The 115,343-nt window shown below is 33.3% G+C and carries 117 protein-coding genes, 1 pseudogene and 1 riboswitch (2 of these 119 cut by a window edge); of the genes and pseudogenes, 96 read left to right on the top strand and 22 right to left on the bottom strand.

Translation table 11 applies throughout. From position 1 onward, the window contains the following. The 10 genes and pseudogenes from folD to spo0A all read left to right on the top strand — a co-directional run. Window positions 1-35 carry the end of a bifunctional methylenetetrahydrofolate dehydrogenase/methenyltetrahydrofolate cyclohydrolase FolD gene (folD, locus tag CN601_RS10950; protein WP_098120081.1) on the top strand. Its footprint begins 841 nt before the window's first position, so only the last 35 of its 876 coding nucleotides appear in the window; its start codon lies off the left edge, out of view; its stop codon occupies window positions 33-35. Window positions 36-71: 36 nt separating this feature from the next. Continuing rightward, window positions 72-1,418: an exodeoxyribonuclease VII large subunit gene (xseA, locus tag CN601_RS10945; RefSeq protein ID WP_098171056.1), complete on the top strand. Its 1,347-nt coding sequence runs from the start codon at window positions 72-74 to the stop codon at window positions 1,416-1,418. Between the two features lie 5 nt (window positions 1,419-1,423). Further along, window positions 1,424-1,651: an exodeoxyribonuclease VII small subunit gene (locus CN601_RS10940; RefSeq protein ID WP_098120083.1), complete on the top strand. Its 228-nt coding sequence runs from the start codon at window positions 1,424-1,426 to the stop codon at window positions 1,649-1,651. Between the two features lies 1 nt (window position 1,652). Further along, entirely contained in the window at window positions 1,653-2,540 is an 888-nt protein-coding gene (locus tag CN601_RS10935; RefSeq protein WP_098120084.1) for a polyprenyl synthetase family protein, read from the top strand. 362 nt (window positions 2,541-2,902) lie between these two features. After that, a complete protein-coding gene (gene dxs, locus CN601_RS10930; RefSeq protein WP_098120085.1) occupies window positions 2,903-4,783 on the top strand; it encodes a 1-deoxy-D-xylulose-5-phosphate synthase in 1,881 nt (626 codons plus the stop codon). Window positions 4,784-4,798: 15 nt separating this feature from the next. Further along, window positions 4,799-5,626: a TlyA family RNA methyltransferase gene (locus CN601_RS10925; RefSeq protein ID WP_098171055.1), complete on the top strand. Its 828-nt coding sequence runs from the start codon at window positions 4,799-4,801 to the stop codon at window positions 5,624-5,626. Window positions 5,627-5,824: 198 nt separating this feature from the next. Beyond that, complete coding sequence (ahrC, locus tag CN601_RS10920) at window positions 5,825-6,277, top strand: transcriptional regulator AhrC/ArgR (protein ID WP_098120087.1); 453 nt, start codon at window positions 5,825-5,827, stop codon at window positions 6,275-6,277. A 33-nt stretch (window positions 6,278-6,310) separates the two neighbouring features. Beyond that, complete coding sequence (recN, locus tag CN601_RS10915) at window positions 6,311-8,041, top strand: DNA repair protein RecN (RefSeq protein ID WP_098171054.1); 1,731 nt, start codon at window positions 6,311-6,313, stop codon at window positions 8,039-8,041. A 293-nt stretch (window positions 8,042-8,334) separates the two neighbouring features. Beyond that, window positions 8,335-9,459, top strand: a pseudogene (spoIVB, locus tag CN601_RS10910) (SpoIVB peptidase); the annotation flags it as partial. Between the two features lie 402 nt (window positions 9,460-9,861). Further along, on the top strand, window positions 9,862-10,650 hold the full coding sequence (spo0A, locus tag CN601_RS10905; RefSeq protein WP_098120090.1) for a sporulation transcription factor Spo0A: 789 nt from the start codon (window positions 9,862-9,864) through the stop codon (window positions 10,648-10,650). A gap of 172 nt (window positions 10,651-10,822) precedes the next feature. On the opposite strand, the gene CN601_RS10900 is transcribed toward spo0A, so the two are convergent. The 3 genes from CN601_RS10900 to CN601_RS10890 form a co-directional block, all read right to left on the bottom strand. Continuing rightward, entirely contained in the window at window positions 10,823-11,212 is a 390-nt protein-coding gene (locus tag CN601_RS10900; protein WP_142317331.1) for a hypothetical protein, read from the bottom strand. 947 nt (window positions 11,213-12,159) lie between these two features. Further along, window positions 12,160-12,960, bottom strand: coding sequence for an undecaprenyl-diphosphate phosphatase (gene bacA, locus CN601_RS10895; protein WP_098171052.1), 801 nt, complete (start codon window positions 12,958-12,960; stop codon window positions 12,160-12,162). Window positions 12,961-13,217: 257 nt separating this feature from the next. After that, a complete protein-coding gene (locus CN601_RS10890; RefSeq protein ID WP_098121357.1) occupies window positions 13,218-13,385 on the bottom strand; it encodes a YycC family protein in 168 nt (55 codons plus the stop codon). Between the two features lie 86 nt (window positions 13,386-13,471). Here CN601_RS10890 and CN601_RS10885 point away from each other — a divergent pair, with 86 nt between their 5' ends. Then, window positions 13,472-14,206: a glycerophosphodiester phosphodiesterase gene (locus CN601_RS10885; RefSeq protein WP_257131673.1), complete on the top strand. Its 735-nt coding sequence runs from the start codon at window positions 13,472-13,474 to the stop codon at window positions 14,204-14,206. An 88-nt stretch (window positions 14,207-14,294) separates the two neighbouring features. Here CN601_RS10885 and CN601_RS10880 read toward each other — a convergent pair whose 3' ends face one another. Further along, window positions 14,295-14,543 (bottom strand): DUF2627 family protein, encoded by a 249-nt coding sequence (locus CN601_RS10880; protein ID WP_098121356.1) that lies wholly within the window; start codon window positions 14,541-14,543, stop codon window positions 14,295-14,297. A 188-nt stretch (window positions 14,544-14,731) separates the two neighbouring features. Between CN601_RS10880 and CN601_RS10875 the strand changes: the two genes are divergently transcribed. The 19 genes from CN601_RS10875 (at window position 14,732) to CN601_RS10780 (ending at window position 34,486) form a co-directional block, all read left to right on the top strand. After that, complete coding sequence (locus CN601_RS10875) at window positions 14,732-16,810, top strand: sigma-54 interaction domain-containing protein (RefSeq protein WP_098171051.1); 2,079 nt, start codon at window positions 14,732-14,734, stop codon at window positions 16,808-16,810. Between the two features lie 209 nt (window positions 16,811-17,019). Further along, on the top strand, window positions 17,020-17,925 hold the full coding sequence (yqiS, locus tag CN601_RS10870) for a phosphate butyryltransferase (RefSeq protein WP_098121354.1): 906 nt from the start codon (window positions 17,020-17,022) through the stop codon (window positions 17,923-17,925). Between the two features lie 30 nt (window positions 17,926-17,955). Then, window positions 17,956-19,050 carry a branched-chain amino acid dehydrogenase gene (gene bcd / locus CN601_RS10865; RefSeq protein WP_098171050.1) on the top strand — a complete coding sequence of 365 codons (1,095 nt, stop codon included), beginning with the start codon at window positions 17,956-17,958 and terminating at the stop codon, window positions 19,048-19,050. A 116-nt stretch (window positions 19,051-19,166) separates the two neighbouring features. Then, the gene (gene buk, locus CN601_RS10860; RefSeq protein ID WP_098171049.1) at window positions 19,167-20,261 is read left to right on the top strand and encodes a butyrate kinase; all 1,095 of its coding nucleotides are present in this window, start codon (window positions 19,167-19,169) and stop codon (window positions 20,259-20,261) included. A 19-nt stretch (window positions 20,262-20,280) separates the two neighbouring features. Next, window positions 20,281-21,702 (top strand): dihydrolipoyl dehydrogenase, encoded by a 1,422-nt coding sequence (gene lpdA, locus CN601_RS10855; protein WP_098121351.1) that lies wholly within the window; start codon window positions 20,281-20,283, stop codon window positions 21,700-21,702. Window positions 21,703-21,797: 95 nt separating this feature from the next. Beyond that, on the top strand, window positions 21,798-22,802 hold the full coding sequence (locus CN601_RS10850; protein ID WP_098121350.1) for a thiamine pyrophosphate-dependent dehydrogenase E1 component subunit alpha: 1,005 nt from the start codon (window positions 21,798-21,800) through the stop codon (window positions 22,800-22,802). Window positions 22,803-22,818: 16 nt separating this feature from the next. Next, entirely contained in the window at window positions 22,819-23,802 is a 984-nt protein-coding gene (locus CN601_RS10845; RefSeq protein ID WP_098121349.1) for an alpha-ketoacid dehydrogenase subunit beta, read from the top strand. Window positions 23,803-23,829: 27 nt separating this feature from the next. Next, complete coding sequence (locus CN601_RS10840) at window positions 23,830-25,158, top strand: dihydrolipoamide acetyltransferase family protein (RefSeq protein WP_098171048.1); 1,329 nt, start codon at window positions 23,830-23,832, stop codon at window positions 25,156-25,158. A gap of 256 nt (window positions 25,159-25,414) precedes the next feature. Then, window positions 25,415-25,687 (top strand): hypothetical protein, encoded by a 273-nt coding sequence (locus CN601_RS10835; RefSeq protein ID WP_098171047.1) that lies wholly within the window; start codon window positions 25,415-25,417, stop codon window positions 25,685-25,687. A gap of 373 nt (window positions 25,688-26,060) precedes the next feature. Beyond that, entirely contained in the window at window positions 26,061-26,534 is a 474-nt protein-coding gene (locus tag CN601_RS10830) for a GNAT family N-acetyltransferase (protein ID WP_098171046.1), read from the top strand. 331 nt (window positions 26,535-26,865) lie between these two features. Continuing rightward, the gene (locus tag CN601_RS10825; protein WP_098121345.1) at window positions 26,866-28,113 is read left to right on the top strand and encodes an MDR family MFS transporter; all 1,248 of its coding nucleotides are present in this window, start codon (window positions 26,866-26,868) and stop codon (window positions 28,111-28,113) included. 94 nt (window positions 28,114-28,207) lie between these two features. Then, the gene (locus tag CN601_RS10820) at window positions 28,208-28,456 is read left to right on the top strand and encodes a hypothetical protein (RefSeq protein ID WP_098171045.1); all 249 of its coding nucleotides are present in this window, start codon (window positions 28,208-28,210) and stop codon (window positions 28,454-28,456) included. A 134-nt stretch (window positions 28,457-28,590) separates the two neighbouring features. Further along, a complete protein-coding gene (locus CN601_RS10815; RefSeq protein ID WP_098121343.1) occupies window positions 28,591-28,902 on the top strand; it encodes a hypothetical protein in 312 nt (103 codons plus the stop codon). An 86-nt stretch (window positions 28,903-28,988) separates the two neighbouring features. Further along, complete coding sequence (locus CN601_RS10810) at window positions 28,989-29,426, top strand: BrxA/BrxB family bacilliredoxin (protein ID WP_098171044.1); 438 nt, start codon at window positions 28,989-28,991, stop codon at window positions 29,424-29,426. Between the two features lie 429 nt (window positions 29,427-29,855). Then, window positions 29,856-30,347, top strand: a complete 492-nt coding sequence (locus tag CN601_RS10800; protein ID WP_257131672.1) for an NUDIX hydrolase — start codon at window positions 29,856-29,858, stop codon at window positions 30,345-30,347. A 454-nt stretch (window positions 30,348-30,801) separates the two neighbouring features. After that, entirely contained in the window at window positions 30,802-31,557 is a 756-nt protein-coding gene (locus CN601_RS10795) for a transporter substrate-binding domain-containing protein (protein WP_098121340.1), read from the top strand. A 136-nt stretch (window positions 31,558-31,693) separates the two neighbouring features. Continuing rightward, window positions 31,694-33,034: an aspartate aminotransferase family protein gene (locus CN601_RS10790; protein ID WP_098171043.1), complete on the top strand. Its 1,341-nt coding sequence runs from the start codon at window positions 31,694-31,696 to the stop codon at window positions 33,032-33,034. A 77-nt stretch (window positions 33,035-33,111) separates the two neighbouring features. Continuing rightward, window positions 33,112-33,771 carry an amino acid ABC transporter permease gene (locus CN601_RS10785; RefSeq protein WP_098121338.1) on the top strand — a complete coding sequence of 220 codons (660 nt, stop codon included), beginning with the start codon at window positions 33,112-33,114 and terminating at the stop codon, window positions 33,769-33,771. Then, window positions 33,764-34,486, top strand: a complete 723-nt coding sequence (locus CN601_RS10780; RefSeq protein ID WP_098121337.1) for an amino acid ABC transporter ATP-binding protein — start codon at window positions 33,764-33,766, stop codon at window positions 34,484-34,486. The genes CN601_RS10785 and CN601_RS10780 overlap by 8 nt, the downstream gene beginning before the upstream one ends. Window positions 34,487-34,672: 186 nt before the next feature. Here the strand turns inward: CN601_RS10780 and CN601_RS10775 are convergent, their stop codons facing one another. After that, window positions 34,673-35,197 (bottom strand): acyl-CoA thioesterase, encoded by a 525-nt coding sequence (locus tag CN601_RS10775; RefSeq protein ID WP_098171042.1) that lies wholly within the window; start codon window positions 35,195-35,197, stop codon window positions 34,673-34,675. A 233-nt stretch (window positions 35,198-35,430) separates the two neighbouring features. Between CN601_RS10775 and CN601_RS10770 the strand changes: the two genes are divergently transcribed. Together CN601_RS10770 and CN601_RS10765 are read left to right on the top strand one after the other, a co-directional pair. After that, window positions 35,431-36,396 (top strand): aromatic acid exporter family protein, encoded by a 966-nt coding sequence (locus CN601_RS10770; protein WP_098171041.1) that lies wholly within the window; start codon window positions 35,431-35,433, stop codon window positions 36,394-36,396. A gap of 15 nt (window positions 36,397-36,411) precedes the next feature. Beyond that, window positions 36,412-36,918 (top strand): L,D-transpeptidase, encoded by a 507-nt coding sequence (locus CN601_RS10765; RefSeq protein WP_098171040.1) that lies wholly within the window; start codon window positions 36,412-36,414, stop codon window positions 36,916-36,918. A gap of 94 nt (window positions 36,919-37,012) precedes the next feature. On the opposite strand, the gene prli42 is transcribed toward CN601_RS10765, so the two are convergent. Then, window positions 37,013-37,105 (bottom strand): stressosome-associated protein Prli42, encoded by a 93-nt coding sequence (gene prli42 / locus CN601_RS26930; protein ID WP_172443946.1) that lies wholly within the window; start codon window positions 37,103-37,105, stop codon window positions 37,013-37,015. Between the two features lie 124 nt (window positions 37,106-37,229). Here prli42 and mce point away from each other — a divergent pair, with 124 nt between their 5' ends. From mce to CN601_RS10750, 3 genes are read left to right on the top strand one after another with little or no spacing between them, the layout of a single operon-like run. After that, the gene (gene mce, locus CN601_RS10760; RefSeq protein WP_179865520.1) at window positions 37,230-37,637 is read left to right on the top strand and encodes a methylmalonyl-CoA epimerase; all 408 of its coding nucleotides are present in this window, start codon (window positions 37,230-37,232) and stop codon (window positions 37,635-37,637) included. After that, window positions 37,637-39,178 carry an acyl-CoA carboxylase subunit beta gene (locus CN601_RS10755; protein WP_373604970.1) on the top strand — a complete coding sequence of 514 codons (1,542 nt, stop codon included), beginning with the start codon at window positions 37,637-37,639 and terminating at the stop codon, window positions 39,176-39,178. Before mce ends, CN601_RS10755 begins: the two co-directional genes overlap by 1 nt. 39 nt (window positions 39,179-39,217) lie before the next feature. Further along, entirely contained in the window at window positions 39,218-40,336 is a 1,119-nt protein-coding gene (locus tag CN601_RS10750; protein ID WP_098121331.1) for a M20/M25/M40 family metallo-hydrolase, read from the top strand. Window positions 40,337-41,285: 949 nt separating this feature from the next. Here the strand turns inward: CN601_RS10750 and CN601_RS10745 are convergent. Then, a complete protein-coding gene (locus CN601_RS10745) occupies window positions 41,286-41,771 on the bottom strand; it encodes a DedA family protein (protein WP_098171037.1) in 486 nt (161 codons plus the stop codon). Between the two features lie 207 nt (window positions 41,772-41,978). Between CN601_RS10745 and CN601_RS10740 the strand changes: the two genes are divergently transcribed. The 3 genes from CN601_RS10740 to CN601_RS10730 all read left to right on the top strand — a co-directional run bounded on the left by CN601_RS10740 (window position 41,979) and on the right by CN601_RS10730 (window position 44,368). Continuing rightward, window positions 41,979-42,644: an alpha/beta hydrolase family protein gene (locus CN601_RS10740; protein ID WP_098171036.1), complete on the top strand. Its 666-nt coding sequence runs from the start codon at window positions 41,979-41,981 to the stop codon at window positions 42,642-42,644. A 17-nt stretch (window positions 42,645-42,661) separates the two neighbouring features. Next, window positions 42,662-42,856 carry a helix-hairpin-helix domain-containing protein gene (locus CN601_RS10735; protein ID WP_098121328.1) on the top strand — a complete coding sequence of 65 codons (195 nt, stop codon included), beginning with the start codon at window positions 42,662-42,664 and terminating at the stop codon, window positions 42,854-42,856. A gap of 171 nt (window positions 42,857-43,027) precedes the next feature. Further along, a complete protein-coding gene (locus CN601_RS10730) occupies window positions 43,028-44,368 on the top strand; it encodes a glycosyltransferase family 2 protein (RefSeq protein ID WP_373604969.1) in 1,341 nt (446 codons plus the stop codon). Window positions 44,369-44,554: 186 nt separating this feature from the next. On the opposite strand, the gene CN601_RS10725 is transcribed toward CN601_RS10730, so the two are convergent. From CN601_RS10725 to CN601_RS10715, 3 genes are all read right to left on the bottom strand, one after another. Continuing rightward, complete coding sequence (locus tag CN601_RS10725; RefSeq protein ID WP_098121327.1) at window positions 44,555-44,956, bottom strand: thiol-disulfide oxidoreductase DCC family protein; 402 nt, start codon at window positions 44,954-44,956, stop codon at window positions 44,555-44,557. Between the two features lie 16 nt (window positions 44,957-44,972). Continuing rightward, window positions 44,973-45,329, bottom strand: coding sequence for a globin domain-containing protein (locus tag CN601_RS10720; RefSeq protein ID WP_098171148.1), 357 nt, complete (start codon window positions 45,327-45,329; stop codon window positions 44,973-44,975). Window positions 45,330-45,525: 196 nt separating this feature from the next. Further along, window positions 45,526-46,047, bottom strand: coding sequence for a VOC family protein (locus CN601_RS10715; RefSeq protein WP_098171035.1), 522 nt, complete (start codon window positions 46,045-46,047; stop codon window positions 45,526-45,528). Between the two features lie 156 nt (window positions 46,048-46,203). On the opposite strand from CN601_RS10715, the gene CN601_RS10710 reads away from it, so the two are divergent. Continuing rightward, complete coding sequence (locus CN601_RS10710; protein WP_098171034.1) at window positions 46,204-47,442, top strand: DNA polymerase IV; 1,239 nt, start codon at window positions 46,204-46,206, stop codon at window positions 47,440-47,442. 75 nt (window positions 47,443-47,517) lie between these two features. Here the strand turns inward: CN601_RS10710 and CN601_RS10705 are convergent, their stop codons facing one another. Continuing rightward, window positions 47,518-48,198: an N-acetylmuramoyl-L-alanine amidase family protein gene (locus CN601_RS10705; RefSeq protein WP_098171033.1), complete on the bottom strand. Its 681-nt coding sequence runs from the start codon at window positions 48,196-48,198 to the stop codon at window positions 47,518-47,520. A gap of 270 nt (window positions 48,199-48,468) precedes the next feature. On the opposite strand from CN601_RS10705, the gene ggt reads away from it, so the two are divergent. From ggt to CN601_RS10690, 3 genes are read left to right on the top strand one after another with little or no spacing between them, the layout of a single operon-like run. Further along, window positions 48,469-50,085, top strand: a complete 1,617-nt coding sequence (gene ggt / locus CN601_RS10700) for a gamma-glutamyltransferase (RefSeq protein WP_257131671.1) — start codon at window positions 48,469-48,471, stop codon at window positions 50,083-50,085. A 21-nt stretch (window positions 50,086-50,106) separates the two neighbouring features. After that, window positions 50,107-50,685 carry a chromate transporter gene (locus tag CN601_RS10695; RefSeq protein WP_098121323.1) on the top strand — a complete coding sequence of 193 codons (579 nt, stop codon included), beginning with the start codon at window positions 50,107-50,109 and terminating at the stop codon, window positions 50,683-50,685. Then, on the top strand, window positions 50,685-51,212 hold the full coding sequence (locus CN601_RS10690; protein ID WP_098121322.1) for a chromate transporter: 528 nt from the start codon (window positions 50,685-50,687) through the stop codon (window positions 51,210-51,212). The genes CN601_RS10695 and CN601_RS10690 overlap by 1 nt, the downstream gene beginning before the upstream one ends. Before the next feature lie 34 nt (window positions 51,213-51,246). Here CN601_RS10690 and CN601_RS10685 read toward each other — a convergent pair whose 3' ends face one another. After that, window positions 51,247-51,702 carry an SET domain-containing protein gene (locus CN601_RS10685; protein WP_098171032.1) on the bottom strand — a complete coding sequence of 152 codons (456 nt, stop codon included), beginning with the start codon at window positions 51,700-51,702 and terminating at the stop codon, window positions 51,247-51,249. A 271-nt stretch (window positions 51,703-51,973) separates the two neighbouring features. Here CN601_RS10685 and CN601_RS10680 point away from each other — a divergent pair, with 271 nt between their 5' ends. The 3 genes from CN601_RS10680 (at window position 51,974) to CN601_RS10670 (ending at window position 54,123) form a co-directional block, all read left to right on the top strand. Further along, a complete protein-coding gene (locus CN601_RS10680) occupies window positions 51,974-52,483 on the top strand; it encodes a hypothetical protein (RefSeq protein ID WP_098171031.1) in 510 nt (169 codons plus the stop codon). A 262-nt stretch (window positions 52,484-52,745) separates the two neighbouring features. Next, the gene (locus CN601_RS10675) at window positions 52,746-53,510 is read left to right on the top strand and encodes a MerR family transcriptional regulator (RefSeq protein WP_098171030.1); all 765 of its coding nucleotides are present in this window, start codon (window positions 52,746-52,748) and stop codon (window positions 53,508-53,510) included. Between the two features lie 229 nt (window positions 53,511-53,739). After that, entirely contained in the window at window positions 53,740-54,123 is a 384-nt protein-coding gene (locus CN601_RS10670; RefSeq protein WP_098171029.1) for a hypothetical protein, read from the top strand. A 625-nt stretch (window positions 54,124-54,748) separates the two neighbouring features. Here the strand turns inward: CN601_RS10670 and CN601_RS10665 are convergent. Continuing rightward, window positions 54,749-55,669: an NAD(P)/FAD-dependent oxidoreductase gene (locus CN601_RS10665; protein WP_098171028.1), complete on the bottom strand. Its 921-nt coding sequence runs from the start codon at window positions 55,667-55,669 to the stop codon at window positions 54,749-54,751. 199 nt (window positions 55,670-55,868) lie between these two features. On the opposite strand from CN601_RS10665, the gene CN601_RS10660 reads away from it, so the two are divergent. After that, window positions 55,869-56,792, top strand: coding sequence for a DMT family transporter (locus CN601_RS10660; RefSeq protein ID WP_098171027.1), 924 nt, complete (start codon window positions 55,869-55,871; stop codon window positions 56,790-56,792). Window positions 56,793-56,889: 97 nt separating this feature from the next. Further along, on the top strand, window positions 56,890-57,753 hold the full coding sequence (locus CN601_RS10655) for an AraC family transcriptional regulator (RefSeq protein ID WP_098171026.1): 864 nt from the start codon (window positions 56,890-56,892) through the stop codon (window positions 57,751-57,753). A 91-nt stretch (window positions 57,754-57,844) separates the two neighbouring features. Here CN601_RS10655 and CN601_RS10650 read toward each other — a convergent pair whose 3' ends face one another. Further along, window positions 57,845-58,786 carry a Gfo/Idh/MocA family protein gene (locus CN601_RS10650; RefSeq protein WP_098171025.1) on the bottom strand — a complete coding sequence of 314 codons (942 nt, stop codon included), beginning with the start codon at window positions 58,784-58,786 and terminating at the stop codon, window positions 57,845-57,847. A gap of 230 nt (window positions 58,787-59,016) precedes the next feature. Between CN601_RS10650 and CN601_RS26925 the strand changes: the two genes are divergently transcribed. After that, window positions 59,017-59,175: a hypothetical protein gene (locus tag CN601_RS26925; RefSeq protein ID WP_179865518.1), complete on the top strand. Its 159-nt coding sequence runs from the start codon at window positions 59,017-59,019 to the stop codon at window positions 59,173-59,175. 119 nt (window positions 59,176-59,294) lie between these two features. Here CN601_RS26925 and CN601_RS10645 read toward each other — a convergent pair whose 3' ends face one another. From CN601_RS10645 to CN601_RS10635, 3 genes are all read right to left on the bottom strand, one after another. Then, window positions 59,295-59,906 (bottom strand): DsbA family oxidoreductase, encoded by a 612-nt coding sequence (locus CN601_RS10645; protein ID WP_098171024.1) that lies wholly within the window; start codon window positions 59,904-59,906, stop codon window positions 59,295-59,297. Between the two features lie 152 nt (window positions 59,907-60,058). Continuing rightward, window positions 60,059-60,451 carry a hypothetical protein gene (locus CN601_RS10640; RefSeq protein WP_098121313.1) on the bottom strand — a complete coding sequence of 131 codons (393 nt, stop codon included), beginning with the start codon at window positions 60,449-60,451 and terminating at the stop codon, window positions 60,059-60,061. Between the two features lie 76 nt (window positions 60,452-60,527). Then, the gene (locus CN601_RS10635; protein ID WP_179865517.1) at window positions 60,528-61,640 is read right to left on the bottom strand and encodes a BMP family lipoprotein; all 1,113 of its coding nucleotides are present in this window, start codon (window positions 61,638-61,640) and stop codon (window positions 60,528-60,530) included. Window positions 61,641-61,787: 147 nt separating this feature from the next. Between CN601_RS10635 and rnz the strand changes: the two genes are divergently transcribed. From rnz to cbpA, 6 genes are all read left to right on the top strand, one after another. Then, on the top strand, window positions 61,788-62,714 hold the full coding sequence (rnz, locus tag CN601_RS10630; RefSeq protein ID WP_098121311.1) for a ribonuclease Z: 927 nt from the start codon (window positions 61,788-61,790) through the stop codon (window positions 62,712-62,714). 234 nt (window positions 62,715-62,948) lie between these two features. Further along, complete coding sequence (locus CN601_RS10625) at window positions 62,949-63,695, top strand: polysaccharide deacetylase family protein (protein ID WP_098121310.1); 747 nt, start codon at window positions 62,949-62,951, stop codon at window positions 63,693-63,695. Window positions 63,696-63,854: 159 nt separating this feature from the next. After that, on the top strand, window positions 63,855-64,184 hold the full coding sequence (locus CN601_RS10620) for a lmo0954 family membrane protein (RefSeq protein ID WP_098121309.1): 330 nt from the start codon (window positions 63,855-63,857) through the stop codon (window positions 64,182-64,184). A gap of 15 nt (window positions 64,185-64,199) precedes the next feature. After that, a complete protein-coding gene (locus tag CN601_RS10615) occupies window positions 64,200-64,835 on the top strand; it encodes a PspA/IM30 family protein (RefSeq protein WP_179865516.1) in 636 nt (211 codons plus the stop codon). Between the two features lie 651 nt (window positions 64,836-65,486). Beyond that, a complete protein-coding gene (locus CN601_RS10610) occupies window positions 65,487-66,038 on the top strand; it encodes an NADPH-dependent FMN reductase (RefSeq protein ID WP_098121307.1) in 552 nt (183 codons plus the stop codon). 690 nt (window positions 66,039-66,728) lie between these two features. Next, entirely contained in the window at window positions 66,729-67,376 is a 648-nt protein-coding gene (gene cbpA, locus CN601_RS10605; RefSeq protein ID WP_098121306.1) for a cyclic di-AMP binding protein CbpA, read from the top strand. Window positions 67,377-67,539: 163 nt separating this feature from the next. On the opposite strand, the gene CN601_RS10600 is transcribed toward cbpA, so the two are convergent. Next, window positions 67,540-67,800, bottom strand: a complete 261-nt coding sequence (locus CN601_RS10600) for a hypothetical protein (RefSeq protein WP_098171021.1) — start codon at window positions 67,798-67,800, stop codon at window positions 67,540-67,542. Between the two features lie 79 nt (window positions 67,801-67,879). After that, window positions 67,880-68,719: a pyrroline-5-carboxylate reductase gene (proC, locus tag CN601_RS10595; protein ID WP_098121304.1), complete on the bottom strand. Its 840-nt coding sequence runs from the start codon at window positions 68,717-68,719 to the stop codon at window positions 67,880-67,882. A 238-nt stretch (window positions 68,720-68,957) separates the two neighbouring features. Between proC and CN601_RS10590 the strand changes: the two genes are divergently transcribed. The 12 genes from CN601_RS10590 to CN601_RS10535 all read left to right on the top strand — a co-directional run bounded on the left by CN601_RS10590 (window position 68,958) and on the right by CN601_RS10535 (window position 80,583). Continuing rightward, a complete protein-coding gene (locus CN601_RS10590; protein WP_098121303.1) occupies window positions 68,958-69,938 on the top strand; it encodes an MBL fold metallo-hydrolase in 981 nt (326 codons plus the stop codon). 15 nt (window positions 69,939-69,953) lie between these two features. Next, a complete protein-coding gene (locus CN601_RS10585; RefSeq protein ID WP_098121302.1) occupies window positions 69,954-70,742 on the top strand; it encodes an SDR family NAD(P)-dependent oxidoreductase in 789 nt (262 codons plus the stop codon). A 642-nt stretch (window positions 70,743-71,384) separates the two neighbouring features. After that, window positions 71,385-72,218, top strand: coding sequence for a DUF4037 domain-containing protein (locus tag CN601_RS10580; RefSeq protein ID WP_098171020.1), 834 nt, complete (start codon window positions 71,385-71,387; stop codon window positions 72,216-72,218). Between the two features lie 313 nt (window positions 72,219-72,531). Next, window positions 72,532-73,110 carry a dihydrofolate reductase family protein gene (locus CN601_RS10575; protein WP_098171019.1) on the top strand — a complete coding sequence of 193 codons (579 nt, stop codon included), beginning with the start codon at window positions 72,532-72,534 and terminating at the stop codon, window positions 73,108-73,110. 380 nt (window positions 73,111-73,490) lie between these two features. After that, the gene (locus tag CN601_RS10570; protein ID WP_179865515.1) at window positions 73,491-74,153 is read left to right on the top strand and encodes a DUF4085 family protein; all 663 of its coding nucleotides are present in this window, start codon (window positions 73,491-73,493) and stop codon (window positions 74,151-74,153) included. Between the two features lie 99 nt (window positions 74,154-74,252). Further along, window positions 74,253-74,603, top strand: a complete 351-nt coding sequence (locus tag CN601_RS10565) for a hypothetical protein (RefSeq protein ID WP_098171017.1) — start codon at window positions 74,253-74,255, stop codon at window positions 74,601-74,603. Window positions 74,604-74,777: 174 nt separating this feature from the next. Further along, window positions 74,778-75,218, top strand: coding sequence for a YybH family protein (locus CN601_RS10560; protein WP_098171016.1), 441 nt, complete (start codon window positions 74,778-74,780; stop codon window positions 75,216-75,218). A gap of 255 nt (window positions 75,219-75,473) precedes the next feature. Then, window positions 75,474-76,802, top strand: a complete 1,329-nt coding sequence (locus tag CN601_RS10555; RefSeq protein WP_098171015.1) for an aspartate aminotransferase family protein — start codon at window positions 75,474-75,476, stop codon at window positions 76,800-76,802. Between the two features lie 65 nt (window positions 76,803-76,867). After that, the gene (locus CN601_RS10550; RefSeq protein ID WP_257131689.1) at window positions 76,868-77,497 is read left to right on the top strand and encodes a CoA transferase subunit A; all 630 of its coding nucleotides are present in this window, start codon (window positions 76,868-76,870) and stop codon (window positions 77,495-77,497) included. 11 nt (window positions 77,498-77,508) lie between these two features. Next, complete coding sequence (locus tag CN601_RS10545; RefSeq protein ID WP_216854231.1) at window positions 77,509-78,156, top strand: 3-oxoacid CoA-transferase subunit B; 648 nt, start codon at window positions 77,509-77,511, stop codon at window positions 78,154-78,156. Between the two features lie 6 nt (window positions 78,157-78,162). Next, a complete protein-coding gene (locus CN601_RS10540; protein WP_098171013.1) occupies window positions 78,163-79,431 on the top strand; it encodes a peptidase in 1,269 nt (422 codons plus the stop codon). 657 nt (window positions 79,432-80,088) lie between these two features. Further along, complete coding sequence (locus CN601_RS10535) at window positions 80,089-80,583, top strand: HugZ family pyridoxamine 5'-phosphate oxidase (protein WP_098171012.1); 495 nt, start codon at window positions 80,089-80,091, stop codon at window positions 80,581-80,583. A gap of 174 nt (window positions 80,584-80,757) precedes the next feature. On the opposite strand, the gene CN601_RS10530 is transcribed toward CN601_RS10535, so the two are convergent. Next, entirely contained in the window at window positions 80,758-81,033 is a 276-nt protein-coding gene (locus CN601_RS10530; protein ID WP_098171011.1) for a hypothetical protein, read from the bottom strand. A gap of 281 nt (window positions 81,034-81,314) precedes the next feature. Between CN601_RS10530 and CN601_RS10525 the strand changes: the two genes are divergently transcribed. The 24 genes from CN601_RS10525 (at window position 81,315) to CN601_RS10410 (ending at window position 107,198) form a co-directional block, all read left to right on the top strand. After that, window positions 81,315-82,100 (top strand): polysaccharide deacetylase family protein, encoded by a 786-nt coding sequence (locus CN601_RS10525; RefSeq protein WP_098171010.1) that lies wholly within the window; start codon window positions 81,315-81,317, stop codon window positions 82,098-82,100. Between the two features lie 729 nt (window positions 82,101-82,829). Then, entirely contained in the window at window positions 82,830-83,678 is an 849-nt protein-coding gene (locus CN601_RS10520) for a MurR/RpiR family transcriptional regulator (RefSeq protein WP_098120882.1), read from the top strand. 41 nt (window positions 83,679-83,719) lie between these two features. Then, window positions 83,720-84,529 carry a GNAT family N-acetyltransferase gene (locus tag CN601_RS10515; RefSeq protein ID WP_098171009.1) on the top strand — a complete coding sequence of 270 codons (810 nt, stop codon included), beginning with the start codon at window positions 83,720-83,722 and terminating at the stop codon, window positions 84,527-84,529. A gap of 33 nt (window positions 84,530-84,562) precedes the next feature. Next, window positions 84,563-85,567: a dipeptidase gene (locus tag CN601_RS10510; RefSeq protein ID WP_257131670.1), complete on the top strand. Its 1,005-nt coding sequence runs from the start codon at window positions 84,563-84,565 to the stop codon at window positions 85,565-85,567. 52 nt (window positions 85,568-85,619) lie between these two features. Beyond that, on the top strand, window positions 85,620-86,765 hold the full coding sequence (gene menC, locus CN601_RS10505) for an o-succinylbenzoate synthase (RefSeq protein ID WP_098171008.1): 1,146 nt from the start codon (window positions 85,620-85,622) through the stop codon (window positions 86,763-86,765). A 342-nt stretch (window positions 86,766-87,107) separates the two neighbouring features. Beyond that, the gene (locus CN601_RS10500; protein ID WP_098171007.1) at window positions 87,108-88,535 is read left to right on the top strand and encodes a serine hydrolase domain-containing protein; all 1,428 of its coding nucleotides are present in this window, start codon (window positions 87,108-87,110) and stop codon (window positions 88,533-88,535) included. Window positions 88,536-88,548: 13 nt separating this feature from the next. Then, a complete protein-coding gene (locus CN601_RS10495) occupies window positions 88,549-90,195 on the top strand; it encodes an ABC transporter substrate-binding protein (RefSeq protein WP_098171006.1) in 1,647 nt (548 codons plus the stop codon). Next, a complete protein-coding gene (nikB, locus tag CN601_RS10490; RefSeq protein ID WP_098171005.1) occupies window positions 90,195-91,130 on the top strand; it encodes a nickel ABC transporter permease in 936 nt (311 codons plus the stop codon). Before CN601_RS10495 ends, nikB begins: the two co-directional genes overlap by 1 nt. Next, complete coding sequence (locus CN601_RS10485) at window positions 91,130-92,029, top strand: ABC transporter permease (RefSeq protein ID WP_098120888.1); 900 nt, start codon at window positions 91,130-91,132, stop codon at window positions 92,027-92,029. Before nikB ends, CN601_RS10485 begins: the two co-directional genes overlap by 1 nt. Before the next feature lie 19 nt (window positions 92,030-92,048). Beyond that, on the top strand, window positions 92,049-93,029 hold the full coding sequence (locus CN601_RS10480; RefSeq protein ID WP_098121111.1) for an ABC transporter ATP-binding protein: 981 nt from the start codon (window positions 92,049-92,051) through the stop codon (window positions 93,027-93,029). Next, on the top strand, window positions 93,026-94,000 hold the full coding sequence (locus CN601_RS10475) for an ABC transporter ATP-binding protein (protein ID WP_098171004.1): 975 nt from the start codon (window positions 93,026-93,028) through the stop codon (window positions 93,998-94,000). Before CN601_RS10480 ends, CN601_RS10475 begins: the two co-directional genes overlap by 4 nt. 423 nt (window positions 94,001-94,423) lie before the next feature. Beyond that, entirely contained in the window at window positions 94,424-96,169 is a 1,746-nt protein-coding gene (locus CN601_RS10470; protein WP_257131669.1) for a S9 family peptidase, read from the top strand. Next, window positions 96,162-97,298 (top strand): M20 peptidase aminoacylase family protein, encoded by a 1,137-nt coding sequence (locus tag CN601_RS10465; RefSeq protein WP_098171002.1) that lies wholly within the window; start codon window positions 96,162-96,164, stop codon window positions 97,296-97,298. Before CN601_RS10470 ends, CN601_RS10465 begins: the two co-directional genes overlap by 8 nt. 472 nt (window positions 97,299-97,770) lie before the next feature. Beyond that, window positions 97,771-98,250: a PH domain-containing protein gene (locus CN601_RS10460; RefSeq protein WP_098120892.1), complete on the top strand. Its 480-nt coding sequence runs from the start codon at window positions 97,771-97,773 to the stop codon at window positions 98,248-98,250. Then, entirely contained in the window at window positions 98,243-99,661 is a 1,419-nt protein-coding gene (locus CN601_RS10455; RefSeq protein ID WP_179865514.1) for a PH domain-containing protein, read from the top strand. Before CN601_RS10460 ends, CN601_RS10455 begins: the two co-directional genes overlap by 8 nt. 173 nt (window positions 99,662-99,834) lie before the next feature. Continuing rightward, a complete protein-coding gene (locus CN601_RS10450; RefSeq protein ID WP_098171000.1) occupies window positions 99,835-101,274 on the top strand; it encodes an FAD-binding oxidoreductase in 1,440 nt (479 codons plus the stop codon). Between the two features lie 5 nt (window positions 101,275-101,279). After that, window positions 101,280-101,807 (top strand): hypothetical protein, encoded by a 528-nt coding sequence (locus CN601_RS10445; RefSeq protein WP_098120895.1) that lies wholly within the window; start codon window positions 101,280-101,282, stop codon window positions 101,805-101,807. Window positions 101,808-102,095: 288 nt separating this feature from the next. Continuing rightward, window positions 102,096-102,275, top strand: a complete 180-nt coding sequence (locus CN601_RS10440; RefSeq protein ID WP_098120896.1) for a hypothetical protein — start codon at window positions 102,096-102,098, stop codon at window positions 102,273-102,275. Window positions 102,276-102,326: 51 nt separating this feature from the next. Then, window positions 102,327-103,838: an MDR family MFS transporter gene (locus tag CN601_RS10435; protein ID WP_098170999.1), complete on the top strand. Its 1,512-nt coding sequence runs from the start codon at window positions 102,327-102,329 to the stop codon at window positions 103,836-103,838. 212 nt (window positions 103,839-104,050) lie between these two features. Next, window positions 104,051-104,677, top strand: coding sequence for a class I SAM-dependent methyltransferase (locus CN601_RS10430; protein WP_098170998.1), 627 nt, complete (start codon window positions 104,051-104,053; stop codon window positions 104,675-104,677). Window positions 104,678-104,794: 117 nt separating this feature from the next. Further along, window positions 104,795-105,223, top strand: coding sequence for an RrF2 family transcriptional regulator (locus CN601_RS10425; RefSeq protein ID WP_098120899.1), 429 nt, complete (start codon window positions 104,795-104,797; stop codon window positions 105,221-105,223). A gap of 121 nt (window positions 105,224-105,344) precedes the next feature. Beyond that, on the top strand, window positions 105,345-106,052 hold the full coding sequence (locus tag CN601_RS10420; RefSeq protein ID WP_098170997.1) for a nitroreductase family protein: 708 nt from the start codon (window positions 105,345-105,347) through the stop codon (window positions 106,050-106,052). Window positions 106,053-106,340: 288 nt separating this feature from the next. Then, window positions 106,341-106,919: a YdeI/OmpD-associated family protein gene (locus CN601_RS10415; RefSeq protein ID WP_098171145.1), complete on the top strand. Its 579-nt coding sequence runs from the start codon at window positions 106,341-106,343 to the stop codon at window positions 106,917-106,919. Between the two features lie 81 nt (window positions 106,920-107,000). After that, window positions 107,001-107,198 (top strand): hypothetical protein, encoded by a 198-nt coding sequence (locus CN601_RS10410; RefSeq protein ID WP_098170996.1) that lies wholly within the window; start codon window positions 107,001-107,003, stop codon window positions 107,196-107,198. 66 nt (window positions 107,199-107,264) lie between these two features. Here the strand turns inward: CN601_RS10410 and pdxK are convergent, their stop codons facing one another. Beyond that, window positions 107,265-108,080, bottom strand: coding sequence for a pyridoxine/pyridoxal/pyridoxamine kinase (pdxK, locus tag CN601_RS10405; protein ID WP_098120902.1), 816 nt, complete (start codon window positions 108,078-108,080; stop codon window positions 107,265-107,267). Window positions 108,081-108,342: 262 nt separating this feature from the next. After that, window positions 108,343-108,520, top strand: a riboswitch (Lysine riboswitch). Between the two features lie 196 nt (window positions 108,521-108,716). On the opposite strand from pdxK, the gene CN601_RS10400 reads away from it, so the two are divergent. The 3 genes from CN601_RS10400 to CN601_RS10390 all read left to right on the top strand — a co-directional run bounded on the left by CN601_RS10400 (window position 108,717) and on the right by CN601_RS10390 (window position 112,098). Beyond that, entirely contained in the window at window positions 108,717-110,189 is a 1,473-nt protein-coding gene (locus tag CN601_RS10400; protein ID WP_142317330.1) for an amino acid permease, read from the top strand. Between the two features lie 639 nt (window positions 110,190-110,828). Further along, window positions 110,829-111,521: an MBL fold metallo-hydrolase gene (locus CN601_RS10395; RefSeq protein ID WP_098170994.1), complete on the top strand. Its 693-nt coding sequence runs from the start codon at window positions 110,829-110,831 to the stop codon at window positions 111,519-111,521. 16 nt (window positions 111,522-111,537) lie between these two features. Beyond that, a complete protein-coding gene (locus tag CN601_RS10390; protein ID WP_098170993.1) occupies window positions 111,538-112,098 on the top strand; it encodes a TetR/AcrR family transcriptional regulator in 561 nt (186 codons plus the stop codon). A 104-nt stretch (window positions 112,099-112,202) separates the two neighbouring features. On the opposite strand, the gene CN601_RS10385 is transcribed toward CN601_RS10390, so the two are convergent. Next, the gene (locus CN601_RS10385) at window positions 112,203-112,502 is read right to left on the bottom strand and encodes a hypothetical protein (RefSeq protein WP_098120906.1); all 300 of its coding nucleotides are present in this window, start codon (window positions 112,500-112,502) and stop codon (window positions 112,203-112,205) included. A 200-nt stretch (window positions 112,503-112,702) separates the two neighbouring features. Between CN601_RS10385 and CN601_RS10380 the strand changes: the two genes are divergently transcribed. The 3 genes from CN601_RS10380 to CN601_RS10370 all read left to right on the top strand — a co-directional run. Beyond that, the gene (locus CN601_RS10380) at window positions 112,703-113,689 is read left to right on the top strand and encodes a zinc-dependent alcohol dehydrogenase family protein (protein ID WP_098170992.1); all 987 of its coding nucleotides are present in this window, start codon (window positions 112,703-112,705) and stop codon (window positions 113,687-113,689) included. 172 nt (window positions 113,690-113,861) lie between these two features. Continuing rightward, window positions 113,862-114,503 carry a response regulator transcription factor gene (locus CN601_RS10375; protein WP_098120908.1) on the top strand — a complete coding sequence of 214 codons (642 nt, stop codon included), beginning with the start codon at window positions 113,862-113,864 and terminating at the stop codon, window positions 114,501-114,503. 17 nt (window positions 114,504-114,520) lie between these two features. Next, window positions 114,521-115,343, top strand: partial view of a sensor histidine kinase gene (locus CN601_RS10370; protein ID WP_098170991.1) — the 5' portion only. The gene runs 281 nt beyond the window's last position; the window shows 823 of its 1,104 coding nt (coding positions 1-823); it begins with the start codon at window positions 114,521-114,523; its stop codon lies beyond the right edge, outside the window.

Genomic DNA, 115,343 nt, shown 5'->3' with positions numbered 1-115,343 from the left:
TTGATCATAAAATTAATTTGAGTGTAAAACTTTAATCATATTGCTTTGCAAGAATGAAAGAAGGGGTAGGCATGACGGAAAAGCTACCAGTTACTGTTACCGCATTAACTAAATATTTAAAAGCAAAGTTTCAAGCGGATCGAAATTTACAAAGTATACTTCTCCGTGGAGAAATCTCAAACTTTAAACGTCATTCATCTAGCGGTCATTATTATTTTACCTTAAAAGATGATGGTGCTAGAATTGCGGCGGTCATGTTTCAATCCTATAATGCTAATATAGCATTTCAACCAACTGATGGTATGCAGGTTATTGTTCAAGGTGAAATAAATGTATACCCTGGGTCTGGTAGCTATCAAATCTACATAAGAGACATGCAGCCTGACGGGGTTGGCGGTCTCTTTGTAGCTTATGAACAATTAAAGAAAAAACTATTAGAAGAAGGACTCTTTGATCAGAAATTTAAGAAAAAGATTCCTTCTTTTCCTAGTGTAATCGGGGTTGCGACTTCACCGACTGGAGCGGCCGTACGGGACATTATAACAACAATTCAAAGAAGATATCCAATTGGTAAAATAGTCGTAATACCTACTCTTGTACAAGGAGAAGGTGCCCCTGTATCAGTTGTGAAATCGATTGAAACAGCTAATAAAATGAAAGAAATTGATGTTTTAATAGTCGGGCGAGGTGGAGGTTCAATAGAGGAGCTTTGGGCTTTTAATGATGAAAAAGTGGCAAGAGCTATTTTCACATCAAAAATTCCAATTATTTCAGCAGTTGGGCATGAGACCGATACAACTATAGCTGATTATGTAGCCGATTTACGAGCTCCTACACCAACAGCTGCGGCAGAATTAGTTTCTTTAAGTCAGAGGGAAATTCTTGAACAATTTTCAGTACGAGAGACTAGACTTAATAAAGCGATAGATACAATTATCGAACGTAAAAAAGCTCAATTAAAGTCTGTTCAAGATGCTTATGTTTTTAGGTATCCAAATTCATTATTTCACCCAAAACAAGAACAGTTTGATCGGATTAATGAGCGCTTTCACACGACAATAAATGAAATTGTTAAATCGAAAATCAATAAACATAAAGAGCTTAATTCGTCTTTACTAATACATCATCCGAGTAATAGAATTCAGCTTGAAAAACAGAAACACTTGCAGTTACATATGACTTTACAAAAAGAATTTAATCGACTTGTAACCCAGAAAAAATTTGAAATGGAAAAAATAGTGCATACACTTGATGCACTTAGTCCATTAAAGGTTATGGCCAGGGGTTATTCATTAGCTTATAAAGATAATAATGAACTGATAAAATCGGTTAACCAAGCAAAAAGCGGAGATCAATTCCAGTTACAAATGACTGATGGAAAATTAAATTGTGAAGTACTTGAAGTAAAAGGAGAGTAAAGCAATTGTCACAAAACGAACTATCTTTTGAAGAAGCAATTAAAGAGATTGAAACGATTGTACAAAAACTAGAGCAAGGTGATGTACCACTTGAAAAAGCAATCGAATATTTTCAAGAAGGTATAAAACTGTCTCAAGTTTGTCAAGAAAAGCTTACAAAAGTTGAAAAACAAATGACATCGATTTTAAATGAACAAGGTGAGCAAACTCCTTTTACTGTTGAGGAGGAATAATATGAACACTTTCAAGGAATTTATGGAGTATTCCAGTAGACTTGTTAATGAAGAAATGATTAAATCAATTGAGAGTTTAAAAGCGCCAGAGAGATTAAAAGAATCGATGTCTTATTCATTACAAGGTGGCGGGAAACGAATTAGACCTCTTTTACTTTTCGCGACTCTAGATGCATTTGGTAATGACCCAGTACAAGGGATTAAACCAGCATGTGCTTTGGAAATGATTCATACTTATTCATTAATTCATGATGATTTACCTTGTATGGATGATGATGATTTCCGAAGAGGAAAACCGACGAATCATAAAGTATTTGGTGAAGATCTTGCAGTATTAGCAGGTGATGGTTTACTGACATATGCATTCAAATTAATTACAGAAATGAATGAAAATCAAGTCTCTAATTCAGTGAAGCTACAATTGATTAGTGAATTAGCAATTGCTGCTGGTCCTGAAGGTATGGTTGCTGGTCAGGTTGCAGATATGGAAGGTGAAAGTAAACAGCTAAGTGGTGAAGAATTACAGTATATCCATGAACGAAAAACGGGTAAAATGCTAATGTATCCAGTTATCGCGGGTGCAATTATTTCAAAAGCTTCAGCTGAGCAATTATCACATCTAACACAATTTGCATATAAACTTGGCATAGCATTTCAAATACAAGATGACATTTTAGATGTAATTGGCGACGAAGAAGTTTTAGGAAAGCCAGTTGGCAGTGATATCGAAAATGATAAAACGACATATGTAAAGCTATACACAGTCGAAGGGGCAAAAGAGAGACTGCATACTTTTATTACAGAAGCTAAACAACATGTTAGAGCATGTGGAATTAAAGATGATTATCTAATCTCAATTTGTGATTTTGTAGGAAATCGCAGTTTTTAACCTTTAATTATGTAATGAAATGGTTGTCCATTGAATAGATTTATACATTTATGTATAATGTAGGTACTTTATAACAAATGCTAATGTTGTTAATCAAATATACAGAAATGTTTGCCGTTAACACATCTGTGCTAGCGGCTTTCTTTTCATTTTGATGGAAAATATCGATAATTTTAATCTATAAATATAAAAAACATTAAACAGTTTTTAATAAAAATGGTATTATGATACATGGTGTTAAGAGTAAGTCTTTTCGAAACTAGCGTTTAACTACAAGTATGGTAAAATCATTTTATAGATAAAATTACATAATAATGAATTATTTAAAGAGATTTAACATCTAGGAAGGTGAGTGATCCAAGATGGATCTTACGACAATTGAAAATCCGAGTTTTTTAAAAAATAAAACGAACGGTGAGTTAGAAGTATTAAGTGAAGAAATTCGTAAATTTCTTATTCAACAACTTTCTGAAACTGGTGGCCATATTGCACCAAATTTAGGGGTTGTAGAATTAACGATAGCATTACATAAAGTCTTTGATTCGCCTAAAGACAAATTTTTATGGGATGTAGGACATCAATCATATGTTCATAAAATACTAACTGGTCGAGCGAAGGAATTTACTACACTAAGACAATTTAAAGGATTATGTGGTTTTCCAAAGCGAAATGAAAGTGAACATGATGTATGGGAAACAGGGCATAGCTCGACTTCTTTATCTGCTGCGATGGGAATGGCTATTGCAAGAGATATTAAAAAAACTGGAGAGTATATTGTTCCAATCATCGGAGACGGTGCTTTAACAGGCGGGATGGCTCTAGAGGCAATGAACCATATTGGTCATGAGCAAAAAGATGTCATTGTTATTTTAAATGATAATGAAATGTCAATCGCACCGAACGTAGGTGCTTTACATAGCATTTTAGGTAGACTTCGAACAACCGGGAAATATCGTTGGGCAAAAGGTGAACTTGAGGGTGTCATCAAAAAAATTCCAGGAATCGGTGATAAACTATCAAGTACATCAAAGAAATTAAAAGACAGTCTTAAATATTTAGTTACACAAGGAATGTTTTTTGAGGAAATGGGCTTCACATATTTTGGCCCAGTTGATGGACATAGTTATGAAGATTTATTTGAAACGCTTGAATATGCAAAGAAAACTAAAGGTCCTGTATTAGTGCATGTTTTAACGAAAAAAGGAAAAGGGTATAAGCCTGCTGAAAGTGATGACATCGGAACTTGGCATGGCACTGGTCCTTATAAAGTTGAATCAGGTAAGTTAATTAAGCCAAATCAAGCACCACCTGCATGGAGTAAGCTTGTGAGTGATACGGTTTTGAAATTAGCTTTAAATGATGAGCGAATCGTTGCGCTAACACCTGCAATGCCAGTAGGTTCAAAATTGGAAAATTTCCAAGCGCTATTACCTGATCGAATTTTTGATGTCGGTATTGCAGAACAACATGCCGCAACTGTAGCAGCTGGTTTAGCGACACAGGGGATGAAGCCGTTTTTAGCAATTTACTCTACATTCCTACAAAGAGCTTATGACCAAGTGCTACATGATATTTGTCGACAAAATTTAAATGTGTTTATTGGCATAGACCGTGCAGGGTTAGTTGGGGCAGATGGTGAAACACACCAAGGTGTATTTGATATAGCATTCCTACGTCATATACCTAATTTAGTATTAATGATGCCTAAAGATGAAAATGAAGGCCAACACATGGTTAATACTGCCATTAAATATGATGATGGTCCTATTGCATTACGTTTCCCAAGAGGAAATGGAATTGGTGTTCCAATGGATGAAGAGTTAAAAGAAATTCCAATAGGCTCATGGGAAGTTTTAAGAGAAGGTTCTGATGCCGTAATCCTAACATTTGGAACAACAATTAAAATGGCTCTAGATGCTGCGGATGAATTAGAAAAAGATAATATTTCTGTAAAAGTAGTAAACGCTAGGTTTATTAAACCGATGGATACTGCTATGTTAAGTGATATTTTTAAAGATGGAAAACCAATTTTAACGATCGAAGAAGCAGTCCTACAAGGTGGGTTTGGAAGTGCTGTCTTAGAATTTGCAAGCTCAAATAATTTTCAAAATGTCCGCGTAGAACGCATCGGTATACCTGATTTATTTGTTGAGCATGGTGATGTTGATAAATTGCTTGAAGAAATTCATTTAACAAAAGATGAATCGGTTAAAAAAATCCGTGAAATGATTTGTAATAAATAAGAGGATGACATATAAATGGCAAAAAAGGAACGAGTAGACGTACTCCTAGTAGATCGTGGTTTAATCGAAACACGCGAAAAAGCTAAACGAGCGATCATGGCAGGTCTTGTTTATACAAATGAACAAAGATTAGATAAGCCTGGAGAAAAGATAGATATTGAACAACCATTGCAAATTAAGGGTGAAGTAATGCCATATGTGAGTCGTGGTGGATTCAAATTAGAGAAAGCTTTAAACACATTTGATGTATCAGTGCAAGATAAAATTATGATTGATATCGGTTCTTCAACAGGTGGCTTTACAGATTGTGCTCTTCAAAATGGAGCGAAAAAATCATATGCACTTGATGTTGGGTATAATCAACTTGCATGGAAATTAAGACAAGATGAACGCGTAATTGTTATGGAGAGAACAAATTTTAGGTATGTGAAACCAGAAGATTTAATCGAAGGACTACCGCAATTTGCTTCAATCGACGTGTCATTTATTTCATTGAGATTAATTTTACCAGTTCTAAAAACATTACTAGTACCTTCTGGTGATGTTGTCGCTTTAATCAAACCACAATTTGAAGCAGGTAGAGAACAAGTTGGTAAAAAAGGGATTGTACGCGAACCGAAAGTACATGAACAAGTAATCGAAATGATGGTCGACTTTTCACTACGTCAAGGGTATGATGTTAAAGCATTAACTTTCTCTCCTATTACAGGTGGAGATGGTAATATTGAATTCTTAATTCATCTTCATTGGGAAGGTTCAAAAGAAGTTGGAACGAACGAACTAAAGCGTTCTCCAATGGAAATTGTAAATGAAGCACATAGTGAATTGAAGAAGGCTAAATAATAAAAAAGGAAACCTATTTGGTTTCCTTTTTCTCCTTTTTTCCAAATGGGGATATCGGTAAAAATAGTATTTAATATTTAAATACTAAAAAATGCATTTTATGAAAACGTTTAAAAAAATATATACAATAACGAGTAAGTTAGATAAGATAATCTTACATAAGTAAGATATTTGTCGGAATTTGCAAAGAGGTGTATTATGAATAAAGGTCAGCGTCATATAAAAATACGTGAAATTATCGCGAAAAATGAAGTCGAAACACAAGATGAATTAGTACAATCATTACGAGATTTAGGTTTTAAAGTAACCCAAGCAACTATTTCTCGTGACATAAAAGAGCTACACTTAGTAAAAGTACCATTATCAGATGGTCGATATAAATATAGCTTACCTGCGGATCAAAGATTTAATCCATTACAAAAATTAAAAAGACTTTTAATTGATTCATTTATTAAAATTGATAGTTCTAGTCATTTAATCGTAATGAAAACATTACCGGGTAATGCTAATGCTGTTGGTGCATTAATTGACCATTTAGATTGGGCTGAAATTATGGGTACAATCTGTGGTGATGATACGATATTAATTATTTGTCGTACACCTGAAGATGCTGAACATTTAAAAGAAAAATTTATTGACATGCTTCAATAGGAGAATGGTTTTAAAAAAGAGGAGAGAAACTCATTGTTATCTGAAATTATCATTAAAAATTTTGCAATCATTGAGGAAGTAGCCATTTCATTTGAAAAGGGTTTAACTGTACTAAGTGGTGAAACAGGAGCGGGGAAGTCAATTATTATTGACGCCATCGGTCTATTACTTGGTGGTCGTGGGTCTGCAGAATTCGTAAGATATGATACTGATAAAGCAGAAATAGAAGGCTTATTTCATATCGAAAATGAGAATCATTTAATTTACGCTAGATGTAGAGAATTAGGTTTTGACATTGAAGATGAAATGATTATTTTAAAAAGAGATATTACTTCAACTGGAAAAAGTATTTGCCGCATCAATGGTAAGTTAGTGACAACTTCTATTTTAAAGGAAATTGGTGGTCTCTTGGTTGATATTCATGGACAACATGAGAGTCAAGATTTAATGGACCAAGATCATCATTTACCGATGTTACAGCAATATGATGAAAAAGCGATTCATCCTTTAATTACTGAATATCAATCAATTTTTAATAACTATATGGCCTTAAAAAAACAGTTAAAGCAATTGACAGAAAATGAGCAACAAATGGCGCATAGATTAGATTTAATCCAATTTCAGCTATCAGAAATTCAAAATGCTAATTTACAGGAAAATGAAGATGATCAGCTGATGGAAGAAAGACTTAAAATTTCTAATTTTGAACGCATTTATAAATCATTAGTTGAGGCATATCAAAGTTTATCACAGGATGGATCAGGTTTAGATTCAGTTCGATCAAGTATGTATTCTTTAGAATCTGTTACAGATATTGATAATGATATTAAGGAAATGCATGAGGGTATTAGTAGTAGTTATTATTTATTAGAAGATATATCGTATCGATTACGTGATTCCATCGAACAAATGGAATATGATCCAAATAGACTGAATGAAATTGAAACACGTTTAAGTGAAATCTCTACTCTTAAAAAGAAGTATGGACATAGCGTTGCAGACATCCTACAATACGCGGAAGGTATCGAACAAGAGTTAGATACGATCCAACATAAAGATAAGCATATAGAGAAGCTAGAGAAAGAATTAGATCAAGTAACGGATAAACTAATTGAAGCTGCAACATTGCTTTCAGATAAACGTAAAGAATTAGCTATTAAATTAACAGCTGATATACATAAAGAATTAAAAGAGCTTTATATGGATAAAACGACCTTTGAAATTATGTTTGAAGTAGAAGAAGGTCAAGAAACAGATCCTTTATTAGGTGACAAACATGTGAAGTTTAAAAAAGATGGATTTGATTTTGTCGAATTTTATATATCGACAAATCCTGGTGAGCCTTTAAAGCCGTTAGCTAAAGTTGCATCAGGCGGAGAGCTATCAAGAATGTTCCTTGCTTTAAAGAGTATATTTACTAAGCACCAAGGAATTACGTCAATCATTTTTGATGAAGTCGATACAGGTGTTAGTGGTAGAGTAGCGCAAGCAATAGCGGAAAAAATACATAAGGTATCGATTAATTCTCAAGTACTTTGTATTACCCACTTACCACAGGTTGCGTCTATGGCAGATACTCATTTATTTATAGCGAAGTTAATTGATGGCAACCGAACAAAAACTTCTGTTACGCCGTTACGAAATGATCAAAAAATTAATGAAATCGCAAGAATGATTGCTGGAGTAGAAATTACAGACGTTACGATTCAGCATGCTAAAGAATTGATTGAACAAGCAACTTCAACAAAATTTCAAGCTCAATAACATAAGAGAATTTTTAATGATAGTAGTTTTTTTGCTATTCATTAAATATTCTCTTTTTTTTGTGGGAATTATTGATAAATTAGTAATTGGAAAATGCTAAATGAAACATACTAATACAACATTATACGAGAAAGTATCTATCATAATTTTACAATCATATTTTGCTTTTACAAAGCTAACATTAACTACATAGCCGCGAATTAAAAAAAATGAAATTTGGCGCTAAGGAGAGTGATTCGCTTGTGAAAAAGGTAAATGTTCATCGAATAATAAAAATTCTTCTCCTTTTATTTATAGTTGGTATTGGCGTGTTTAATATAAATCAAAAAAATGTATTTTCATCTACCATAAATAAAGATCAACAAAGCGAAATCGTAAATGTTGCTTTAGGTATGAATGAATTACCAAGCAAAAAGGTGGATGTAAAAGTATTAAACCATTTAAGAATAATACCAGGAGGACAATCAATAGGAGTAAAACTTAATTCAGTTGGTGTCTTAGTCGTTGGGCACCATTTAGTAAATACGAGCTCAGGACAAAAGTCTCCAGGTGAAATTGCAGGTATTAAGGTTGGAGATATGATAATAAAAATGAATGGTAAACAAATCGAAAAAATGTCGGATGTACTACCATTTATTCAAAAAGCAGGAAAGTACGGAAAACCGATTAAAATCACTGTAAAACGTGAAGGGAAGTATTATACAAAAATGCTACAACCTATTCGTGATCAAGGCCGTGACAGCTATAGAATAGGCTTGTATATAAGAGATTCAGCTTCTGGTATTGGTACGATGACTTTTATCGAACCAAATTCATTAAAATATGGCGCATTAGGACATGTCATCTCAGACAGCGATACAAGAAAGGCTATAGAAGTAGAAGACGGGCATATAGTCTATTCTACAGTTACAGCTATTGAAAAAGGCTCGGATGGTTCCCCAGGAGAAAAAATTGCACATTTTGCTCTAGATCGTGGAACGATCGGCAATATCACTTCTAATAGTCCCTTTGGAATATTCGGTAAAGTTAATAGTACAATTGACAATGGAATTATGTCACAACCTTTACCGATTGCATTATCAAATGAAGTGAAAAAAGGTCCTGCTAAAATACTTACTGTTATACATGATAATAAAGTTGAAGCATTTGACATAGAAATCGTGAGCAGTATCCAACAAAAATTTCCATCTACAAAAGGGATTATTTTAAAGGTAACTGATAAACGTTTACTTAAAGAAACCGGTGGAATCGTACAAGGCATGAGCGGCTCACCAATCATTCAAAACGGAAAATTAATTGGTGCAGTTACACATGTTTTTGTAAATGATTCAACGAGTGGATATGGAGTTCATATTGAATGGATGCTTGATGAAGCAAAAGTCCCAATATATGATTATCAAAATAAAAAAGCATCTTGATGTAAAATACACCTACTAAATTTAGTAGGTGTATTTTTTTGAAATTAGATTGAATATGGAAAAAAATGGTTATATACTAGTAACAAGAACGAGTTGATTAAAAAATTATTAATATAGAAAACAGTTGAGAATAAAGAATATTTTAAGACTTTGTAAATTTTTATTAAAAATTATAAATTTACATACTATTTCATTTTTTATATAATGAATTATATGATAATTCGACTTAATACATAGTTGTTTTTATTGCTATCGTCGAATGCTAGAAGAAAATGAAGAAAACTATCTATATTAATAAAAATATTCAGAATTTATAATAAAAACAGGAAATAAATTTTTATTGTCGAAATTATCGGTAATAAGTAATGAAATTCACTATAGAGGATGTAGGGAGGAACGGGCGTGGAGAAAATTAAAGTATTATTGGTTGATGATAATAAAGAACTTGTTATCATGTTGGAGAACTACATTAACGCACAGACTGATATGGAAGTGGTTGGAGTTGCGTTTAATGGACAAGATTGCTTACCTCTAGTGAAGGACAAAAAGCCAGATGTATTAGTATTAGATATTATTATGCCTCATTTAGACGGTTTAGCAGTTTTAGATCGCTTACGTACTGGCTTAGTTGAGAAAATTCCAAACGTAATTATGTTAACTGCTTTTGGTCAAGAGGATGTAACAAAAAAAGCGGTTGATCTTGGAGCGTCATACTTTATCTTGAAACCATTTGATATGGAGCATTTAATCAGCAACATTCGTCAAGTAGTTGGAAAAGGTAGCTCAATTACTAAACGAAATGCCCCATCGCTTGTTTCAAATTACGAAAGTAAGCCACGCAACTTAGATGCAAGTATCACTAGTATCATTCATGAAATTGGTGTACCTGCTCATATTAAAGGTTATATGTACTTACGAGAAGCAATTTCAATGGTTTACAATGATATTGAACTACTAGGTTCAATTACAAAAGTATTATATCCAGATATTGCTAAGAAATTTAATACAACTGCTAGCCGAGTTGAGCGTGCGATTCGACATGCGATTGAAGTAGCATGGAGCCGTGGAAATATCGATAGTATTTCTACATTATTCGGTTACACAATTTCGATGTCAAAAGCAAAACCAACAAATTCAGAATTTATTGCAATGGTAGCAGACAAATTGCGCCTAGAACATAAAGCATCATAATTTAATTTTTACTACAAATTGCCCAAGAAAATTTCGATTCCGATAAACTTCTAACAGTGATTCCACAGACTTATTCTCTAAGCGAATAACTTCTTATGAGATCTTCGGTATTTTTTCGCATTAGCAATTATTAATTTAAAAAGAAAACGTTGTCTAATTTAGACAACGTTTTTTATTTTTTGGATTTAGAATTTGAGTTTAAAGTGTTGTTATTTACGATTGTTCCGTCCTCTTTTATAAAGATTGCTTTCCAATGATCTTGATTCGCTGATTCATAAAAAATCCGAACAAGAACAGGAAAATGTTTCACTTGAAGATATTTAGATAGGTTATTGATTTTTTGAAGTTCTACATTCCGTTCATCTTCATTTGCTTTATACCAGTCTGTTTTCAAATAAATTGCTAATACATAATCAGGCTCAAACTTAGAGTCTTGAATCGTCCTAACTGAGGTTACATGAGGATTTTCTTCCTCTATTGAAAGTTCTTCCTCAAAAGAAATCGTTGAAGACACATGATTACCCGTCCCATCTAAGTAAGTATTATCTAAAGGAATCGTCATACTAAAAAGCATATCTGCAAAAGCAAATCTTTTATAGTCTATATTAGGAAATAGGTTGTAAATGTATTCTCTGTTCGGGTTTGCCCCTTTGGTTTTCCAATATTCGTATGTGTATGAATCTTGGTATGGACTAGATTCAGTAAAAGAGGGTTCAATATCAAATTGCAAATTTGGATTTGATGTGGGGGAGGCTGTAGCTTGGTACCCATTCTCTATGTCATATTTAATATTAACAGTAAAATCATCATGATATTTTTCGCTTAAATAGGTTTGTATTAATTGTTTTTCATGATATTTTCCCCAAGGCGTACCGTAAACAAACCAATAACCAGAAACCTATAAAACCAAACATATACAGATCAAAACAATCGTGAGAATGACGATAAATGTTCTTCTTTTCAACTATACACGCCCTTTTTGACTTTTAATTTAAATATATCAATTAAACGTATTGTGAATGCTAAAAGAAAAACAATAGTTGGTTATTTTATTACCAATAATAATCTTTCATAAGAAAGTTAATATAAAATATGCTTTGCAAAATAATAAACATGTGCTATAATATTTATTGCGCCACTGAAACATTAAGAAAAACGATATTATTACTACGGAAACTTGGAAGAAAATTGGACGTATTCCATGACGCGTCAGCTATTTCAACCTTATTTTAAATTTAGTAGTAGTGTCTGTTAGTGAAGATTGTTGTGAAACAAGCTGCCTAATGGAACGGCCCTGGAGCCGAATTGCGAAAGAGAGGTAGGGCTTTCGCCAATAGACAACAATTTTTAATTATAATTAACTAACATATATAAATAAAGGCTATTCGTATACGTTGTACGAATAGCCTTTTTCCATTTTAAAAATAAAATTATGAACTTAATTAAAATAAAAAAAGATAGGACCATACAATATGGTTGTCCTATCTTTTTTTTGTATTTATTGTCTTATTAGATAATAAATACAATTGTAAATACAATTGCAACGATGAAACGATAAACTGCAAAACCAGTTAGCTTTACTTTTTCTAATAATTTTAAGAATGAAACGATAGCAAGTAATGCAACTACGAAAGCAGTAATAAATCCAGTTGCAAACAGTGGTAAGTCTGAAGCACTTAAAATATCGATATTTTTTACAAGATCTAATCCACTTGCTGCGATCATCATAGGAACTGCTAGAATAAATGTAAATTCTGCAGAAGTTTTGCGATCTAGACCAAATAATAATCCCCCAGCAATTGTTGAGCCTGAGCGTGAAAATCCTGGCCATAATGCTAACATTTGAAAGCAGCCAATAATGAAAGCTTGCTTATATGAAATATGATCTAAATCAGATGATTTAGGTTGTTTAGAAACTTTTTCTGCAACAATTAATAGAATACCGCCTGCTACTAGTCCGATTACAACAGTTTTTGGTGAAAATAATACATCTTTAATAAAATCGTGGAATACAAGCCCAACAATCCCAGCTGGAATTGCACCGATAATGATATGTATTAAGTTTAAGTTAGTTTGTCGGTAACCGTCGGATTTAACACCAAGGACTGACCAAAGTCGTTTCCAGAAAACAACAACTACTGCTAAAATTGAACCAAGTTGTACAATAACTTCAAAAAATGAAGCTTTTTCACCAGTGAATTTTAATAAATCAGCAACTAAAATCATATGACCAGTTGAAGAAACGGGCAAGAATTCAGTTAAACCTTCAACCATACCCATGATAAAACCAATTAACCAATCAGGTAACATTTAAAAATACCTCCATAAATACTTGTCTTTAAAATATACACAATACTTAACATTTTACTTGAAAATTAAGTAATATGAAAGGAAGTTTAAATTAAAATTACCTTATATTTGTTAATTATTTGTATGATTTTACTCAATTTAATGATAAATGTAATTTTTATGAGATAATTTATGTGAGTATAGTGCAAAAAAAGAAGGAGAAAAAATTCTACCTTCTTAGTAACTGTAAAATGAATAAAATTTACTAAACAATTTTTTTATTTCTTTTCTTGATCTTCAGATGTTTCATTGTTATTAGTTAAATCCAATTCCATCAACTTTTTCATTAATATATGCTGTGGCATATGCATAACTTGTTCTAAAGGAACATTTAATTTTTTTGATAATAATATTGCCGTTTCAGGCGAAATTTGTAATGGTCGCATAATGTACCTCCTTAGTAGTTTCGTAAAATTAGTATACAATAAGAAAAAGAAGAAAGTACATATTTTCTCCAAGGGGGAATTTTAAAGTGGTCGATATTATTGGTCATAGAGGGGCAGCAGGAACCTATCCAGAAAATACAATGGTTTCTTTTATGGCATGTGAGGATTTAGGGGCAGATGGAATTGAATTAGACGTACACTTAACAAAAGATGGTGAAATTGTTGTTATACATGACGAGACAATTAATCGTACAACAAACGGAAAAGGTTTCGTTAAAGACTATACTTTAGCTGAATTAAAGCAATTTGATGCTAGTTATCGATTTAAACGGCAATTTAAAGGATGTACCATTCCGACATTAAAAGAAGTGTTTGAATGGGCAAGAGGGAATAGTTTCAGTATTAATGTGGAACTAAAAAACGATAAGATTGAATATCACGGGCTAGAAGAACGAGTAATAAACTTAATCCGTTCATATGAATATGAAAAAAGAATCGTTTTATCTTCTTTTAATCATAAAAGTATGCTTAAATTCCACTTAATGGCACCAGATATTGAAACAGCAGTTCTATATAATAGAAGAAGTAAAGAACCATGGAAACTTGCTGAAGATTTTAAAGCAAGAGCAGTTCATCCGAATTATCGAATTATTACTGATGAACAAATCAAAAAGACGATGGTACATCAAATAGCAGTTAGGCCGTATACGATCAATGAGCCGGATGTAATGAAACGTTTAATTGAAATCAATTGTACGGGGATTATTACGGACTTTCCAGAAATAGCGTTCAAAATTCGAAGTCAGTTTCTAAGTAAATAAAAAAAGTGCTTACTTTATAGTGAGCACTTTCTTTGTATTTCTACTCGCATCATGCAGTGGAAATTAACTATTCATTTTTATAAGCGGATTATCTTTTTAAAAATTTACCTTGAACTTTGTTTCGTTTTCGATCCCTGAATAATACAAAGCTTCCAACTAAATAAAAACCGACACCTAAAGAAACAATTCCGATTAGTAATTGCAATGGAATATTAGGAATACCAAAAGAATGAATTAAAAAAACCGAGTCGCGAAGTAATTTAATGCCGATAACTGCTAAAGCTATTGGTACAACAATCACAACGAATGCTAACATACGTGTAAATGATTCTTTCATGTTAATTAATTCCTCCGATTAATAATAACAATATATTATAAAATTACATAATTCTCTTTCTTCATAATCTTATACAAGTATAGTGTTGTCAAGACTAATAAAACTTTTGAAATAGACGAAAGAATAACTTTATAGATATAATAGTCTAATGTGTTTAATAATTTGTTGAAATTAGTAGGTGAACTAAGATGAAACAAAACGTAATGATTGTAGGAATGGGAACTGGTGGAACAGCTGTATTAAAGCTTTTGTCACATTCTGATTTATTTCATGTAGTTGCAGTAGTAGATATGATAAAAGAGGCTAAAGGGTTAGAATTTGCTAAAAGCTTAAATATACCAATACTAAAGGATTGGAAAGCTAATTTAACCGAGGATATTCATGTAGTAATTAATACAACTGGAGATGAAGCGATTTATCAGGAATTAATCGAACATAAAGCTAATCAAACTTTAGTTATTCCAGGTTCAGTTGCAAAAATGATTTCTGATCTTGTTCAAGAAAAAGAATCGCTTTTTAATTTAATTAATAATAAAAAAAGGCAGCAGGAATTAATTTTAGATAATACTCATGATGGAATGATTGTCGTAGATAAATGGGGTAAAGTTCTTTTATTTAATCGATCAGCAGAAAGAATGTTGCATACTGATAAAGATGATGCAATTGGTAGGTATATATTAGATGTAGTACCGACTAGTAAATTGCCAAGAGTGCTTCAAACGAAAAAAAAGGAAATTAATCAAGAGCACATATTAATTAATGGTAGCAAAATTTTTACGACGCGTATTCCAATATTCCGTGAAGATGGAGAACTTGAAGGTGCTATTTCTGTTTTTAAAGATGATACTGAAGTGCTAGATTTAGCTGAAGAAGTGACAAATTTAAAAGAAGTGTATAGCATGCTTGAAGCAGTCATTCAAAGTTCAGATGAAGCGATTTCAGTTGTGGATGAAAAAGGTAATGGAATTATTATTAATCCTGCATACACGAGATTAACTGGATTATCAAGTGAACAAGTTTTAGGTAAACATGCAACGATTGATATTAATGAAGGAGAAAGTGTTCACGTAAAAGTATTAAAAACAAAGCAGGCTGTTCGTGGAGTGCGAATGAAAGTCGGAAAACAAAACCGAGATGTATTGGTTAATGTAGCACCTGTAATCGTTGATGGGAAATTAAAAGGAAGTGTTGGAGTAATTCATGATGTTTCCGAAATTTCTCAGTTAACAAATGAGTTACATAGAGCACGACAAATTATTAGAACGTTAGAAGCTAAATATTCATTTGAGGATATAGCTGGTGATTCTGAAGGTATTCGATTAGCAATTATGCAGGCTAAATTAGCTGCGAGTACTCCTGCTACAGTTTTGCTGCGCGGAGAATCAGGTACAGGAAAAGAATTGTTTGCTCACGCGATCCATAATGAAAGCGATCGCAAATATAATAAATTTGTTCGCGTTAATTGTGCTGCCATTTCAGAAACTTTATTAGAAAGTGAATTATTTGGATATGAAGAAGGTGCTTTTTCGGGAGCGAAACGTGGTGGGAAAAGAGGCCTGTTTGAAGAAGCTAATAATGGTAGTATTTTCTTAGATGAAATTGGAGAATTATCACCTGCCATGCAAGCCAAACTATTAAGGGTCCTACAAGAAAAAGAAATTAGACGTGTAGGTGGGACAAAGTCTATACCGATAAACGTGCGTGTGATAGCTGCGACGAATGTTCATTTGGAGGAAGCAATCATTGATGGAAAGTTTCGTGAGGATCTTTATTACCGATTGAATAAACTTCCTATCATTATTCCGGCACTAAAGGATCGAATAGAAGATATTTTACCAATTGGTGAGAGGCTCCTTTCGAAAATTAATCAAGACTACGGGCGTAATGTTGAAGGAGTCTCAGTATCAGCATTAAATAAATTAAACAGTTACAATTGGCCTGGGAATGTACGGGAATTGGAAAATGTGTTGGGAAGAGCAGTTATATTTATGAAGTTTAACGAAAAACAAATTTTACCTGAACATTTATCAGCGATTGTACAAGTTAAAAATGATGTTCAATCTGCTGAACCAAACGAAACTGTACATTTTGAAGAAATAAGCTCCCTCGATGAAATGGTCATAAATTATGAAGGTGCAATCATTGAAAAGATATTACTAAAGAATAATGGCAATAAGACTAAGTCTGCAAAAGAGCTTGGGATATCGGTCAGAAATTTGTATTATAAATTAGAGAAATACCACACTGCAAAAAATAGCACGCAATAATTTGCGTGCTATGAATATTTTTGCATACAATTACTGTCATTTTTCAAAATATTGTTGTAGAATAGATTTTGTGGGTGTTACTAGTACCTGGTACTATAACGTTGGAAATGTAAGGCTTTTCAACTATTTTTAAAATAGTTCCATCCTTTTTGGAAAGTTGGCACGCTAATTGCTTTATATAGTGCGAGGGGATGAAAGGAAGGGCTTCAATGAATTTAAAAGATATAATGATACTCGCGAAAAGTCATTCAATGCAAACAGTAGCTGTTGCAGTAGCTGAAGATTTTGAAGTTAAAGAAGCAGTTTCGTTAGCATTAGATAATGACTTAGCAAAATTTTTACTTTTCGGAAATGAGCAGACCATCTATGAAATGTATGAAGATTTATTAAAAAATGAACAATTTGCAGAAAAACTAACAATCGTTCATTCTAATACAAATAAAGAGGCTGCTAAAAATGCAGTTGTAGCTGTTCGCTCTGGCGAAGCTTCAATTGTAATGAAAGGTAATCTTTCATCTTCAGTTCTTCTGAAAGAAGTGTTGAATAAAGAATATGGCTTAAGAGATAAAGGCGTTTTATCACATGTAGCAATATTCGATGTACCAGGTAGAGAAAATGCAGTCATCGTAACGGATGCTGCAATGAACATTGCACCTACACTAGATCAAAAGGTGAAAATTGTTGAAAACAGTGTTGAAATTGCAAGGAAAGTAGGAATCGAAACCCCTAAGGTTGCTGTACTAGCAGCTGTTGAAGTAGTAAATCCTGCGATGCAAGTTACACTAGATGCAGCATCACTAACTGTCATGAATACAAGAGGACAAATTAAAAATTGTATTATTGATGGACCATTAGCGCTTGATAATGCCATTTCTGTTGAAGCAGCTGAACATAAAGGTTTAACTGGAGAAGTAGCTGGGCGAGCTGATATTTTATTAGTGCCAACAATAGAAACTGGAAATATTCTATATAAATCTTTAGTCTTTATGGCTAACGCAGAAGTGGCTGCACTAATTGCTGGAGCTAAGGCACCGATTGTTTTAACTTCGCGTTCTGATTCAGCAATGACAAAGTTATATTCATTAGCATTAGCTATATGTAATTCTAAAAAATAAACTTACACATTTTAAGGGAGCTGTTATTACATGGAAATCTTCAAATACTTAGAAACTTACGATTATGAGCAAGTAGTTTTCTGCCAAGACAAAGAATCAGGATTAAAAGCGATTATCGCTATTCATGATACAACTTTAGGTCCAGCTTTAGGCGGAACTAGAATGTGGACTTACGAATCAGAAGAAGCTGCAATTGAAGATGCTCTACGTTTAGCAAAAGGTATGACTTATAAAAATGCTGCTGCTGGCTTAAACTTAGGTGGAGGAAAAACAGTAATCATCGGTGATCCACGTAAAGATAAAAACGAAGCAATGTTCCGTGCATTTGGACGTTATATTCAAGGCTTAAATGGTCGTTATATTACTGCTGAAGACGTAGGTACTACTGTTGCTGACATGGATTTAATCCACGAGGAAACTGATTATGTAACAGGTATTTCACCTTCATTCGGTTCTTCAGGTAACCCATCTCCAGTTACTGCATTTGGTGTATACCGTGGGATGAAAGCTGCTGCAAAAGAAGCATTTGGTACTGACAGCTTAGAAGGCAAAAAAATTGCGATCCAAGGTGTTGGTAATGTTGCATACAGCCTATGCGAGTACTTACATGAAGAAGGCGCACAATTAATCGTAACTGATATTAATAAAGAAGCTGTACAACGTGCGGTAGAAGCATTTGGAGCTACAGCAGTAGATCCTGATGATATTTACGGTGTTGAATGTGATATTTACGCTCCATGTGCATTAGGTGCGACTATTAACGACAAAACAATTCCGTTATTAAAAGCGAAAGTTATTGCAGGTTCTGCAAATAACCAATTAAAAGAAACTCGTCATGGTGATTTAATCCATGAATTAGGAATCGTTTATGCTCCTGACTACGTAATCAATTCAGGTGGAGTAATTAACGTTGCTGATGAGTTATACGGATATAACTACGACCGTGCAATGAAAAAAGTTGAAGGCTTATATGATAACATTGCAAAAGTTATCGAAATTTCAAAACGTGATGGTATTCCAACATATTTAGCTGCTGATCGTTTAGCTGAAGAACGTATTGCTACAATGGCAAAATCTCGTAGCCAATTCTTATCTAATGGTCACAACATCTTAAGCAGAAGATAATTAACTGATTTAAAAAATTCCTTTATTTTTTAGATGGAAAGAAAGAGTAGAGTAATAAAAGCTCTTTCTTTCTAGTTATAAAGGTAAGGTAAACTTAGAAGGGAGAGTGTTGACAAATGCATCGTATTTTAGTAATTAATCCTGGCAGCACATCCACAAAGGTTGGTGTATTTGATGATGAAAAACCAATTTTTGAACAAACAATACGCCATGACGATGAAGAAGTAAATAAATATAAAACAATAATTGATCAATATGAATTTAGAAAAAATGTTATTTTAGAGGTTTTACACAAAGAAGGAATTAACATTTCTAAATTAAGTGCTGTATGTGGCCGAGGTGGACTACTTAGACCAATCGAAGGTGGAACTTATGCAGTAAATGAAATCATGTTAGAAGATTTGAAAATTGGCTTTAGTGGTCAGCATGCATCAAATCTTGGTGGGATCATTGCCAATGAGATTGCACAAGGCTTAAACATTCCAGCATTTATCGTTGATCCAGTAGTTGTTGATGAGTTAGAACCAGTAGCAAGAATCAGCGGACAATCACTTATGGAAAGAAGAAGTGTTTTCCATGCATTAAACCAAAAGGCTGTTGCACGAAAAGTGTCAAAACAGTTAGAACAGTCATATAACGATTTAAACCTTATTATTGCCCATATGGGTGGCGGGGTGAGCGTTGGTGCTCATAAAAAAGGACGCGTAATTGACGTTAATAACGGTTTAGATGGTGAAGGTCCATTCAGCCCAGAACGTGCTGGAACTGTCCCAATCGGTGATTTAATAAAACTTTGTTTCTCTGGTGACTACTATATTAACGAAGTTCAAAAAATGATGGTTGGTCAAGGTGGATTAGTGAGCTATCTTGGTACTGCAGATGCAATTAAGGTAGAAAACATGATTGAAGATGGCGATCAAAAAGCCGCTTTAGTATATGAAGCAATGGCTTATCAAGTTGCTAAAGAAATTGGTAGCGCCGCAGCAGTACTTGAAGGCGATATTGATGCAATTATCTTAACAGGTGGAATTGCTTATAGTGATTTTATTGTTAATGAAATTACAAAAAGAGTTAAATGGATGTCACGTGTAATTGTTTTACCAGGTGAAAATGAACTTCAAGCTCTTTGTGAAGGTGCACTTCGAGTACTTCGAGAAGAAGAAGAAGCAAAAATCTATCCTGGAGAAAATGCAGTTAAATCTTTAGTATAAATGTGAGGAGAATTTCATCATGGCAACAGAATATGATTTAGTCGTACTCGGTGGCGGTACAGGTGGCTACGTAGCTGCTATTCGTGCTTCTCAATTAGGCTTAAAAGTAGCAGTAGTAGAAAAAAATAAACTAGGTGGAACTTGCTTACATGCAGGTTGTATTCCAAGTAAAGCATTACTTCGTAGTGCTGAAGTTTTTTCAACTGCTAAGAAAAGTGAAGAGTTTGGTGTTGAAACATCAGGAGTAACTTTAAATTTTAGTAAAGTACAACAAAGAAAAGAAAATATCGTTGCCGGTCTTCATAAAGGTGTAGAACACTTAATGAAACAAGGTAAAATCGATGTATACAGTGGTTTAGGACGTATTTTAGGACCTTCAATTTTCTCTCCAATGCCTGGAACAATTTCTGTGGAAATGAACGATGGTAGCGAGAATGAAATGTTAATCCCTAAAAACGTATTAGTCGCAACTGGTTCAAGACCAAAGTCTTTACCTGGTTTAACAATTGATGGTGAGCATGTAATGTCATCTGATGAGGCGTTAAAAATGGAGTCTCTACCCGAGTCAATTATTATTGTTGGTGGCGGTGTAATCGGTATTGAGTGGGCTTCAATGTTAGCAGATTTTGGTGTTGAGGTAACAGTAATCGAGTATAGTAAAACTATTTTACCTTTAGAAGACGAAGAAATTTCTAAAGAAATGACAAGATTATTAAAGAAAAAAGGAATCAAATTAGTTACTGATGCAAAAGTTTTAGCTGAAACTTTAGTGATCGATAATGGCGTAAGAATTAATGCGCTTCATAAAGATACTGAAAAATCATTCACTGCTGAAAAAATGTTAGTATCAGTTGGTCGTCAAGCAAATGTTGAAGGAATCGGCTTAGAAAATACTGACATCGTAGTTGAAAATGGTTTTATCCAAACAAATGATTTCTACCAAACAAAAGAATCTCATATTTATGCGATTGGTGATGTAATTGGTGGTTTACAATTAGCTCATGTTGCTTCAAGAGAAGGTACGATTGCTGTTGAGCATATTGTAGGCAAAACGCCACTTCCATTAGATCCAACTATGGTTAGTAAATGTGTATATAGTAATCCAGAGGTTGCATCAGTTGGTTTAACTGAGCGTGAAGCAAAAGATAAAGGTTATAAAGTTAAAAAAGGTAAATTCTCTTTCCGTGCAATTGGTAAAGCATTAGTATATGGTGAACATGACGGATTCGTAAAAATAATTGTTGATGAAGAGACAAATGACCTTTTAGGTGTTCACATGATTGGACCACATGTTACTGATATGATTTCTGAAGCTGGATTAGCTCGAGTTTTAGACGCAACTGCATGGGAAATCTCTCATACAATTCATCCACATCCTTCGTTATCTGAAGCGATTGGTGAAGCAGCACTTGCTGTTGAAGGATTAGCAATTCATTCTTAATAAACTATTGAAAAGTAGGGAACTATTCTCTACTTTTCATCTCAAAATATGATTTAAACGCTTCCACATTTTTAAGTGGTAAAAGGGGGATATTTATGGAAAAGGTTACAACTACAAACCGTCATGAACAACTTGGTTTATCAAATGATGACGTTTTAAGTATGTATGAAACAATGCTTTTAGCACGTCGAATTGATGAGCGTATGTGGTTATTAAATCGTGCTGGTAAAATTCCGTTCGTTATTTCTTGTCAAGGTCAAGAAGCAGCGCAAGTTGGTGCAGCTTATGCATTAGATAATACTAAAGACTATGTATTACCATATTACCGTGATATGGGTATTGTTTTACAATTCGGAATGACAGCAAAAGAATTAATGCTTTCTGGTTTTGCTAAAGCTGAAGATCCAAACTCTGGTGGCCGTCAAATGCCAGGTCACTTCGGACAAAAGAAAAACCGTATCGTTACAGGTTCTTCACCAGTTACAACGCAAGTACCTCATGCAGTAGGTGTAGCATTAGCTGGTAAAATGGAAGGTAAAGATATTGTATCATGGGTTTCTTTTGGTGAAGGTTCTTCAAACCAAGGTGATTTCCATGAAGGTGCTAACTTTGCTGGTGTACATAAGTTACCAGTAATTTTCATGTGTGAAAATAACAAATATGCAATCTCAGTACCGATTGAGAAACAATTAGCATGTGAAAATGTATCTGATCGTGCAATCGGATATGGTATGCCTGGTTTTACTGTTGATGGAAATGATCCATTAGAAGTTTACCGTGTAACAAAAGATGCAGCTGACCGTGCTCGTCGTGGTGAAGGTCCAACATTGATTGAAGCTGTATCATACCGATTAACTGCTCACTCAAGTGATGATGATGATCGTGTTTACCGTTCTCGTGAAGAAGTAGAAGAAGCAAAAAGTAAAGATTGCTTATTTACATTTGCTAAATACCTTCATGAAGTTGGTGCTTTAACTGAAGAAATAGAAAAAGAAATGGATACAAAAATCCGTGCAATCGTTGATGAAGCAACTGATTACGCAGAAAACGCTCCATATGCAGCGCCTGAGCATGCAATGAAGTTTGTTTACGAAGAATAAGAGGGGGTAGGACAATATGGCAGTAATGTCTTATATAGATGCAGTAACTTTAGCGTTAAAAGAAGAAATGGAACGCGATCCAAAAGTATTCGTATTAGGGGAAGACGTTGGATTAAAAGGTGGAGTATTTAAAGCGACTAATGGTCTTTATGATCAATTCGGTGAAGACCGTGTTTTAGATACGCCACTTGCAGAATCTGCAATTGCAGGTGTAGGTATTGGTGCTGCAATGTACGGACTTAGACCAGTAGCTGAAATGCAATTCGCTGATTTTATTATGCCTGCAGTAAACCAAATTATTTCTGAGGCATCAAGAATTCGTTACCGTTCAAACAATGACTGGACTTGTCCTATTACAATCCGTGCTCCTTATGGTGGTGGCGTACACGGTGCACTTTACCACTCTCAATCAGTTGAGAAGGTATTTGCAGGTCAACCTGGTTTAAAAATTGTAATGCCATCTACTCCTTATGATGTTAAAGGATTATTAAAAGCGGCAATTCGTGATAACGACCCAGTAATATTCTTTGAACACAAACGTGCTTATCGTTTAATTAAAGGTGAAGTACCTGAAACTGATTATGTACTTCCAATTGGTAAAGCTGATGTAAAACGTGAAGGTGAAGATATTACAATCATCACTTACGGATTATGTGTACATTTTGCTCTTCAAGCAGCTGAAAAATTAGCTCAAGATGGCATTTCAACACATGTTTTAGATTTACGTACAATTTATCCATTAGATAAAGAATCTATTATCGAAGCTGCTGCTAAAACAGGAAAAGTTTTATTAGTAACTGAAGATAATAAAGAAGGAAGCATTATGAGCGAAGTAGCAGCGATTATTGCTGAAAATTGCTTATTTGATTTAGATGCTCCAATCGCTCGTCTTGCTGGCCCTGATGTTCCAGCAATGCCTTATTCACCTACAATGGAAAAATTCTTTATGGTTAATCCAGATAAAGTGGAAAAAGCGGCTAGAGAACTTGCAGCATTTTAATGGCACTGTTTGAAAAAGGGGGACATAATGATGATCGAAAATATTAAAATGCCTCAATTAGGTGAAAGCGTAACAGAAGGTACAATTAGTAGTTGGTTAGTAAAAGTAGGGGACCATGTAAATAAATACGATCCTCTTGCTGAAGTTATGACAGATAAAGTTAACGCAGAAGTACCATCTTCATTTACTGGCGTAATCAAAGAATTAATCGCAAATGATGGCGACACTTTAGCAGTTGGAGAAGTCATTTGTACAATTGAAGTAGAAGGCGCTTCAGGTGAAGTAGCTGCTACTACAATTGAAGAAAAACCAGCTGAAAAAGTTGCACCTGCAGCACCAGTAGCACCAGTTCAAACACCAGTAGCTGCTGCACCTGCGCAAACTATTTCTAAAACAGATGAATCTGGTAAAGTACGTTTTTCACCAGCTGTACTTCGTATAGCACAAGAAAATAACCTTGACCTTTCACTAATTCCTGGTACAGGAAACAATGGTCGAGTTACTCGAAAAGACGTTTTAAATGCAATTGCTAATGGTGTTCCTCAAGCGGCACCAGCTCCAGTTGTAGCTCAAACTCCAGTTCAACCAGTTGCAGCACAAACTGCTCCTGCTGTTGAAGTAGCTAAAGCACCAGCTCCTGCTATTCCTACAGCAGTTGGCGATATTGAGATTCCTGTTACAGGCGTACGTAAAGCAATTGCTGCAAATATGTTACGTAGTAAGCACGAAGCTCCACATGCTTGGATGATGATCGAAGTTGATGTAACAAACTTAGTAAATTACAGAAACAGCCTTAAAGATTCATTCAAACAAAAAGAAGGCTTCTCTTTAACATTCTTCGCATTCTTTGTTAAAGCAGTAGCTCAAGCACTTAAAGAATACCCAATGATTAATTCAATGTGGGCTGGCGACAAAATCATCCAAAAGAAAGATATTAACTTATCAATCGCTGTTGCAACTGATGATGCATTATTCGTACCAGTAATCAAAAATGCTGATGAGAAAACAATCAAAGGTATTGCACGCGAAATTACTGAACTTGCTACAAAAGTTCGTACTGGTAAATTAAAATCAGACGAAATGCAAGGTGGTACATTCACAGTTAATAACACTGGATCATTTGGAAGTGTACAAAGCGCAGGAATCATTAACTATCCACAAGCTGCAATTTTACAAATTGAAAGCATCGTAAAACGTCCAGCCGTTGTAAACGGAATGATTGGCGTTCGCGATATGGTTAACCTATGCTTATCACTTGATCACCGTGTCCTTGACGGATTCATTTGTGGTAAATTCTTAGGAAGAGTAAAAGAAATCTTAGAAAACACAACAAAAGAAAATACAAGTGTGTATTAATAGATTAATTAAAGAGATTGTCCTTTAAGGGCAGTCTCTTTTTTTATTGATTAGTGTTGAGGTGCGGTGTAGTACCGTGAAACTGCAATTAAGTGTGTGATAGGTGCAAAAAGGCGTGTGATAAGTGCAAATAAGAGAAGAGTAACTGGAATAGAGGGTGAAGTGCAAATAAGAATGTGATAGGTGCAAATAAGCGTGTGATAAGTGCAAATAAGAGTAGAGTAACTGGAATAGAGGGTGAAGTGCAAATAAGAATATGATAGGTGCAAATAAGAATGTGATAAGTGCAAATAAGAGAAGAGAAACTGCAAATAAAAGTAGAACTGCAAATAAAATGGGGAAAACTGCAAATAAATTTGGCAAAACTGCAATTAAAAATAGAGAATCTGCAATTAAATTTAACAAAACTGCAAATAAATTAACTAAAATAGCTAATAAGATAGTAAATACCCATACGAGTAAGGTAAAAAGGCTTGATTATTCTTCAAAACTAGACGGTTCTATTGAAAAAATATCAAATTTGTTTTAAAAATTACTAAAAAAAGAAGAAATCTATTAATATTCTTTAAAAATAAACTGATGAGAACAATCTTAAATAAAAAGCACAATCATTTATCCCTACATCTACACTATTTATTAACATAGCCATAATAAAATCCCCCAATAGTAGACTGCCTATCCATTTTATCAGATAGGCTTTTTCGTGTGTCTCCTACAAGCGGATAATACCAAATTAAACATTATTTTTTCTAATTTTTAATTATAACTGAATTTTAATTTAAAATAAGATGGCAGTCAGTCAGTCAGTTACCCTACAGTATAGGATGGAATATGTTTCGAGTTCTATGATAAAATTAAATAATCATACTAATCTGAAATTAATAAAAATAGGGGTGGATTTTATGCTAGTCGAGAAAGAGGGCTATTTTATATCAACTAATAAAGAATTATTAAACAGAGAGGTTATTTATGATTTTTTAGACAAGGATTCATATTGGGCAAACGAAATTCCATTTGAATATATAGAGCGGTTTATTAAAGGTTCATTCTGCTTTGGTGTCTATAAGGGAAATCCAGAAGAAAATGAACCAAACCAAGTAGGCTTTGCAAGAGTCGTAACTGATGGGGTAACATTCGCTTACCTCGCGGATGTATTTATTCTACCTGATCATCGTAAAAAAGGTTTATCTAAATGGCTAATGGAACAAATCCTGATTGATGAAAATGTATCAACAGTTCGAACGTTTATGTTAGGAACGAGAGATGCACATGACTTATATCGTAAATATGGTTTTGAAGTCATTGATAATAGTAAAAATAGATTTATGGCAATTTTAAAAGACAATTTGTATAAGAATATGAAAAGTAAAAAATAAGAACGCGGTTGTAGGTTAGAAAATCATATTTTTTAGTTTACTAAAATGTTATTTTCTAGCCTTAATCCTTTCCTTTTATCTTGCCGGCCTCTCACAGTTCCTAATTACTTTAAGTTTCTCTGACCTAGCCTCTAGACTTCTCTTATTCGATCTATCTCTGCATCTCTTTGGAATAGTCCTTCACTAAAATTTAGTAATCCTTTGGTTAAATGTTTCTCTTTATTCCCTAAACTTCCCTTTCGTTGTCTACGGACTAATCGCTTTACAAAGTGTAATATTTGTAAGATAATTTACAAATATGTGACATCTTAGAGAAATAGGGGGGGATAAGATGTTTAAAAATTTATCTGCCGTACATCCTGTTGCTTGGAATATCGTTATCGGAACTTTGTTCGTTAGATTTGCTAGCACAGTAAGTATGCCGTTTTTAGCTATTTATTTAACTTCAGTTAAACATATCTCACCTGCAATGGTTGGGCTTATGTTAACAGTTTCATCGTTTTTAGGGGTGTTTTTCAGCTTCATAGGAGGAACTCTTTCTGATCGTATTGGGAGGAAAACTATTTTACTATCGAGTATTTTCTTATGGTCTATTACGTTAGTTGGTTTTGGGCTAGGCGATTCGTTTATATGGTTTTTTGTACTGAATTCGATCTTAAATATTTGCTCATCATTTTTCGAACCTTCTTCAAGGGCGTTGCTTTCTGACATAACCGATGAGAAATCAAAACTGTTAGTCTTTAATTTGCGCTATGCTGCAATAAATGTTGGGGTAGCAGTAGGTCCTTTAGTTGGTTTATATCTTGGAAGTTCTAAGAGTACATTACCATTTGTATTATCTGGAATTGTGTACTTTTTTTATGGGCTAACATTATTATACATGTTGTCAAAACATAAAATCGGAGAAGTTAATTCAGCGCCAACTAATAAAGTTTCGATGAAGGCGTCGTTTTCAATTTTACGCAAGGATATTATCTTTGCTTTAACGATTGTTACAATTTGTTTTTATGGCCTTGGTTATTCACAAAGCTTTTCTACAATGTCACAATATTTTGCGAATGCACCACAGTTTCATAATGGGATTAAATTATACGCTTATTTAACAACAATCAATGCAGTTACTGTAGTAATACTTCAGTTTCCAATTGTAAGTAGAATGAAGAATTTTTCACCTACTGTATCAATGATGATCGGAAATATCATCGTTAGTCTAGCGGTTGCTGGGTTCGGTTTATTTACTAATTTTTTCTTATTAGCAATCGTTATGATTATTTTAACAGTAGGAGAAATCTTTGCTTTTACATTTACAGATGTATTTGTAGACCAACTTGCTCCAGAAGATTTAAAGGGAACTTATTTTGGCGCAATGGGATTCTCAAAACTAGGATTTGTTTTCGGTCCTGCGCTAGGGGGAAGTTTATTAGCTTACTTCGGATATGAAAAGGGCGGACATGGTTTTGTTATAATTAGTGCAATTGCTTTTCTAAGTTTTCCAATGATGTTTTTTGTAAATCGTCTTTTTCAAAAAAGGAAAGAAGTCGAGATTCAATCGGAAACGAAGTTAACAGTTAATTCTTAAAGAACGCTAAAAGCGTTCTTTTTTTATATCTTATAAAATTTCCATTCATTTCCAATTGTTAATGTGATACATTTTTATAAGAAGGGGGAGTTTTATGAATAAATATGGATGGCTTTCGATTATTATGGTTGGAATCAGCATAATTCTATCTTTTTTTATGAGAGAACACACTAAATACCCTGGCATATTCCTTATCTTTTTTTGTATCTTGTCACTGAGTGGAGTGATTTTTGCATTCCTCTCGAAAAAACTAACAAATATCATTCTTGGTACGTTTTTAAATATCGTAGCATTTATTTGCTTTTTCTTATTAGTATTGGCATTTGGTATTGGTGAAAAGTAGATAAGGTTTGATAAATCCGAATTTAATCGATCTATAGTGATTTCTTTCTAGTTAGAGTTTTTTCACACTAAAAAAGTATGTGTTAGATCACTTCCTCATATATTTGTATAAACAAATGATATGGAGGGAGAGAGATGGACGAACTTCTTTTTGATCAGCTGAAATTAGTAAGTTGGGACTGTATAATTTTAGAAGGTGCTAGTGAACAAGAAGAAGAGCTTATGAAAAATGTATTATCCTCATTACATTCAATTGGATTAAAAAATAAAATTGATGCAAAAATATTATTTATTGCAGGTGATGTGGAGAAGATTAATCAATTTGAAAATAATAATCCATATGTAACAGTTATTCGTGTCGTTGAAGAAGTTAATGATAGTTATCAATATGCAATATCTACTTTAGCTCATTTGCCGATTATTATTGATGAGTTAGTAAATGAATGAAAATATAATAGTAAGCAGGTTTAAAAGCTTGAATTAATAGTCTCTAAATTGGTAAGATGAAAAAAAGCACGTAAGGAGTAGATGAAATGAATATGAACTTTAACTTTTTTATGAATGATGTTGTCCATACTGCACGTCAAGAAATCGTAGCGGCTGGTTATGCAGAATTAAAAACACCTGAGGAAGTCGAGCAAGCATTAGGAAAGAAAGGCACAACACTAATAATGGTGAATTCGGTATGTGGTTGTGCAGGTGGTATTGCCCGTCCTGCTGCAGCACATTCAGTACATTATGATGCAAGACCTGATCAATTAGTTACCGTGTTTGCAGGGCAAGATAAAGAAGCGACTTCAAAAGCACGTGAATATTTTACTGGAAAAGCTCCTTCTTCTCCGTCATTTGCATTATTAAAAGATGGTGAGCTTGTTGCAATGGTTGAACGTCATGAAATTGAAGGACATGATCCAATGCAAGTTGTTCAAAAACTTCAAACTTATTTTGAACAATACTGCGAGGAAATTTAATTAAGTATAAAAAAGTACAAAAATTTATNNATAAATTTTTGTACTTTTTTTGTACATAATATTATTATGTAAACTAAAGTATAACTGGTAATTTCAGTTAATTATTTTATAAATAAAATAAAAGATAAAAAAGAAGGAAATTACGGCTAGTGAGCATGTGAAAATTAAAAGCTTTAAAGCATCTTTATATGCTGACTCGTCATACTTTACTCGAAATGCGAAGGACTCCAATCTATGCTTTTTTGATTTTCTATATTGATTTAAATCGATAATATTTGATTGATCCACAACACACCTCTCCTTTATTGTATATATATTATTTAAATTTTAAAATATTCTAAAAAATTAGTAAAGTTGTTTAATACCCAAATTAATAGCAAATTATGCCATAATTAATGGAATAAAGTAGACTAATGGATTGAAAGGAACGTGTACATTTTGAAATATACTTTATGCTTTATTAAACGAGAAAATGAACTTTTAATGTTAAATAGAGTAAACGCTCCAACAATGGGAATTTGGAATGGTGTTGGTGGAAAAATAGAAAAAGGTGAAACAATTGAAAGGTCTGTACAAAGAGAAATTGCTGAGGAAACCGGGATCCAGATTGAAATGAATCAATTAACTTATAAAGGTAAAGTAACCTGGCATGAAGAAGATGTGGATTTTGGTGGTATGTATGTATTTCTTGCTGAAGTTCCGAGCGATTTACAATATGATACACCTATTAAAACGAATGAAGGAATTTTAGATTGGAAAAAAATTGAGTGGGTAGTAAATGATAAAAATCAAGGTGTTGGGGAGTGTATCCCATATTTTCTTCCTATACTATTGGATGACGAGAGAGTTCATCACTATTCCTTTTATTATAAGGGGAATAAAGTTGTTGATGTAGTGATCGAAGAAGGGATTTTAATATAATAAAATAATTTATAAATGAATAATGTAATCATTTTAGCGGAAATACCATTCAAAATATGGTATTTTTTTTATGAATAAGTGAGAAAACGCTTAAATTTGGGGGAATTTAAACATTTTGTAGATGAAAATGTAGAGATTTGCGAGATTTGTCGAAAACTTTTTTGAAAAATCAGAAAAGTGTACAAGTAACCTACTTATTCATTGAGTTGAATAAATATATAATTATAATGAATTTTAATAAAAAATATTTTTATATAATATCCTTGTAAAATTAAGGTTTATAGAGATTTTTTGTCGAAATACCGAAAAATATGGTTGCATATTTATTAGTATGTGTTAAAATTCATTTTATGAAATAATTATTCATTCGAAAAAAATAGTTGTTTAATAGAATTTTAATAAAGATAATAGAAATAAGATATTTGAATTTTTCAAAAATTAGGGGGAAAACATCATGAAAAAAATAGTCGGAGTTTTAGCTGCATCAGCATTATCAATTGGAATGTTATCTGCTTGTAACAAGTCAGATGATAAAACCTTAATCTTAGGAACGAGCGCGGATTATAAGCCTTATGAATTTATTGACACACAAAATGATAAAATTGTCGGTTTTGATGTTGATTTAGCGAAAGCGATTGGTAAGAAAACTGGTTACACAGTTAAAGTAAAAGATATTGATTTTACCTCATTAATTACTGCTATGAATGCAGATAAAGTAGATTTCATTATGGCAGGTATGAAAAAGACGCCCGAGCGTGCTAAAAATGCAGATTTCACTGCACCATACTTTACGGACCAAAATGAAGTAGTTATAAATAAAGATTCAAATATTAAAAGTGTTAGTGATTTAAAAGGGAAAACAGTTGGTGTACAAGCTGGTTCGATTCAAGAAACAAAAGCAATTGAAGTTGCTAAAAAAGTTGGATTTAAAGTTGAAAACCGTAATCGTATTCCTGAAATGGTAGAAGAATTAAAAGCTGGAAGATTTGATGCAGTAATTATCGAACAATCTGTTGCAAGCGGCTATCTTAATAAATTAACTGAAATGCAAGGTCTTATGATGCAAGATTTCTTTGAACAGTCTGGTTCAGCAGTAGCTCTTCCAAAAGGTAGTAAATTAACACCTAAATTTGATAAAGCTCTTACTGAATTAAAGAAAGATGGAACTGTCGATAAATTAATAAAAAAATGGTTCGGAGAAATGAAGTAAGACTAGGGTAAGCTACTAGAAACAATAAGTGCTTAGCAAGAGATTTAAGAGATTAAAAGATTAAAATCTAAATTTTAGGGTATTTGAAAATATAGAAAATGTTTAGTTTTTGTTGTAATAAGGGGAGGAATTATTGATGGAGAAAGATTGGAGTCACTTATTGGAAAAAATGCCTTTACGTCTTGCACCGAGCATGGCAAAGGATCATCCTAACTTACCGGTAGTCAAAGAAGAGGGTTGTTACTATTATGGTGTTGATGGTAAACAGTACTTAGATTTTACTTCTGGTATTGCTACTACAAATGTTGGACATCGTCATCCTAAAGTGGTGCAAGCAATTAAAGATGGAGCGGATTCTTTAGCTCATGGTCCTTCTGGGGTAATTATATACGAATCGATTTTAAAACTAGCAGATGAGTTGGCTGAAATTCTTCCTGGTAACTTAGATACTTTCTTTTTTGGAAATAGTGGAACAGAAGCAATTGAAGGAGCTATTAAACTAGCAAAACATGCTACTAAACGTCCTTATATTGTTTCATTTATCGGTTGTTTCCATGGCCGTTCTATGGGGGCATTAAGTGTAACTACTTCAAAAAGTAAGTATCGAAAATTTTTACAACCATCAGGTTCCTATCAAATACCTTATGCAAATGTTTCAGAATGCCCTGAAGGTTATGATGAAGAACAATATGTAGTTGGACAATTAGAAAAAGATTTTAAACGTTTATTTAATCACCAAGTAACTCCAGAAGAAGTTGCTGCAGTTATTGTAGAGCCTGTTCTTGGAGAAGGTGGATATATTGTCCCTCCTAAAGCTTGGTTAAAGAAAATTCGAGAGATCTGTGATCAAAATAATATTTTATTAATATTTGATGAGGTTCAAACTGGGTTTGGACGTACAGGTGATTGGTTTGCTGCACATACTTTTGATGTGACACCAGATATTATGGCGATTGCAAAAGGTATTGCTAATGGTATTCCATTAAGTGCAACTGTAGCATCAAATGAACTAATGAAACTTTGGCCACTTGGTAGTCATGGTACAACATTTGGAGGAAACCCAATAGCATGTACAGCTGCACTTGCTGTTTTAGAAATTATTAAAGAAGAAAAGTTATTAGATAATACGAAAGAAGTTGGAGCATACGCAGTTGAAAAACTGAATGAATTAAAAGAAAAACACCCTGTAATTGGAAGTATTCGTTCAATCGGTTTAATGATCGGTATTGAAATCATTAATCCTGCTACAAACGAACCAGATGGTGATGGATTATTTAAAATTCTTGATCTTGCTTTGGAAAAAGGTGTTTTATTCTATTTCTGTGGTAATAACAGTGAAGTTATTCGTATGATCCCACCTTTAACAGTTACGAAGAATCAAATCGATGATGGGTTAGCAATCTTAGATGAAGCATTAACAGAATATGAGCAATCCATTGGATATGAAATATACGAAACAAAGGGCATTGGTTTCTAAACCAGTGCTCTTTATCTAAACAGATATTGTCGAAAATATTTTGAAATTTTAAGTCAATCGTAAAGGAGTACTACAATATGAATTTAGATTTTTCACAAATTGTTCCTTCTATGCCATATATATTGGCCGGACTAAAATTAACACTACTTGTAGTTAGCTGTTCAATTTTATTAGGTCTAATTTTAGCAATATTACTAGCATTAATGAAAATTAGCCGTGCAAAATGGTTAGTTGTCATAGCTGATTTTTATACATCAATTTTTCGCGGGACGCCGATGGTTTTGCAATTAATGATCATTTATTATGGATTGCCACAATTAGTTGGTTTCGATATCGAGAAGTTTCCAGCAGCGGTTTTAGCTTTTGGATTAAATTCCGGAGCTTATGTTTCAGAAATTATTCGTGCAGGTATTTTAGCAGTTGATAAAGGACAACAAGAAGCTGCTTCTGCACTAGGAATACCTTATCGTAAAATGATGTCAAAAATTATTTTACCGCAAGCATTCAAAAATATTTTACCAGCATTGATGAATGAGTTTATTACTTTAACGAAAGAATCAGCTATGGTTACTGTAATTGGTGCATCTGATTTAATGCGAAGAGCATTTTTAGTCGGTGGAGAGACTTACTCATTTATGGAGCCACTTATTTTTGTAGCCGGAATCTACTATATTATAATTATGTTATTGTCACTTCTAGGTAAATCTATTGAAAGGAAGATGCGTACAAATGATTAAAATTACGAATTTAAATAAAAGCTTTGGTAATGTTCATGTATTAAAAGGTATTAATACGATCATCGAGCAAGGATCTGTTGTAGCTGTAATTGGGCCGTCTGGTTCTGGTAAATCTACTTTTTTACGTTGTATGAATTTATTAGAAACACCATCGAATGGTGAAATTTGGATGGATGAAATTGAAATTACAAATCCAAAAAGTAATATTATGAAAATACGTGAAGATGTAGGCATGGTATTTCAACATTTTCATTTGTTCCCGCATATGACAGTTCTAGAAAATATAACGTATGCTCCAATCAATGTAAAAGGTATGAGCAAAGCTGAGGCAGATGAGAAAGCCAAAAAGCTTTTAGATAAAGTAGGTCTTCTTGAGAAAGCAAATGTTTATCCGCCTCAACTATCAGGTGGACAAAAGCAACGTGTTGCAATTGCAAGAGCACTTGCGATGGAACCAAAAGTAATGTTATTTGACGAGCCAACTTCAGCATTAGACCCAGAGATGGTAAAAGAAGTACTTGAAGTAATGAAATCTTTAGCTCACACAGGTATGACAATGGTAATCGTTACACATGAAATGGGATTTGCAAAGGAAGTAGCAGATCGAATTTTATTCTTAGACGAAGGAAATCTAGTTGAAGATTCAACTCCAAGTGAATTATTCACAAGACCAAAAACTGCTCGTGCAAAATTATTTCTTGAAAAAGTATTATAATTTTATTCATAAAAAAGAAACTGAAGATAAAATTTTCAGTTTCTTTTTTTACATTAAGAGAGTATAAATTGGCAACGGTAAAGAAAAGTCGACGAGAGATGCCAATTTTAAGTATAAGTGCAACTACGCCTCTATCTTCGCCTGACGGCTCGCCAATCGGCGAGTTTTCTTTATGTAATTTAGACCTTAATCATTATTTTGTTTTAATTTTAAAGGCTTTGTAGAGATGATTGATTCAATGTTTTTACTTATTAATTTATTATTTTTACGATTTTCAATTCGTGCCTTTGCAATCTCAGCTAGTTCTCGTTCTTCGTCGGTTTCAAGAATGATTGTTGGCACTGGTACGGTCTTATTATCTTTCATACCGACAAATGTTAAAAATGAAGTAGCAGCAACTCGACGATTACTAGTAATTAAGTTTTCTGCAATTGCTTTTACAAAAATGACAATTGATGATGTACCAGTAACAACAACAAATGCCTCATAAGAAATACAGTCCTCTTCGGTTACTGGATGCAAAAAGTCTACATGATCAATTGAAGCAGTGACACATTTTAACCTCGAATGTTTAGCAGCTGTAATAGAAGAAATCATATCCATGTCAGCAAGAATCTTTCCACCAAAAAGCGTTTGGTGATTGTTTAAATCAGTAGGGAAAACCCGAACAGTTAAAGTTGAACGTGATTCATGACAATATTTAGAACTCATAAATTCACACCTTTTTTTGAATTAGTATTAAAGAAAAGGATTAGAAAATCCCCTAGTTTTCAAAAGCACTACTACTTTTTAAATAGTGCTCTTTTTCATTTTCTTAGAATTCCTAACTTTTACATTCCTAATCCATTTCTAAAAATAAAATAGTTAAGATAATATCTTCCTGTCCGACATTCCATTAATGAATCAATTACGATATTAAGTAAAACAATAGTAACGGTGATGTTATGTACAGAATTGGTTCAAGAATTGTGAAAACTGCATTGGGGAGTGCTGCAGCAATTTTTATAGCACAAACTGTTGGGATTCATTTTTATGGGTCTGCAGGAACTATAACAATATTATGTATTCAACCAACTAAAAAACGTTCATTAGATACAGCTTGGAGAAGGTTTACTGCATGTGTGCTCATCATACTTTTTTGTGTTTTTTTCTTTCATATTTTTGGATACACACCGTTAGCAATTGGATTATTACTATTATTTTTCATTCCATTTCTAGTAGCGCTTCGAATTCAAGAAGGTGTTCTTACTAGTACAGTCATTATGCTTCATCTTTATGGATTAAAAAAAATAACGATTCCAATCATATTAGATGAGTTAACCGTTATTGTAATAGGAATTGGAGTGGCCTTACTTTGTAATTTATATATGCCTAGTTTAGACGATCAGATTAAAAGCTTTAAAGTTAAAATAGACTCTAAATTTTGTTTTATTTTCGAGAAAATTTCTATTTTTTTAAAAGAGCCGTCTAATAAGTGTTTTTTAGAAGAATATGATGAAACAGTAAAATTACTACAAGAAGCGAAAAAAATTTCTAAATTAGAAATAGACAACCATTATTTTAAATCGTCGAATGACGAGGATTACGAATACTTTTTATTAAGAGAAAGACAGCTTGCTGCTATTCATCGCATAATTGAAACAGTTTGCAGCATTAAAGTAAGCAATGAGCAGTCGATCATTTTGGCAAAGTTTTTTAATGATCTAAGCTTTTCGATAAACCCAATTATAAGTGGAGTTATTTGTTTGCATCAGTTAGAAGAAATCTATCATATGTTTCGGGCTATGCCTTTACCACAAACTGCTGATGATTTTGAAACAAGAGCAGCAGTTTTAACAATCATCAATGAAATGGAAAGTTTTTTAATTATGAAGTCAAAGTTTAAAGGGAAATATTCAACGTTAGCTTGAAGGGAGTAGATTGGTTTGCTTAAATTAGTTCTGGCACTATTTTTAGTAGTCGGTCCTGTTTGGCCACTTGGCCAAAATCCACAAGTGGGTGAGCCATTTATTATTATTAATAAAGAAGTAAATAATTTAGCATACGTAGAAGACGGTAAAATACAAGGAATCTATAAAATTGCTACTGGGAAAACGGCAGATTTAACGCCAGAAGGTATTTTTAATATTACATATAAAGCGAAAAATCCTTATTGGCGCAAAAAGAATATTCCAGGTGGGGATCCAAAAAATCCGCTTGGCTCTAGGTGGATTGGTTTTGATGCGTTAGGAACGGATGGATCAATTTATGGAATACATGGAAATAATAATCCCTCAACGATTGGAAAGTATATATCAAATGGATGTGTAAGGATGTACACAAATGATGTAAATGAGCTTTATGATAAAATTCCTTATGGAACAAAGGTTTATATAACAACATCATCAAATTCGTTTGAACAATTAGCTCGGGAACAAGGAGCGATTAAATAATAAAGAGGATTCATCAGTTAGATTTCAAAATCTTGTTGATGAATCCTCTTTTCCATTGTATTTGTCAAATAGTTATAGTCTCTACGCCAGTTCTTTATAGTAAAGAAGCGATACCTGCAAGTAAAGTAGTAGCAAGCATTGAAATTAACATAATCATCACGACTATTTTTTGTGTTTTTTTTCTCATGTGATTACCACCTTAAATTAAGAATTACATTTGATTAATAATTATTTATAAGATTAATACAAGTCTTGTCCTATTTTAGCATATGTATGTAATAAAAGCATCGGTTAAAAGGAGAGGTCAAGAAATGTTCACAAATATAGATCATATGGCGATTTGTGTGAAAGATTTAAACGAGAGCATAAAAAAATATGAAGCTGAATTAGGATTATCTTATTCTTATCGTGAAATAGTAAACGATCAAGGAGTAGAAATTGCATTTTTTGAATCAAAGAAAATTAATATTGAATTAATCCAACCACTTACTACAATTAACCCTGTGCATAAATACATTGAAAAAAAGGGTGAAGGTTTGCATCATATTGCTTTTCAAGTTGATGATATTGAAAAATCATTAAATGAACTTAAAAAACGTCAATTTAGTTTAATTAACCACTCACCTCGTAATGGAACAAATGGTTCAAAAGCTGTTTTTATACACCCTAAACAATTTGGCATGTTAATCGAAATTGTTCAAAACAAGGGGGAAGTATAATGAGTAAATATGATGATCTATATAGACTGTATGAAAAAAAATCTGAAATAGAGCAAGGAGGAGGATTTGAACGGATCGAAAAACAGCATGAACGGGGAAAATTTACGGCTCGAGAAAGAATAGATCTGTTATTAGATGAAGGTAGCTTTGTAGAGTTATATAGTTTTGTAGAGCATCGTTGTACAGATTTTGGAATGGATGAGCAATCGGGAGCATGTGACGGGGTCGTAACCGGCTATGGAACGATAAATGATCGAACGGTTTTTGTATTTTCTCAAGACTTCACAGTATTTGGTGGGGCTTTAGGAGAAATGCATGCAAAAAAAATTAGTCAAATAATGGACATGGCAGTAAAGTGCAAGGCTCCTATAATTGGTTTAAACGATTCAGGTGGCGCAAGAATTCAAGAAGGTGTGCTTTCTTTGGATGGTTATGGACATGTCTTTTATCGCAATACGATCTATTCCGGTGTAGTACCACAAATCTCAGTTATAATGGGCCCTTGTGCAGGGGGAGCGGTTTATTCTCCTGCAATAACTGATTTTGTCATAATGGTTAATGGAAGTAGCCAAATGTTTATAACTGGACCAAAGGTAATTGAAAGTGTAACGGGTGAAAAAATTTCTGCAGAAGATTTAGGTGGAGCGAAAGTACATAATGAAATTAGTGGTAATGCACATTTTCATGCAAAGACGGAAGAAGAGGCACTAAATGTAGTTAGAAGCCTATTGGATTATTTACCTTCACATTGGGAAGAAAAAGCGCCTATTAAAATGAAGAATGACAAAGAGATTGATGATTTAATGGAATTAATACCTGATGAGAGTAGTCGGCCGTATGACGTGAAAAAAATAGTCGAAATGATTGTAGATGAAGATTCTTTTTTGGAGGTACATCAAGGCTTTGCAAAAAATTTAGTTGTTGGGTTTGCTAGGTTAAATGGTGAAGTATTAGGATTAGTTTGTAATCAGCCCAAGTTTATGGCAGGAGGACTAGATTTACATTCTGCCGATAAAGGAGCAAGATTTATTCGTTTTTGTGATAGTTTTAATATACCGATTGTAACTTTTGTTGATGTTACAGGGTTTTTCCCTGGTGTAAAACAGGAGCATGGAGGTATAATAAGGCATGGCGCAAAGCTTTTATACGCATATTCTGAAGCAACAGTTCCAAAGGTTACAGTCATTACAAGGAAAGCTTTTGGTGGGGCATACGTTGCTTTAAATAGTAAATCGATTGGAGCAGATTTAGTATTTGCTTGGCCAAACGCTGAAATTGCTGTAATGGGTGCTGCCGGAGCTGTCAATATACTATATGGAAAAGAAATTGCTCAAAGTAATCATCCTGATGAGATCAGATCGGAGTGGATGGATCTTTATAAAGAGAAATTTTCAAATCCATATGTAGCTGCAAAATATGGACTAGTCGATGAGATTATTGATCCAAAGATGACTAGAAAAAAGCTAATTCAATCTTTAGAAATACTAAAAAACAAAAATGAAAAGCGTCCAGCTAAAAAACATGGTAATATACCTTTGTAGACATTTTTTTACATATACAATATGGAGGCATGACTGAAAATGATTAATGAACAACGTATAGTCGATGAATTTTTAGAATTAGTACAAGTAGACTCTGAAACTAAGTATGAAGCTGAAATTGCAAAGGTTTTAAAACAAAAATTAGAAGCCCTTGGAATGAATGTTTTTGAAGACGACACAATGGGTGTTACAGGTCACGGTGCTGGAAATATTGTTGCTACAATTCCTGCTACTAAAGAAGGAGTAGACGGTATTTTCTTCTCTTGTCACATGGACACAGTAACTCCAGGTAAAGGAATTAAACCATCAATTAAAGATGGATACATCGTTACAGATGGTACAACTATTCTTGGAGCTGATGATAAAGCTGGTATCGCAGCATTTTTAGAAGCAGCTAAACAGATTAAAGAACAAAATATTGAACATGGTGAAATTCAATTCATTATCTCAGTTGGTGAAGAATCTGGATTACATGGTGCAAAAGCAATGGATCCAAAATTAATCACTACTAAATTCGGATATGCATTAGATAGCGATGAAGAAGTAGGTAATATCATCGTAGCAGCTCCAACTCAAGCAAAAGTTATTGCTACTATTTATGGTAAAACAGCTCATGCTGGTGTAGCACCTGAAAAAGGCGTATCAGCGATTACGATTGCTTCTAAAGCAATTGCTAGAATGCCTCTTGGTCGTATCGACGAAGAAACGACTGCAAATATCGGACGTTTCGAAGGTGGAAGTGCAACAAACATCGTTTGCGATAAAGTGAGCATCTTAGCTGAAGCTCGTTCATTAATCGGTGAAAAAATGGAAGCTCAAGTAGCTAAAATGAAAGCAGCATTTGAAGAAGCAGCTACTGAAATGGGTGGACGCGCTGAAGTTGAAGTTCAAATTATGTATCCTGGATTTAAATTTGGTGAAGGAGATCACGTGGTTGAAGTTGCAAAACGCGCAGCAGAAAAAATCGGACGTACTCCTGCATTACAACAAAGTGGTGGTGGATCTGATGCTAACGTATTCGCAGGTCACGGTTTCCCAATCGTAAACTTAGCAATCGGTTATGAAGAAATCCACACAACTAACGAAAGAATGCCAATTAAAGAACTAGTAAAAACAGCTGAAATGGTTATTGCAATCGTTGAAGAAGTTGCAAAATAATATATAAAAATGAAAAAGACGAAACACTTTTGTGTTTCGTCTTTTTAGTATATTGAAATATAAAATTGACAACTAAGCGTGGCTAAATTAAAAGAGCATGTTGATGATAATGCTATAATTTGAGCTAATCATTAAATTTGCTCTGTAAAAGTAGATTGTAAATTTATTCAATAAGTTGGAGAAGTAAAATTTAATACAAAAAAAATCAAATTTCCCCAATACAATACTAAATATTTATAAGCTAATCTTTGAAGAATTATGAAATGAAATAGAGGGAGAAAAATCAAATTAATTTAACGAGGAATTTCCTAAAAAGTAGTTTAAGTTGTTTTATCTTTATCTATTTATATTGTTGGGTTTATAGCCCTTCCTCCGATTATAATACTGTTGCATTAATAAGTATTTTTATGGTAGTAATTGGGATTTTACTTTCAATAACCAGTAATCTAATAAAGAGTAAAAATTAGTAGAATATATGCAACTTTCGCATGTTTGGCATGAGTTTTACTTTAGCTGTCTACATTAGGTAAACTTTTTTTGGGGGTACAAGAATAATTTCATTTAATTTGAAGAAGTTGATTGGAATGGAAGGATTCTCGACTCCTATGGGATAAGCGGGAAGGCTGAGACCCCACAGGCTTGCCGAGGAGGCTCAGGTCTCGCCCCATGGAAAGCGAGAATCCTGTAGTGGAAATCAACAACATACAGATTCCTTTACCACATATTGTTAAGTAATTGACAGATTCTTTTTCAAAAACGTGAGAAAGACGAAACACTTATGTGTCTCGTCTTTTTTAATACAACAATCTATTCTTAAAGCTTTAATCCTATTTAATCCTTAATTTGGACTTAATCGCTTCCTCCATACAAAATAGAAAATAGCTGCGATTAATAAAGCAGATGGAAAAATCACTAAACTATACCTTGCAAAAATAGAAGCTACTTTATCTCATTCTTCTCCAAAAATTTTCCCTAATGTAATAAAAGTGAATCCCCAAAGGATTGCACCGACAAATCCATACATAGAAAACTTTTTATAAGAATATTTATTAATCGCTGCAAAATATGCTGTCAAATGTCTTACTCCAGGAATAAAAAAACCTATTATCAGTATATAGGGTCCAAATTTTGCAAATAAACTTTTAGTGAATTCAATTTTTTTCTCAGTAATATGTACTTTTGGACCATATTTATTTAATAATGGTAAACCAAACATATATCCAAGTAAGTAACTTAAAGAAATACCACAAATGATCCCAATAATGGCACATGCTATTGATGGTACATAGGATAGTCTACCTTGAAACACATTATAACCTATGTATATTAAAAGTATTTCATCTGGTAAGGGTAAACCAATAATTCCTCCTATTAATGCTAAAATGATGCCTAAATAACCATAGTGATTAATTAATACGTTTAAATGATGAACCATTGATTTAATACACATCCTCGTTTTTTTCCGCGTGAAGTAGTTAGGCTAATTAATTTGATTAAGATAATATCATTTTGTACAAACAAAAGTATTTTATAGCATTTTCATAAATTAGGCAATTCAAAATTCAAATAATTTTGTTATTATTAAAAGGATTTAATAGTAATCCGAAAAAATTAAAATTAGGTGGAAAAATGATTAATTTTTATGAAATTTGCCCAAATCACTTTAGTAGAAATAAAACGATTGTTATGTTTCACGGCTGGGGTTCAACACACTGAATCTCAAATAAATTTAGGGAATGAATTATCAACACTTGGATTTAAAGTGGTTATTCCTGAAATTAAATATCATGATACGAGACAAGCACTAAACAACCATTTTGACCAAAAGGTTTTACAATCATATTTTTGGAAAACGATTTTTTATACAATTGATGAAGAAAATGAACTAATGAATACCCTTAATTTAAAGAAAGAAGAAACAATACTCTTTGGAAGCTCAATGGGTGGGTTTATTGCTAGCGGCATATTTTTTTCAAATACGAGCTATGCGGGATTAATAAATATTAATGGATCAAGTTCATTCGTTTTTTCTGAGAAGGATTTTTGTAACAAAGCTGGAAGAAGTATTGAAGAGAATTACTTGGCAACGATTGAAAAATATGATCCGAAATTTTCAGGGAATGTCAATAATAAGCCAATTCTTTTCTTGCATGGCGAAAAGGACAGGGTAATATCAATTGATGGTCAAATTGATTTTGTAGCTTCAAACAATCATGATATACAGTTTTTAAAATATAAAGATGTAAATCATACAATTACTAATCGTATGAAAACTGATTTAATCAATCGGCTAGATAAAAGTTTTTAAATAATTGGAGGTATATGATGAATGACAATTCTCTACCAAAGGGATTATCACAGCCAGCAATAAGAGCTTTAACTGCAGCAGGGTACTTAAGTTTAGAGCAATTTACAAAATTAAGTGAGTCTGAAGTATTAAAATTACACGGTATGGGCCCGAAAGGAATCAAAGCGATTAAGAATGCTTTAGAAGAGAAAGGCTTAACATTTAAAAATTAAAATCTTATTTTTTAGAACTGATTAATTTTCAGTTCTTTTTTATTTTATCTAATGAATTATTGCGAAGTATCTTTACCATAAGTTGCTAAGGAAATCGAAAGTGTTATTGTGATAAAATAATTTTTATCGGCTTGAAAGCAGAATTTAATTTTATAAAAAGGGGGGAGACTATTGAAAGCTAACTTGTCTCCTATTCACAAAAAGGGCACTCGATATTATTTAACAATAAACAAGAAATTTTGGATTAGCCATGTCGTATCATTAATGTGGTTAATTTTTTCGATTTATCTTTCAATTCCTTGGTTAGATGATTTATCAGACGTTGTTACCCTTCCCGTTGCAATCATTATTATAGGTGGTATTGCTTATATTCCGGGCTATATGAGCACTTTTTTAGTAATAAGTTTACTACTCGATAAACAACCTAATTTTAAAAATGAATTTCCTACGGATTCGGTTACAGTATTAGTCGCGGCTTATAATGAAGAAGGAGCTATTTTTAATACGTTAAAATATATTTCAGATCAAGATTATACTGGTCAAATAAACGTTATCGTAATAAATAATAATTCAACAGATAAAACAGATCGTGAAGTAATAAGAGCACAAAAAGAGTTAAAATCAAATATTACTTTAATCCATGAATCTAAGCCGGGTAAGTTTAATGCACTGAATAAGGGGTTAGATTATGTAAAAACGCCTTATGTTATTACTTTAGATGCAGATACATTAATTCATCCCTCAGCGATCAGATATTTAGTTTCTAGGATGAAAAGTAGTCCTTCTGATGTTTGTGCGGTTGCTGGTTCTATGCTAGTTCGTAATAGCCGTGAAACATTTTGGACTAAAATTCAGGAATGGGATTACTTCTTAGGAATTGCTTCAATTAAAAGACTGCAAGGATTGTATCAAGGAACACTTGTTGCTCAAGGGGCATTTAGTTTATATAGAACTGATTGCGTAAAGGAAGTTAATGGGTGGCCAGATGCGATTGGAGAAGATATCGTTTTAACTTGGAGACTTTTACAGAAAAAATGGAAGGTTTATTTTGAACCGTTAGCAGTAGCATTCACTGATGCACCGACAACGTTTGGTCACTTTGCTAAACAAAGATCAAGATGGGCTAGAGGTATGGTTGAAGGGCTGATCGAAATCAAACCTTGGCAGCAACCGCAAGTTTATACAAAGTATTTAACTGGAATTAATCTAATGATGCTTTACTTGGATTTAGTTTACACTTTATGTTGGATACCTGGATTGATTTTAGCCTTTTTTGGTATTAATTTATTAGTCGGTCCAATGACACTATTAGTTCTTCCGTTAACATTCGTGAGCTACTCAATCCTTTATTTTTACCAACGAAATTACGTTTTCCGCAATTTAAATTTAAGAATAAGAAATAATCGTATCGGATTTTTATTCTTCCTATTATTTTATCAAATGATTATGTCACCAGTTTCACTTTATGGTTATATTCAGGAATTTTTTAAATTAAAGCGTGTTTGGGAATAAAAAACTTATATATAAAGCGAAGGGGACCTCTAAAGTAAAAGTACTTTCAGAGGTCCCCTTTTGTTTTTATACATTAAGAAAATACAAATTGGCGGCGGATAAGAAAAAACGACGTAGTTTCCAATTTTAAAAATTAAGTATAAGTGCAACTACCTGCCTAAAAGCTCGCCAATTGGCGAGTTTTCTTTATTCTAAAAAAAATCGATCACGAATTTCTTTAGACGGAATCATACAGGTTTCATTTTTACCAAAAAATTTATAGCGATTTTTAGCAATAAGTCGATAGAAGAAATCACGGATTGGTTTAGGAATCATTATAAACATAAAGCATAATTTTGGCCAACCGTCTAAATGTTTCGCAATCCTAAGTGCTGCTGAAGATTCATATTTAATTTTTCCATTTTGTATTAGAATAATTGAATCAATCGAACTAAGTTCAGGATGATCTATAATAATCTTTTCTCCAAATGAGGATTGTAATGCAGCAAAATGAAAATAACCTTTACGGTCATGTTTTATTATGAACTGAACAGCGCCATTACATAAAATACATTCTCCATCAAATAAAATTACCGGCTTTTCGATCATATTAATCCCCTACTTATTATTCTTGGTTAACCATATGGTAAGCAACATTTCTCAGATGTTGCAATAATGGATCTTTAATTTCTTCGTCTAAATCTACATCTTCCATAGCTTTTGCCATACAATCCAACCAGTCATGAGCTAATTCAATTGTAATTGGAAACGGTAAATGACGAGCGCGCATTCTTGGATGACCTCGTTCCATACTATAATATTGTGGACCGCCTAAAAATTGTGTTAAAAATAGTTTTTGTTTTCGTGCTGTTTCTTCCCAGTCACCTGGAAATATAGGTGATAATCTTTCGTGTTTAGACACATAAGAATAAAAAGTATCAACTAGTTCTTCCAATTTTTCTTTCCCTATATATTCATACATTGTTTGATTTTGATTAGTCAAAAGATAATACCTCCATTTATTTCAAAAAATACAGTATAGATAGGTTTATTTTATCTCTTTTTAGACTTTATGAGAAGTAAATAGAGCAGGTACAAAGTGGAAAAAGGTTAGGTTGGGGTATGATTATGAAGAAAAGTTGGCTCAAAGGAATTTATTAATTTGTTAAACCCCTTTTCTAAATAGAAGAGGGGCTGTCACTTTCATAAGCATTTATTAAATCGTTTAGTTTAATTTTATTTTTCGTTTGGAGGACTGCTTTCATCACGCGTTCAGATTTTTCAGGATTAGGGTCATTTAATAATTGTGGTAAAATAGAGGGGACAATTTGCCATGAAACGCCGAATTGATCCTTTAACCAACCACATACTTGTGCGTTTTTGTCTCCGTCTTTTGAAAGTTTTTCCCAATAATAATCGATCTCTTCTTGAGAATCACAATGGACGATGAAAGATATTGCTTCAGTAAATTTAAAATGTGGACCTCCATTTAATGCAACAAAGTCTAAACCTTCTAAACTAAATTGGATCGTCATTACAGCTTCCTGTTCCATCTCACTTGGATCGTGTCTTTCCTTGCCGTAACGGGTAATTCTTCCTATTTTTGAATTCTTAAAAATTGAAGTGTAATAATTTACTGCTGCCTCAGCCTGTGTATCAAACCATAAATTCGTTGAGATTTTTTGAATTTTACTTTGCATAGCTTTTCTCCTTTATTACCAAAAACGTTATAATAATTAGAAATTAGTTTTTAAAATTTGACTACAAACTTTACTAGTTTTCCCTTTTAAGGAACACTAATTCAAATAATAGGAAATATAACAAATTGATATTATACTAGCATAGGAGGTGTAGCAATGAATCAATGGGCGCCAAAGAGCGGAAGAGTTATTTTACATGTTGATATGAATTCATTTTTTGCTTCAGTTGAAATAGCAAATGATCCATCATTAAAAGGTAAACCGGTAGTTGTAGCCGGAAATGAAAAAGAGCGCAGGGGTATTATCGTAACTGCAAGCTATGAAGCTCGAGCTTTTGGAATTCGTGCAACAATGCCATTATGGGAAGCGCGAAAAAAATGTCCTGAGATGATTGTGAAAACTCCAAATTTTGAAGCTTACCGAAAGGTCTCAAGACAAATCTTTGAAAAATTAGGTGCAATAAGTCCTAAAATTGAAGTAGCGTCAATTGATGAAGGTTATATTGATATAACTGATTGTGATGAGTTGCTAGGTCATCCACTTGAAATAGCTGAAATGATTCAGTTAATGTTGTTAGAAGATCTAGATATGCCATGTAGTATCGGGATTGCTCCAAATAAGTTTCTAGCAAAAACTGCTTCAGATATGAAAAAACCACTTGGAATTACTGTTCTTCGAAAAAGAGATGTTCCTACTATTTTATGGCCCAGAAAAGTAGGAGATATGCATGGCGTTGGTAAGAAAACTGAAGAAAAATTAAATGAAATTGGCATTATGACAATAGAAGATTTGGCAAAAAGTAACGAAAAGCAAATCCAAGATTTATTAGGCGTAAACGGTAAATCATTAAGAAATAAGGCAAATGGAATAGATGAGCGAGAAGTCGACCCTAGTCGTATGCTTTCACATAAGACAATTGGTCAATCAACGACATTTTCATTTGATGTATTTGAAGAACCGATGATTGTAGAGAAGTTTGAAGCACTTTCTAACCGAGTTGCTGACCGTTTAATTAAGAAAGGTTTAGTTGCGGACACAGTAACAATTACTCTTCGTTTCAGTGATCGGAAAACAATTAACCGGAGCAAAACACTTTCTACGCCTGTACAACAAGGTAATGAAATATTTAAAGAAGCATTTGACCTTTGGAAAAGAAACTGGAACGGAGAAGCATTACGTTTAATCGGAGTAACTGCATCTCAATTAAATCCAAAAGATGAGGTATCAAAGCAATTGGATCTATTTTCTTTTGAAAAGGATGCAAAACAAGAACCATTATTTGAAGCATTACATAAATTGCAAGATAAATATGGTGAACAAGTTATTAGTTTAGGTAGACAAAAAAAGAAAATTGACACAAATAATATATTAGATATATTGAAATCTACTGAGTAAATAACCATTTTTGAAGTGTATTTTTCAATTAAAAAAGACGGTCTAGTAGCTTGACCGTCTTTTTTGTTAAATTTTTTAAACTTTTTCAATGAGTATTTTGCTTGCTGTTGGAAGATATTGTGCTACTGCATTTAGTACATTTTGATCATCTTGATATGCTCCGACTTGTACTCCGTCGACGATTACTCTATGCATCTCAGTATTAGACTTAGCTGTTAAGTTAAATGCTTTTGCCAATCCATTTACATGCCCTTGCGCTACTTTTTGACGCCAATTTGGGTCTTTTAGTTTAGCTGCATCGCTTGCATTATCAATGAATCCATTTTCAGTCAGAATTGCTGGCATATTTGATTCACGTAATACATGAAAATTAGCTTTCTTCTTACCGCGATCAACTAAACCATTTACCTTTACGATTTCTGGATGTAAAACGTTTTGATATTGAGCTGAAGTAGAAGTATCAGACAAACCATCGTATATATAATCCTCGTAACCAGACGCTGATGTATTAAAAGAATTGATATGAACCGATAAAAAGTAGTCAGCACCCCATGAGTTTGCATCGTTCGTGCGTTCTGCTAAAGAACGGTCAGTATCAGTAGATCTACTCATTCTAACGACTACATCATTATAGTTGTTCAATAAATCTCTAATTCTTAAAGCGATATCTAAAGTTAGGTCTTTTTCCTTTAATCCATTGCCGACTGCACCTGAATCAGCGCCACCATGACCTGGATCTAAATAAAGTTTTAACATTATTCTAATCCCCTCCTTATTTTAAACTATTCAAAGTGCTTTCATTTGAAATGGACAAGCAACTACCGTACATAAAACAAATCATGATAATTTTTACACTAGTAGAAAATGAAATAGCGCTGTAACAGAACTACTATTTTAAGTGAAAAGTATAAATTTAAATTAGAATTTGTATTTAAGTAGGGGATTAGCAGAATATTGTCGAATTTAATTCTTTATTAAGGTAATTTGTTTTATAACTAACCCAGGCCAGCGCCAAGGAGGAAAAGTATGTTTACAAAAATGAAAGTAAATGAACATGTTTATTCATCAAATCGTAATGTGGTGTATGCGAGAAATGGTATGGTAGCTACTTCACAACCATTGGCTGCACAAGCAGGCCTAGATATTTTAAAAAAGGGTGGGAATGCAGTTGATGCAGCAATCGCAACAGCTGCTTGTCTAACAGTTGTTGAGCCGACTTCAAATGGAATTGGTGGAGACGCATTTGCATTAGTTTGGATGAACGAAAAGCTATACGGTTTAGATTCAAGTGGACCCGCACCTAAAAATATATCGATTGAACAAGTTAAAAATTTAGGTTATGAAACGATGCCTAAATTTGGCTGGATCCCAGTGACTGTCCCTGGAGCTCCTGCTGCTTGGGTTGAGTTATCGAATCGATTTGGAAGGCTTTCATTAAAGGAAGTGTTACAGCCGGCGATTGAATATGCTCGAGAAGGTTTTCCAATTTCACCTACATTAGGTAAGTTTTGGAAGAGGGCTTATGAAATTTACAAAAAAGAACTAAATTCTGTTGAGTTTGATGCTTGGTTTGAAACGTTTGCTCCAAAGGGAAGAGCTCCAGAAGTAGGAGAAATTTGGTCATCTTTAGATCATGCAATAACGTTGGAGAAAATTGCTGAAACAAATGGGCAGGATTTTTATAAAGGAGAAATAGCAGATAAAATTATTGCATCTTCTAATCAACACGGAGGATTTTTAACAAAAGAAGACTTACAATCTTTTAAACCAGAATGGGTAAATCCAATTAGTATAAACTATAGAGGCTATGATGTATGGGAAATTCCACCTAATGGACAAGGAATCATTGCGCTTATGGCCTTAAATATTTTGAAAAATGATCAGTTTGATGAAAAAGAGAACGCATTGACATATCATAAACAACTTGAAGCAATGAAGTTAGCCTTTGCATGTGGAAAAGAATATGTAACGGATCGAAAATTTATGAAGACTTCAGTCGAAAGCTTGCTAAGTGATCAATATGGCAAAGAACGTTTTCAAGAAATCTCTGAATCAGCAAGGACACCTTTACCAGGAAGACCAGCAAATGGTGGGACTGTTTATTTAGCAACAGCTGATAGCGATGGAAATATGGTCTCGTTTATTCAGAGTAATTATATGGGATTTGGGTCTGGGATTGTTATTCCAGGAACGGGAATCGGATTACAAAACAGAGGGCATGATTTTAGTTTAAATGAATTACATGCTAATGCTTTAATTGGTGGGAAAAAATCATATCATACGATTATTCCGGCATTTTTAACAAAAAATAATAAAGCTATTGGACCATTTGGTGTAATGGGTGGGTACATGCAGCCTCAAGGACATGTACAAGTAATAATGAACAGCATAGATTTCCATTTAAACCCTCAAGAAGCTCTTGATGCACCAAGATGGCAATGGATTGAAGGGAAAACGATCGAAGTTGAACCGAGTTTTTCTCAAACAATTGTAGAAGAGCTTCAGTCCAAAGGTCATGAAGTTAAGTTTGCAAAAGAAACTGGTAGTTTCGGACGTGGACAAATTATATGGAGAAATGAAGAATCTGGGGTTTTAATGGGTGGTACAGAATCTAGAACGGATGGCTGTATAGCAAGTTGGTAAAATTGAAAAGGAATTGATTTAATGAAACAATTAAATATATTTATCGCATTTTTTCGCAGTAGCATATTAGGATACGGTGGTGGCCCATCAACAATTCCTTTAGTTTATAAAGAAGTCGTCGATACATTTAAATGGATGAAAGATGAAGAATTTTCTGAAATTTTAGCGATTGGAAATATGCTTCCTGGACCTATTAATACAAAGTTAGCGGGATATATCGGTTATCGAATTGGTGGTCTGATTGGAATGCTTAATGCAATTATCGCAACGATCTTACCGACGATTATTTTAATGATTATTCTATTAACCTCATTAACTTCATTTAAGGACATTAAATGGGTGAATGGGATGAAGGAAGCGATTGTACCTGTTGTAGGAGTGATGTTAGGCGTATTAACGTGGCAATTTTATCAAAACTCGAAAAAAGGTTTGAAAACACCAACAATCTTAATTCATTTAGTTGTAGGTTTGATCCTTATCCAATTCTTGCATATCCATCCTGCAATCATAATTGGTGGATTATTACTGTTTGCAATCTTCCAACCAGTAAAGTCAACTTCCCGAGATCATCCTCATAAGAGGAAGGGAAGTGTAAACTGATGATTTATTGGAAGCTGTTTCTTTCTTTTTTTATAACGAATCTTTTGGGATATGGCGGCGGACCTGCAACAATTCCGTTAATTCAAAATGAAGTAGTTACACAAAAACATTGGTTAACACAGCAAGAGTTTCATGAGGCTTTTGCGATGGGGAATGCATTACCTGGACCAATCGCAACTAAAATGGCAGGATATATCGGATATAAAATTGGTGGAGTTTTTGGTTCATTTATTGCCGTATTTGCGACAGTTATTCCATCTTTATTATTAATGATTTTGTTAATTAGGCTATTATATAAAAATCGAGATTCAATTCGAGTTAAAAGAATGACAGCATATGTAAAGCCCACAATCGTTATATTATTAGGGCTTCTAACATACCAATCTTTTTCGGATTCATTTCATGATATAGGCGCATTCCAAGTTGTTTTTATCGCTGCATGCACATTTTTCTTAATGGAAAAATTTAAAATTCATCCAGCTTTTGTAGTACTTGGTGCATTAATTTATGGCGCAATTAATCTTTAAGAAATGCTATGGAATTAAAGAAAAAAGAAACCAATTAATTGGTTTCTTTTTCTTTTTCTTCTTTTTCTTTTTCTTCTTTTTCTAATTCTTCTTGTTTTGCGATTGCTTCTTCGTAATCTTTATTAAACCAAAGCGGATCCATATTATCTACTTCACCATTGTAATTTATTAAAATCTCTTCACCAGCTTTAATATCTGTGTAAGCGAAGAAATCAAATGTGTGATTATCAAAGTTAATGTCGTAAACAGCATTTGCTTCATAAGAATGGTTGAATAGCATGCCGTATCCTAGAAGAATGGCTGTATGATTTATACCATACTCAAATGCATAATCTGCTAATAAAGTTTTCTCAATATGTTCATGCTCTTCGTTCGGGTAAGAAATTACTGGCGCTTCGTGAATAAGCTCTCCTTTTGCAATATCGCGTGTTGCAAAAACGCCTCTGTTAAATTCGCCGTCACTTAATGTAGAAATTTTAATTTCAATCATAATTACACCTATAATTCTCTCTAAAGTCTATATAGCTAGTTTGCCACTATTTTAAATATAAATCAATTTTTTATATTTTTTACACGAAATAACTTAAATTAAATTTTTACAAGATTTTGTAGTTCAGACAAGGTTGACAATGAAACCGTATTGGCTAAAAAAGTGAAAAGCTTTTTCAAATAGAAAAATAATGAAAATTAGAGAATTCTAAGTATATAATTTGCCAATTCATCAAAATATAAAATTGTTCTAGTTTATAGGGAGGCAGTTTATGATGAAAATTTTTTATAAGATTATGTTTTTATTGATTGTAATGTCTTCTATTCTTCCTAGTAATATGCATGCAAGTGCTGCTACTAAAAACGATTTTCTACAAATCGAAGGATACAAGTCAAAGCATTCTCATCCTGTAAATCAAATTCCTAAGGTTACTGATCTATTCCAAGTTTCAACGAATCAAATTTTAGTAACTTTTGATGCACAAGTTGAACTTAGTGAAGGAACAAAAGCATCAGTTTATTGGATTCAAAGTCTATCAGATGCAATCCCAACAGGCATTGCATCACTTGGAAATAACAGCAAATTTAACGCAAGTAATGCTTTATCAAGTAACCAAGTAACGATTACAAAAGTACAAGGAGATAATAATTCATTCTTGTTAACGTTTAAACAAGAAATTCCGTCGAATAAACGATATAAACTTGTCGTTCGTAATTTGAATGCTCCTGGTGCTAAACCTTTTAATGGCCTAAATGGCATGAAAGTATTTACAGGTAAATAATTAACTTGATTACACACTGATATCCCCTAAGTAAAGGGGATTTTTTTTGTACATTAAGAAAGTATAAATTGGCAGCGGAGAAGAAAAAACGACGTAGTTTCCAATTTTAGGAATTAAGTATAAGTGCAACTACCCCTCTGTCTTCGCCAATCGGTGAGTTTTCTTTATCTACATACGATTTAGTTTTCAAAATAAGATAGAAGATGGAATTGACATTGACGTTGCGTAAAGGTGTATTGTTAAGTTGTCAGGAGGTCGTTACATGGAGTACACAGTTCAGAAGCTTGGACATTTAGCAGGAATCAGCACTAGGACTCTTAGATATTATGATGAGATTGGTATTCTTAAGCCGGCAAGAATAAACTCATCTGGATATCGTATATATGGTCAAGCGGAAGTAGATCGATTACAGCAAATTCTATTTTATAGAGAACTAGGGATGAATTTAGAAAACATAAAAGAAATTGTTACATCACCGAATTTTAACAGTTCCAAAGCGTTAAAAGAACATCGTGAACAGCTTCTTGATAAAAGAAAGCAATTAGATTTATTAATTTCAAATGTAGAAAAGTCAATTGCTCAAAAGGAAGGGAGAACTATTATGACTAATAAAGAAAAATTTGAAGGCTTTAAGAAAGATATGATAGAAGAAAATGAAAAGAAATATGGTAAAGAAGCACGTGAAAAGTATGGGGATGAAGCTGTTAACAAAGCAAACCAAAAAGTAATGAATATGACAGAGGAACAACATAAAGAAGTAACTCGACTATCTGAAGAGTTGACAAAAACATTAGCCGAAGCATTTAAAATAGGTGACCCATCTAGTGAGATTGCCCAAAAAGCAGCTGATTTGCATAAGCAGTGGTTAAGTTTCTACTGGAGTAAGTATAGTAAGGAAGCTCACGCTGGATTAGCACAGATGTATGTTGATGATGAACGCTTTCGAGCATATTATGATAAAGAACAACCTGGAACAGCTGAATTTTTAAGAGATGCGATTCAGATCTACACAAATAATATAAAATAAGTAAAAAGGTGTACTTAGAGTTTATCTAAGTGCACTTTTTTCATGAAATAAAGGAAAAAAATATTAAATCTTTTTAGCAAAATTTGGTATAATAATTTTTATCATGAAGAATTTGAGATATAATTTAAGTAAGGCAGTATGATAAATTTTTAAATAATGGAATGTTTATGTACAATATAGGTAAGAATTTGATTAAATAATTCAATTTTTAAACTAAGGATGTACTGCGATGGAAGAACAATTTATACCAAGGAAAGACCGACATAAGAACCGTTTATTTAAAAAAGGTCCAAATATTGAAAGAGAAAAAGTAAAATTTAGCACTTATTTATTAAGTGTATTTTATTATTTTCTATTATTTTTAATTTTTAATCTCGTACAATTTTATATATTTAGATATGCAAACCATTATCACTCATTTAAACTGATTGGAAATTATGATTTAGTTAGAGCTGTGTTATCAGCATTAATTTATCTAATTTGTATAATTTGTATTGAAGATACATATAAAAGATCTCGCATTCCTTCGACGTTTATTCGCTTGTTAATACCAATAGTGGTGTTTATAGTAGCAATGGCGACTATGTATTTTTTTATCTATGTATTTTTTTAAAATCATCGTAGAGAGCGACTAGTATTTAAAACATTCAAAAAATACTTTGGATGTTAAGAAGCAGTGTGATATTAATTTCCACTGCAGGATTCTCGCTTTCCATGGGGCGAGACCTAAGCCTCCTCGGCTGTGCCTGCGGGGTCTTAGCCTTCCCACATCTCCCATAGGAGTCGAGAACCCTTCCGTTCCAATCAACTCATTAAAATAAAAAAGATGTTAAAATGAACCTTATTAATTTTCCTTACTTTGAGAAAAATTGAAATTTATTTACTGAGTTATTTTACTAATATCGATAAATCATCTACTTATAAACTAATAATTGAAATTGTTTTTTAAACAATAAGCATCTCAATACTTTTAACTCTGAAAAAGAGCAATTAATAAAGTTTGTTGGTATTCCAGAAAAAATTATCTATCAAAACTAATAATAACATCATCAAAAGATTACAAATTTACTATCTAATATACCGCTTAGTAACGTTTTAACTATTGACCATTTTATATTTCAGCACTCTGAAAGTATTACATCAATAAAGGATGTAATACTTTTTTGAATTAGACTGTTAAACTTTATTAGATGAAGGAGATGACCATTTAGTTTGAATTGTTTTTAATGAGTTATTGATTATGGATGACTCTCATTCATGTCTAATAATCTTTTATGAATCCAGACAGCGGCTTGGGTTCCTTCTCCCATTGCGATTGTGACCTGTTGTGAATGGGTCACAAGATCACCTGCTGCCCATACATTTGTTATATTTGTCTCTTTTGTTCGGGAGTCTACAATGACATGCTTGTTATTCAGCATTTTCACGCCTAGTTGAGTTGCAAGACTGTTTTGAACTTCATTTCCACCGAAGGCAATGAAAGCTCGCTCTCCATAAATTTTTTCACCGCTTTGTAAACAAATGCCATTAAACGTAGAATCTCCATCTTTTAGAACTTCTTTGATATTTTCTTTTCGGTATTGAATCCCATTTTTCAGAAGTCGCTCGTATAAATCTGGAGTTAATTCATTACCGTCGTGATTAATATATATAATTTGATTTGACCAATATGTTAATGTAATGGCAAGTTCAGCACCTACATCTCCAGATCCTAGTATGATTACACTTTTATTTAAAACTTCATATCCATCGCAATCTGGGCAAACGAATATAGTAGACCCAAGACAATCGACTAAATTATTAATTTGTGGAAAGCGATCAATTAACCCAGTCGCCAATAATATTGTTTTAGCAGAATAAGACCTTCCAGCAATCGTTTCCATTTTGTAGTGATTGTTTACATTTTGTACACTGATCACTTTATCTTCAATAAAGGATATACCGTAATTTTCAGCATGATTTCTTCCGAGTTGCCTTAGTTGTTGTCCACTAATCCCAGTTGGCCATCCTAAAATATTCCGATATGATTTACATAATGTGGAACGACCATAATTTGAGTCTATTACAAGTACTTTCCTTTGGTATCTTCCAAGCTGAATGGATGCTTGTAATCCTGCAAAGCCTCCTCCAATAATGATACATTCGTATAATTCGTTCATAACCTTATCTCCTAAATTATTACAATTTCATATATGTTCAATTTTTCCAATATAACAGTTTCTAAACGCAAATTCTCATTAATTCTATTTATCCTAAAATTAATTTTTTGTTGATTAATATTTTCTGAATATTTAAAGTGTGTTACGATTCTTCTATTAATAGATAACAGACCTTTTGTTTTTAGTGGAAGGAGTTTACATGAGTACAAATAAGATTGCACTATCAAATTCAAGAACAAAAGGAATTATTCTCGTATTAACTGCGGCCATTTTATGGGGAATTTCTGGAACTGTTGCACAGTTTTTATTTCAAAGAAATCATTTTAGTCCAGAATGGTTAGTGGTTGTCAGATTGCTATTTTCAGGTATCATCTTACTAATTTTTGCTAGTTTAAAGGAAAAGAAAAATATTAGTGAAATTTGGAAAAATAAAAAGGATGTCATAAGTTTATTTTTATTTAGTATTTTTGGAATGCTAGCGGTTCAATATACATATTTTGCAGCAATTAAAAATTCAAATGCTGCTACTGCGACTATTTTGCAATATTTAGCTCCAGTTATCATTACTTGGTATTTGGCAATGCGTTTAAAAAAAATGCCTACTGCTAAAGAGATATTTGCTGTCATTTTAGCACTTGTCGGTACATTTTTGTTAGTAACACATGGAACGATTAAAGGACTATCTACTACTGGTTGGGCACTATTTTGGGGGCTAGCATCTGCATTTGCTTTAGCATTCTATTCTTTGCAACCACAAAATCTTTTAAAAAAATATGGGTCAACAATCGTAGTAGGGTGGGGAATGCTAATTGGAGGAATTTGTTTTAGTTTCATCAACTCACCTTTTCACTTTCAAGGTCACTGGTCAATTAGTGGATATTTCGCAGTGATTTTTATTGTTATTTTTGGGACATTAATTGCTTTTTACTGCTATTTAGAGAGTTTAAAATATATTAATGCTTCTGAGTCTAGCTTACTTGCTTGTGTTGAACCATTATCTGCTGCTGTGTTGTCTGTAATTTGGTTAAATGTAAATTTTGAATTAGTAGACTGGATCGGAAGCCTATGTATTATTAGTACGATCGTTATATTATCGATTACTGATCATAAGGTCGAAGCTTAAAGCTTAATTTAATAGACTTTTTACTGTCACATAAGAGCATAAAAAGACAGGACTGATAAATTTTAAATTGATAGGATGTATATAAGGGAGGAGTCATATGGCTTGGGTTGAATCATTACAAAAGGCAATTGATTATATCGAAGACAATTTATTACACGAATTAACGATTGAAGAGATTTCTAAGCAAGCAAATTCATCAGTATTTCATTTTCAGCGAACATTTTCTATTTTAACAGATATAAATATTGCTGAGTATATAAGGCGGAGAAGGTTGACATTAGCTGCAAATGAACTAACAACAACAGATCTAAAAATAATTGATATCGCCTTGAAATATGGATATGACTCTCCTGAATCTTTTTCAAAGGCATTTCGAAGACAGCATGGTGTAACGCCAAGTGAAGCAAGAAAGTTTATCGGAAAACTAAAATCGTATAACCGCCTTGTCATTCAGGTGAGTTTGAAGGGAGCAGAACCAATGCAGTTTAATATTGTAGAAAAAAGTGCTTTTCAAGTAGTTGGAGTGAAAAAAGAGTTTTCATTTTTAAATGACCAACAGCAGCAGTTGATTCCTAAAATGTGGGAAGAAGTTAATTCGAATGGAACGAGTGACCGTTTGTATGAATTAAATAATGGTGATATTAAAGGTGTGTTAGGTGTTTGTATGATGAATGAGGAGCAAAAATCAAAAAATCTACTAGAATATTGGGTTGCGTCCGTGCATGAAGGTGAAACACCAGAGGGATTTGATCATCATGAAATATCTGCTTCAAAATGGGCTGTATTTGGTGTCCAGGGGGCAATGCCAAATGCAATGCAAGATGCATGGAAAAAAATATTTTCGGAATGGTTCCCTTCAAGTGGCTATTCGCATGCAGGAATTCCTGAATTTGAACTTTATCCAGAAGGAAATCCATTTAGTGAGGACTATTATTCTGAAATTTGGATCCCAGTTAAATAAGTAATAGTTAAGAACGAAAAAATAAAGGTGTATTTCAATTAAGAAATGCACCTTTTTTATGTATAGATTCTAAATCTTCTTTAAGGCTAAATTATCCGCGTAATGCTTCTAAAACTACTTGTGCAGAGTAACCTTCTGAGAAATCAATGATAGTTGCTTCTTCACCTTTAAGGGCTTTTACTAAATTATTAATTAATGAATCTGCTAATGTTTGATCGGATTCAATAGGCCTAATAGGTTCACCAATTTTTCCGCCTTCTAGATCAGCCCAATTAACTAATGAAAGAGTTCCTTCTGATCCGTAAGCTGTAAATTTAATTTCTTCTTCACCTGCAATTTGGCTTAAGCCGTCTATTAATACAGGCGTTCCATCTTCTAATTCAAGAAAAGCAATGATCCCATTTTCAGATGCTAGTGGGTCAACGGGATATTGAACATGCTTTGTAATGACTTTCATCTTACCAAAAATCTTTTGGATTTGTTGTATGTAATGGACACCAACCTCTAAAACATAGCCACCTTGTTCTTTCGTAGCAACCCATTCATTTTGTTGCCAAAGTCTTGGCCAATTTGGAAAACGCATTTTGAGTTCGACTCTTCTTATGTTCCCAACATATCCTGATTTAATTAAGTTCGCAAAGGACTTACTTCCAACATTGTAGTTTAGAGGAAAATTCATTGCTTGAAAAATGCCTTTTTCTTTGGCTTGCGTAAACAGTCCGAGTGCTTCCTCAGTTGAGTTCGCTAGAGGCTTTTCGCATAAAACATTTATTCCTTTTGAGATTACATCAGATACGACTGTATAGTGATATTTCGGAGGTACTGTAACGTAAACTAGGTCTAGTTCGGTATTTTCAAGCATTTCAAGATGATTTGTAAATGATTGAACAGACTCTAGTTGATTACTAATTTCTTGAACTCTAACTTGTAATGTGTCACAAATTGCTACAACTTTTGTTTCTGGATGATTTGAAAATAAAGGAATTAATCTTTGGGCAATTGCGCCAAGACCAATAATACCAACTTTTATCATAAGAAAAACACCTTTCAAAGTAGATTTATAATGTAATTATAGTAAGAAAAATTAAATTATTAAAGGATGAGATACTTTTTTCTTACAGGTTTAAATTAAATCTAATGCAAATTCCTTAGTATGGATTGAATTTTGAGTAAAAAGATTCGTGATTTTCCAATTTTTAAAAGGTAATTTCGCCTCCTTAAGCGAATTCTATTCATAGATAAGTACTGGATGGAGGTGACATGTTGGAAAAGAAACCTGTGTATTATGATGGTAGTGGAGATTGGGAAGATACTACTCAACCTATAGTAATAAAAAATCTCTTGAGTATTGATCCTGAAATAAGAAAAAGTTTAGCAGCAAATCCATATGAAATTGATTGGAATCAAGTGAAGGAAAAATAATTTGTTAATTATTTCTTATTTGTTCTTAATTAAGAAATAATTTTTGTGAAATAAAAAAAAAGGATGTCCCAAAGTCAGTAATTAGACTTATGTGAACATCCTTTTTTATTTATACTTTATTAGCAGTTACCATCTAGATCGCAGCTAAGCGAAGATTGCTCACTTAGTTTTTGGTTATTTAACGCTTGAACAAATGCTTCTTTGCTTTGAACGCCTTGTAAAACTTTATCACCAATAATAAATGATGGTACTGCATTAATAAAATTAGGGTTTTGGATAGATGAATCGTATTTTGTACTTGAAACAGCCTCAATAAATTGAGAACGGTTTAAGCCAAGATTCTCTACAATCTCTGCAAGAACATTTACATCACCAATTTCTTTGCCTTCTGTCCAGAATCCGGCTAATACTGCTTGAGCATATTCTGATCCTTTTCCGTTTTCTTCTGCAAATAAAAAGCCTCTATGTGCTAACTTAGTCGATGGGTGGGGATCCATTGTTGGTAAAATCATTTCAACGCCAAGCTTTTGAGCTAGTGGTTGAACACCGAATTTCCATCCTTGTTGAATATATGAACTATTAGGACTTAATGGTTCAGTCCCTTCAGGTCTTAGTTGGAATGGTTTCCATTCAAGCTCTACACCATCAACTTCTTTAAGTGCTTCCTCAAGTGGTTTTTTTCCTAAATAACAAAACGGACACACATAGTCCGAATAAATCGTAACTTTCATTTCATAAACCTCCTAAATCGATTAAAGAAAGTATATACAAAATTAGGACATAATCTCAATTTTTTAGCTCTCAATTGATTAGTTTTTAATTTATCCAATTAATAAAATTTTTTTGATTTCTCTACAAACTAAAGAAATAGAGCATGAAGGCTCTATTTCTTAGAATTATTTAAGTCATCGTTATGATTTTCCTCAGGTGGAAGATTTGTTTCAATTAAAGCAGGATTTAGATCAGAGAATGTGTTTATAAAATACTTTCTTCTTAAAAGTAAAACGAAAAAAAGTAATAGACCACAAATTGAAGTGAAGATCATTCCTGTAAGTAATCCACCTATATACATAAACGTATCCATTTGAGATGTAAACATTGACCATATTAATATTGAGAGGATTCCATCTGCTAAAACAATGGCAAGCGATACTACTAAAAACGGTAGAAATTGACCAGTTTCTTTTGTTTTCTTTGAAACATACCTATATCCAATTGGTACTGATAAAAAGATAATAAAACAATAGAACAGCAATATGAAATCCCGAATTGACATAGTATCACACCTAACTTTTTTTGTTGGTACTATACTATATGCGAAATATTCATAAAATTGGACAAGATAATTTTTTTTATTTACCGATTTTTACTTTTTTCTTTTTGATTTCTCCTTTTTCAGGCTTTACTGGAGAGAAGTTATCAAAATCTTCTTTGTTTTCTGGTACATCGATATGACCTGTTCTGATATTTGCTTGATATAGATTAACTTGTTTTACGGTATCTTTATTTAAATTTTTCTTGTTTTTTGAAAGTCCAACACCGTTTTCTTTTATGCCCCATCTTAAGATACGTCCACCTTGAAAGTTTCCTTTCAATTTCTTTGTGATTACTTCATCGACACCTTTATCAATTCTTTTGATTGCAGATGTAAGAGTGACATTCTCTGGTAAACCTTCTTTATACTGATCTCGGTCGACGCCTATTACCCAAACTTTTTTACCACTTTTCTTTAATTTTTTTGCTTCAGTAAATACGCCTAGTCCTGTTTTTCCTGCTACTTGAAAGATTATATCAACATCTTCCCCATACAAAGATTTGGCCAATTTACTTCCTTCTTCAGGTTTGTCGAATGAATTAGCAAATTTAGTCTTTACTTTTATTTTTGGGTCTACTGACATAACACCTGCTTTAAAACCGTATTCAAATCTTTTAATAAATGGATCCTTTGTACCTCCCACAAAGCCAATCTTATGCGTTTTAGTATTCATTGCAGCTGCAATTCCTGCTAGGAATGCTGATTGTTCTTCACGATAAGTGATACTTACGACATTAGGTTTTTCAACAATCCCGTCAACGATGACAAAATCAGATTTATCTTCTTTACTTGCAATTTCTTCGATTGCTTTTTGAAATGAATAGCCGATGCCAAATATTAAATCATACTTTTTCTTTGCATACTTCGTTAATTCTTTTTTTGCGTCCTTGTCTGAAGGGGCATCTGTTTTTACATAATTTTTATTTTCCTTCCAGTTATGTTTCTTCCCCGTTTTTTTAATACCATCCCACACTGCTTGGTTAAACCCTTTATCATGAATTTCGGTTTTCCCCATCACGATTCCGATTTTAAACTTTTTTTCTTTTTCTTTGTATGAACTACTTATATTGTTATTTCGACTAGTACAGCTAGTCAATGTCATGCAAGTGATGATTGAAACTGTAGCGATTTGGAAAAAACGTTTTCGCATTGTTTTCCTCCACATAATTAAATTTAAAAAAGAAGCTCTATTGTGTAAATTTCCCAATCGATTCATAAATCATTCTTTAAAGTGTTGGCAATTTAAATTACAAGTGGTACTGTTACAAGTAGAAATGAATTAGATGGAGGCATTAACGTGAAGCTTGTATTTTTAGGAACGGGAGCAGGTATGCCATCGAAAGGTCGAAATGTAACAAGTATCGCTCTACAACTTTTAGAGGAAAGAGGAGTTACTTGGTTATTCGATTGTGGCGAGGCTACACAGCATCAAATATTACATACGCCAATTAGACCACGACGAATTGAGAAAATATTTATTACTCACTGTCATGGGGATCATATTTTCGGATTACCTGGGCTGTTAAGTAGTAGAACATTTCTAGGTGGAGAAGATTTATTAACTATTTATGGACCTAAAGGGATAAAGGAATATGTTGAAACTAGTTTTAGAATTAGCGGAACATACTTAAAATACCCTATTAAATATATTGAGACGACTGAAGGTATTATTTTTGAAGATGACCAATTTATTGTCCAAGCGATCGAGCTTGAGCATGGCATTCAATCTTTCGGTTACCAAGTAATTGAAAAGGATTTACCTGGTGAATTAAATGTAGAAGAATTAAAGAAAATTGATGTAAAACCTGGACCTATTTATAAGTTCCTGAAAGAAGGGAAAACCGTAACATTAGAAGATGGAAGAGTGTTAAACGGGAAGGATTTTATCGGTACCTCAAAAAAAGGACGTAAAATAGCAATTGCAGGGGATACTCGTATTACTAATAAAAGTAACTTACTTGCAAGAGGGATGGACTTAGTAGTTCATGAATCCACTTTTGCTGATGATGAATCCACTCACGCATATGATTACTTTCATACAACAAGCACTCAAATTGCAAATGTCGCTAAAAGTGAGGGAATACAAACACTATACCTAACACATATAAGTGCAAGGTATCAAGGTGATTCTTCGATTAAATTATTAAACGAAGCACGTGAAATATTTGAAAATACATATATAGCGAATGATTTTGATGAATACGAAATAAAAAGAAAAGAGTGAAATACAAAAAGGATAAAAAATTTAATTTCACGTTAAGGAAGTATAAATTTGGAGCGACAAAGAGGTAAGACATAGTTTTTAAGGAACTAAGTATACGACTTTGTCTTCGTAAAAAACTCGCCAATTGGCGAGTTTTTTATGAGCTTAACTGGATTTTAAAAATTGAGATTTGTACATAAAAGAATATTTTAGAGACATGATATAAGTATTCTGTGTAAAAGGAAGGTCGGGGCTTTGAAACAGTTAAAAGTTATCCTTTCATTAATACTAAGTTTCCAATTCATTTTGTATAACTCAAATATCGTAAATGCTGAAAGTAAAAATCGTTATTATTATGAAAAGCAAGGTACTGCTATTTGGGAAGTACCAGTAAAAGAAAAAGTAATCGCTATTACTTTTGACGATGGGCCAAATGATGAATATACTCCTGCTGTACTAGATTTACTAAAGAAGTATAATGCTAAAGCTACATTCTTTTTAGTTGGTGAACGAGTTGCTAAATATCCTGAAGTTGCTTTAAGAGAAATAAACGAAGGACATGAAGTTGCAAATCATACTTATACTCATGCTAGACTTCAATATTTAACTGATGAGCAAATTAGAGATCAATTACATAAAACTCATGATGCGATTATTGCAGCTACACATGTTGAACCGGTCTTATTCAGACCACCGTTTGGTTATTATAGTGAGCGTTCAATCAATACGGTTCACGACCTTGGCTATTTAACTGTTATGTGGTCTTGGCATCAAGATACATTTGATTGGAAAAACCCAGGTGTTTATAAAATCGTATCAAATGTATTAAAAGATACTAGAAAAGGAGATATTGTTCTTTTTCATGATCACGGTGGTGACCGTAGTCAAACAATTGAAGCATTAAAACAAATACTACCAGCACTTCAAAAGGAAGGTTATCAGTTTGTAACAGTATCTCAGCTATTACAATTAAAAGCAGGAGTTAAATTACCTAACTTTTAGTATAAAACCAGATCAATGGATATCCATTTTGATCTGGTTTTTTATTTACCTGGCTCCTTCTACTACTTAAGACCGATATAAAACCATTCCTCAGGCCATTATTCGAATATAAAAACTTGTATAAGATAGGAGTATAAGTTGAAAGGAGGCGACGAGGTCATGAAGAAGTTTTTATTTTTTATCCTCGTACTAATATTAATTGGAGTTGCTTTAGCGAATTTAGGTGGCTTAATTGCATTAGCACTTGGATTAGTCATTACGTATTTCAGTTTTAAAAAGTTTATGAAAACAGATTCTATTTTGATGAAAATCTTCTGGACGATTATCGGATTAATCGGTTTAGCGATAGCCATAAATGGTCTTCCTTCTTTAATAGGTGTTGCAGCAGCAATTCTGCTTTATTACCTATATAAAGATTATAAAAATCAAAAAAGAATTAAAGAAGATGAATATAAAATTTACGATGAAAATTTTAACCCTATAAAATAAGAGGAGCGTATGAAAATGAAAAACTTATTTACTAGAATTAAAGATCAAATCTCAGCAGATTTACATGGTTTATTAGATGAAAAGGAACAACAAAATCCAATTTCTCAATTAAATTACTTCATCAAACAATCAGAAAATGAGTTAGGCAAAGTAAGAGGATTGATTGATAAACATTATTCACTACGTACAAAATTCCAAGTTGAGCGTGAAGGATCACTACAAATGGTCCTAAAGCGAGAAGAGCAACTTAAGGTAGCAACTGATGCCGGTGCAGAAGATTTAATTAAACGTGCAAGTGAAGATTTAACTTTTTACAAAGAACAAGCTGAAAAGTTTGCAGTATTAATTACTAAAACAGAAGAAGAAATTAGCTTTATGCATGAGCAGCTAAATCAAATTGAAAAAAAATTAAAAGAGCTTCATACGAAAAAATATGATTTAATGTCTCGTCAAAACATGGCTCACGCTACAAAAAAGATTAATGAAACACAACATTTACTTAATAGTAAAATGCCGTCAATTGATTTCAACTATTTTGAAAAACAAATTCGCGATTTAGAATTAAGAGTCCGTTCAGAATTTGATTTACAATCATTTGATTATAAAATTGATCAATTAAAAAAAGATGTAAAAGTTAAATTAAGCAAATAGTTTAAAGAAGAAGAGAAGGTAATCACTTCTTTAGAGTGTAGAGAATCCATAAAAAATTTCTCTACACTTTTTTATTTGTTTAAATGAAAAAATAGTCTTAGTTTAGATAACAGAACATTAAATGATTGTGATCTAAATAGATAAATTTGTAATATCGTATTTAAATTTACACATGCGAAACAACCCAATTACCATAAATTGGGTTGTTTTTTTTTGACATGAAATATATCCTAATGTTAGGATGTAGGAGTCCCAATATTGAGAATATTGTAATAATACTCAATTTAAATGGAGAGAAATATAAATGATTCTTTAAATAGAAACACTAAAATAACCTTGGTTGATGCAAAAACAAATTAAACTAAATTTCGTGTTTGGATGAAGGCTTCCAGAGCTATTGTTGTAGAAATAGATCTTTAAGAAAGACAAACAAACTCAATAATACAAGAGCTTCTAATGTTGTACTGCCCGAAGAAGGGATAGCTTTATTAGACGAGATTTTTCCCAAACACGTTGCAACCATTTCTCAAAATTTATTATTTTTCTCGAATGATGATAAAGAACAGCGAAGTAATTTATTTACGAGAATTGGAATAGGTGCACAAAATTTGGAAAAATATATATTAGTAAGCTAAATAGGAGGAAAAAACAATGGCAAATGAAAAATTAAAAGTAGGTATTATTTTAGGTAGTACAAGACAGGGACGAGTTAGCCCACAAGTGGGAGAATGGCTTAAAGGATTAGCTGACAAACGTGAAGATGCAAACTATGAAATTGTAGATATAGCTGATTATCAATTACCTTTTTTAGGAACAACTGATGGGACTGAACCAGGAATTGCGGCTTGGAACGAAAAACTTAACAGCTTAGATGGATTCGTATTTATCGTTCAGGAATACAATCACAGTATTACAGGGGCATTAAAAAATGCACTTGATTTCGCTCGTGATGCCTGGAATAACAAAGCAGCAGGTATAGTTAGTTACGGTTCAACAGGCGGTGCTCGTGCAGCTGAACATTTAAGAGGAATATTAGGCGAGCTAATGATCGCAGACGTTCGTACTCACCCAACACTGTCATTATTTACCGATTTTGAAAACTATACTACTTTCAAACCAGCTGAATTACACCTTAATAATGTAAATGCAATGCTTGACCAAGTTATTGCTTGGAGTGGCGCATTAAAAACTTTGAGAAAATAATTATTACTGATAAGAATATCAGTCGCTAAAAAAGCGTCTGATATTCTTTTTTTATTAGTGAATATAGTGAACCCCTTATGAGTTAAGAAAATTCGTAATTGCACTCTATTTTTAACTCATGACCACGTTATGAGTTAAGAAATTACATAATAGCACTCTATATTTAACTCATGCCCCCTTTATGAGTTAAGAAATTTCAAAAATGCCCTCTATTCTTAACCCATGAACCCCTTCAAAGATCACCTATATAAAACTACAGCTATTTTTTAGGAATAAATTTCTCATTTAGAAATATTAATAAAATGTTGTCTTTGTATTGTTTAGTGTAATTATTTGAAAATTAAGAATTAAATGTAAAAACAAAAAAGGGACATTTTGAGAAAGAGCGAATTTATTATGAAAGGCTTCGAGATTGTTCAAAAGAGTTCTGTTAAAATAGTTCGAAATATAGTTTAAGGTACATCCGCAAAGTTTCCTGCAAATATACTAGACATCTTGATCTACAGCGGGGAAAGAATAAGGAGGCTTAAAATTGAAGAAAGGTGGGAAGTGAGCTGATTATATCATAACTACTTTCGATAACAGCGCTTAAATCTACAACTTGAAGAAGCTTTTATATGTGTAAATGTATTTTTAATTGAGAAAAATTAGGAATGATTCGTAAAATAAATATTGAAAGTAGGGTTTTGATTGAGAATTAAAAGTAATATCGTAAAAAAACATGATGTAGTACATTGTATGGTTTCTACTGAAGCGCAGTTTGCGTGGGATTTATTAAAGAAAACGAAGTACCGATGCATTCCAGTTTTAAGTGAAAATGATAAAGAGTATGTAGGAAATTTATATCGAGTAGATTTAGCGGAGTATTTAGTAGATAATGATTCTTTACAAGGGAAAACGGTAAATGATTTCGTACGTAAAGAATGTCCTCCTATTCAAGAGGATGCGCCATTTTTTAAAGTGTTTTTTACGATTAAACGTTTTCCATATTTAGCAGTAGTAAATGATTTAAATGAATTTGTTGGGATTTTAACACATAAAACAGTTTTTGAGTTATTAGAAGAAGCTTGGGGACTGAAGGATGGCGGTTACTCACTAACAGTAAGTACGATGGAGCACGAGGGTGCATTAGCAACCTTAGCTAAACTAGTAAATAAATATTCGAATTTGAAAAGCTGTATTACACTAGACAGTGATTCGGTTTATAGAAGAATTTTAATTACACTGCCACCAACAATTAGTGAAGATGATTATAAAAAGTTGAAAAAAGATATCATTAAAAAAGAGTTTCATATTATGCATGAAGAAGTTGCAACAAATCATGCTATTCAAAAATAATAGTTAGTGAGCAAGGGGATTTGTAGATCCTCTTGCTCTTTTTAACTTGGCAACGGTGTAGAAAAATCGATGTAGTTTCAAATTACTTCTTTCTTCTCCTAAAGGCTCGTCAGTCTATGAGTTTTACTACAAGAATATTGGTCGGCATTAAAGTAGGATTTATTTATTTCCCCTTAATTCTGCCTTTATGTATGACATGATTAACTTCTTTATTTTTCTTCAATGAATCAAACTTTGATAGTAGGAGAGTTGATACTTTTTGAGGATAACTAAGTGGTTTATCTTTTGCTTCAACCATTGAATTGCCAACAACATAACTGATTGTTAGAAAGCCAATTAGTAAAATTAAAGTAACGATTAAAGCGAAAGTGATGAGAATACGCTTTATACTTGCTCGCAATACTTTACTGTTTGTTATTTTCATCTTAAAAACTCTCCCCCTTAGGACAACACAGTTACCTGTATCATTTTATTACCTAAGGAGGAGAGTCATGACAAGCATATTAAACTTTATTAATTTTTTCATATTCCTCTTGAATTTCACGTGATCGAACAGTTGCCTCAATAAAGCAATTTAAAAATGAATTAGCAACTTCACGGTCTTCAAGAACAGATACTCCTGCTTGAGTTGTTCCATTTGGGCTCGTAACTTTCTTTCTCAACGTTAATGGCGATTTATTCGTTTCTTGAAGCATTGTAATAGATCCCATTAGAGTTTGTTGAATGAATGGTTTAGCAATATCACGATGGATACCTAGTGCCATCGCAGCACGTTCAAATTGTTCAATGACATAATAAATATAAGCTGGCCCACTACCAAATAATCCAGTCATTGCATGTAATTCGTCTTCCTCTACTTTAGCTACAATACCAACTCGTTCAAATAATCTTTTTGCTGTTTGCACTTTTTCAAATGGAACTTCATCTGGGTATGCAAGAGCAGTTGCGGATTTTCGAACAAGTGAGGATGTAGTCGGCATTGCTCGAATAATATTCATATTATCATTTCCTAATAGCTGTTTGAGTGTACTGATTGAAACACCTGCTACTAATGAAATGATTAGTTGCTTTTCATTTAAAAGATTTTTACATTGTTCAAGCGCGACTCCAACATCTTTAGGCTTCATCGCTAAAAAAACTACACTAGAACCAGAGATGGCAAGCTGACGGTTAGTAGTAGCTAATACACCATATTTAGTATGTAATGTATCTAAACGATCAAGATCCTCTTTATTTGTAATAGCAATTTGATCATTTTCAATATAACCACTATCAATTAATCCTGCTATTAATGCTTCTGCAATACTACCTGCACCTATAAACGCAACTTTTCCTAGAAACATTACACTCACCTCACCCTTATTGTAATAGATAATTATATTAGAGAAACATATGCTATATTCCTTGTTGACATTGTGCTTTTATTTAATTTAATAAATTTTTTTTGGCTTTAACTGGAGGTAAGTCATTTTTTTAGTAATATTAGACTGTGCTTTGAAAAATTTAAAGCAACTTAGTTTGTATTTTTGAAAATGTATATTAGAATTAACTGTAAGAAGATTCAGATAAGGAGGAATAAGGATGATCCCTGAAAATAAGATTCACCAAATTACACTCCCGGTTCCGTATGCTATGAATACAGTAAATGTATTTTTAGTTGAAGGAGATTTATTGACTTTAATTGATACGGGAACAAATACGCCTGATACATTAGATGCACTGAAGAGTGAATTAGATAAAATTGGTTATAAATTAGAAGATATTGAACAAGTAATTTTAACGCATCATCATCCAGATCATGCAGGATTATTAGAGGAGTTTAATGAGGATATAAAAATTTTAGGACATGAGAGAAATATTCCGTATTTGACTCAGGATGAATCGTTTTTAAACTACTACAATGAGTATTTTATTGAAAATGCAAAACTTTACGGAGTACCGAATGAGTTTGTACAAAAAATGCCACGCACGACCGAGAAGATGCCGTATACAAGTAAGCGTTCATTAACTCATATTATCGATGAAGGCGATCGAATTGAAAGTATTTTTAATTTAAAGGTGTTGTACACACCAGGTCATGCAACTTCTCATATTTCTTTAATTAGTGAAGATGATGGTATTGCTTTTGGTGGAGATTTGTTATTAGATAAGGTTTCATCTAACCCAATTATTGAGCCTCCTTTAAATGGTGAAACAGAACGTGTAAAGCCATTACTTCAATATAATCATTCTTTAAAAAGAATAGCAGAACTTCCAATCACAAAATTATATACTGGACATGGTGACCCAGTTACAGATATTAAAAGTTTAGTAAAAAGTAGATTAGAAAAACAGAAGGCTAGAGCTGAAAAGGTATATGAAATGATTAAACAGCAACCACTTACAGCCTATGAAGTTTGCCAAATGTTATTTCCAAAGGTTTATTTAAAACAACTTTCACTTACTCTATCAGAAACAATCGGTCAATTAGACTACCTGGAAAACTTAGGTTTTATTAGTTTAAATGAACGAAATGATGGTATACTTGAGTATAAAACGAATGAGCATTCAGTCAGTCAATAGTAGAGGTGGAAATTTTTGAGGTTAAGTAACCAAACAGTAGTTATAACAGGTGCTTCTAGTGGGCTTGGTAAAGATTTAGCTTTAGAGGCAGCAAAAAAAGACGCTAATATTGTCTTAATTGCTAGAAGAGAATCAGAGCTAAAAAACCTAAAGGAAAAAATTCAAGAAGAATTTCCTGTTAAATGTCATTATTTTGTAGTGGACGTGACAGATGAAACAGCGGTATATGATGCATTTCAACAAATTGAAGAACAATTTGATGGAATTGATGTTTTAATAAATAATGCAGGATATGGTCTATTCCAAACAGTTGAGCAAATGTCAGTTCAAGAGATGAAACAAATGTTTGACGTAAATGTATTTGGCGTTATGACTTGTTCAAAGCTTGCACTTACATCTATGAAGTTGAAAGGTAAGGGACATATCATAAATATCGCTTCTTTAGCAGGGAAGATTGCGACATCTAAAGCTGCAGCATACGCAGGATCTAAACATGCAGTACTTGGATTCAGCAATGCGTTAAGACAAGAAGTTGAAAAAGACGGAATTATTATAACAAATGTAAATCCAGGACCGATGGATACACCGTTTTTTGATATAGCAGATGAGACAGGATCATATGCTAAATCTGTTCGTAAAATGATGCTTGAGCCAGAAAAAGTTGCATCTAAAGTTATTTCTTTAATCGGAAAAAACATTCATGAAATTGATTTACCTTCTTGGATGGGTTTTGGAACAAAACTTTATTCTTTATTCCCAAGAGTGAGCTATTATTTTATGATGAAGTTTGCTAATAAAAAGTGATGTAATCGATTCAAAATGAAAATGAGAAAATAGGATAAATAACATACTGAGTAGGTCCTAAAAATTAGAGGGACCTCTCTTTTTTTTGTTTGCTATGTGAGATTGAAAAAAAGAGCTTCAATTTAGAAAAAACATAAAATTGGTCAAACTAGAATTAAAAATGATTAAAGGTATTCAAGTGTTCTATGATGGGCTTTGGAGTGTTTATGCGCCATTTGCAGACGGTGAACCACTGTACTAGTTGAAGGCATAATTGTAACCGATGAAAATTATAATCCATTAATTTTTAGGCAACAAACACATCCTTTAGTATAAGGACTATCGAAACGCTATTGTTTCGGAAAAGGATTTATCGTTATTATTTATGTAATACATAGGGTTTTTTGTAAAATATTACCAATGACAAATTAGGACAACGGACCCATTCATTCAAACAGACAGGCCATAAGATATAGTGGTGGTAGTGCCTGGTAAACACTATTCCATACACTTCTTGTATAAAAAAAGGATTTTCAATGAAGATCCTTTTTTTTATTGTTTTTCAAGTAAATGGCATATCAGTAGAACAAGGGAAATAATAACTTTCGCCGAATACTAGTAAAAGTGCCGTTTTAAAAAGTTTTTTTGAATTGGAGAGAGAAAGTGAATTTAAAAACTTTAGCAACAGATATTTCAATTATTTATAAGAAAAATCCAAAGGTTGAAGCTGTCTTACTTGCTTGCTCAGTTTCACGAAATTGGGAAGACGAATTTTCTGATATTGAACTTTTAATATTTTGGAAAGAAGAACCGACTGATGAAGATAGGAAAACTCCTATTCAAATACTAAACGGAAATATTATTGATTTTCATGTTTTTGAAGAGGAAGAGTGGGCTGAAACTTATATAACCAATAATGTGAAACTTGAGATTAGCAGTTTTCTAACAAAAACGATTGAAAGAGTCATCGACGAAGTTATATTAAACTTTGAGACAAGCTTTGATTTGCAATGTCTTATAGCATCTGTCTATTATGGTGTACCTTTATATGGGGAACTTTTGATTACAAAACTTAAAGAGAGAGTTAGTGAGTATCCAAAGGAATTAAGTGAGGCAATGATATTAGAACACATTGATTTTGGTAATCGATGGAATAATCGAGAAACATTGCTTAGCCGGAAAGACTGGTTGATGTTTTATAAAGTAGTTGTCTCAGTTCAGACTAGTATAATGGCTTTGTTATTTGGACTTAATCGTCAATATGTCATACACCCTGGGTTCAAATGGCAAAAAAACTCTTTAGATACAATGACGAATAAACCAGAAAATGTATTAGAACGACTTGAACTTATTTTCACTAGAAAGCCAGAAGATGGATTAAAAGAATTAGAATTAATAATTCAAGAAATTTATCAATTAATTCAAGATGAGTATCCTAATATAGATTTATCAACTTATATTAACAAATCCACGTTTTTACGACCAAAACGTATTTAATTTATTTATTTGTTCAAGAGCTTTTAAATACAGTTATTATACATATATTACTAAACGCATTGCGCAAATTGAAGAACATGATCGACATTTTTGTCGATGTTTTTAAACTAACTGGCAGTATTGATCAATTTAGAAATGGGGAAAATATTAAAGGTTTGACGTTAAAAGCTAGACAAAACAAGTTTTTTTTTAAAAGTGAAGAATTTAGGGAAAGATTTAAGAAGAAAAATTTCTTATCAACTATAAAAAACAGTAATTCCTTGTTTATATAAATAGAAGAAAACACCACTAACATAGTAAATAGGAGGATTTTATGAGAAATGTTATTTTATTTTTACATTCTTCTTTAGATGGATTTGTAGAAGGACCAAACGGTGCAATGGATATTGGATTTGTTGCTTATAATGAAGAATTAGAAAAGCATGCTAGAGAAATTTTAAGTACTGTAGACACAGTGTTTTGGGGTAAAGGGACATATGAGATGATGATGAATTATTGGACTTCAGTACCTTCTAACCCTGAATCAACAGAATATGAACTTGAACATGCTAAATGGATAGAAGAGACATCAAAGGTTGTTTTTTCTACGACACTTGAACAAGCTGATTGGAAGAATTCAAGATTAGTAAAAGAAAATATTGAAGAAGAAATTAAAAACATAAAAAAGCAGTCAGGTAATGATATCATTATTTTAGGTAGCCCAAGGTTTGCACATAGTCTTATGGAACTTGATTTAATTGATGTAATTAAAATTACTATTTCACCAGTTATTATAGGAAGCGGTCTACCTTTATTTAAGGGCTTAGGATCTAAACGCAACCTCTCTCTTGTAGAAAACAAAACATTTAATTCTGGTGTAATTGGCCTTACATATAATATTGTAAAATCATAACTAAGAAATCATGTATCTATCTAGCTAACGTATGAAAAAATCGGCTGAAAAGCCGATTTTTTTTATGGAACTATATGGAAGTATTGCTGATTAATAAGGATTGTCTGAAATTTTACTTTAAATTAGGACGAATTTCCCTTAGTTAGGAATATTTAGGTATAATTGTCTTGATCGTATTTATAACTCTGGTGGGGGTAAAAAGTGACGAATTCGATTTTAATAAACACTTTTATCACGGTTAATTGTTTTTTGATTTTCTCCTTACAACCTGTCCACTTTTCTTAGAAATTAGGACTGATAGGTATTTTTGTTATGGATGCAATAGTTTAATATAATACTAAGTTCAAATGAGACTTGCCAAAGAAATGGAGATTAAAGAAATGAAGTATTATTCAAAAGACTGGTACAAAGAAATGCAATTATATAGTTTCTTGAACTTTCCAGATACAAAGGAAGAATGGGATGAAACGATTAAGTATTTTGAATCGAATGGAAAAGATTATATTAAAAATCTTAAAAAAGACTTAGAATTTTTTAAAAATGATTTGCTAAAATTTCTTCCTGAATCGTTCCATTCATATATTAATGATGGAACATTGAATACAGCGTATCCATCAGAAAAACTTAGAAATATGATTAATAATTGGAAAGATGAATACGACCAGCAAATGGAGGATCTGAATAAAGAGTATCGATCAAAATATAACGCGAGTAAAGATTTACTTCCATTAAGCATTGTAAAATTAAATGAGATTTCATTACATGATTCAAATGTAAAATCAATTGAAAATCTTTCAATCGATACATTTGTTATAAATTTAGATTGTGCAGGCGGATTTAATGATTTTACTGAAATCAAACTCACTTTTAAGGGAGTTAAAGAAATAAGTATGCCTGAGGATATTAAAGGTGGTTTTTGGCTTTACGATGAGGTTTATCCAGCAAAGTCAGGTTTTGAACTTCATGTCCTATTCGACATTCCATTTATAGAATTTAAGATTGTAGCTGAAGATATAATAGTCGAAGGTAAGAGTGATAACTAATATTTAACTAATAGGTTTAGTGCTAATGTTAAGCGGGACCTGGGAAGCCGAAAGTATTGTCTAATTAGTGCCACTACTGTTGAAGGGGGCTATATTTTTTTGAAAGAATATCAATTAGAACTATTCCGTGCTTTGAAAAATATTAAAGATTTAGAAGTCGACTTATCTGATTCATATCTTAATAATCCTAGGAACAGTTCATTAAACAAAGAGTATAAGTTACTAAAACAAAAGTTAATAACTGATGAAGAGATTTCAGCATTTAAGAAAGTGCAAAATGAAACCATAGAATGTGTTATTTATAGAATACTGGAAATGATCGATGGATATGGTGATTTGTCTTATGATGTTGAATTAATCAATAAGAATAACAATGAATCCATAAAAGGAAATATCGAATTACATGATCAATTTATGAATTATATTTACGATCGAGAAAATGAAAAATGAATATACCTTATGAAACGAACGCAATGCTTTAGTTTAGTAACACAGATCGAACGAATGATTTGATCCTACTTTACTAAGTGGCATTTTACTTGAAGAAGGAATAACTGATTTAATATAGAATGTATTTGATAGTTCACACTACTATTTCTGAAATTGGTAAAGGGGATACATTAAATGACAGAGGGTTTTTACAAAGTTCAAGACGTACTTGAGAATTACAAAACAGCAGTGTATGAAAAAGATGTGGAAAAATTTCTATCCTTGTACGCTCCTGAAATACATATTTATGATGCTTGGGAGAACTGGGAGTGCAAAGGTATTTCTTCTTGGAGGGAAAATGTAGTAGGTTGGTTTAATGGATTGAGTGAGGATGGCGTTTTACTTAATGTTGAATTTAATGATCTAGTAATTGAAGAAAATTCAAATCTCGCATTTTTTCATTGTGCTGTAACTTTTGCTGCACATCAAGAGGAATCTGGTGAGAAGCTTCGTCAAATAACAAATCGGTTCACATACGGTTTAAAAAAAGTAAATGAAACTTGGGTCATAGTTCACGAACATTCATCATTACCTATAGATATTGGAACTGGTAAGGGAATTTTTAACTTGAAGTAAACAATAAACTATTTTGATACGTGCCTCTAAAGGTTGTCTAGTTTGACAATCTTTTTTTAGTTCAAAAATAAACAATTAAATTTAACAAAGGCTGCTTACAAGTCGGTAATCTGACTTATATGGCAGCCCCTTTTTATATTTAACACAATAATATTTTACTAGTAGTTATATGTAATGTTATTTCAATAGTCTAACTTTATGAGCTTTCAACTATATATATATAAATGAGATATAAGTGAAAGATGGTGGGGTAGTATGACGAAAAGAGATTATTTAATTAAACCGCTTGTAGGTGAAAACTATCCAATAATTGATCGAGGAGAAACTATCTACTTATGGGACAAGCAAGGAAAGAAGTATATTGATGGTTCTTCTGGTGCTGTAGCGGCAAGTATTGGTCATGGCGTAAAGGAAATAGTTGATGAAATGGTAAAGCAGGCGAATAAAGTAGCGTTTGTTTACAGATCGCAGTTTACTAGTGAAGCTGCGGAATTATTAGCAGAAAAGATAGGTCAGCTCACCCCAGGGGATTTAAACTGGAGTTTTTTTGTTAATAGCGGTACAGAAGCAACTGAAACGGCTATGAAAATGGCCATTCAGCATTTTCAAGAAAAAGGAATTCACACAAAAACTAAAATTATTTCGAGGAGTATGAGCTACCATGGTATTACGATGGGGGCCTTATCTATGTCGGGGCATCCTTTAAGAAGGAAGCGTTTTACTAGCTTACTAGCGGATTATCCAATGGTAGAAGCGCCATATTGTAAAAGATGTCCATACGAATTAGAACCTGGAAAGTGTGGTTTACTATGTGCTACTTCACTTGAGCGTTCCATTCAAAAGTTAGGGTCTGAAAATGTAGCTGCTTTTATCTCCGAACCGATCGTTGGTGCAGCAGGTGCTGCGTTAACCCCTCCGAAAGGATACTATGAAAAAATTAAAGAAATTTGTGAAAAATATGATGTACTATTTATTGCAGACGAAGTGATGACAGGAATTGGAAGGACCGGAGAAATGTTTGGAATTAATCATTGGGATTGTGTGCCCGATTTATTAGTTCTTGGAAAAGGATTGGCAGCCGGATATACACCGATTGCAGTTGCGATCGCAAGTGACCGTGTCATGCAACCGATTTTAGAAGGAAGTCGTCTTGTTATGAGCGGGCACACATTTAGTGCAAATCCACTTTCGGCAAATATAGCTTTAGCCGTTTTAAATTATGTTGAGAAAAATGGATTAGTACAAAATTCTAAAGTACAAGGCGAAAAAATAAAATTAAAACTAAAAGAGTGGCAGAAAATTTTTCCTTTTTTGTTTGATATCCGAGGAGAAGGTTTACTGATTGGCATTGAAATAAATGAAGAATTTTTTAACTGTAAAAGTGTAACAAATCGTGTCATTGAGATTGCGAAAGATAAAGGATTATTGTTATACCCTTCTGTAAGTGGTCCATATGGAAGATCTGAAAATAGTTTCTTGCTTTCTCCACCTTTAGTCATAACTGATGCACAAGTTGATGAATTGCTAACTTTATTGATGGATGTATTTAATGAGCTAAATAAAGAGGCGAAGGGGACAAAATAATGGCAATTAATACTTTCAGAAAAATCATAAGTATTGAGGAAGCCTTACAATATTTTAAAGATGAGATGGTTTTAATGTTTGGTGGGTTTGGCGGTATTGGTAATCCACCTACATTAATACAAGGCATTTTAGAAAAGGGGTTTAAAAATCTTACTTTAATAGGTAATGATACCGGGTTTCCTGATGTTGGAATCGGACAGTTAGTGACAGCTAAACGAGTAAAAAAAATGATTACAACTCATATCGGATCAAATCCAAATGCCGGAAAGCAAATGACTGATGGTACGTTAGAAATTGAATTTAGTCCTCAAGGCACTTTTATTGAACGTATTCGGGCGGGTGGCGTTGGATTAGGCGGTGTATTAGTAGATATAGGGATTGATAGTGTCATCGATGTTGATAAACAGAGAGTGAATGTATTTGGGAAGGAATATTTAGTTGAAACACCTCTTATTTCTGATGTCTCAATTGTCTATGCGAAAAAGGCTGATCCATTTGGAAATTTAGTATTTGATAAAAGCGCTCGAAATACAAATCCATATGTAGCGATGGCTGGAAATATAACAATTGCAGAAGTTGAGGAAATTGTACCTTTAGGGACATTAGAACCTGAGGAGATTATTGTACCAGGGGCATTTGTAAATCACATCGTTCAATCGGAAGGAGTGAATTGGAAGTGGGTTTGGGAAAAATAAATCCTCGTGAAATGATGGCAAAACGAGCAGCTAAAGAAGTAAAGAATGGTATGATTGTCAATCTTGGGATTGGAATTCCTTCACTGATCCCAAATTACTTATCTGATGATTGCAATGTTATGTTTCATGCAGAAAATGGTGTATTAGGGTTAGGGCCTACTCCACAAAAAGGTGAAGAAGATGAGAATTTGTGTAATGCAGCAGGATTACCAGTTACATTAATTCCAGGCTCCAGTTATTTTGATAGTAGTATTGCTTTTGCCATTATTCGAAAAGGTTTATTAGATTTAACAGTACTTGGTGCACTAGAAGTCAGTAAAAATGGTGATTTAGCAAACTGGATTGTTCCTGGGAAAAGAGTACCTGGAATTGGTGGAGCAATGGATTTAGCCCAAAAATCAAAAAAAGTAATCGTCTTAATGAACCATACAAATAAAAATGGTGACCCGAAAATAGTTTCAGAATGTACACTTCCTCTTACATCGCCAAAATGCGTTGATTTAATCATTACAGAAATGGCTGTAATTGAAATTAAGAAAGAAAGCGGAGAGCTTTGGTTAAATGAAGTTATGTCTCCATATCTAGTCAGCGATGTAATTGAGAAAACAGGTGCCCCACTTTTTGTGAATCCAAATGTCATTGTTCACCGTTGGGAGTGATTAAAATTGGATTTAAAAACAAAAATTAATGAATATATTACTAAAAATAGAAGCAAGGCAATTGAGTTACTTCAAGATCTTGTTCGTGAAAAAAGTGTATCAGGAAACGAAGCGAGTGCCCAAACTATTGTCACAAATTATTTACAGAATCTCGGATTAGAAATTGATAAATGGGAGCCTTCGATTGATGAATTAAATAAATCATCGTATTTTATTTCGGAGAGAAGTTCATTCAAAAACAGTCCAAATATTGTAGCAACTTTAAAAGGAATAGGAAATGGTCGATCAATTATATTAAATGGACATATTGATGTTGTTCCAGAAGGAGAAATAAGTAGCTGGGATTGTCAGCCATATAGCGGTGTTATTGTGGGGAATCGATTATATGGTAGAGGGACGACTGATATGAAGGGTGGCAATGTAGCTGCACTTTTAGCAATTGAAGCAATCAAGAAATCAAAAATTCGCCTTAAAGGTGATGTTTATTTTCAAAGTGTAATAGAAGAAGAGAGTGGAGGGGCAGGAACATTAGCTGCTATATTACGTGGCTACGTTGCAGATGCTGTCCTGATTCCAGAACCGACTAAAACGAAAATATTTCCAAAACAGCAAGGCAGTATTTGGTTTCGTATAAATGTAAAAGGAAAAGTTGCACATGGTGGAACAAAATATGAAGGTGTTAGCGCGATTGAAAAAAGTATATTAGTTATAAACCATATTAATCAATTAGAAAAAGTACGCAACTTAAGATTACTAGATGACCCATTATACAAAAATGTGCCAATTCCCATTCCAATTAATATCGGAAAAATAAAAGGTGGAACTTGGCCTTCCTCCGTTTCAGATTTAGTTACACTTGAAGGAAGATTAGGAGTGTCACCAAACGAAAAAATAGAAGAAGCTAAACTTGAATTACAGAAATGGCTAAAAACATTATCTTTAATTGACGACTGGTTTACTGAGCATCCAGTTGAAGTTGAATTTTTTGGTGCAAGTTGGTTACCAGGTAGTATTGATCTACAACATCCATTTATGGAATCTCTGAAAAAATCTTTTCAGCAAGTATATAAGAAAGAGCCCGTCATTGAAGCATCGCCATGGGGAACGGACGGCGGATTATTTACACAAGTAAAACAAATACCTACGATCGTATTTGGCCCAGGAGAAACAAAAGTTGCACACTATCCAAATGAGTACATCGACTTAGATGAAATGTTTCGTTGTGCGGAAGTAATTGCCAACACATTACTTGATTGGTGTGGTGTAGTTGACTAATGAATTATTTTATTAACACTATGTATAATGCAATAATTTGTCTAAATTATTTTCTTGGAAATAAAATTGGTTTTATTAAAACTATCGCCTATTAAACAAAAGTTGTTACTATATGAAATCGTAAAAGTAATGTTACTGAACCTTGGATAGGATTCTAAGGTTCTTTTATTTTGGGCAAAAACTATGATCGTTTATCAAATGACAGAGATTAACACAATAAATGAAAGTTAATGTGCTTTGACTTTTTAGTAGAATCAGGAGATTTTAGTATGTAAATACGAGATTGATTCCAAGTAGTTTTAACACTATTAGGAAGTATGAAAGCAATAAAAGTTATAAGAAACACGAGCAATAAGAGAGTGAACATTTTTATCACCTATTCCTTAGATCGTTTATTTTACTGAAAGAATTTAGCGAACGAAATTTTATTGTTTTTTATTATAACTTAACGAACAGTAGTTGTAACTTGGGGGAATATCGGCAGTTTTTATTAGAAAATTAACTTGAAGACTCTATTTAAATAAAATTGAGTCACTGCTAATTGATTTCCGTAAATTTTTATTCTAATTTAAATTTTCGAAAAATAGTATAGTAAATGAGAATGATAATTGTTATCATTAATTTGTAACAACAATAACCATACTTAAGGAGATGCTTATGGAAAAACAATTAGAGCTTCAATTTGAAAATTTCGAGAAACTTCAGTCTCATTGCAAAACACTGATGATTAGTTCAATGGATGATAAAGGGGAGCCACATGTTAGTTATTCGCCATTTATTATTCACGAGGGAGAATTCTATATTTTCATTAGCAAAATAGCAGCACATTTTCAATACTTAGAAAATAATAAGCATGTTAGTATTATGATCATTGCAGATGAGGCAACTTCACCAATTTTATTTGCTAGAGAGCGAATTCGTTATAAATGTACTCCTGAGTTCGTAGGAAATGTGGACAAAGAACATATCTTCGAAAAATTCGTAGAGAATCACGGGGAACAGATGATAAAAGTTTTAAGAGGCATTGACTTGTCGTTATTTAAGCTTACACCAATAGAAGGACGCTATATCGCTGGATTCGGGCAAGCTTTTGATATTAACCCAATTGAAGGAACTTTTATTCAAATAGACCCTTCGAAAATGAACCATTAATCGAATAGCCCGTTATGAACTTAAAGTAACGGGCTTTTGTATACTATAAGAATTTGAATATCGTTTTTTACCTTATTTTGACAGCTATTTTTAAATATTGGCTCTGTTATATTTAAATGTTGATTTTTAAACAAAAGAAAAAGACCACATTTATATGGTCTAACGTTCCGTTTTTTAATTTTTAATCCAAGTTAGCATACGTAGGATCAGAAAAGGTTCAAACCAAGTAATCAATAAAAATAGGATAAAAAACGATGATACTGCAAAAAATTTAGAGTTACCTCTTTCTCTTTTGGAAATTGCTATAAAGCTACAGATCGCCCCAAATAATAACAATAAAAAACCAATTAAAGCAATAAGTTCGTTGAAGCCTGGAACCACATAAATTATTCCAAACAAAAACAATCCAATGATTAATAATATTAGTGAAATTGTGCTGAAATTTTTCATAGTTTCACCTCTTTTACTAATAATAATTTTTTATGTTAGCTACTTAATATATTAACATATATTTCCATTTTATTGTTTTCATTGTGCAACTAATCTCGCATTTAGTAGAACAAGAAAATCAATAATCTACTTTAACAGAGAGCTAAAATAGTAGAAGATGTCTTTTGATCATGTTTAATTTAAAGAAATATCTACACATTAATGTTAAAAATACTTCAAATCATGATAGATAAAATGGAATTTGGAACACTAAGTAGTAAAAAGTAAAAGTGAGGAGTTTTATGAGAAAAATTTCTTTATTTTTTCTATGTCTATTTTTGTGCATTCAGGTGCCTGCAAAGACGAGTGCAGCAGGAAAAATTCCAATTTTAATTTATCATTCCATCGATGAATTTACAGGGCACGGGGTAAGTGCTTTGTTTGTCAAACCAGAGGATTTCGAAAAACAAATGATTTATTTACGTGATCATGGTTTTACATTATTAACTTTTGAACAATGGGGAGAGCGTAATAATGTAAAGAAGCCAATATTTATAACGATAGATGATGGATATAAAAACAACTTAAATGTATTAAAAATTTTTCAGAAATTAAAATCTGATACGTTCCAGCCTAGAGCAACTATATTTGCGATTTCTGATTATATTGGATATCCGGATCGTCTTTCTAGCACGGATTTAAAAAAGTTGTCAGATTCAGGGATGTTTTCAATTCAATCGCACACTGCAACACATCCTGATTTAAGAAAAATAACAGACTATAACCATGAGTTAAAAGATTCAAAAGATAAAATTCAAGCAATTACTGGTAAGTCAGTCATCGCTTTATCTTATCCTTATGGTAATTATAATGATAAAGTAATTGAAGAAACGAAAAAGTACTATAATTATGCAGTGGCAACCGAACCTAAATATTTTATGGAACAAGGTACAAAAAATGAAAACTACCGTTTACCTAGAATCTATATTAAGTATGATACTACTTTGGATGAATTTGCTAAACTTGTAGAAGGACAAGCTAAAGTGATCTTTAATTTTAGAGAAGTTGAGCCTATTTATGAAAACTGAAAGATATGTCTTAAGGGGCATATAGTACACTTTAATAATAGTTCTAATAATAGTTCTAATAATAGTGTTAAATGAGGCCGTCCTAAAAGTCAGCGTTACTGACAAATAGGTGGCCTTTATTTAATTTCGAGATGTAATGTTGATCTCAATCTGTCTTGGAGCAAAGTGGGGGTATCTAAGCGGCGTTTTTCAATTAGTGTTGATTTTATCATCTCCATTTGTATATATTTAGTAGATTTCTTCAGCTTTTTAGTTGTTTTAGAAAGAGTTAGTGCAAATATTTTGATTTTCTATCTTTGTACATCTACTTTTGAACAATTATTCAGGCTAGATACCCTAACCGGTATGGGTAATATCCTATCTAATATGGGATTCTAGGGAATTTAATTGCAGTTTCGTTGATTTTAATTGCAGTTTCAGTGATTTTATTTGCAGATTCTTAATTTTTATTTGCACTTCGGCCTTTATTTGCAGTTTCAGATTTCATATTTGCAGATTTCACAGTGTTATTTGCACTTGGACTTTTATTTCAATCACTCTTCTTAACAATATAATAAGACACCACCATTTATTGTTTAAGAAAAGGGTCTTACTAAATTGAATTTTAGATCTATAAAAATGGAACTAAAATATTTTTAGAAAATTTAGAATTTAAGCTTGAATAAAAGAATAAACTTCAATATAATAAAAAAAAAGGATATCCTTCATAATTTGGATAGGAGAATTGCAATGGAAGAATTAAAGCAAAAAGTTCAAGATGAATTCGATAATTTTTCGAAGGGGTTAAAAAAGGTCGCAAAATATTTCCTTGCAAATCCGGAAGACTTCGCAATGGATTCAGGTGTTCAAGTTGGTCAGAAGATTAATGTAAGTGAAACAACCGTTATTCGATTTTGTCATGCTCTAGGTTATAGCGGTTTTAGCGCATTACAAAAAGATATTCAGACTCGACTGTTAAATCGTAAAAGCACGTTGGTTGAATACCATTCCATGAAAAATAAGATGGACATGGATCGAGATTTTTCTAAGAAAATGATGCATAAGGATGCAGAATTAATATTGCAAACTGCTGAAGGACTAAACGAAGAAGAGTTTAATTTGGCAGTAGAACGATTAAGTCAATCTGAAAAGATACTTGTTTCTGGTACCCGTTCTTCTCATGCAATGGCACATTGGTTTTCGTTTGCACTTGAACTAATCCGAGGGAATGTTAGGATGTTTCGACCAGATACGGATGATATTGTATTACGCATTGGTGAAATGAATGAAAATAGTACGTTTGTGGCGTTTTCTTTCCATCGCTACGCATTAGAAACAATTAATATGGCTAGAGAGGCGAAATTACGAGGTGCGTTTGTGATTAGTTTTACCGATTCCGAGGTTGCACCGATTCGTGAGTATACTGATGTATTATTTACTGTACAGCTACCGATCAAGTCAACACTGGATGTTAGTCCGGCAGTTTTTTCTCTTATGAATTCCTTACTTGGGGGAGTTGTCGTAAAAAATTCTGATCAGTTTATGAAGCGTACAAAGGCATATGAGAATTTTCATTTGCACCATTTCTTTGGGGAATAAAAGCTTTTCCTCTTATTTTTATAAAGAAAGTGGGTATAGGAATGTTTCAAATTAAACGATTGGAGGATATTGGTGAAATAGAATCCATTCAACAAATTGAAAAAGAAGTGTGGAATATGTCACCAATACCAATTCATCAAACGTACACAGCATCTCATAATGGTGGGTTGATTTTAGGAGCTTTTCACGAAAATCAATTAATAGGGTTTCAATATAGCTTTCCGGGGTATATGGACGGGAAATCCTATTTATGCTCACATATGTTAGGGGTTTTGCCTACTTATCAAAAAAGTGGGTTGGGTAAAAAGTTGAAAGAGGCACAGCGGGATTATGCTCTAGAAATGGGCTATTCTTTAATCGTTTGGACATTTGATCCATTAGAGAGTGTTAATGCCTATTTAAACCTACATAAGTTAAAGGGCATTGGTGCTACATATATCGAAAATCATTATGGCGAGATGACTGATTCGTTAAATAAAGGATTGCCTACTGATCGTTTTTTAGTAGAGTGGTGGATTCGTAGCGATCATGTATGTAAAGTACCAAGCTTGGTGGACATACAAAGTCTCAAACCATTAGTAGAAACAAAGCTTGATAACTTTGGGTTTCCGACAATTACCAAGGAATATGAAATCAATTTAACGGAAGATATTTTGGCCGTGCCGATACCTGAGCATATTCAACAAATAAAAAATAAAATGCCTGAGCTTGCGAAAGAATGGCGGTATAAAACAAGAAATTGGTTCCAAACCTTGTGTGAAAATGGCTTCGCTGCTAGTGATGTTATTCGAAATCCAGAAGGAAGAGTAAGTTACTATATTTTTGAAAAACGTAGAAATTTATCTCTTTAAGCTTCCAAACTCTTTATAGGAGGAGAGATTTTCGTGGTTAATTTTCAAAATAGTGCATTAACGATTGATGGACACTTTGATATTTTAATGGATGTCCAGATCCAACGGGAAAAAGGAAGAAAGAAAGTAATTGAAACAGATTATTACCCTAGGTTTGTAAAGGGTGGCATTAATGTCATTATCGCTGCCATCTTTATAGACAGTGCATTTTTGCCAGAAATGGCTCTTCGCAAAGCACTAAGCCAAGTAAGTGCGCTTTATGAAGAAGTACAGGAGTCTCCTGAAAAATTAATGATTTGTTATAACGGAGCCGACATGGATCTTGCGAAGAAACAAGGAAAGATTGGTTTCTTACTTTCCATTGAAGGAGCAGAACCGTTAGGAACAGATCTTAGTTTATTACGAGTTTTCTATGAATTAGGCGTTCGTAATCTAGGATTAGTTTGGAGCAGGAGAAATGCAGTAGGGGATGGGAGTTTCTTTCAACCGGTTCCTGAAGGACAAAAGGGGGGGATATCAAGCTTCGGAGTTAAGGTGATTAAAGAGGCAGAAAGACTTGGTATTTCTATTGATGTTTCTCACTTAAATGATGAAGGCTTCTGGGATGTCATTGAAATTTGTGAAACGCCAGTTATTGCGTCTCATTCCAACGCACGCTCCATTTGTTCAACAATGAGAAATCTGACCGATGAACAAATGATGGCAATTGCTTCCACAAATGGTGTAATAGGGATTAATGCTGCTAGTATGCTAGTTTCGGATGACGATTCTAAAGGCAACATTGTGCAGCTCGCCAATCACTTAGATCATCTTGTGGATGTAGCAGGTATTGAACATGTTGGAATAGGGCTAGACCTTTGTAATGACTTTATGAAATATCTATCACCAGATGATTTAGCAAGTTTGCCAAGAGTACCCTTTGATGTGATAGATGGACATGACAAGTTACCTCTTTTTATCGAAGAGTTAATGAATCGTGGGTATAAGGATGGAGAAATATTAGCGATATTAGGAGGTAATTTTAGAAGAATTTATTAAATAAAGTGGAAGGTTTTTACAAAAACAGTTCACTTTCATAGGAGGTTTTAGAATGACTAATAGTCCAATTACAATTCGGCAAATTACGTTGCACCGATTAAACATGAAGTTAAATGCTCCTTTCACTACAAGCTTTGGTACCTTTGAAGATAAAGAGTTTTATATTATTGAAGTAGAGGATGAGTTCGGGAACGTTGGTTTTGGAGAATCTGTAGCCTTTTCTAGTCCTTGGTACAGTGAGGAAACGGTTAAAACGAATAAACATATTATGGAAGATTTTCTCATTCCATTATTGTTTGAGGCTCCAATTCATCACCCAGATGAAGTGTCTGAACGTTTTCAAGCAATCAGAAAAAATAACATGGCAAAGGCTGGACTAGAAGGAGCAGTTTGGGATCTTTATGCTAAAAGACAAAAATTACCTCTCTATAAAGCACTTGGTGGAAATAAAGACCAAATCGATGTTGGAATTAGTATCGGTCTTCAACCAACAGTAAAAGGACTTCTTCAACTGGTGGATTCTCATGTCGAGGCTGGTTACAAACGAATAAAATTAAAAATTAAACCTGGGTCTGATTATGAAATGTTAAAAGAAGTAAGAAGAGAATTTCCAACCATTTCAATGATGGCTGATGCAAATTCTGCTTATACTTTAGCAGATATAGAGATGTTAAAAAAACTCGATGAATTTAGTTTAACGATGATTGAACAGCCGTTAAGTCATGATGATATTATTGACCATGCCAAATTGCAGCAACAGCTAGTGACGCCTATTTGTTTGGATGAAAGTATTCATTCACTAGAAGATGCTAGAAAAGCAATTGAGTTAGGTAGCTGTCGAATTATTAATATTAAAATTGGCCGTGTTGGCGGACTAACTGAGGCAAAAAAAATACACGATTATTGTTTAATGAAAGGTATACCTGTTTGGTGTGGAGGTATGCTTGAAGCGGGTATTGGTCGTGCTCATAATATCGCCTTAACGACATTAGAACAGTTTATTTTACCAGGGGATACTGCGGCATCAGCAAGTTACTGGGAACGAGATATTATTGATCCTGAAGTAACTGTAGACCATGGAGTTATTCATTTACCACAGAAATATGGTATTGGCTATGACATAAATCGAGAGGCATTAGATTACTATTGCGTCGAAAAAAATGTATTCCTAGAATCCAATTACAATGTGAAAACTTAAAATTTCGAAAAGTCAGAAAATATAATTGACTAGAAATTCTAAGAGATTATATAATAGGTCAAAAGGAAATACTTTATAATTTATAAAAATGAAGTGTTTGCTTTTTTATAGTAATACTTAATGGTTTAATCAAGCTAAAAATACAACTAATCATCTTATCAAATAACCTACTAATCATCTAATCGACTAACCTCAAAAAAATCTTACTTTAGTACAAGTAACGTTCCTACCCATTCATTCAAGAATCGATCACCAAAAAGAAAGTAACTTAAACTCTAGTAGTCACACCTAAAGTTAATTAATTTTAGGTTTAATAAAAAAATATTAAGGGAGAGTGCTGTAATGGGACACAATGTATTGAAAAAAGTAAAAGAGTTTGAAGGGTATTGTAATGAAATCGTAGAGAAGTATCAAATTCCTGGGTATATGATTGGTTTAGCAAAAAATGGTGAACTTTTCTATGAAAGCGGTTTCGGTTTCCGTGATAAAGAAAATGAGTTACTTTTATCCTCTGACACAGTACTTGGAATTGGCTCAGTCACTAAATCTTTTACTTGTGTAGCCATTCTCCAATTACAAGAGGCAGGGAAATTATCTGTTCAAGATCCTATTATTAAATATTTACCTGAGTTTAAGACAAGCAATGATGAATATACAAAGCTGATGACGATCCATCATTTTATGACACATTCAGCAGGGCTTCCACCAATTCCAAGTCTATATGGTGCTATGAGTAAAACGTTAGCGTTAGATCCAAAATTTGATGATGGCAAAGAGGAAGAAAAGTCTCCTGAAATTCCATACATTGCTACATACGAGGAATTAATGGAATCAATCGCTAAGGGTGAATATGCTCTTCTTGGTGCTCCTGGTACTGAGTTTAGTTATTCTAATGATTGTTATGCCCTGCTTGGAGCTGTTGTAGAAAGAGTCAGCGGCATTACTTATGAGCAGTACATGAAGGATTATATTTTAGAGCCAGCTGGCATGAAAAATAGTGTCTTCCATCTTCATGAATTGGATGGGCATGAAGATATTTCTAACTTATATGCTTCTAGAAAAGTAGATGAAGAGACTGTTGTGTTTGAGTCAAATAATCCATGGGATGCACCATCGATGCGTGCAGCAGGATTCTTAAAATCAACAGTAAACGATATGCTGAAATATGCAGAAATCTTCCGAAATGAAGGCAAAGTAGGAGATGCTCAAATTTTAACACCTGAGAGTGTTGAAGCTATGACTACTCCTTATATCCAATGCGGATATACTGAATTCTATGGCTACGGAGTAATGATTCATCCAGATTTCTATGGATATAAACTTGTTGAACATGGTGGTTCTATTAAAGGGGTATCAGCTCAACTGAATATTATTCCTGAGTTAGGCTTAACTGGTTTTTCTAATGCTAATTTAATAGGTGTTCCTTCTAAGAAACTTTTAAATAGTGCCTTTGCAGATTATTTGGAACAACCAATAAGATCTTCAAACATAAACTTAGCGGAAATACATTTAAATGTAGAACAGTTACAAGAATATGTAGGGAAATATGTTTCAGGTGAGGGCGGTAAGGTTGAGTTTTCAATCAATGATGAAGGAAAACTTTGCGCTCAAATGGAAGGGATGGTAGACTCGCTCGTTAAACCGATTGAGGAAGATTGGTTCTTATTTGAAATGAGAGAAGATGAATATTCTATCCAATTTAAAAGAGACGAAGAAGGAAAAATTAGTCGTTGTGTATTTGGATTCAGACAATTAGTAAAAACGGAATAAGGAGGCTAGTCAATTGCGTACAAAAACTGCACGTAAAATATTCCCAAGATTCGCACTGTTATCAGTGAGCGTTCTTACTATTTTTGCAATGACTGCTTGTAATTCTACTGACCAAGCATCGACGAATAAAAAGAATAATGCGACAACTGCTTCAACTTCTCCACAAACAGGTGGAACAATTACGGTTGGGCTTTCGCAGGAACCAGATACGCTTGATATTCAAAAAACGGCAATGAGTACAGCTGATGAAATTTCAAATCGTTTAGGAAATACGCTTTTAACACTTGATCCAAAAACGAATGAAATTGCTCCTGGTCTTGCAGAAAGCTACCAGGTATCAAATGATGGTAAATCGATTACGTTTAAAATTCGTCAAGGTGTTACCTTCCATGATGGAACACCTTTAACATCCAAGTCATTTAAAGAAACATTTGACCGTATGTTAAATCCAAATACTGGTGCGCCATTAGTTAGCTTTTTAGCTGGTGTAAAATCGGTTTCGACTCCAGATGATCAAACATTAGTCGTTGATTTGGCACAACCATCGGCACCATTTTTAAATAACTTAACGACTGGGTTTTTACAACCATTATCGTTATCTTCTATCAATAAAGATGGAGCTAATTATGGAAGAAACCCTGTCGGAGTTGGTCCTTGGAAGTTTGAGAAATGGGAAACTGGACAATCTGTTACATTAGATCGAAATAATGACTATAATTGGGCTCCATCCTTCTTTGCAAATAAAGGTAAGGCTTACCCAGATAAATTAGTTTATAAATTTATTACGGATCCACAAACGATGCTTGCTGCTCTTGATAGTGGCTCGATTGATGTCCTAGTAAATGCGGCTCCAAAAGATGCTGAAAGATATCGTAAGAATGATAAGTACCAAGTCCTCGATGCTGATCAACAAGGGCTAGGATTATTCTTAGAAATGAATCTTGATAACGAATTGTTAAAGGATAAAAATGTGAGAGAAGCATTAAATATGGCTATTAACAAAGATGCCATCATTAAAGCAGCTCTTAATGGTGAAGGAACAGCGGCATATGGACCACTTTCATCTTCTATTTTTGGATATGATCCGAATGTGAAAGATTACGGCATTAAATACAATAAAGACGAGGCGATCAAATTATTAGAAAGCTCAGGCTGGAGTAAAAATAGTCAAGGTATTATGGAGAAAGACGGAAAGAAACTAGAGTTCGATCTTTCAGTCTATAGTACACAAAGTCAAGCTGCACAAATCGTTCAAGCGATGTTAAAGGATATTGGTATTACCATTAATATTAAACAAATGGAAACAGCAACTTTAATCCAAAAAGCATCAAAAGGAGAATTCGATCTGTCATTCTTAAGTTATTCGTACTCAGATCCTGACATTCTTTATATGCTATTCCATTCAAGTCAAATTGGTGGATTAAATCACATTCGAGTGAAAAATTCAGAGCTTGATGCTTTATTAGAAAAAGGTAGAACAACTACCAATGCTGATGAAAGAAAACAGGTTTATGCTGACGCTCAAAAGTTGATTGTTGAAAATGCTTACTGGGTGCCAATCTATTCTCCTAAAGTATTTTATATTGTAAATAAGAGGGTACATGATATTAAACTTCAGTCAACGAATATACTTTTAAATGATAGTTGGGTGAGTAAGTAATGACTCAATTCATTCTAAACCGGATCGTTTCAGCTATCATTGTTATCTTTGGTATCTCGATACTCTCATTTTTTCTAATACACTTGATACCTGGTGATCCAGTTAAAATAATGCTCGGTTTAAATGCTTCACCGGAACAAGTAGCAAAACTAACACACCATTTGGGGCTGGATAAGCCCCTTTTGGTTCAATATTTACAATACATTAATAATGTTTTTCACGGCGATTTTGGGACTTCCCTGAAAACCGGTAGACCAGTATTAACTGAAATCTTAGATCGTTTCCCTGAGACAATAAAGTTAGCAGCAACTGGGATGGTATTTGCTGTCATAATTGGAATCGCGTTAGGTATTTTAGCAGCAAAATATAAGGATACGATCATCGATACATTTTGTACCGGCCTAGCAACATTAGGAGTATCTATTCCTAGCTTTTGGTTAGGAATCTTATTAATTTTAGTATTTTCTGTAAAGTTAAGCTGGTTTCCGATCGCTGATGGAACTGGACTAAGATCACTCATTCTACCTGCTATTACTTTAGGCGTAGTCATGTCTACTATGATTAGTAGATTAACTAGAAATGGAATGGTGGAGGTTCTATCAAATGATTTTATTCGTACTGCACGTTCGAAAGGTCTAGAGGAACGTCATATATTATTCCGCCATGCCTTTAGAAATGTACTCATTCCAATCATTACGGTTATTGGATTACAAATAGCAGCTCTACTTGGTGGTACGGTAATTATCGAGCAAGTCTTTAATTGGCCAGGTTTAGGTACACTTTCCATTGGTGCGATTATGTCGAGGGATTTTCCGATGATTCAAGGTACTGTCTTATTTATGGGTGCTGTTTATGTTAGCGTTAATATACTAGTAGACATCGTTTACAGCATAATCGATCCACGTGTTAAATTGAATGAAAAGGGTGAAGGGTAATGGCAAAATTGAGTGAGGCATATAAACCAATTGAGGCTCCCACTCTACGTAGGACACCTAAACTTATTAAACTCACAACTTTCCATAAAATTCTTAGCTATAAGCGGGCCAAATATTGTTTGATTTTTTTACTATTCATTGTTTTAATTGGCATTTTTGCTCCAGTCATTGCACCGTATAATCCTGAGAAGCCTTTCTATGATGCTATTTTACAAGCTCCAAATAAGGAGCACATTTTTGGAACGGACTCACTAGGAAGGGATGTATTCTCAAGGCTAGTTTATGGAGTTCGCGTTACTCTAACTGTTTCCACACTGGCTTTAGGTATCACTTTAGTTGCTGGTACGTTTATCGGGTTAATTAGCGCTTATATCGGTGGGCTTGTTGATAACGTTTTAATGCGGATCATGGATGTATTGTTAGCTTTACCAAGTATTGTTTTAGCTCTTGCAATTGTAGCGATTTTAGGTCCAAGTCTTACAAACGCCATGATTGCAGTTGGAATCGCTTCAATACCGGGCTTTGCCAGATTAACTAGAGGTGCTGTATTGACGGTGAAATTTTCTGATTTCGTCGAAGCAAGTCGTTCGATCGGAAGCTCAAATAGCTGGATTTTGAGAAGACAAATTTTACCCAATATTTTTGGAGTTCTACTTGTTTATACAACATTATTTATCGGAGTTGCCATATTAGATACAGCTGGACTTAGTTTCATCGGACTCGGTGCCCAACCGCCGACGCCTGAATGGGGAACCATGCTTAGTGAAGGGAAGCAATATATTAATGACGCTTGGTGGTTAGCAACATTTCCTGGTCTAGCGATTACGGCTGTTGTGTTTTCGGTTAATTTCTTAGGTGATATTTTAAGAGATGTATTTGATCCAAAAGCATCAAGGTAACGAGAAGGAGAGGGCGATTATGTCTAATGTACTAGAAGTAAGAGGCCTTACCACAGAATTTAAAAGTAAGAATGGTTCGCTTAAGATTATAGAGAACATTGACCTTACTGTAAAAAAAGGCGAGATACTAGGAATAGTTGGGGAATCGGGCTGTGGAAAGAGTGTGACTTCTCTTTCGATTCTTCAGCTATTAGATAAAAAGGCTAAAATTTCTAGTGGAAGCGTTACGTTTAATAATAGTAACTTAGTAGATAAAACTGAAAAAGATATGAGGAAAATAAGAGGTAACGAGATATCTATGATTTTTCAGGATCCTATGACCTCTCTTAATCCTGTTTTGACGATTGGAATCCAAATAGGCGAAGTGATTCAAAAGCATCAAAAATTAACTGGATCAAATTTGAAGGAAAAGGTTGTCCATTTATTAAAATTAGTTGGAATACCACGTCCAGAAGCCATCTATCACGAATACCCACACCGTTTATCGGGAGGAATGAAGCAACGTGTAATGATTGCCATGGCTATATCTTGTAATCCATCACTTTTAATTGCTGATGAACCAACCACTGCACTTGATGTAACAATTCAAGCTCAAATATTAGCATTACTTAAATCCCTAAAAGATGACTTACAAATGTCGATCTTGCTTATTACACATGATCTTGGAGTAGTAGCAGAGATGTGTGATCGAGTAGTGGTTATGTACGCTGGACAGGTTGTGGAAACAACGGATACAAGAACACTTTTACGTAATCCTAGGCATCCTTATACAATCGGGTTGATTCAATCCACTCCGCATCAATCTAAAGGCGAGAATCGTCTTAAATCGATTCCAGGTCAAGTGCCAACTCCTGACAACTATCCAAAAGGTTGTCGTTTTGCTGACAGATGTCCAAAGGTGTTGGGAATATGCAGAACAAGCCTTCCACCACTTATCGAAGTTGATGACCAAACATCTTGCAGATGTTGGTTGTTACAACAAAAGGAGACGTTCGTATGACAGCCCCCCTCTTACAAGTGAAACAGTTAGAAAAAAAGTTTAAGGCCAATAAATCCTGGTTTAAACCTCCGCAATATGTACGTGCAGTAAATGGGGTTAGCTTGTATTTAAATCAGGAGGAGACGCTTGGGATTGTTGGTGAATCCGGTTGTGGAAAGTCAACAACTGGTAGATGTTTATTACGTCTTACCCAGCCCACGAGCGGAGAAGTAATTTTTCAAGGAACAGATTTACTTCAGCTTAGTAAAAAAGAAATGAATAAATATCGTAAGGATATTCAAATGGTATTTCAAGATCCAATGGCTTCCTTGAATCCGAAGCTGACAGTGAGAGAAATTCTTTCTGAGCCGCTAATAGCCAATCGTGTTCCAAGGAAAGAACATGATGATTTAATTAAACATACTCTTGGTTTAGTAGAACTATCTGAAAGCTATTTATCAAGATTTCCTCACGAACTTTCTGGGGGACAGCGTCAACGTATTGGAATTGCAAGAGCAATTATCATAAGACCAAAGATCGTCATTCTTGACGAACCTGTTTCGGCACTTGATGTTTCAGTTCAGTCCCAAATTCTTAATTTGCTACAAGACTTACAAGAAGAACTTGGTCTTTCTTATATCTTCATTTCACATGATTTAAGTGTAGTAGAACATATCGCTCATCGTGTTGGTGTAATGTATCTTGGGGAAATCGTGGAAATTGCAGATAAAGAAGAATTATTTAAAAAGCCGCTGCATCCATATACGCAAGCACTAATCTCTGCAATTCCAAAGACAGATCCAGACGATATTAAAGAGCGTATTATTCTTACTGGGGAGCTGCCGTCTTTAGACAACCCTCCTAGTGGATGTGCTTTTCATCAACGTTGCATTCATGCCATGGATTCCTGTAAAACTGTTAAACCTCAAATGCAAGAAGTAGAAGGAAGAAGAGTAGCTTGTCATTTATATAATGAAGAGAATAAAGGATGATGAAGGATAGTGAAGCCCAGTTAATTGGATTCACTTTCTTCATTTTGGAGGAGAGAAAATATGACTATAAGACTTACGAAACCAGAAGATATTTATCGTTTTGAATGGCCAAGTAATCCCGTGATATCACCTGATGGGAAACAAGTAATCTATGAAAAAACGAAAGCTTGTGAGAAAGAAAATGATTATAATACGCAGTTGTTCTTAGCTAATATAGAAGGAAAAACGGATCAGCAACTAACTATTAACGGAAAAAGCAACACCCAGCCTATCTGGTCGCCAAACGGAAACACCGTTGCATATCTTTCTAATCGCAGTTATGGTTCGCAAATTTGGCTATTATCGCTAGACTCTAAGCAGGAGAGATGCCTTACAAAATTTAAATATGGCATTAGCTCAATTATTTGGTCACCAAATAGAGATATGATTTATGGTTTAGTACCAGTAGCACAAAACAAAGAAGTGGAAGTGTTTAATGAAAATATAAGTGAAGCCGAAGCCATTGATGAAATCAATGCTCGAAATAAACAGTGGCACGAAGGTTCGAAACGCTACAACAGGCTTTATTACAAAAATGATGGGATTGGTCTTCAAACCCCATACACTCGCCAGCTTGTTTCAATAAATGTCAAAACAGGTGAGTTCGAACAATTAACGAATAGACCACACCATATCTCAGAACCTACTATTTCACCGGATGGGAAATATATTGCTTTTACTGCTTCAAATGATGGAGAGAGTGGTCTTTATGGTAAAAGGATCTACACTATACCAGTACATGGTGGAGAAGAAAAATTGGTGTATTCAAAAGCAAATGCACATTCGCCATCTTTTTCACCTGATGGAAAGTGGATTGCGTATTTTTCCTACTATTATAATCAAATTCAATTACAACTAATTCCAGCTGATGGAGGAGAGGTTAGACATTTAAGTAAACAATATCATGATACGCTAGGTGATATGATTTTTACTGATATGCGCTTCCTAAAAAGTCCTTTGAAACCTCAGTGGTCCAAAAATGGACAGTACGTTTTTTGCCTGGGAACTCGGGAAGGCAGGAATGAAATTGTCCGATTTGCTGTGGATGATTCAGATGGAAGAGGTCGTATAGTAATTGGTGGAGATCGGACTATTTTTCATTTTTCTTATAATGGCGACCAAACATTTGTTATAGCGTATTCGTCTTGCGAACACCCTGGAAAAATTGCTGTCGTTAATGTTAAGAATAATACGGGATATCATTATATTAAGAGAGAACCAACGGAAGAATTTTCTATTCCAGAAGAACCATCCTTATTCACAAACGAAGTACGTATAGATGACTGTAATGATGCCTACTTATCTGAGGTAAAGGTAGTCAAACCAGAAGTCTTTTCGTATCGTTCGGAGGATAAATGGCAGATTCAAGGATTTGTTCTTAAGCCAGCTAATTTTGAGGAAGGAAAAAAATACCCTGTATTATTAGATATACATGGTGGTCCCCATTCTTCGTTTGGTTATACATATTTTCACCAAATGCAACTATTCTCTGCACAAGGATTTGCGGTTGTTTACCTTAATCCACGAGGGACTTCTGGCTTTGGTGAAGATTTTACGAATGCGGTGTGTGGCGATTATGGCGGAAAGGATATGATCGACCTTTTTAACGGGTTAAACGAGGCTTTACGTCGTTTTGATTTTCTTGATAAAAACAAGGTGGCAGTCAATGGAATTAGTTACGGTGGATTTATGGTGAATTGGCTAATTACTCATACCGATCAATTTTTTGCTGCTGTATCAGAAGGTTGTATTTCAAATTGGATTTCGATGTATGGTACTAGTGATATCGCTCCGGAATTTATGGATGTAGAATTTCAAGGGAAAACGGATGTAGTATCACTTTGGAAACGTTCTCCACTTGCTTATGTGGAAAATGTGAATACACCACTTTTGCTTCTTCATAATGAGAGCGATTTAAGATGTCCGATCGAACAGGCGGAGCAGTTCTATTCACACATAAAGAGGAAGGGAGGAGAGGTGCAATTTGTTCGGATACCGAACTCAAGCCACGCACTTCTTCAAATCGGTAAACCTACGTTGCGAATTCAAAGGTTAGAAGCCATGCTAGAATTTGTAACTTCACAGTTACAAGAATCATTATCAAAAGGGAGTTTGGCTATTCATGAATGAGATTAATACGTGGGTTTCTCAGCATGACGAGTTGATAAAATCTACTTATCAGTATTTTCATAAACATGCTGAAGTTAGTTGGAAAGAATTTGAGACAACTAGGTTCTTATGTGAACAATTAGAAAAATTGAATATACCATATGAAACGTTTGAGGATATTACCGGTGTCGTTGGATACTGGGGAAATAAAGAAGAAGGACCAACAATTGGGATCAGATCTGATATGGATGCTTTGTGGCAGCTAGTGGATGGAGAATGGAAAGCAAATCATTCCTGTGGTCATGACGCTCATATGACAATGGTCCTTTATGCCATAACTTGTTTGAAGGAAATTGGATATGAACCTAAAGGATTAATAAAAATAATCTTTCAACCAGCCGAGGAAACTGGGAAAGGTGCACAAGCGATGATTGAAAGAGGGGTTCTAAATGACGTGAAACTTTTACTTGGTCTTCATGTGCGCCCTATTCAAGAATTGAAATTTGGAGAAGCGGCACCTGCTATCTATCATGGAGCTACAACTCTATTAAAAGGGACAATCAAAGGGAAACAAGCTCACGGAGCTAGACCGAATCTCGGAATAAATGTAGTTGATTCCCTTGGAGCAATCATTCAAGCAGTCAATGCGGTAAAGGTAGATCCATCTGTTTCTGCATCTGCAAAGGTAACAATGGTAACGGCTGGTGGAGATAATGTAAATATCATCCCAGATTTTGCTGAGTTCGGAATTGATGTACGAGCCGAACGAAATGAAATAATGAAAGAGTTAATCAAAGATATTGAACAAGCGGTTTTTGCAGCTGGAACGGCCAATCATGCAGAAGTTTTTATGGAAACTATTGCAGAAATGGTGGCTGCAGAAAAAAGTCAGTTGATGGAAGAGGTTGTAAAAGAGGCGATCGTGGAAGCAACCGGAATTGAAAGCTTAGCACCAGCCGTTAACACTCCTGGAGGAGAAGATTTTCATTTTTACAAAACAAATTTCCCTCATTTACAATTAACAATGGTAGGATTAGGGACAGACTTGAAGCCAGGCTTGCATCACCCGAATATGAGTTTTAATCTAGATTCACTATCAAACGGTGTTAAAATCTTAAGTACTGCATTAATCAAGATGTTGGTGTTATAAAGCAACTTAGCGACGAATCCTATTTAGTATAAAAATGGTGCTAACGTCCATTCTTATGTAGTATTACTTGAGCTAAAATAAAACGCTTTTAATGTATTTCACTTCTATTAAAGAATTTACTATGCTTGTTGAAGCATAGGCAAAGGTTATTGTTGATTTTAGAAAGTGTGTGACTGTTTAACTTGAAAGAGGATTTCTCATAGTTACTATGAGAAATCCTTTTTTTGTAGAAATATTGAACAGATTCCATAGAAAATAATAACTAGATAAAGTTTAGGCATAATGTGACATTTGATGAAATTTCACGTACCAAACTTTATCTTTTTTTAAGTACTTACTAATCAATATTGTATTTAAGTATGGGGAAAATTACCTTTTTTTAACTTTGTCGATAAATAGGAGGTTTGTGAATAGTTTGACTCATGGTATGATATAGTAAGTGATAGATTAATGAGATAGAAAAGGTGATTAAATGAGAGCAAATCCATCTCAAAGACCATCATTAAAGATGAGGTCTGTATGGAGAATTACATCACTATTAAGTAGTATCTCTCTAGTTACATTACCAATTATCTATTATTTTCTTATGAGACATTTTTCACTTCCTTACTTTATTTTAATGATCATTATCGCTGTCGTTATAGTGTTAATTCTTTTTTTAACTTTATTTTTCCCTACACTTAGATTCAAATATACCGCATATGAGATATATGAAAATGAGTTAGAAATTCAAAAAGGAATATTTGTTATTAAACGAATCGTTATTCCGATGGTCAGAGTTCAACACGTTACGACTGAGGTAGGACCAATACTACGTCGATACGGTTTATCTACAGTAAATATTTCCACGGCTGCCACCACACATGAAATTGAAGGCTTAGAACACCATGTCGCTGAAAAGCTTAGAGATAAAATTATCTACTTAGCAAGGATAAGTGATGACGATGTTTGAGCCAAAAAGACAACATCCAGCTTATATCCTTACCGTATTTTTAGAGCAAATAAAAAACGTACTAATACCACTTATTATTCTTTTAATTTCAGGTGGAAAAGGGTCAATGTTTCAATATTTGTTTGCTGGAGTTCTAATTGTTTTTCCTGTTGCATCAGCGATCATTAAATGGTATCGCTTTACTTACTATATAACTGAAGAAGGGTTTCGAATTCGTTCAGGATTATTTGTAATTGAAAATACATTTATTCAAAAAGAACGAATCCAATCTTTTTCAATCAATGCTGGTTTTATTCAACAGCTTTTTAATGTTGTGAGTGTTCGAATTGAAACAGCTGGTGGAAAAAAAGCTGAAGGTATTTTAAATGCTATACCAAAAGAAGTGGCACTTTCATTAAAGAATGAAGTCTTAAGTTCTAAAAAGAAAAAAGTAGATTCGGTTGTAGCTGAGGGAAATGGTGTACAGGCAGAATCATTTGTTGATATTAGTTTAACAATTGAAACGAGAAAACTTTTTTTAGCTGGAATCACTTCATTTGAGGTTGGACTAGCTTTTGCCGTACTAGCATCATTATTTTCACAAATCGAGGACTTGCTTCCACATAGTATATATGTATCAATATACAATCAAATCCAATCGTTTACTTATATGATGTTTTTTATTGCATTTTTAGGTAGTTTATTGCTTGCGTTAATCTTCTCCACAATAAGATACATATTAAAATTTGCAAACTTTACAGTCCAAAGAAGAGAAAATCGAATTATTATAACAAGAGGGTTATTAGAAAAAAATGAATTTACAGTATCTTTAAAACGGATTCAAGGTGTCGTTATAAAGGAAGGGATCATTCGTCAATTATTTGGTTATTCAACAGTTTATGTAGAAGCTGTTGGGATGGGGGATAAGCAGGAGCAAGGCAGGCATGTTCTTCATCCATTTATAAAAACGAAGGATGTACAATTATTCCTAAAAAACTTTCTACCTACTATTAACTATGAAGATATTGCAAATCGAGCACCAAAAAGAGCCCGAAAAACGTATTATTCTAGAATGCTGATTATTTTTCTTCTTATTGCAAGTGGGATCGTATTACTTCCATTTGTCCATTTTTGGGCATATGCAATCGTATTAATAGGCTTACTTATTGCTGAATTAGGATTTAGAAACGCCGGCTATACACTATTAGATCGTACAGTGATTGTTCAATCTGGTTACTTCTCAAGAACAACTGCGATTTTACCAAAAGAGAGAATACAAGTACTGATAGGTGAACAAAGTTTTCTGCAAAGAAGAGTAAAACTAAAAACGATTTATATAACAATCCTATCAAGTCAATTTGGTCACACTTATCAAGTAAGACATTTAGATGAAAAAGATGTAAATCGAATGATTGGATGGTTTAGTAAATAAATTGTCTTATATTATAGAGTAAGTAGTTTTTACAAGATTTTTAGTTCTGTTAAACTTTCATTGATTATTAGGAAACAGGACAATAGTGTTAAAAAAAAAGACGTGTTTACATTTTTGTAGTCACGTCTTTTTTTAACGCTTAAGTTTACTTTATCTATTTGGGGGAAAAGAACGTGAGGCAAAAAATAATAGTAGGAATACTCCTCTTAACAGTGTTTGTTACAGTTTTACATACACTATGGAATAAACCCACTCCATTAAAGCATGGAATGATTGATGATGTTGGACACCTACTTCCAACAAAAATTGATCGTGTTGTTAAAGGGAAAGAAGTAGAACAATTAAAGAAAATTGTCATTGATGCAAAAGAACAAGGCAAGACAGTTTCAATTGCAGGCGAGCGCCATAGTCAAGGAGGACATACATATTATAAAGATGGAGTTGTGATCGACTTAAAAACATTTAATAAAGTTGAAAAAGTGGATCCAGTTCATAAAACAGTAATTGTTCAAAGTGGAGCAACCTGGGGGGATATACAAAAAGCAATTAATCCTTATAATCTTGCTCTGAAGGTAACTCAGTCTCAAGAAATATTTTCTGTCGGTGGATCATTAAGTGTGAATGCACACGGACGTGATATTCGGAATCATTCATTAGCTAGTACAGTTAACTGGTTCACATTACTAACTCCAAAAGGGAAAGTAATCAAAGTAAGTCGTACTGAGAATAAAGAACTTTTTCCTTATGTATTAGGTGGTTATGGATTATTTGGAGTTATTCTAGAAGTAGAACTTCAATTAACAAATAATGAATTATATCAAGTGGAAACAAAAACGATGGAATATGATAAATATCCGGCGTATTTTAAGAAAAACGTTTTAGAAAATAAAAATGCAAGGATGCATATCGCTAGAATTTCTGTTGCGCCAGATAGTTTTTTTGACAAAGTTTATGCCATTAATTATATGGAAACATCTCGTAAAATGTCAGATTCGGATAAAGAGCTGAAGGAAGATCATTCCGCTTTTTTACCAAAGCTTGCTCTCGGTATGTCCAGAACATCGGATATTGGTAAAGATCTTTTCTGGCAACTGCAATATAGCTTTATTCATTCATTAAATGGAAGCTATGAAACTCGCAATAACGTTATGCGCTCAGAAAGCAAGTTTATGGAATTCGATGATCGTCAAGATACACAAGTTTTACAAGAGTTTTTCGTACCTGTAGATGAATTTGTTAGCTATATTGACGATGTTAGAGAATATTTAAAATATGAGCATGATTTTAATCTTTTAAATATAACGATTCGATATGTTGAAAAAGATAATGAAACAGTCATGAATTATGCAAAAGATGATATGTTTGCTTTTGTTGTTTTGATTCAACATGGAAAAGATAAAGATTCTGTTCATAAAGCTTCAGAGGTTATTCAAAAATGGACTGATCTAACAATAAAACATCGAGGATCCTATTACTTACCGTATTATCCTTATCAGACTAAGCAACAAATGCAGTCGGCATATCCAAGAACTGAAGATTTTTTTAATAAGAAGAAAGAGTTTGATCCAAATCGTGTATTTATGAATACTTTTTATGAAAATTACGGGGAGTAAATCCTATGAATCGTTATGTAATCGCATTACTAAGTATTATTGGCTTTAGTAGCTCTTTAGTCTTTCCATATTATGTCCTCTTCTTAAGGAATATAGGGGATGCGTATGATGTATTTAGTTTATTGTATGGACTTTTTTCATTAAGCTTAAGTGTTGTAGTCTACTTTGGTGGCCGTTTTGTTGACTCTGTTTCGCCATATTTATTAATGGTATTGCATTCATTATTTTGCTGTCTTTTGTTCTTTTCACTACCTTTGATCGATAATATAAAAATTGTTTATGTTGGCCAAGTTCTATTTGGTGGTTTTACTGCATTGTTTAAGATTGCTGAAAAAAAATTATTTATGAATGCTTCGTCTGATTTTTATAGAAGCTACTTATTTTGGACATCTTTTGTAACGGCAATATGTATTATAGGTGTAGGAACTTTGCTTGAAACAATTGACATCCAATTTATGTTTCATTTAGCAGCATGGTTATTTTTAATAAGCGCATTTGGTCTTGGGTATAAAATGATCAGAAGTAAGGAATAAACAAAACACTCTCTATTCATAAAAATTCAGTACAACACAACAATGTTTTGTTTTTACCTTTTCGTTTGTGCCGTAACGTTGTTGCATCCCTTCTATATTCAATAATATTAAGGTTTTATTGTTATTATTTACATATAAATTATTGTTTTTAATAAAAATACTACAATAAATTTTAATTTTTATATTGTCTAAGTAACGAAACAATGTTATATTAACTTTAAATTAAATAAAGTAACGCACTTATTATTTTATTTGAAGTTAAATTGTATGAAGGGATGATTATATAGTATGAGACACGAAGAAGCTGTTGGTCTTTTTTATGGAGCTTTTGTAATTTTAGGTTTAGTAGTTGGTTTAGGTGTAGGTTATTTTACATCACATCTAATTGTAGGTGGCTTTCTTGGGTTTGGAATTGGTATAGGTTTAGGTCTATTAAGCAATGCTATTTTATACATTAATAGAGATTGATTTGAGACTATATTTTGATTTATAGGTATGAAAGGTGAAGGAGAGATGATTATGCAAAAAAGGGAAACAAAATTGGTTCCTGTTATGATTGCGTTATTACTGGGGATATTTTTCGCTTCTCTTGATAACACAATTGTTTCAACTGCGATGCCAACAATTTTAAAAGACTTAGGTGGCTATGATAAATTTGTTTGGGTAACGTCAGCTTATTTAGTGACTGAAATGGCTGGGATGCCAATTTTCGGTAAACTTTCTGATATGTACGGTAGAAAAAGATTTTTTATGTTAGGTATTATTTTATTCATTTTAGGGTCGATTCTTTGTGGAACTGCAACTTCTATTATTCAACTTAGTGTTTACCGTGCGATTCAAGGTATTGGTGGAAGTGCTTTAATGCCAATTGCTTTTACAATTATTTGGGATGTGTTTCCTGTTGAAAAGCGTGGTAAAATGAGTGGTATTTTTGGTGCAGTATTTGGATTATCAAGTGTACTTGGACCGCTAATTGGTGCTTACATTACAGATTATATTAACTGGAGATTTATTTTCTATATCAATATTCCATTTGGACTTTTAACATTAGGATTAATTGGTTATTTTTATGTTGAATCGAAAAACCACACAAAGCAACAAATCGACTGGTGGGGTGCAATTACATTTGTTATTAGTATTGTCTGTTTAATGTTTGCACTTGAGCTTGGCGGAAAAGAATATGCTTGGGATTCAGTTCAAATTTTAGGTTTATTTGCTGGGTTCGCAGTTTTCTTAATTGTTTTCTTATTTATTGAACGTAAAGTAGCAGAACCGATTATTTCATTTGATATGTTTAAATATCGACTTTTTGCTGCTAGTAACTTTGTCGGATTATTCTACGGGGCGGCATTCATCGCTGCAACAATTTATATCCCGATCTTCATTCAATTTGTTCAAGGTGGAACAGCAACGAATTCAGGCTTAGTTTTATTACCAATGATGGTAAGTGTAAGTATTTCTGCTACACTAGGTGGGGCATTAGCAAATCGAATGAGTTATCGTAGTATAATGATCGGTTCGGTTGTCCTATTATTAGCAGGTATTATTTGTTTAGGTACGATCACACCTGATACGAGTAAATTCCAAGTGATTGTGTATATGGTTATTGTTGGACTTGGAGTTGGAGCTTCATTCTCAGTTCTTGGTATGTCTGCAATGCATCACTTTGACAATGAAAATCGTGGTTCAGCAAGTTCAACAAACTCATTCCTACGTGCATTAGGAATGACAGTAGGGATTACTGTTTTTGGTGTTATTCAACGAAATGTATTTACTGACAAAATTACAGATGCTTTTGCAGGTAGCGGAGCACCTCAAAATTTCTCTAATATTAATCAAGCATTTACACCTGAAGCTCAAAAATTGATTCCAGCACCAATATTGGCGAAAATTATTGATGTGTTTTCTTCTTCAATTGCCCATACTTTCCTATGGACACTAGTTCCAGTAGGATTGGCGTTGATTTCAATTTTCCTAATGGGTAATGAACGCTTATCTGATAAAGATTTTGCTAAGAGTAATGCTTCATAAATAGTGATGTTAAAAAGAAAGACCTTTGGTCTTTCTTTTTTTAGAGGTTTGATATAGTAAAGCAAGATGATGAAAATAATACGCTTTATGAACAAAAATCTCTGTTTTATGAACAAATCTACGGACTTTATGCACATTGTTCATAATCTGTTCGCCCTGCCCGAAAAGAGGGCTTGAGGAAGTAAATAGTAAGTTACTAAAGGAGAGACATTATGACAGAAATTTGGGAATCAAGTTTTATAGAAAATCAAATGATGTGGGGACTAGAGCCTGCAGATTCAGCAATTTTGACAAAAGACTTTTTCGTTGAGAAGAATATTAAGGACATATTAATTCCGGGTTTTGGATATGGTCGAAATGCAAATGTTTTTATTGAAAATGGAATAAATGTAACTGGCATTGAAATCTCTGAAACAGCGATTGAATTGGCTAGGAAAAATGGAATGAGTTCTCATATTTTTCATGGTTCAGTTACCGATATGCCTTTTGATAACAGACAGTATGATGGGATTTTTTGCTACGCACTTATTCATTTATTGAATAAACATGATCGAGATAAGTTTATTAGTGATTGTTATAACCAATTAAGTCCAAATGGATATATGATTTTCACTACTATTGCAAAAGATGCTCCAATGTTTGGTAAGGGCAAACAACTAGGTGAAAACTATTTCGAAATAACGGAAGGGATGAAATTATTTTTTTATGATTCCGAATCGATTAAACAAGAATTTGGAAAATATGGATTGATCGAAGTAGTAGAAATTGTTGAACCACATAAGAATATGGAAAATAAACCTCCATTTAAATTTACGATGATAAAATGTCAAAAAAGATAAAATTTAGCGAACTAAGGGGAGTCCATAGGCTTCTTCTTTTTTGCTTAGAAGTGCAATATTAATAGGTGGTTGTCTTTTTCGTAAAATAGTTTAGACTATTAATTGAGGTGAAAGCTCTTGAAAGATAAGGTTTCTAGTACGAAATGGTTTGGACTAGCACTGCAATCTCTACTCATTTTAGCAGAGCAAGATGGAATATGCCCAAGTGCAGTATTAGCTCAGAAACTTGAAGCTCAGTCTACCTTCTTACGAAAAATTCTTGCCAATTTAGTTAAAGCGGGGATCGTTTCAGCTAAAGAAGGTCGAGATGGTGGATATTACTTAGCGAAAGATGTTAATGAAATTACTTTAAAAGATGTTTATGATGCGATGAGATCTGACCCATATTCCAAAGGTTTCTTGGATGTTAATAGTAAGGAATGTTTTGCTCCTTCTACAAAATCGGCTTTATACGAGTTAAAAGACGAGATGGAGAGCTGGCTAGTTGAAGGCCTTGCGAAGAAAACAATTTCTGACTTATTACCTAATGAAAAAGAGAATGGGTAAAATAAAATCGAAACAATATAGTTTCGATTTTATTTTTTTTTAGAAACTGTAGTTGACTTTTATACAGTTAAAGTCATATACTGTATTTGTAAATAATACAGTTAATCAAGGAGAGATCAATATGTCTAGTACGAAAACAGAAAGAGAAGAATATTTAAATAAAGTAAACGAAATTGATTTTGGAACTAATGCACCTAAAGAAATTGAAAGCACAGATTTCTTTACTGTCGCAAATGAAAGAAGATCAGTTCGTCATTATGACCCAAGTTTTCAACTGTCTGATGATGAAATTAAAGAATTACTTGAAATTGCAATCCAAGCTCCATCATCATCAAACTTACAACCATGGAGATTTCTTGTCATTAAAGATCAAGAAACAAAACAAAAATTATTACCAATCGCAAATAACCAACAACAAGTTGTTGATGCATCTGCAGTAATCGCTGTATTAGGTGATATTGAGGCATTCAAAAATGCTGATCGCATTTATGATGAATTAGTCGCAAAAGAAATGATGACTCAAGAAGTTAAAGACTTCTATGTAGGCTCAATTGTGAAAAACTACGGAAGCTTACCAGAAGAAGTAGCTACAAAAGTTGCTATGATTGACGGTGGATTAGTATCAATGCAATTTATGCTTGCTGCAAAAGCAAAAGGCTTAGACACAGTACCAATGGGTGGATATGACCAAGCGAAGTTTATCGAAGCTTTCAATGTACCAGCAAACTTCAAACCAGTAATGCTAATTTCAGTAGGTAAAGGAATTAAAGCAGGCTTCGAAAAAGTTCGTCTAACTTTAGATGAAGTTGTTACTTGGGATAAATATTAAGAAATCAGGGTTAAATGAAGGACAGGGAATAGGGAGAACCTAGGACCTGTTCTTTTTTATTGTTATTTCTAAATTTTGTCCCTTTAACTCATCATCCCCTCTCACGGAACTACTAGTATTATAAGAATATGTATTGTAAAATTTAATCGAAGAAGTTTGTGAATCTATTGGGAATTTTGTTTCGGTACATAATGGCTATACTACTATAAAACGAACATATTAAATCCTTAAGATCGGTTATTATCTATTTAAGTAATTTTGTGAGGTGTTAGTGATTTGAATGATAATATGCATCCTAAAGTTGAAGCATTTTTAATTAGAGCCAAAAAGTGGCAAGAAGAATTTTATAAATTGAGAGAAATCGTGCTTGAGTGTGAATTGACCGAAGATTTTAAATGGATGCATCCTTGTTACACGCTTGATAATAAAAATGTAGTTTTAATACATGGGTTTAAAGAATATTGTGCACTTTTGTTTCACAAAGGTGCGTTGCTAAAAGATCCAAAAGGTATTCTAATTCAACAGACGGAAAATGTACAATCAGCACGTCAGATTCGGTTTACGAATATTCAAGAAATAATTGAAATGGAAAGCGTCTTAATCGATTATATTAAAGAAGCAATCGAAGTGGAAAAAGCAGGTTTGCAGGTTGAATTAAAAAAGACTGCAGATTATGAAGTTCCTGAAGAACTTCAACTAAAATTAGATGAAAGCCCTGCCTTTAAAACTGCTTTTGAAGCATTGACTCCAGGGCGTCAAAGAGCTTATATTTATTATTTTTCTCAACCAAAACAATCGAAAACTAGAGCGTCACGTGTAGAAAAGTATATTGATCATATTCTTGACGGAAAAGGTTTAAATGATTAGTATAAAATTAGTAAAAAAAATATATACATGCTAAATAAAGAGTGATTAACACTAGTAATATGAAAAGAAGGAGGGAATCGTATGGGACAAAATAAACATGCAATTCATCTTCACAATATGCATCGTAACCATAATCAACGAGTAGCTGAGTTTCATAAGCAACATGCTATTCAGATTGCAAATGGAGAAAACGGAAATGGTTTATTAGCTAGATGGGAAAGATTCGTTTTTTTCAAATCAAGAGATTTATTTAAACTAATTAAAAACGTGATCAAGTGAACTTTTAAAAAAATGTAAAAACCACAAGGATTTAATTCCTTGTGGTTTTTTTTTATCTTGATTTATTTAAGCTTCACCATGTAAACGATAAGCCATATGATTTGTTGGGCCTACGTATTGATTAATTGGGAATGAGTGACGAATTGCTTCAGTAATGAATTTTTTAGCAGTGTTAATTGCTTCTCTTGGTTCTGCACCTTTAGCAAGCTCTGCACAAATTGCTGCAGAGTATGTACAACCTGCTCCATGTGTGTATGTAGTTTCAATTCTGTCAGATTCTAAATGTTCGATTTTTTCACCATCAAATAATACGTCTATTGCATTTTCATGTTGAATTTTGCTTCCGCCTTTTACTAAAACATATTTTGCACCTAACTCATGGATTTTGCGTGCTGCTTCCTCCATTTGTTCAACTGTACAAATTGGTGCCATTTTAGCTAATTGTGCTGCCTCGAATAAGTTTGGCGTTACAACTGTTGAAAGGGGAACTAAAATTTCTCTTAATGCATCATTTGTTTCTGGATGAAGAGCTTCGTCATTTCCTTTACAAATCATAACTGGGTCTACAACTACGCGATCAATATTATGTTTTTTAATCGTTTTTGCAGCTAACTCAATGATCTCAACTGATCCTAGCATTCCTGTTTTCATCGCTTGAATTCCAACACCAACTACGATTGTTTCTAATTGTGCTGCAATTGTATCTATATCAATTGGGAATACTTGATGATGCCAATGGTTATGAGGATCCATCGCTACTAAAGTTGTAATTGCACTCATTCCATAAACATTACGTTCCTGAAATGTTTTAATATCAGCTTGTAACCCTGCTCCACCACTACTATCTGATCCCGCAAGTGTAAGTGCTTTATAAATTGTCATGTGAAAAATTCCTCCTTTGAAGTACATAGAAATATTATACATAAAGGAAGTAGAATGGTACAAGGTAAGAGCATTAGTCGCTAGACAATATTAGTAAAAAAATTGAAGTCTTACAATAAATTTGAGATTTTTACTAATCTTTTATGGCCTTTAGAACCACGATTCTCTTCATGCTACCCTCAAAATTTGTCGAAAAATCTATTGACAAACTAGATTAGTAGATTGTATATTGAACTTATAAAATTAAATATGATCTTTATCTCGTATGGATAGAGGCGCGGTTTTGATTAGTCATTACTTTGAGGTTTATGGGACCTATGATAAGTAATAAAAGGCGAAACTGCCGAAATAATAAATTTACCATTTAAATTTATTATTGGGCCTATTGCTAAATAAGCGTAGGACTGTCACAAGATTTCTTGTGGAGGGCTATTGAAGAGATGTTGATGTTGTTTGACACATATATATGAGTCTAGAACACGTGAACATTGATTCACGTGTTTTTTTGTTTTTTACTGGATTTTCCAATCTTTACATATTGTTGAAAATCATGAGTAAAATACACATCATACAACACTTTATACCGTCCCATATTCTCGCGTAAAGATAAGATTGCAAGAATCAAGAGGAGGCAACATGATGGGACTAACAAACCCGAAAAATGATCGTACAGAAACGAATACTAACCAAACTTCTTTAAAAAGAGGTCTAAAAGCAAGACATTTAACTATGATTTCAATTGGTGGATCAATTGGGACAGGTTTATTTTTAGCTAGTGGATCTTCAATAAGTGAAGCGGGTCCTGGTGGTGCTATTTTAGCTTACGGATTGATTGGTATAATGGTTTATTTCTTAATGACTAGTTTAGGTGAGATGGCGACTTATTTACCAGTTTCTGGTTCATTTAGTACTTACGGATCTCGCTATGTAGACCCAGCATTTGGTTTTGCAATGGGTTGGAATTATTGGTATAACTGGGCGATTACATTAGCTTTTGAATTATTAGCTTCAGCAATGCTTATGAAATATTGGTTCCCACATACTCCAGCAGTATTATGGAGCGGAATCTTTTTAGTTATTATTTTAGGTTTAAATTTACTTTCAGTTAAAGGTTACGGTGAATCAGAATTTTGGTTTTCATTAATTAAAGTAGTTACTGTAATTGTCTTTTTAATAGTTGGTATTGCAATGATTTTTGGTATTTTAAAAGGGCATGATGCAGGTTTTAAAAACTTTACTGTTGGTGATGCTCCGTTCCATAATGGATTTTTAGGTGTATTATCAATCTTTATCGTTGCAGGATTTTCATTCCAAGGAACTGAATTAATTGGTGTTGCAGCAGGTGAGACAGAAAATCCAGAAAAAAATGTTCCAAAAGCTATTCGTCAAATTTTCTGGCGTATCCTTTTATTTTACGTGTTAGCGATTGTAGTAATTGGCTTATTAATTCCTTATACAGATCCTGACTTAGTGCGAGGCAGTGTTGCTGTTAGTCCATTTACTTTAGTATTTGAAAAATTAGGTGTTGCATTTGCAGCGTCTGTTATGAATACAGTTATTTTAACATCAGTTTTATCTGCAGGTAATAGCGGAACATATGCGTCAACACGTATGTTATATACTTTAGCAGTAGAAGGAAAAGCACCTAAATTCTTAACAAAAGTAAATAAAAATGGTGTTCCTACAAATGCTTTATACGTAACACTTGCAGTTGGTTCATTAGCTCTTTTATCTTCATTTTTTGGTGAAGGTCAAGTTTACAATTGGTTATTAAATTTATCTGGTTTATCAGGTTTTATAGCTTGGTTAGGTATTGCGATTTCTCACTACCGATTCCGTAAAGGGTATGTTGCTCAAGGGAAAGATTTGAAAGAACTACCTTACCGTGCAAAATGGTTCCCTCTAGGTCCAATCTTAGCATTCTTAGCTTGTTTATTTATTGTTTTAGCTCAAAACTATCAAGCATTTACTGGTCATGCAATTAACTGGCAAGGTGTACTTGTTTCATACATTGGAATTCCTGTATTTTTAATTGTTTGGTTAGGTTATAAAGTTAAACATAGAACAAAAGTTGTACCTTATAAAGAAATGGATTTAAGTAGAAAATAAATTACTATGTGATCTAACCCTTTCATCTATGATGGAAGGGTTTTTTAGTAAGATAAGTAAGTATAAATTTTGAGGTGTACCACAGTTCTAAAAACTGTTGTATTTTTTTGGCTGTACTCTAAGCAAAAAAGGACCAGTCTATTTTTTGCTCGTTTTTTTTTATGGGGTTATTGATATTCGCACAAAGCTGTGACATTGTGGGAGAATCAACCAATTAACGCAGAAACCATTGGCATTATGGATGAAATCAATTGATATACTCGAAAGCTAGTTATTTTATGTACGAAATCTTTCCAAATACGCACGAAATTCATTGATTTATGCATAAACCCACGGATTGCAGAGTCCGCCAGCCATCATATCAACAAAAAATCCGATATATCAACAAAAATCAGTACTATATCAACAAAAACAAATGCTTTATCAACAAAGTTCACAGCTTTATCAATAAAGTACACAAAGTGTTCGCCATTACCAAACAACAACTAGATCCAATAGTTTTCAGCTTACAAAAAATGGAAGTATATTTAGTCATTTTAACGATTTTTATGGAAAATTTGGAATTTTTGTTCACAAAAACTAATACCATTAGTATTATAAAACTAAAGGTATTAGTTTTTATTATTAGGAGGGTATAATATGAAGATTACGAAAAATAATCATCTTTATGAGTTGAGCTTTTTACCCAATTTCTTTCCTGTAAATTGTTTTTTAGTTGAAGAAGAAAACGAGCTTACGTTAATTGACACAGCGCTATCTTTTAGTGCGGCTAAAATTTTAGATACAGCAAATCAAATAGGCAAAAAAATTACGAATATCGTTTTAACACATGCTCACGGTGATCATGTCGGTTCGCTTGATCAATTAAAAGCATTACTTCCAGATGCGGTCGTGTCTATTTCAAAACGAGATGCAAAATTATTAAAAGGGGATACTAGTCTAGAAGCAAGTGAACCCAATATTCCTATAAAAGGCGATGTTCCTAAAAATATAAAAACGATTCCTGATCGTTTACTTCAAGAAGGTGATACGATAGGCTCTTTAATAGCGTTTGAAGTTCCTGGTCATACGCCAGGCTCGATGGCATTTTTGGATCAACGCACAAATGCAATTATTGCTGGTGATGCTTTTTCGTTAAGAGGAGGATTTGCGATTTCAGGTCAATTAAGAATTTTATTTCCTTTTCCAACTCTTGCAACGTGGAGTAAAGAGACTGCATTAAATAGTGCGAAGAAAATTAGTGATTTGAAACCTACATTATTAGCAGTTGGTCATGGTACGATGCTAAGTCATCCACAAGAAGCGATTGACCGTGCCCTTAAAAAGCAGTAGTGGGAGAGGGTAGGATATGTCACCAAGAATTGGATTGAATTTTAATGAATTACTGAGGGCTTCAATTAAAATTGTCGATACAGAAGGGTGGGAGGCTTTAACGATCAGTTATCTTGCAAAGAAGCTAACGATTCAACCACCATCGATCTATAATCATGTTAAGAATTTGGATGAACTAAAAAATAGTGTTGCCCTATATGCTATTACACAGCTTTATGAACAACTTAAAGAGGCTGTTCATCATCAAAGGAACGAGAAAGCAATTTTTGCTTTAGCCTTTGCATATCTTAATTACGCTCGAACTCATCCAGGTTTATACAAAGCTACCTTATCTCCGTCTCAGACACCAGAAGATGAGTATCATCAAACAGCGAATAAAATTTTAAACCTAATTTACGAAATAATGAAACCATATCATTTAACCGATATTGAACAGATACATGCGGTTAGAGGATTAAGGAGTTTACTCCATGGTTTTGTCTCACTTGAAAAAAGCGAAGGATTTGGTATAAATATTCCAATCGATGAAAGTGTGCTTTTTGTATTAAAAAATTATATAAGTAATTTGAAGCAATGATTTGTATCCATAATTAAAAGGATAGGAAGGTTTAATACCCTCCTATCCTTTTTATCGAGAAAATACGTTTTATTTAAAAGTAAGTTTTATGTCTTTATTTAAAATTAAACATTTACGCCATCATCAAAGTTTTTATTCCAGTTTTTATCTCCAAGATGTTCGAAATCTTCAGTAGTACGCTCTAATACGTCAATTAGTAGCTTTTTCATATTGTGAATATTGCTATAAAATAAAGTTTCTTCTTCTAAATCTGGTTTTGCATGATGTGCTGCCTTAATTGCTGTTTCGTCACGAAATCTTTTAACTTTTGTGTCTAACTCATCGAAGACATGTTTAACATACTTTACAATATTTCTATGGTTCAACGTATTTCTCTCATTTAATTCCTCTAATTTGTTTACCATAGTCATTTCCTCCATCAATAAGATTAAAAGATTAATATTGATTATACTGAAACATATCGAAAAAACAATGATAATTATAAAATTTTAACCATTATAATCAAAACTTTAGGATTCAGTGAATTGCAAAATTGTATTTTTTTAGAGCTGATTTATGCTACAATGACTTCAAAATATTTTCCATTTCGAAAGAGGGAGTCAATATGAAAGCGATTGTAATTCATCAATATGGAGATAGCTCTGAATTTAAACACGTTGAAATTTCAATGCCAAAGCCAACTGGTAATCAAGTATTAGTGAAAGTTGCTGGTACTAGTATTAATCCGATCGATACAAAAATAAGAAAAGGCATTGTGCCAAATGCGTTTCAGCCTAATTTTCCTATGATTTTACATAGTGATTTTTCTGGTGAAGTTGTTGAAGTAGGTGAGAATGTTTCACAGTTTGAAGTTGGCGATTTAGTATTTGGTTTAAATGTCTTTAGTGGAACTTTGACAGATTATTTTTTAATTGAAGAATCGTTTATTGCTAAAGCTCCAAAGAATTTACCGATTCAAGAAGCGGCTAGTTTACCATTAACGTCTATAACTGCGTGGGAAGCACTTTTTGATAGAGGTAATTTAAAACAAGGTGATCATATTTTAATTCATGGTGGGACTGGTGGTGTTGGTCACGTTGCTATTCAATTGGCGAAAGCTTTTGGAGCAATCGTTACGACAACTGTTTCATCAAATGAAAAAGCTGATTTAGTTAAAAAGCTAGGTGTAGATCACGTTATCAATTATAAAGAAGAGTCTGTAGAAGAATATGTAAATCGACTAACAAATGGACAAGGCTTTGATCTTGTTTTTGATACTGTTGGTCAAAAAAACTTAGATAAATCATTTCTTGCAGTGAAACCAAAAGGTACCGTATTAGCAATCGCTGCACGTTCCACACATGACTTAACTCTTTTACATAATAAATCATTATCTTTGCACGTCATTTTTATTATGCTCACTCAAAAGACGAAAGAAGGGCGAATGGAGCATAGTGCTATTTTAAATAAAATTTCTTCTTTAGTTGAAGAAGGAAAATTAAAGCCCCTCATCAATCCAAAATCATTCACGTTTAATCAAGTGAAAGAAGCCCATGATTACTTCGAAAATAATGAAGTGCAATTTGGTAAATTATTAATTGAAAATAAGTAATAGGTAGAATCCCTTTTGTTATTACATTAGGGATTTTTTTATTTTTCGTCCTTCTTTCCCCTTAAATCTTTTTTCTACTATTAGAAATTGGTTTAAATAGGTATATAATGGAAATATAATTCGTGGAATAAAGGATGTGAAAACGAGGTAGAAATTTTCTCCCTCTATTCAAATGAAAATAAAACTAATTATTGCAGATGATAATTCATTTATTAGGGAAGGACTTAAAATAATATTGAGTTCTTATGAAGAGTTTGAAGTGTTAGAAACTGTAGATGATGGGAATGAGGCGTTTAAATATTGTCAAAGTCATCAAGTAGATGTTGCTCTTTTAGATGTTCGAATGCCTAATATGAATGGTGTGGAGGCTACGAAGCTTATTTCTGAGCAGACTAAAACGAAGCCACTTATTTTAACGACTTTTGATGATGATGAGTATATTATTGACGCTGTGAAAAATGGAGCAAAGGGCTATTTATTAAAAAATAATGATCCAGAACGAATTCGAGAAGCAATCAAAAGTGTTTATCATGGAAATACAATCATGCAGGATTTAGTACTAGATAAAATAAGAACGAATTTATCAAATAATACTAATATAACTGACACAAAGATTGACACAAGTTTATTTACTCAAAGGGAGTTAGATGTGATGTCTTTAATTGCAAAGGGCCTATCGAATAAGGAAATTTCTAAGCAAATATATATATCAGAAGGTACTGTTGCTAACTATATTACTTCAATTCTTGGGAAGACAGGTTTAGAACATCGAACACAAATTGCTATTTTCTATATTACTGGGAAAGTAGACTGACTCTAAGGGTGTTACATATGGAGCGTTGGATTATTTTAAATAAGCTCTCTGTTATTTTGTATATTGCTTTAATTTGCATTTATAATGAAATTCCTAATTTCTCTTGGGTTCTTTTTGCACTACTTGTTTATTTTTGTATAAACATTAGTCTTTATTTAATCAAAAATACAAACTTGATAAAATGTTTGCTTATTTTATCAATTTGTTTAATCGTCTATTCCAATTTAAAGATTCAGCCATTATTTTTCTTGTTATTGCCTATGTCTATTTTTGAGATTGTTTCTTTCTTTATTTCAAAAAAATGGATTAGTTGGTTTCTTTCGTTACTCCCAATTTTTCACCTACATCATTCTTTACAGCCGATTTATGGTTTAATTACGTTCGTTAGTTTTATCGTATTTTCAATTGTGGATTTGTATAGCACTCGATTACGCTTTAAAGAAGACCAAATTGACAGGATGCGAAGTACAATTCAAAAGCTTTCAAAAAAATTAAATAACCATAGTGAGTTTATGGAACAGTCAGAGTACACTTTTAAATTAGAAGAGCGGAATCGAATTTCTCAAGAAATACATGATAAAATTGGGCATTCCATGACAGGTGCATTATTTCAAATGGAAGCAGCTAAGCATTTAATGGGTCATAATCAGGAGAAGGCATTAGAATTACTGCAAAACGCAATTAATATTTCAAAGGATGGAATTGAAAATATAAGACTTACTTTAAAAAATATGAAGCCTCCGACTGAGCAAATGGGAATTCACCATATGAAATTATTCATAGATGAATTTTCAGCTAAGCATGATTTAAAAACACTATTTGTTTATAAAGGAAACTTAG

Origin of the sequence: Bacillus sp. AFS017336 (genome assembly GCF_002555445.1) — a bacterium.
GTDB lineage: Bacteria > Bacillota > Bacilli > Bacillales > Bacillaceae_G > Gottfriedia.
This window is presented reverse-complemented; position numbering and strand designations above follow the sequence as displayed.

Bases quoted from the DNA above. Each gene is read 5' to 3' on its own strand.
- xseA (WP_098171056.1), top strand. From the start codon at position 72: ATGACGGAAAAGCTACCAGTTACTGTTACCGCATTAACTAAATATTTA.
- CN601_RS10935 (WP_098120084.1), top strand. From the start codon at position 1,653: ATGAACACTTTCAAGGAATTTATGGAGTATTCCAGTAGACTTGTTAAT.
- dxs (WP_098120085.1), top strand. From the start codon at position 2,903: ATGGATCTTACGACAATTGAAAATCCGAGTTTTTTAAAAAATAAAACG.
- CN601_RS10925 (WP_098171055.1), top strand. From the start codon at position 4,799: ATGGCAAAAAAGGAACGAGTAGACGTACTCCTAGTAGATCGTGGTTTA.
- ahrC (WP_098120087.1), top strand. From the start codon at position 5,825: ATGAATAAAGGTCAGCGTCATATAAAAATACGTGAAATTATCGCGAAA.
- CN601_RS10900 (WP_142317331.1), bottom strand. From the start codon at position 11,212: ATGACGATTCCTTTAGATAATACTTACTTAGATGGGACGGGTAATCAT.
- bacA (WP_098171052.1), bottom strand. From the start codon at position 12,960: ATGTTACCTGATTGGTTAATTGGTTTTATCATGGGTATGGTTGAAGGT.
- CN601_RS10890 (WP_098121357.1), bottom strand. From the start codon at position 13,385: ATGCGACCATTACAAATTTCGCCTGAAACGGCAATATTATTATCAAAA.
- CN601_RS10880 (WP_098121356.1), bottom strand. From the start codon at position 14,543: ATGAAAGAATCATTTACACGTATGTTAGCATTCGTTGTGATTGTTGTA.
- CN601_RS10875 (WP_098171051.1), top strand. From the start codon at position 14,732: ATGAAACAAAACGTAATGATTGTAGGAATGGGAACTGGTGGAACAGCT.
- yqiS (WP_098121354.1), top strand. From the start codon at position 17,020: ATGAATTTAAAAGATATAATGATACTCGCGAAAAGTCATTCAATGCAA.
- bcd (WP_098171050.1), top strand. From the start codon at position 17,956: ATGGAAATCTTCAAATACTTAGAAACTTACGATTATGAGCAAGTAGTT.
- buk (WP_098171049.1), top strand. From the start codon at position 19,167: ATGCATCGTATTTTAGTAATTAATCCTGGCAGCACATCCACAAAGGTT.
- lpdA (WP_098121351.1), top strand. From the start codon at position 20,281: ATGGCAACAGAATATGATTTAGTCGTACTCGGTGGCGGTACAGGTGGC.
- CN601_RS10850 (WP_098121350.1), top strand. From the start codon at position 21,798: ATGGAAAAGGTTACAACTACAAACCGTCATGAACAACTTGGTTTATCA.
- CN601_RS10845 (WP_098121349.1), top strand. From the start codon at position 22,819: ATGGCAGTAATGTCTTATATAGATGCAGTAACTTTAGCGTTAAAAGAA.
- CN601_RS10840 (WP_098171048.1), top strand. From the start codon at position 23,830: ATGATGATCGAAAATATTAAAATGCCTCAATTAGGTGAAAGCGTAACA.
- CN601_RS10835 (WP_098171047.1), top strand. From the start codon at position 25,415: ATGATAGGTGCAAATAAGAATGTGATAAGTGCAAATAAGAGAAGAGAA.
- CN601_RS10830 (WP_098171046.1), top strand. From the start codon at position 26,061: ATGCTAGTCGAGAAAGAGGGCTATTTTATATCAACTAATAAAGAATTA.
- CN601_RS10825 (WP_098121345.1), top strand. From the start codon at position 26,866: ATGTTTAAAAATTTATCTGCCGTACATCCTGTTGCTTGGAATATCGTT.
- CN601_RS10820 (WP_098171045.1), top strand. From the start codon at position 28,208: ATGAATAAATATGGATGGCTTTCGATTATTATGGTTGGAATCAGCATA.
- CN601_RS10815 (WP_098121343.1), top strand. From the start codon at position 28,591: ATGGACGAACTTCTTTTTGATCAGCTGAAATTAGTAAGTTGGGACTGT.
- CN601_RS10810 (WP_098171044.1), top strand. From the start codon at position 28,989: ATGAATATGAACTTTAACTTTTTTATGAATGATGTTGTCCATACTGCA.
- CN601_RS10795 (WP_098121340.1), top strand. From the start codon at position 30,802: ATGAAAAAAATAGTCGGAGTTTTAGCTGCATCAGCATTATCAATTGGA.
- CN601_RS10790 (WP_098171043.1), top strand. From the start codon at position 31,694: ATGGAGAAAGATTGGAGTCACTTATTGGAAAAAATGCCTTTACGTCTT.
- CN601_RS10785 (WP_098121338.1), top strand. From the start codon at position 33,112: ATGAATTTAGATTTTTCACAAATTGTTCCTTCTATGCCATATATATTG.
- CN601_RS10780 (WP_098121337.1), top strand. From the start codon at position 33,764: ATGATTAAAATTACGAATTTAAATAAAAGCTTTGGTAATGTTCATGTA.
- CN601_RS10775 (WP_098171042.1), bottom strand. From the start codon at position 35,197: ATGAGTTCTAAATATTGTCATGAATCACGTTCAACTTTAACTGTTCGG.
- CN601_RS10770 (WP_098171041.1), top strand. From the start codon at position 35,431: ATGTACAGAATTGGTTCAAGAATTGTGAAAACTGCATTGGGGAGTGCT.
- prli42 (WP_172443946.1), bottom strand. From the start codon at position 37,105: ATGAGAAAAAAAACACAAAAAATAGTCGTGATGATTATGTTAATTTCA.
- mce (WP_179865520.1), top strand. From the start codon at position 37,230: ATGTTCACAAATATAGATCATATGGCGATTTGTGTGAAAGATTTAAAC.
- CN601_RS10755 (WP_373604970.1), top strand. From the start codon at position 37,637: ATGAGTAAATATGATGATCTATATAGACTGTATGAAAAAAAATCTGAA.
- CN601_RS10750 (WP_098121331.1), top strand. From the start codon at position 39,218: ATGATTAATGAACAACGTATAGTCGATGAATTTTTAGAATTAGTACAA.
- CN601_RS10745 (WP_098171037.1), bottom strand. From the start codon at position 41,771: ATGGTTCATCATTTAAACGTATTAATTAATCACTATGGTTATTTAGGC.
- CN601_RS10740 (WP_098171036.1), top strand. From the start codon at position 41,979: ATGAAATTTGCCCAAATCACTTTAGTAGAAATAAAACGATTGTTATGT.
- CN601_RS10735 (WP_098121328.1), top strand. From the start codon at position 42,662: ATGAATGACAATTCTCTACCAAAGGGATTATCACAGCCAGCAATAAGA.
- CN601_RS10725 (WP_098121327.1), bottom strand. From the start codon at position 44,956: ATGATCGAAAAGCCGGTAATTTTATTTGATGGAGAATGTATTTTATGT.
- CN601_RS10720 (WP_098171148.1), bottom strand. From the start codon at position 45,329: ATGTATGAATATATAGGGAAAGAAAAATTGGAAGAACTAGTTGATACT.
- CN601_RS10715 (WP_098171035.1), bottom strand. From the start codon at position 46,047: ATGCAAAGTAAAATTCAAAAAATCTCAACGAATTTATGGTTTGATACA.
- CN601_RS10710 (WP_098171034.1), top strand. From the start codon at position 46,204: ATGAATCAATGGGCGCCAAAGAGCGGAAGAGTTATTTTACATGTTGAT.
- CN601_RS10705 (WP_098171033.1), bottom strand. From the start codon at position 48,198: ATGTTAAAACTTTATTTAGATCCAGGTCATGGTGGCGCTGATTCAGGT.
- ggt (WP_257131671.1), top strand. From the start codon at position 48,469: ATGTTTACAAAAATGAAAGTAAATGAACATGTTTATTCATCAAATCGT.
- CN601_RS10695 (WP_098121323.1), top strand. From the start codon at position 50,107: ATGAAACAATTAAATATATTTATCGCATTTTTTCGCAGTAGCATATTA.
- CN601_RS10690 (WP_098121322.1), top strand. From the start codon at position 50,685: ATGATTTATTGGAAGCTGTTTCTTTCTTTTTTTATAACGAATCTTTTG.
- CN601_RS10685 (WP_098171032.1), bottom strand. From the start codon at position 51,702: ATGATTGAAATTAAAATTTCTACATTAAGTGACGGCGAATTTAACAGA.
- CN601_RS10680 (WP_098171031.1), top strand. From the start codon at position 51,974: ATGATGAAAATTTTTTATAAGATTATGTTTTTATTGATTGTAATGTCT.
- CN601_RS10675 (WP_098171030.1), top strand. From the start codon at position 52,746: ATGGAGTACACAGTTCAGAAGCTTGGACATTTAGCAGGAATCAGCACT.
- CN601_RS10670 (WP_098171029.1), top strand. From the start codon at position 53,740: ATGGAAGAACAATTTATACCAAGGAAAGACCGACATAAGAACCGTTTA.
- CN601_RS10665 (WP_098171028.1), bottom strand. From the start codon at position 55,669: ATGAACGAATTATACGAATGTATCATTATTGGAGGAGGCTTTGCAGGA.
- CN601_RS10660 (WP_098171027.1), top strand. From the start codon at position 55,869: ATGAGTACAAATAAGATTGCACTATCAAATTCAAGAACAAAAGGAATT.
- CN601_RS10655 (WP_098171026.1), top strand. From the start codon at position 56,890: ATGGCTTGGGTTGAATCATTACAAAAGGCAATTGATTATATCGAAGAC.
- CN601_RS10650 (WP_098171025.1), bottom strand. From the start codon at position 58,786: ATGATAAAAGTTGGTATTATTGGTCTTGGCGCAATTGCCCAAAGATTA.
- CN601_RS10645 (WP_098171024.1), bottom strand. From the start codon at position 59,906: ATGAAAGTTACGATTTATTCGGACTATGTGTGTCCGTTTTGTTATTTA.
- CN601_RS10640 (WP_098121313.1), bottom strand. From the start codon at position 60,451: ATGTCAATTCGGGATTTCATATTGCTGTTCTATTGTTTTATTATCTTT.
- CN601_RS10635 (WP_179865517.1), bottom strand. From the start codon at position 61,640: ATGCGAAAACGTTTTTTCCAAATCGCTACAGTTTCAATCATCACTTGC.
- CN601_RS10620 (WP_098121309.1), top strand. From the start codon at position 63,855: ATGAAGAAGTTTTTATTTTTTATCCTCGTACTAATATTAATTGGAGTT.
- CN601_RS10615 (WP_179865516.1), top strand. From the start codon at position 64,200: ATGAAAAACTTATTTACTAGAATTAAAGATCAAATCTCAGCAGATTTA.
- CN601_RS10610 (WP_098121307.1), top strand. From the start codon at position 65,487: ATGGCAAATGAAAAATTAAAAGTAGGTATTATTTTAGGTAGTACAAGA.
- CN601_RS10600 (WP_098171021.1), bottom strand. From the start codon at position 67,800: ATGAAAATAACAAACAGTAAAGTATTGCGAGCAAGTATAAAGCGTATT.
- proC (WP_098121304.1), bottom strand. From the start codon at position 68,719: ATGTTTCTAGGAAAAGTTGCGTTTATAGGTGCAGGTAGTATTGCAGAA.
- CN601_RS10590 (WP_098121303.1), top strand. From the start codon at position 68,958: ATGATCCCTGAAAATAAGATTCACCAAATTACACTCCCGGTTCCGTAT.
- CN601_RS10575 (WP_098171019.1), top strand. From the start codon at position 72,532: ATGAGAAATGTTATTTTATTTTTACATTCTTCTTTAGATGGATTTGTA.
- CN601_RS10570 (WP_179865515.1), top strand. From the start codon at position 73,491: ATGAAGTATTATTCAAAAGACTGGTACAAAGAAATGCAATTATATAGT.
- CN601_RS10560 (WP_098171016.1), top strand. From the start codon at position 74,778: ATGACAGAGGGTTTTTACAAAGTTCAAGACGTACTTGAGAATTACAAA.
- CN601_RS10555 (WP_098171015.1), top strand. From the start codon at position 75,474: ATGACGAAAAGAGATTATTTAATTAAACCGCTTGTAGGTGAAAACTAT.
- CN601_RS10550 (WP_257131689.1), top strand. From the start codon at position 76,868: ATGGTTTTAATGTTTGGTGGGTTTGGCGGTATTGGTAATCCACCTACA.
- CN601_RS10545 (WP_216854231.1), top strand. From the start codon at position 77,509: ATGATGGCAAAACGAGCAGCTAAAGAAGTAAAGAATGGTATGATTGTC.
- CN601_RS10535 (WP_098171012.1), top strand. From the start codon at position 80,089: ATGGAAAAACAATTAGAGCTTCAATTTGAAAATTTCGAGAAACTTCAG.
- CN601_RS10530 (WP_098171011.1), bottom strand. From the start codon at position 81,033: ATGAAAAATTTCAGCACAATTTCACTAATATTATTAATCATTGGATTG.
- CN601_RS10525 (WP_098171010.1), top strand. From the start codon at position 81,315: ATGAGAAAAATTTCTTTATTTTTTCTATGTCTATTTTTGTGCATTCAG.
- CN601_RS10520 (WP_098120882.1), top strand. From the start codon at position 82,830: ATGGAAGAATTAAAGCAAAAAGTTCAAGATGAATTCGATAATTTTTCG.
- CN601_RS10515 (WP_098171009.1), top strand. From the start codon at position 83,720: ATGTTTCAAATTAAACGATTGGAGGATATTGGTGAAATAGAATCCATT.
- menC (WP_098171008.1), top strand. From the start codon at position 85,620: ATGACTAATAGTCCAATTACAATTCGGCAAATTACGTTGCACCGATTA.
- CN601_RS10500 (WP_098171007.1), top strand. From the start codon at position 87,108: ATGGGACACAATGTATTGAAAAAAGTAAAAGAGTTTGAAGGGTATTGT.
- nikB (WP_098171005.1), top strand. From the start codon at position 90,195: ATGACTCAATTCATTCTAAACCGGATCGTTTCAGCTATCATTGTTATC.
- CN601_RS10485 (WP_098120888.1), top strand. From the start codon at position 91,130: ATGGCAAAATTGAGTGAGGCATATAAACCAATTGAGGCTCCCACTCTA.
- CN601_RS10480 (WP_098121111.1), top strand. From the start codon at position 92,049: ATGTCTAATGTACTAGAAGTAAGAGGCCTTACCACAGAATTTAAAAGT.
- CN601_RS10475 (WP_098171004.1), top strand. From the start codon at position 93,026: ATGACAGCCCCCCTCTTACAAGTGAAACAGTTAGAAAAAAAGTTTAAG.
- CN601_RS10470 (WP_257131669.1), top strand. From the start codon at position 94,424: ATGATTTATGGTTTAGTACCAGTAGCACAAAACAAAGAAGTGGAAGTG.
- CN601_RS10465 (WP_098171002.1), top strand. From the start codon at position 96,162: ATGAATGAGATTAATACGTGGGTTTCTCAGCATGACGAGTTGATAAAA.
- CN601_RS10460 (WP_098120892.1), top strand. From the start codon at position 97,771: ATGAGAGCAAATCCATCTCAAAGACCATCATTAAAGATGAGGTCTGTA.
- CN601_RS10455 (WP_179865514.1), top strand. From the start codon at position 98,243: ATGTTTGAGCCAAAAAGACAACATCCAGCTTATATCCTTACCGTATTT.
- CN601_RS10445 (WP_098120895.1), top strand. From the start codon at position 101,280: ATGAATCGTTATGTAATCGCATTACTAAGTATTATTGGCTTTAGTAGC.
- CN601_RS10440 (WP_098120896.1), top strand. From the start codon at position 102,096: ATGAGACACGAAGAAGCTGTTGGTCTTTTTTATGGAGCTTTTGTAATT.
- CN601_RS10435 (WP_098170999.1), top strand. From the start codon at position 102,327: ATGCAAAAAAGGGAAACAAAATTGGTTCCTGTTATGATTGCGTTATTA.
- CN601_RS10430 (WP_098170998.1), top strand. From the start codon at position 104,051: ATGACAGAAATTTGGGAATCAAGTTTTATAGAAAATCAAATGATGTGG.
- CN601_RS10420 (WP_098170997.1), top strand. From the start codon at position 105,345: ATGTCTAGTACGAAAACAGAAAGAGAAGAATATTTAAATAAAGTAAAC.
- CN601_RS10415 (WP_098171145.1), top strand. From the start codon at position 106,341: ATGCATCCTAAAGTTGAAGCATTTTTAATTAGAGCCAAAAAGTGGCAA.
- CN601_RS10410 (WP_098170996.1), top strand. From the start codon at position 107,001: ATGGGACAAAATAAACATGCAATTCATCTTCACAATATGCATCGTAAC.
- pdxK (WP_098120902.1), bottom strand. From the start codon at position 108,080: ATGACAATTTATAAAGCACTTACACTTGCGGGATCAGATAGTAGTGGT.
- CN601_RS10400 (WP_142317330.1), top strand. From the start codon at position 108,717: ATGATGGGACTAACAAACCCGAAAAATGATCGTACAGAAACGAATACT.
- CN601_RS10395 (WP_098170994.1), top strand. From the start codon at position 110,829: ATGAAGATTACGAAAAATAATCATCTTTATGAGTTGAGCTTTTTACCC.
- CN601_RS10390 (WP_098170993.1), top strand. From the start codon at position 111,538: ATGTCACCAAGAATTGGATTGAATTTTAATGAATTACTGAGGGCTTCA.
- CN601_RS10385 (WP_098120906.1), bottom strand. From the start codon at position 112,502: ATGGTAAACAAATTAGAGGAATTAAATGAGAGAAATACGTTGAACCAT.
- CN601_RS10380 (WP_098170992.1), top strand. From the start codon at position 112,703: ATGAAAGCGATTGTAATTCATCAATATGGAGATAGCTCTGAATTTAAA.
- CN601_RS10375 (WP_098120908.1), top strand. From the start codon at position 113,862: ATGAAAATAAAACTAATTATTGCAGATGATAATTCATTTATTAGGGAA.